The 107,637-nt window shown below is 67.3% G+C and carries 118 protein-coding genes, 4 tRNA genes and 1 pseudogene (1 of these 123 only partly in view); 31 read left to right on the top strand and 92 right to left on the bottom strand.

What is annotated here, in order from left to right; translation table 11 throughout:
• Positions 1–41: 41 nt before the first annotated feature.
• Positions 42–767 carry a lipoyl(octanoyl) transferase LipB gene (gene lipB, locus AC1Q87_RS01745; protein WP_492607292.1) on the top strand — a complete coding sequence of 242 codons (726 nt, stop codon included), beginning with the start codon at positions 42–44 and terminating at the stop codon, positions 765–767.
• Here lipB and AC1Q87_RS01740 read toward each other — a convergent pair.
• Positions 764–1,168: a DUF805 domain-containing protein gene (locus AC1Q87_RS01740; RefSeq protein WP_492607291.1), complete on the bottom strand. Its 405-nt coding sequence runs from the start codon at positions 1,166–1,168 to the stop codon at positions 764–766. The two genes, lipB and AC1Q87_RS01740, sit on opposite strands and share 4 nt — an antisense overlap.
• Before the next feature lie 17 nt (positions 1,169–1,185).
• The gene (locus AC1Q87_RS01735; RefSeq protein WP_492607290.1) at positions 1,186–1,506 is read right to left on the bottom strand and encodes a heavy metal-binding domain-containing protein; all 321 of its coding nucleotides are present in this window, start codon (positions 1,504–1,506) and stop codon (positions 1,186–1,188) included.
• A 56-nt stretch (positions 1,507–1,562) separates the two neighbouring features.
• Between AC1Q87_RS01735 and msrB the strand changes: the two genes are divergently transcribed.
• The 3 genes from msrB (at position 1,563) to AC1Q87_RS01720 (ending at position 3,685) form a co-directional block, all read left to right on the top strand.
• Positions 1,563–2,057, top strand: a complete 495-nt coding sequence (gene msrB / locus AC1Q87_RS01730) for a peptide-methionine (R)-S-oxide reductase MsrB (RefSeq protein ID WP_492607289.1) — start codon at positions 1,563–1,565, stop codon at positions 2,055–2,057.
• Positions 2,057–2,647: a hypothetical protein gene (locus tag AC1Q87_RS01725; protein ID WP_492607288.1), complete on the top strand. Its 591-nt coding sequence runs from the start codon at positions 2,057–2,059 to the stop codon at positions 2,645–2,647. Before msrB ends, AC1Q87_RS01725 begins: the two co-directional genes overlap by 1 nt.
• Before the next feature lie 66 nt (positions 2,648–2,713).
• Positions 2,714–3,685: an SDR family NAD(P)-dependent oxidoreductase gene (locus AC1Q87_RS01720; protein ID WP_492607287.1), complete on the top strand. Its 972-nt coding sequence runs from the start codon at positions 2,714–2,716 to the stop codon at positions 3,683–3,685.
• Here the strand turns inward: AC1Q87_RS01720 and AC1Q87_RS01715 are convergent.
• The 4 genes from AC1Q87_RS01715 to AC1Q87_RS01700 form a co-directional block, all read right to left on the bottom strand.
• A complete protein-coding gene (locus AC1Q87_RS01715; RefSeq protein WP_492607286.1) occupies positions 3,682–4,497 on the bottom strand; it encodes an aminoglycoside phosphotransferase family protein in 816 nt (271 codons plus the stop codon). The genes AC1Q87_RS01720 and AC1Q87_RS01715 overlap by 4 nt on opposite strands.
• Positions 4,498–4,539: 42 nt before the next feature.
• A complete protein-coding gene (locus tag AC1Q87_RS01710; RefSeq protein WP_492607285.1) occupies positions 4,540–5,376 on the bottom strand; it encodes a BON domain-containing protein in 837 nt (278 codons plus the stop codon).
• Positions 5,377–5,466: 90 nt separating this feature from the next.
• A complete protein-coding gene (locus tag AC1Q87_RS01705) occupies positions 5,467–6,999 on the bottom strand; it encodes an acyl-CoA carboxylase subunit beta (protein ID WP_492607284.1) in 1,533 nt (510 codons plus the stop codon).
• A 70-nt stretch (positions 7,000–7,069) separates the two neighbouring features.
• Positions 7,070–7,795 (bottom strand): ATP12 family chaperone protein, encoded by a 726-nt coding sequence (locus tag AC1Q87_RS01700; protein ID WP_492607283.1) that lies wholly within the window; start codon positions 7,793–7,795, stop codon positions 7,070–7,072.
• A gap of 80 nt (positions 7,796–7,875) precedes the next feature.
• On the opposite strand from AC1Q87_RS01700, the gene AC1Q87_RS01695 reads away from it, so the two are divergent.
• Positions 7,876–8,964, top strand: coding sequence for a winged helix DNA-binding domain-containing protein (locus tag AC1Q87_RS01695; RefSeq protein WP_492607282.1), 1,089 nt, complete (start codon positions 7,876–7,878; stop codon positions 8,962–8,964).
• Here AC1Q87_RS01695 and AC1Q87_RS01690 read toward each other — a convergent pair.
• Positions 8,961–9,947 (bottom strand): RluA family pseudouridine synthase, encoded by a 987-nt coding sequence (locus AC1Q87_RS01690; RefSeq protein WP_492607281.1) that lies wholly within the window; start codon positions 9,945–9,947, stop codon positions 8,961–8,963. The two genes, AC1Q87_RS01695 and AC1Q87_RS01690, sit on opposite strands and share 4 nt — an antisense overlap.
• Entirely contained in the window at positions 9,944–10,327 is a 384-nt protein-coding gene (crcB, locus tag AC1Q87_RS01685) for a fluoride efflux transporter CrcB (protein WP_492607280.1), read from the bottom strand. Before crcB ends, AC1Q87_RS01690 begins: the two co-directional genes overlap by 4 nt.
• 111 nt (positions 10,328–10,438) lie before the next feature.
• Here crcB and AC1Q87_RS01680 point away from each other — a divergent pair, with 111 nt between their 5' ends.
• Entirely contained in the window at positions 10,439–11,212 is a 774-nt protein-coding gene (locus AC1Q87_RS01680) for a hypothetical protein (RefSeq protein WP_492607279.1), read from the top strand.
• On the opposite strand, the gene AC1Q87_RS01675 is transcribed toward AC1Q87_RS01680, so the two are convergent.
• The 41 genes from AC1Q87_RS01675 to rpsL all read right to left on the bottom strand — a co-directional run bounded on the left by AC1Q87_RS01675 (position 11,209) and on the right by rpsL (position 38,551).
• Complete coding sequence (locus AC1Q87_RS01675; protein WP_492607278.1) at positions 11,209–11,703, bottom strand: CC0125/CC1285 family lipoprotein; 495 nt, start codon at positions 11,701–11,703, stop codon at positions 11,209–11,211. The two genes, AC1Q87_RS01680 and AC1Q87_RS01675, sit on opposite strands and share 4 nt — an antisense overlap.
• Positions 11,704–11,752: 49 nt before the next feature.
• The gene (locus AC1Q87_RS01670) at positions 11,753–12,529 is read right to left on the bottom strand and encodes an RluA family pseudouridine synthase (RefSeq protein WP_492607277.1); all 777 of its coding nucleotides are present in this window, start codon (positions 12,527–12,529) and stop codon (positions 11,753–11,755) included.
• Positions 12,526–13,827 carry a replication-associated recombination protein A gene (locus tag AC1Q87_RS01665; RefSeq protein WP_492607276.1) on the bottom strand — a complete coding sequence of 434 codons (1,302 nt, stop codon included), beginning with the start codon at positions 13,825–13,827 and terminating at the stop codon, positions 12,526–12,528. The genes AC1Q87_RS01670 and AC1Q87_RS01665 overlap by 4 nt, the downstream gene beginning before the upstream one ends.
• 67 nt (positions 13,828–13,894) lie before the next feature.
• Positions 13,895–15,310: a Do family serine endopeptidase gene (locus AC1Q87_RS01660; RefSeq protein WP_492607275.1), complete on the bottom strand. Its 1,416-nt coding sequence runs from the start codon at positions 15,308–15,310 to the stop codon at positions 13,895–13,897.
• A 98-nt stretch (positions 15,311–15,408) separates the two neighbouring features.
• Positions 15,409–16,674, bottom strand: a complete 1,266-nt coding sequence (locus tag AC1Q87_RS01655; RefSeq protein ID WP_492607274.1) for a TCR/Tet family MFS transporter — start codon at positions 16,672–16,674, stop codon at positions 15,409–15,411.
• Positions 16,675–16,734: 60 nt separating this feature from the next.
• On the bottom strand, positions 16,735–17,199 hold the full coding sequence (locus tag AC1Q87_RS01650; RefSeq protein WP_492607273.1) for an SRPBCC family protein: 465 nt from the start codon (positions 17,197–17,199) through the stop codon (positions 16,735–16,737).
• Positions 17,196–17,528, bottom strand: coding sequence for an ArsR/SmtB family transcription factor (locus AC1Q87_RS01645; protein WP_492607272.1), 333 nt, complete (start codon positions 17,526–17,528; stop codon positions 17,196–17,198). Before AC1Q87_RS01645 ends, AC1Q87_RS01650 begins: the two co-directional genes overlap by 4 nt.
• Positions 17,525–17,971 (bottom strand): VOC family protein, encoded by a 447-nt coding sequence (locus tag AC1Q87_RS01640; protein WP_492607271.1) that lies wholly within the window; start codon positions 17,969–17,971, stop codon positions 17,525–17,527. The genes AC1Q87_RS01645 and AC1Q87_RS01640 overlap by 4 nt, the downstream gene beginning before the upstream one ends.
• 20 nt (positions 17,972–17,991) lie before the next feature.
• Complete coding sequence (locus AC1Q87_RS01635; protein WP_492607270.1) at positions 17,992–18,447, bottom strand: VOC family protein; 456 nt, start codon at positions 18,445–18,447, stop codon at positions 17,992–17,994.
• 153 nt (positions 18,448–18,600) lie between these two features.
• A complete protein-coding gene (gene rplQ, locus AC1Q87_RS01630) occupies positions 18,601–19,017 on the bottom strand; it encodes a 50S ribosomal protein L17 (RefSeq protein WP_436061015.1) in 417 nt (138 codons plus the stop codon).
• A 215-nt stretch (positions 19,018–19,232) separates the two neighbouring features.
• Positions 19,233–20,249 carry a DNA-directed RNA polymerase subunit alpha gene (locus AC1Q87_RS01625; RefSeq protein WP_183777087.1) on the bottom strand — a complete coding sequence of 339 codons (1,017 nt, stop codon included), beginning with the start codon at positions 20,247–20,249 and terminating at the stop codon, positions 19,233–19,235.
• Positions 20,250–20,329: 80 nt separating this feature from the next.
• Complete coding sequence (gene rpsK / locus AC1Q87_RS01620) at positions 20,330–20,719, bottom strand: 30S ribosomal protein S11 (protein ID WP_183777088.1); 390 nt, start codon at positions 20,717–20,719, stop codon at positions 20,330–20,332.
• Between the two features lie 12 nt (positions 20,720–20,731).
• The gene (gene rpsM, locus AC1Q87_RS01615; RefSeq protein WP_312167028.1) at positions 20,732–21,100 is read right to left on the bottom strand and encodes a 30S ribosomal protein S13; all 369 of its coding nucleotides are present in this window, start codon (positions 21,098–21,100) and stop codon (positions 20,732–20,734) included.
• A gap of 201 nt (positions 21,101–21,301) precedes the next feature.
• Positions 21,302–21,865 (bottom strand): adenylate kinase, encoded by a 564-nt coding sequence (locus AC1Q87_RS01610; RefSeq protein ID WP_492607269.1) that lies wholly within the window; start codon positions 21,863–21,865, stop codon positions 21,302–21,304.
• 49 nt (positions 21,866–21,914) lie between these two features.
• Positions 21,915–23,267 carry a preprotein translocase subunit SecY gene (secY, locus tag AC1Q87_RS01605; RefSeq protein WP_492607268.1) on the bottom strand — a complete coding sequence of 451 codons (1,353 nt, stop codon included), beginning with the start codon at positions 23,265–23,267 and terminating at the stop codon, positions 21,915–21,917.
• A gap of 157 nt (positions 23,268–23,424) precedes the next feature.
• Complete coding sequence (gene rplO, locus AC1Q87_RS01600) at positions 23,425–23,910, bottom strand: 50S ribosomal protein L15 (RefSeq protein ID WP_492607267.1); 486 nt, start codon at positions 23,908–23,910, stop codon at positions 23,425–23,427.
• A 134-nt stretch (positions 23,911–24,044) separates the two neighbouring features.
• Entirely contained in the window at positions 24,045–24,224 is a 180-nt protein-coding gene (gene rpmD, locus AC1Q87_RS01595) for a 50S ribosomal protein L30 (RefSeq protein WP_183777092.1), read from the bottom strand.
• A 3-nt stretch (positions 24,225–24,227) separates the two neighbouring features.
• Positions 24,228–24,836 carry a 30S ribosomal protein S5 gene (gene rpsE / locus AC1Q87_RS01590; protein ID WP_436061011.1) on the bottom strand — a complete coding sequence of 203 codons (609 nt, stop codon included), beginning with the start codon at positions 24,834–24,836 and terminating at the stop codon, positions 24,228–24,230.
• Between the two features lie 10 nt (positions 24,837–24,846).
• Positions 24,847–25,200 (bottom strand): 50S ribosomal protein L18, encoded by a 354-nt coding sequence (gene rplR / locus AC1Q87_RS01585; RefSeq protein WP_056018102.1) that lies wholly within the window; start codon positions 25,198–25,200, stop codon positions 24,847–24,849.
• Between the two features lie 3 nt (positions 25,201–25,203).
• Positions 25,204–25,737, bottom strand: coding sequence for a 50S ribosomal protein L6 (gene rplF, locus AC1Q87_RS01580; RefSeq protein WP_492607266.1), 534 nt, complete (start codon positions 25,735–25,737; stop codon positions 25,204–25,206).
• Position 25,738: 1 nt separating this feature from the next.
• Positions 25,739–26,134, bottom strand: coding sequence for a 30S ribosomal protein S8 (rpsH, locus tag AC1Q87_RS01575; protein WP_492607265.1), 396 nt, complete (start codon positions 26,132–26,134; stop codon positions 25,739–25,741).
• Between the two features lie 10 nt (positions 26,135–26,144).
• Complete coding sequence (rpsN, locus tag AC1Q87_RS01570) at positions 26,145–26,450, bottom strand: 30S ribosomal protein S14 (protein ID WP_183777097.1); 306 nt, start codon at positions 26,448–26,450, stop codon at positions 26,145–26,147.
• Between the two features lie 21 nt (positions 26,451–26,471).
• The gene (rplE, locus tag AC1Q87_RS01565) at positions 26,472–27,032 is read right to left on the bottom strand and encodes a 50S ribosomal protein L5 (protein ID WP_492607264.1); all 561 of its coding nucleotides are present in this window, start codon (positions 27,030–27,032) and stop codon (positions 26,472–26,474) included.
• A complete protein-coding gene (rplX, locus tag AC1Q87_RS01560; protein ID WP_183777099.1) occupies positions 27,025–27,339 on the bottom strand; it encodes a 50S ribosomal protein L24 in 315 nt (104 codons plus the stop codon). The genes rplE and rplX overlap by 8 nt, the downstream gene beginning before the upstream one ends.
• Positions 27,339–27,707, bottom strand: a complete 369-nt coding sequence (rplN, locus tag AC1Q87_RS01555; protein WP_056018090.1) for a 50S ribosomal protein L14 — start codon at positions 27,705–27,707, stop codon at positions 27,339–27,341. Before rplN ends, rplX begins: the two co-directional genes overlap by 1 nt.
• 15 nt (positions 27,708–27,722) lie before the next feature.
• Positions 27,723–27,974 (bottom strand): 30S ribosomal protein S17, encoded by a 252-nt coding sequence (gene rpsQ, locus AC1Q87_RS01550; RefSeq protein ID WP_056018088.1) that lies wholly within the window; start codon positions 27,972–27,974, stop codon positions 27,723–27,725.
• A gap of 13 nt (positions 27,975–27,987) precedes the next feature.
• The gene (rpmC, locus tag AC1Q87_RS01545; RefSeq protein ID WP_492607263.1) at positions 27,988–28,182 is read right to left on the bottom strand and encodes a 50S ribosomal protein L29; all 195 of its coding nucleotides are present in this window, start codon (positions 28,180–28,182) and stop codon (positions 27,988–27,990) included.
• On the bottom strand, positions 28,182–28,610 hold the full coding sequence (rplP, locus tag AC1Q87_RS01540) for a 50S ribosomal protein L16 (protein WP_183777101.1): 429 nt from the start codon (positions 28,608–28,610) through the stop codon (positions 28,182–28,184). Before rplP ends, rpmC begins: the two co-directional genes overlap by 1 nt.
• 9 nt (positions 28,611–28,619) lie before the next feature.
• On the bottom strand, positions 28,620–29,378 hold the full coding sequence (rpsC, locus tag AC1Q87_RS01535; protein ID WP_267231791.1) for a 30S ribosomal protein S3: 759 nt from the start codon (positions 29,376–29,378) through the stop codon (positions 28,620–28,622).
• The gene (gene rplV / locus AC1Q87_RS01530; RefSeq protein ID WP_056018081.1) at positions 29,378–29,758 is read right to left on the bottom strand and encodes a 50S ribosomal protein L22; all 381 of its coding nucleotides are present in this window, start codon (positions 29,756–29,758) and stop codon (positions 29,378–29,380) included. Before rplV ends, rpsC begins: the two co-directional genes overlap by 1 nt.
• A gap of 2 nt (positions 29,759–29,760) precedes the next feature.
• Positions 29,761–30,039, bottom strand: a complete 279-nt coding sequence (gene rpsS, locus AC1Q87_RS01525) for a 30S ribosomal protein S19 (protein ID WP_183777103.1) — start codon at positions 30,037–30,039, stop codon at positions 29,761–29,763.
• A gap of 4 nt (positions 30,040–30,043) precedes the next feature.
• Entirely contained in the window at positions 30,044–30,880 is an 837-nt protein-coding gene (rplB, locus tag AC1Q87_RS01520) for a 50S ribosomal protein L2 (RefSeq protein WP_492607262.1), read from the bottom strand.
• A 4-nt stretch (positions 30,881–30,884) separates the two neighbouring features.
• Complete coding sequence (locus AC1Q87_RS01515; protein ID WP_056018075.1) at positions 30,885–31,184, bottom strand: 50S ribosomal protein L23; 300 nt, start codon at positions 31,182–31,184, stop codon at positions 30,885–30,887.
• Complete coding sequence (gene rplD, locus AC1Q87_RS01510; protein WP_183777105.1) at positions 31,184–31,822, bottom strand: 50S ribosomal protein L4; 639 nt, start codon at positions 31,820–31,822, stop codon at positions 31,184–31,186. Before rplD ends, AC1Q87_RS01515 begins: the two co-directional genes overlap by 1 nt.
• Entirely contained in the window at positions 31,822–32,577 is a 756-nt protein-coding gene (rplC, locus tag AC1Q87_RS01505) for a 50S ribosomal protein L3 (protein WP_492607261.1), read from the bottom strand. Before rplC ends, rplD begins: the two co-directional genes overlap by 1 nt.
• 14 nt (positions 32,578–32,591) lie before the next feature.
• Positions 32,592–32,900 (bottom strand): 30S ribosomal protein S10, encoded by a 309-nt coding sequence (rpsJ, locus tag AC1Q87_RS01500; RefSeq protein WP_056018070.1) that lies wholly within the window; start codon positions 32,898–32,900, stop codon positions 32,592–32,594.
• Between the two features lie 304 nt (positions 32,901–33,204).
• Positions 33,205–34,032 carry a GIN domain-containing protein gene (locus AC1Q87_RS01495; protein WP_492607260.1) on the bottom strand — a complete coding sequence of 276 codons (828 nt, stop codon included), beginning with the start codon at positions 34,030–34,032 and terminating at the stop codon, positions 33,205–33,207.
• A 179-nt stretch (positions 34,033–34,211) separates the two neighbouring features.
• The gene (tuf, locus tag AC1Q87_RS01490) at positions 34,212–35,402 is read right to left on the bottom strand and encodes an elongation factor Tu (RefSeq protein WP_492607243.1); all 1,191 of its coding nucleotides are present in this window, start codon (positions 35,400–35,402) and stop codon (positions 34,212–34,214) included.
• Between the two features lie 110 nt (positions 35,403–35,512).
• Entirely contained in the window at positions 35,513–37,591 is a 2,079-nt protein-coding gene (fusA, locus tag AC1Q87_RS01485) for an elongation factor G (protein WP_492607259.1), read from the bottom strand.
• A 102-nt stretch (positions 37,592–37,693) separates the two neighbouring features.
• Positions 37,694–38,167, bottom strand: coding sequence for a 30S ribosomal protein S7 (rpsG, locus tag AC1Q87_RS01480; RefSeq protein ID WP_056018024.1), 474 nt, complete (start codon positions 38,165–38,167; stop codon positions 37,694–37,696).
• A 12-nt stretch (positions 38,168–38,179) separates the two neighbouring features.
• Positions 38,180–38,551: a 30S ribosomal protein S12 gene (rpsL, locus tag AC1Q87_RS01475; RefSeq protein WP_056018026.1), complete on the bottom strand. Its 372-nt coding sequence runs from the start codon at positions 38,549–38,551 to the stop codon at positions 38,180–38,182.
• 333 nt (positions 38,552–38,884) lie between these two features.
• Between rpsL and AC1Q87_RS01470 the strand changes: the two genes are divergently transcribed.
• Complete coding sequence (locus AC1Q87_RS01470) at positions 38,885–39,520, top strand: hypothetical protein (protein WP_492607258.1); 636 nt, start codon at positions 38,885–38,887, stop codon at positions 39,518–39,520.
• A gap of 6 nt (positions 39,521–39,526) precedes the next feature.
• Here AC1Q87_RS01470 and AC1Q87_RS01465 read toward each other — a convergent pair whose 3' ends face one another.
• From AC1Q87_RS01465 to rpoB, 3 genes are all read right to left on the bottom strand, one after another.
• The gene (locus AC1Q87_RS01465; RefSeq protein ID WP_492607257.1) at positions 39,527–39,862 is read right to left on the bottom strand and encodes a TFIIB-type zinc ribbon-containing protein; all 336 of its coding nucleotides are present in this window, start codon (positions 39,860–39,862) and stop codon (positions 39,527–39,529) included.
• A 121-nt stretch (positions 39,863–39,983) separates the two neighbouring features.
• Complete coding sequence (gene rpoC, locus AC1Q87_RS01460; protein ID WP_492607256.1) at positions 39,984–44,177, bottom strand: DNA-directed RNA polymerase subunit beta'; 4,194 nt, start codon at positions 44,175–44,177, stop codon at positions 39,984–39,986.
• A 90-nt stretch (positions 44,178–44,267) separates the two neighbouring features.
• On the bottom strand, positions 44,268–48,338 hold the full coding sequence (rpoB, locus tag AC1Q87_RS01455) for a DNA-directed RNA polymerase subunit beta (protein WP_492607255.1): 4,071 nt from the start codon (positions 48,336–48,338) through the stop codon (positions 44,268–44,270).
• 569 nt (positions 48,339–48,907) lie between these two features.
• Here rpoB and AC1Q87_RS01450 point away from each other — a divergent pair.
• A complete protein-coding gene (locus AC1Q87_RS01450; protein WP_436060998.1) occupies positions 48,908–49,180 on the top strand; it encodes an usg protein in 273 nt (90 codons plus the stop codon).
• Between the two features lie 156 nt (positions 49,181–49,336).
• On the opposite strand, the gene rplL is transcribed toward AC1Q87_RS01450, so the two are convergent.
• The 10 genes from rplL to AC1Q87_RS01400 all read right to left on the bottom strand — a co-directional run bounded on the left by rplL (position 49,337) and on the right by AC1Q87_RS01400 (position 55,762).
• Complete coding sequence (gene rplL / locus AC1Q87_RS01445) at positions 49,337–49,717, bottom strand: 50S ribosomal protein L7/L12 (RefSeq protein ID WP_312167156.1); 381 nt, start codon at positions 49,715–49,717, stop codon at positions 49,337–49,339.
• 45 nt (positions 49,718–49,762) lie between these two features.
• On the bottom strand, positions 49,763–50,278 hold the full coding sequence (rplJ, locus tag AC1Q87_RS01440; RefSeq protein WP_056018041.1) for a 50S ribosomal protein L10: 516 nt from the start codon (positions 50,276–50,278) through the stop codon (positions 49,763–49,765).
• A gap of 348 nt (positions 50,279–50,626) precedes the next feature.
• Positions 50,627–51,064: a DUF5367 family protein gene (locus AC1Q87_RS01435; protein WP_492607254.1), complete on the bottom strand. Its 438-nt coding sequence runs from the start codon at positions 51,062–51,064 to the stop codon at positions 50,627–50,629.
• Positions 51,065–51,178: 114 nt separating this feature from the next.
• Positions 51,179–52,006 carry an enoyl-CoA hydratase-related protein gene (locus tag AC1Q87_RS01430; RefSeq protein ID WP_492607253.1) on the bottom strand — a complete coding sequence of 276 codons (828 nt, stop codon included), beginning with the start codon at positions 52,004–52,006 and terminating at the stop codon, positions 51,179–51,181.
• A 43-nt stretch (positions 52,007–52,049) separates the two neighbouring features.
• A complete protein-coding gene (locus AC1Q87_RS01425; RefSeq protein ID WP_492607252.1) occupies positions 52,050–53,246 on the bottom strand; it encodes an acetyl-CoA C-acetyltransferase in 1,197 nt (398 codons plus the stop codon).
• A 132-nt stretch (positions 53,247–53,378) separates the two neighbouring features.
• Complete coding sequence (gene rplA, locus AC1Q87_RS01420; protein WP_492607251.1) at positions 53,379–54,068, bottom strand: 50S ribosomal protein L1; 690 nt, start codon at positions 54,066–54,068, stop codon at positions 53,379–53,381.
• Between the two features lie 4 nt (positions 54,069–54,072).
• Complete coding sequence (rplK, locus tag AC1Q87_RS01415; RefSeq protein WP_492607250.1) at positions 54,073–54,504, bottom strand: 50S ribosomal protein L11; 432 nt, start codon at positions 54,502–54,504, stop codon at positions 54,073–54,075.
• A 232-nt stretch (positions 54,505–54,736) separates the two neighbouring features.
• On the bottom strand, positions 54,737–55,300 hold the full coding sequence (nusG, locus tag AC1Q87_RS01410) for a transcription termination/antitermination protein NusG (RefSeq protein WP_492607249.1): 564 nt from the start codon (positions 55,298–55,300) through the stop codon (positions 54,737–54,739).
• 8 nt (positions 55,301–55,308) lie between these two features.
• Complete coding sequence (gene secE / locus AC1Q87_RS01405) at positions 55,309–55,620, bottom strand: preprotein translocase subunit SecE (protein WP_492607248.1); 312 nt, start codon at positions 55,618–55,620, stop codon at positions 55,309–55,311.
• 66 nt (positions 55,621–55,686) lie between these two features.
• A tRNA-Trp gene (locus AC1Q87_RS01400) sits at positions 55,687–55,762 on the bottom strand.
• Between the two features lie 330 nt (positions 55,763–56,092).
• Here AC1Q87_RS01400 and AC1Q87_RS01395 point away from each other — a divergent pair.
• Positions 56,093–56,275: a hypothetical protein gene (locus AC1Q87_RS01395; protein ID WP_436060988.1), complete on the top strand. Its 183-nt coding sequence runs from the start codon at positions 56,093–56,095 to the stop codon at positions 56,273–56,275.
• On the opposite strand, the gene AC1Q87_RS01390 is transcribed toward AC1Q87_RS01395, so the two are convergent.
• The 3 genes from AC1Q87_RS01390 to AC1Q87_RS01380 form a co-directional block, all read right to left on the bottom strand.
• On the bottom strand, positions 56,272–56,625 hold the full coding sequence (locus AC1Q87_RS01390; protein ID WP_492607247.1) for a hypothetical protein: 354 nt from the start codon (positions 56,623–56,625) through the stop codon (positions 56,272–56,274). The two genes, AC1Q87_RS01395 and AC1Q87_RS01390, sit on opposite strands and share 4 nt — an antisense overlap.
• A gap of 131 nt (positions 56,626–56,756) precedes the next feature.
• Entirely contained in the window at positions 56,757–57,665 is a 909-nt protein-coding gene (locus AC1Q87_RS01385; protein ID WP_492607246.1) for a transcriptional regulator, read from the bottom strand.
• A gap of 12 nt (positions 57,666–57,677) precedes the next feature.
• Positions 57,678–58,871, bottom strand: coding sequence for a GNAT family N-acetyltransferase (locus AC1Q87_RS01380; protein WP_492607245.1), 1,194 nt, complete (start codon positions 58,869–58,871; stop codon positions 57,678–57,680).
• Positions 58,872–59,029: 158 nt separating this feature from the next.
• On the opposite strand from AC1Q87_RS01380, the gene AC1Q87_RS01375 reads away from it, so the two are divergent.
• Entirely contained in the window at positions 59,030–59,809 is a 780-nt protein-coding gene (locus tag AC1Q87_RS01375; RefSeq protein ID WP_492607244.1) for a CVNH domain-containing protein, read from the top strand.
• Between the two features lie 146 nt (positions 59,810–59,955).
• Here the strand turns inward: AC1Q87_RS01375 and tuf (AC1Q87_RS01370) are convergent, their stop codons facing one another.
• The 3 genes from tuf (AC1Q87_RS01370) to AC1Q87_RS01360 all read right to left on the bottom strand — a co-directional run bounded on the left by tuf (AC1Q87_RS01370) (position 59,956) and on the right by AC1Q87_RS01360 (position 61,393).
• The gene (tuf, locus tag AC1Q87_RS01370) at positions 59,956–61,146 is read right to left on the bottom strand and encodes an elongation factor Tu (RefSeq protein ID WP_492607243.1); all 1,191 of its coding nucleotides are present in this window, start codon (positions 61,144–61,146) and stop codon (positions 59,956–59,958) included.
• Between the two features lie 33 nt (positions 61,147–61,179).
• Positions 61,180–61,253: transfer RNA gene (locus AC1Q87_RS01365), tRNA-Gly, on the bottom strand.
• Between the two features lie 54 nt (positions 61,254–61,307).
• Positions 61,308–61,393 (bottom strand) — tRNA-Tyr (locus AC1Q87_RS01360).
• Positions 61,394–61,483: 90 nt separating this feature from the next.
• On the opposite strand from AC1Q87_RS01360, the gene rlmB reads away from it, so the two are divergent.
• Together rlmB and AC1Q87_RS01350 are read left to right on the top strand one after the other, a co-directional pair.
• Positions 61,484–62,281, top strand: a complete 798-nt coding sequence (gene rlmB / locus AC1Q87_RS01355; protein WP_492607242.1) for a 23S rRNA (guanosine(2251)-2'-O)-methyltransferase RlmB — start codon at positions 61,484–61,486, stop codon at positions 62,279–62,281.
• 82 nt (positions 62,282–62,363) lie between these two features.
• Positions 62,364–63,092 (top strand): TerC family protein, encoded by a 729-nt coding sequence (locus AC1Q87_RS01350; RefSeq protein WP_492607241.1) that lies wholly within the window; start codon positions 62,364–62,366, stop codon positions 63,090–63,092.
• A gap of 65 nt (positions 63,093–63,157) precedes the next feature.
• On the opposite strand, the gene AC1Q87_RS01345 is transcribed toward AC1Q87_RS01350, so the two are convergent.
• Positions 63,158–63,460, bottom strand: a complete 303-nt coding sequence (locus AC1Q87_RS01345; RefSeq protein ID WP_492607240.1) for an ArsR/SmtB family transcription factor — start codon at positions 63,458–63,460, stop codon at positions 63,158–63,160.
• 66 nt (positions 63,461–63,526) lie between these two features.
• Here AC1Q87_RS01345 and AC1Q87_RS01340 point away from each other — a divergent pair, with 66 nt between their 5' ends.
• Together AC1Q87_RS01340 and AC1Q87_RS01335 are read left to right on the top strand one after the other, a co-directional pair.
• The gene (locus AC1Q87_RS01340; RefSeq protein WP_492607239.1) at positions 63,527–64,393 is read left to right on the top strand and encodes a PhzF family phenazine biosynthesis protein; all 867 of its coding nucleotides are present in this window, start codon (positions 63,527–63,529) and stop codon (positions 64,391–64,393) included.
• Positions 64,393–65,310 carry a DMT family transporter gene (locus tag AC1Q87_RS01335; protein ID WP_492607238.1) on the top strand — a complete coding sequence of 306 codons (918 nt, stop codon included), beginning with the start codon at positions 64,393–64,395 and terminating at the stop codon, positions 65,308–65,310. The genes AC1Q87_RS01340 and AC1Q87_RS01335 overlap by 1 nt, the downstream gene beginning before the upstream one ends.
• Before the next feature lie 4 nt (positions 65,311–65,314).
• Here the strand turns inward: AC1Q87_RS01335 and metG are convergent, their stop codons facing one another.
• Both metG and AC1Q87_RS01325 read right to left on the bottom strand, forming a co-directional pair.
• Positions 65,315–67,129 carry a methionine--tRNA ligase gene (gene metG / locus AC1Q87_RS01330; RefSeq protein ID WP_492607237.1) on the bottom strand — a complete coding sequence of 605 codons (1,815 nt, stop codon included), beginning with the start codon at positions 67,127–67,129 and terminating at the stop codon, positions 65,315–65,317.
• 62 nt (positions 67,130–67,191) lie between these two features.
• The gene (locus AC1Q87_RS01325; RefSeq protein WP_492607236.1) at positions 67,192–67,545 is read right to left on the bottom strand and encodes a DMT family protein; all 354 of its coding nucleotides are present in this window, start codon (positions 67,543–67,545) and stop codon (positions 67,192–67,194) included.
• A gap of 83 nt (positions 67,546–67,628) precedes the next feature.
• Between AC1Q87_RS01325 and AC1Q87_RS01320 the strand changes: the two genes are divergently transcribed.
• Genes AC1Q87_RS01320 through AC1Q87_RS01305 form a run of 4 tightly spaced genes read left to right on the top strand, consistent with a single transcriptional unit; the run spans position 67,629 to position 71,590 of the window.
• On the top strand, positions 67,629–68,735 hold the full coding sequence (locus AC1Q87_RS01320; RefSeq protein WP_492607235.1) for a polyamine ABC transporter substrate-binding protein: 1,107 nt from the start codon (positions 67,629–67,631) through the stop codon (positions 68,733–68,735).
• Between the two features lie 10 nt (positions 68,736–68,745).
• Positions 68,746–69,909, top strand: coding sequence for an ABC transporter ATP-binding protein (locus AC1Q87_RS01315; protein WP_492607234.1), 1,164 nt, complete (start codon positions 68,746–68,748; stop codon positions 69,907–69,909).
• A complete protein-coding gene (locus AC1Q87_RS01310) occupies positions 69,906–70,805 on the top strand; it encodes an ABC transporter permease (RefSeq protein WP_492607233.1) in 900 nt (299 codons plus the stop codon). The genes AC1Q87_RS01315 and AC1Q87_RS01310 overlap by 4 nt, the downstream gene beginning before the upstream one ends.
• Positions 70,802–71,590 (top strand): ABC transporter permease, encoded by a 789-nt coding sequence (locus AC1Q87_RS01305; RefSeq protein WP_492607232.1) that lies wholly within the window; start codon positions 70,802–70,804, stop codon positions 71,588–71,590. Before AC1Q87_RS01310 ends, AC1Q87_RS01305 begins: the two co-directional genes overlap by 4 nt.
• On the opposite strand, the gene AC1Q87_RS01300 is transcribed toward AC1Q87_RS01305, so the two are convergent.
• The 6 genes from AC1Q87_RS01300 to AC1Q87_RS01275 all read right to left on the bottom strand — a co-directional run bounded on the left by AC1Q87_RS01300 (position 71,587) and on the right by AC1Q87_RS01275 (position 76,450).
• Positions 71,587–72,435, bottom strand: coding sequence for a cytochrome c (locus tag AC1Q87_RS01300; RefSeq protein WP_492607231.1), 849 nt, complete (start codon positions 72,433–72,435; stop codon positions 71,587–71,589). The genes AC1Q87_RS01305 and AC1Q87_RS01300 overlap by 4 nt on opposite strands.
• A gap of 10 nt (positions 72,436–72,445) precedes the next feature.
• Positions 72,446–73,858: an amidase gene (locus AC1Q87_RS01295; RefSeq protein WP_492607230.1), complete on the bottom strand. Its 1,413-nt coding sequence runs from the start codon at positions 73,856–73,858 to the stop codon at positions 72,446–72,448.
• Positions 73,859–73,933: 75 nt separating this feature from the next.
• The gene (locus AC1Q87_RS01290) at positions 73,934–74,458 is read right to left on the bottom strand and encodes a hemerythrin domain-containing protein (RefSeq protein WP_492607229.1); all 525 of its coding nucleotides are present in this window, start codon (positions 74,456–74,458) and stop codon (positions 73,934–73,936) included.
• A 56-nt stretch (positions 74,459–74,514) separates the two neighbouring features.
• On the bottom strand, positions 74,515–75,807 hold the full coding sequence (locus tag AC1Q87_RS01285) for an MFS transporter (protein WP_492607228.1): 1,293 nt from the start codon (positions 75,805–75,807) through the stop codon (positions 74,515–74,517).
• A 118-nt stretch (positions 75,808–75,925) separates the two neighbouring features.
• Positions 75,926–76,246 (bottom strand): quaternary ammonium compound efflux SMR transporter SugE, encoded by a 321-nt coding sequence (sugE, locus tag AC1Q87_RS01280; protein ID WP_492607227.1) that lies wholly within the window; start codon positions 76,244–76,246, stop codon positions 75,926–75,928.
• A 128-nt stretch (positions 76,247–76,374) separates the two neighbouring features.
• Positions 76,375–76,450 (bottom strand) — tRNA-Thr (locus AC1Q87_RS01275).
• Between the two features lie 122 nt (positions 76,451–76,572).
• Between AC1Q87_RS01275 and AC1Q87_RS01270 the strand changes: the two genes are divergently transcribed.
• The 3 genes from AC1Q87_RS01270 (at position 76,573) to AC1Q87_RS01260 (ending at position 78,321) form a co-directional block, all read left to right on the top strand.
• Positions 76,573–77,226: a choice-of-anchor C family protein gene (locus AC1Q87_RS01270; protein ID WP_492607226.1), complete on the top strand. Its 654-nt coding sequence runs from the start codon at positions 76,573–76,575 to the stop codon at positions 77,224–77,226.
• Positions 77,227–77,303: 77 nt separating this feature from the next.
• A complete protein-coding gene (locus AC1Q87_RS01265) occupies positions 77,304–77,789 on the top strand; it encodes a YaiI/YqxD family protein (protein ID WP_492607225.1) in 486 nt (161 codons plus the stop codon).
• Between the two features lie 37 nt (positions 77,790–77,826).
• The gene (locus AC1Q87_RS01260; protein ID WP_492607224.1) at positions 77,827–78,321 is read left to right on the top strand and encodes a c-type cytochrome; all 495 of its coding nucleotides are present in this window, start codon (positions 77,827–77,829) and stop codon (positions 78,319–78,321) included.
• Between the two features lie 206 nt (positions 78,322–78,527).
• On the opposite strand, the gene AC1Q87_RS01255 is transcribed toward AC1Q87_RS01260, so the two are convergent.
• The 3 genes from AC1Q87_RS01255 to AC1Q87_RS01245 all read right to left on the bottom strand — a co-directional run bounded on the left by AC1Q87_RS01255 (position 78,528) and on the right by AC1Q87_RS01245 (position 83,886).
• Positions 78,528–81,689, bottom strand: coding sequence for an efflux RND transporter permease subunit (locus AC1Q87_RS01255; RefSeq protein WP_492607223.1), 3,162 nt, complete (start codon positions 81,687–81,689; stop codon positions 78,528–78,530).
• Positions 81,689–82,864 (bottom strand): efflux RND transporter periplasmic adaptor subunit, encoded by a 1,176-nt coding sequence (locus AC1Q87_RS01250; protein WP_492607222.1) that lies wholly within the window; start codon positions 82,862–82,864, stop codon positions 81,689–81,691. The genes AC1Q87_RS01255 and AC1Q87_RS01250 overlap by 1 nt, the downstream gene beginning before the upstream one ends.
• 251 nt (positions 82,865–83,115) lie before the next feature.
• Entirely contained in the window at positions 83,116–83,886 is a 771-nt protein-coding gene (locus AC1Q87_RS01245; RefSeq protein WP_492607221.1) for a class II aldolase/adducin family protein, read from the bottom strand.
• 265 nt (positions 83,887–84,151) lie between these two features.
• Between AC1Q87_RS01245 and AC1Q87_RS01240 the strand changes: the two genes are divergently transcribed.
• Positions 84,152–84,757 (top strand): CHRD domain-containing protein, encoded by a 606-nt coding sequence (locus AC1Q87_RS01240; RefSeq protein ID WP_492607220.1) that lies wholly within the window; start codon positions 84,152–84,154, stop codon positions 84,755–84,757.
• Between the two features lie 4 nt (positions 84,758–84,761).
• Here the strand turns inward: AC1Q87_RS01240 and glpK are convergent, their stop codons facing one another.
• The gene (gene glpK / locus AC1Q87_RS01235; RefSeq protein WP_492607219.1) at positions 84,762–86,261 is read right to left on the bottom strand and encodes a glycerol kinase GlpK; all 1,500 of its coding nucleotides are present in this window, start codon (positions 86,259–86,261) and stop codon (positions 84,762–84,764) included.
• A gap of 115 nt (positions 86,262–86,376) precedes the next feature.
• Between glpK and AC1Q87_RS01230 the strand changes: the two genes are divergently transcribed.
• The 3 genes from AC1Q87_RS01230 (at position 86,377) to AC1Q87_RS01220 (ending at position 88,858) form a co-directional block, all read left to right on the top strand.
• Positions 86,377–87,495, top strand: coding sequence for a DUF2336 domain-containing protein (locus AC1Q87_RS01230; RefSeq protein ID WP_492607218.1), 1,119 nt, complete (start codon positions 86,377–86,379; stop codon positions 87,493–87,495).
• 33 nt (positions 87,496–87,528) lie between these two features.
• Complete coding sequence (locus AC1Q87_RS01225) at positions 87,529–88,311, top strand: NAD kinase (protein ID WP_492607217.1); 783 nt, start codon at positions 87,529–87,531, stop codon at positions 88,309–88,311.
• Positions 88,312–88,387: 76 nt separating this feature from the next.
• Entirely contained in the window at positions 88,388–88,858 is a 471-nt protein-coding gene (locus AC1Q87_RS01220) for an Hpt domain-containing protein (RefSeq protein WP_492607216.1), read from the top strand.
• A 5-nt stretch (positions 88,859–88,863) separates the two neighbouring features.
• Here AC1Q87_RS01220 and AC1Q87_RS01215 read toward each other — a convergent pair whose 3' ends face one another.
• Positions 88,864–89,637 (bottom strand): NUDIX hydrolase, encoded by a 774-nt coding sequence (locus AC1Q87_RS01215; protein WP_492607215.1) that lies wholly within the window; start codon positions 89,635–89,637, stop codon positions 88,864–88,866.
• A 55-nt stretch (positions 89,638–89,692) separates the two neighbouring features.
• On the bottom strand, positions 89,693–90,856 hold the full coding sequence (gene spbR, locus AC1Q87_RS01210; RefSeq protein ID WP_492607214.1) for a SpbR family protein: 1,164 nt from the start codon (positions 90,854–90,856) through the stop codon (positions 89,693–89,695).
• Between the two features lie 160 nt (positions 90,857–91,016).
• Between spbR and AC1Q87_RS01205 the strand changes: the two genes are divergently transcribed.
• Both AC1Q87_RS01205 and AC1Q87_RS01200 read left to right on the top strand, forming a co-directional pair.
• Positions 91,017–92,822 (top strand): hybrid sensor histidine kinase/response regulator, encoded by a 1,806-nt coding sequence (locus AC1Q87_RS01205; protein WP_492607213.1) that lies wholly within the window; start codon positions 91,017–91,019, stop codon positions 92,820–92,822.
• Positions 92,823–92,913: 91 nt separating this feature from the next.
• The gene (locus AC1Q87_RS01200; RefSeq protein ID WP_492607212.1) at positions 92,914–94,110 is read left to right on the top strand and encodes a CaiB/BaiF CoA transferase family protein; all 1,197 of its coding nucleotides are present in this window, start codon (positions 92,914–92,916) and stop codon (positions 94,108–94,110) included.
• Between the two features lie 8 nt (positions 94,111–94,118).
• Here the strand turns inward: AC1Q87_RS01200 and AC1Q87_RS01195 are convergent, their stop codons facing one another.
• Complete coding sequence (locus AC1Q87_RS01195; protein ID WP_492607211.1) at positions 94,119–94,943, bottom strand: transglycosylase SLT domain-containing protein; 825 nt, start codon at positions 94,941–94,943, stop codon at positions 94,119–94,121.
• Positions 94,944–95,248: 305 nt separating this feature from the next.
• Between AC1Q87_RS01195 and AC1Q87_RS01190 the strand changes: the two genes are divergently transcribed.
• The 3 genes from AC1Q87_RS01190 to AC1Q87_RS01180 all read left to right on the top strand — a co-directional run bounded on the left by AC1Q87_RS01190 (position 95,249) and on the right by AC1Q87_RS01180 (position 97,241).
• Positions 95,249–95,521: a hypothetical protein gene (locus AC1Q87_RS01190; protein WP_492607210.1), complete on the top strand. Its 273-nt coding sequence runs from the start codon at positions 95,249–95,251 to the stop codon at positions 95,519–95,521.
• A gap of 82 nt (positions 95,522–95,603) precedes the next feature.
• Positions 95,604–96,425, top strand: a complete 822-nt coding sequence (locus AC1Q87_RS01185) for an aldo/keto reductase (RefSeq protein WP_492607209.1) — start codon at positions 95,604–95,606, stop codon at positions 96,423–96,425.
• 129 nt (positions 96,426–96,554) lie between these two features.
• A complete protein-coding gene (locus AC1Q87_RS01180; RefSeq protein WP_492607208.1) occupies positions 96,555–97,241 on the top strand; it encodes an energy transducer TonB family protein in 687 nt (228 codons plus the stop codon).
• A gap of 14 nt (positions 97,242–97,255) precedes the next feature.
• On the opposite strand, the gene AC1Q87_RS01175 is transcribed toward AC1Q87_RS01180, so the two are convergent.
• The 6 genes and pseudogenes from AC1Q87_RS01175 to AC1Q87_RS01150 form a co-directional block, all read right to left on the bottom strand.
• Positions 97,256–98,425 carry an acyl-CoA dehydrogenase family protein gene (locus AC1Q87_RS01175; protein WP_492607207.1) on the bottom strand — a complete coding sequence of 390 codons (1,170 nt, stop codon included), beginning with the start codon at positions 98,423–98,425 and terminating at the stop codon, positions 97,256–97,258.
• A gap of 10 nt (positions 98,426–98,435) precedes the next feature.
• The gene (locus AC1Q87_RS01170; RefSeq protein WP_492607206.1) at positions 98,436–99,473 is read right to left on the bottom strand and encodes an NAD(P)/FAD-dependent oxidoreductase; all 1,038 of its coding nucleotides are present in this window, start codon (positions 99,471–99,473) and stop codon (positions 98,436–98,438) included.
• Between the two features lie 30 nt (positions 99,474–99,503).
• On the bottom strand, positions 99,504–100,280 hold the full coding sequence (locus AC1Q87_RS01165; RefSeq protein WP_492607205.1) for an ABC-2 family transporter protein: 777 nt from the start codon (positions 100,278–100,280) through the stop codon (positions 99,504–99,506).
• Entirely contained in the window at positions 100,280–101,104 is an 825-nt protein-coding gene (locus AC1Q87_RS01160) for an ABC-2 family transporter protein (RefSeq protein WP_492607204.1), read from the bottom strand. The genes AC1Q87_RS01165 and AC1Q87_RS01160 overlap by 1 nt, the downstream gene beginning before the upstream one ends.
• A pseudogene (locus AC1Q87_RS01155) lies at positions 101,079–101,930 on the bottom strand (ABC transporter ATP-binding protein); the annotation flags it as partial. The gene AC1Q87_RS01160 and the pseudogene AC1Q87_RS01155, both read right to left, overlap by 26 nt.
• A 314-nt stretch (positions 101,931–102,244) precedes the next feature.
• Positions 102,245–102,835: a TetR/AcrR family transcriptional regulator gene (locus tag AC1Q87_RS01150; protein WP_492607203.1), complete on the bottom strand. Its 591-nt coding sequence runs from the start codon at positions 102,833–102,835 to the stop codon at positions 102,245–102,247.
• A gap of 202 nt (positions 102,836–103,037) precedes the next feature.
• On the opposite strand from AC1Q87_RS01150, the gene AC1Q87_RS01145 reads away from it, so the two are divergent.
• The gene (locus AC1Q87_RS01145; protein ID WP_492607202.1) at positions 103,038–104,495 is read left to right on the top strand and encodes a flavin-containing monooxygenase; all 1,458 of its coding nucleotides are present in this window, start codon (positions 103,038–103,040) and stop codon (positions 104,493–104,495) included.
• A 1-nt stretch (position 104,496) separates the two neighbouring features.
• Here AC1Q87_RS01145 and AC1Q87_RS01140 read toward each other — a convergent pair whose 3' ends face one another.
• Positions 104,497–107,292, bottom strand: a complete 2,796-nt coding sequence (locus AC1Q87_RS01140; RefSeq protein WP_492607201.1) for an Ig-like domain-containing protein — start codon at positions 107,290–107,292, stop codon at positions 104,497–104,499.
• 97 nt (positions 107,293–107,389) lie between these two features.
• Positions 107,390–107,637, bottom strand: partial view of an ATP-binding protein gene (locus tag AC1Q87_RS01135; protein WP_492607200.1) — the 3' portion only. 2,170 nt of this gene lie beyond the right edge of the window; only the last 248 of its 2,418 coding nucleotides appear in the window; its start codon lies beyond the right edge, outside the window; the stop codon is at positions 107,390–107,392.

Raw genomic sequence — 107,637 nt, 5'->3', positions numbered from 1 at the left:
GGCTTTGACGCGCCCGGCCCCGTCACCACATTGGGTCCAACATGCTTGACCGCTCGTTAAACCTCTCGCCCGACGCGCCGATCTTCGGCCGTGACGACGGCCTGCCCGCGCAATGGGCGGTGTCGCACGCGCCGGTCCTCTACCCTGAGGCCGTCGCGGCCATGGAGGCGCGCGCCGCGGCCATCGCCGACGGAACGGCTGGCGAACTCATCTGGCTGCTGGAGCATCCGCCGCTCTACACCGCCGGAGTTTCGGCCAGGGGCGACGACCTCCTGGAGCCGAATCGATTCCCCGTCTTCGCCAGCGGGCGCGGCGGGCAGTTCACCTATCATGGTCCCGGCCAGCGGGTGGCCTATGTGATGCTCGACCTGACCAAGCGCCGGCGCGACGTGCGCGCCTTCGTCGCCAGCCTCGAGGCCTGGGTGATCGGCGCCCTGGCCCGGTTCAACGTCGAGGGCGAGATTCGCGACGGCCGCGTCGGTGTCTGGGTGGAGCGCAAGGCGCCGGGCGCCCCGACCCGCGAGGACAAGATCGCCGCCATCGGCGTCAAGCTGCGCCGATGGGTGTCGTTCCATGGCGTGTCGCTGAACGTCGAACCCGACCTCGGGCACTTTTCGGGCATCGTCCCGTGCGGCCAGACCGAGCATGGTGTCACCAGCCTGGTGGATCTGGGTCTGCCGGTGACCATGGACGAGGCGGACGAGGCGCTGCGCGCCAGCTTCCGGCTGGTGTTCGGCGAGGTCGAAGAAGCGGCCGCCCCGCTCTAGACGCCGAGCGGGCGCAGCGGATTGAGCCCGAAGCGGTTGGCGCCCATCTCGCTGCCCATGACGCCCAGTTCGACCGCCGCCCAGACCAGGGCCACGCCGAACAGGAAGTCGAAGAAGCCGACCGGCTGCGGCCACACCGCGACCAGCGCGAACAGAATCAGCGCCGCCCACCAGCCCGACTTGCCGCGGTCGTGCAGGCGCTTCGACAGCACGCAGGCCCCGGCATAGATCAGCGCCGGATAGACGAACCAGCCGGTCAGCCAGTGAAGGGTGACGCCCACCACCGCCTCGTAGACCGCCGCAAGGCCGAGCAAGGTCGCCGCCGCGATCAGGAACGGCGCACGCGCGATCCGCCCCTGCGCCGAGAGCAGCAGCGCGCCCCAGTCCGTCTGGCCGTTCATGCCCCCTCCGATCCGCTCTAGCGGAGTTTGACGGCCGTGCCGGCGGCGGTGACCATCAGCATGCCGTTGTCGGCGCCCAGCGCCTCATAGTCCAGGTCGACGCCGACCACCGCATCGGCGCCCAGCTTGGCCGCCTCGTCGCACATCTCGCGGATGGCGATGTCGCGGGCCTCGCGCAGGGCCTTCTCATAGCCCCCGGCGCGACCGCCGATGATGTTGGTGATGCCCGCGAACAGGTCGCGGAAGATGTGCGCCCCGATGATCGCCTCGCCGCTGACCACTCCGACGGTGCGGGCGATTTCGCGCTCGGCGACATAGGGCGTGGTGCTGGTGATCATGGCGGCTCCTGGCGACGCACTTTCGCGAATGGCTCGCCGACCTTAGATTGACCTCCATGAGCACGCCAGCCGCCTCCCCTTCCGGTTTCGACCTCACCCCGCCGACCGCCGACGAGCGCGCCAAGCTCGAGGCCGGGCTTTCGCGCGAAGAGGCCGACGTCCTGCTGCATCACGGCACCGAGGCCCCGTTCTGCGGCGGCCTGCTCGATAACAAGGAGGACGGCGTCTACTGCTGCCGCCTCTGCGCGCTGCCGCTGTTCCAGGCCAAAACCAAGTTCGAGAGCGGCACCGGCTGGCCCAGCTTCTTCGCCCCGTACGACGAGGCCCACGTGATCGCCGTGCGCGACGTCAGCTACGGCATGATCCGCATCGAGACCCGCTGCGCCCGCTGCGACAGCCACCAGGGCCACGTCTTCCCGGACGGGCCGCCGCCGACCCGGCTGCGCTACTGCATCAACTCGGTCTCGCTCGAGTTCACCGCCACCGGCGAGCCGCTGCGTGACCCGCTGCATCGCGGCGACAACGCCGCCCTCGCCGGCGCGAAGGCCTGATGTCCGGCGCCGCTCACGCCGGCGCCGACTTCTATCTGCATGTCAGGGTGATCATCGGCCTCGTCGTGGGCATGTCGATCACCCGCTCCCTGGCCGGCTTCTCGGCCATGGTCCAGCATCCGGGACGGCGCAAGCTGTACCCGATCCACTTGGCGTGGGCGGTCTCGATCCTGCTGTCGGCCGCGCATTTCTGGTGGTGGGAGTTCCGGCTCTCGGACGTCTCCTGGACCTTCGCGCTCTACGCCTTCGTGCTGGCCTATGCGAGCCTCTACTACTTCCTGGCCTGCCTGCTGTTTCCCGACGACCTCGCCGAGTACGCCGGCTTCGAGGACTTCTTCATCTCGCGGCGCAAGTGGTTCTTCGGCCTGCTGGCCCTGACCTACGTCGCCGACATCGTCGACACCGCGATCAAGGGCCACGACTATCTGGCGCACCTGGGCTGGGAATATCCGATCCGCTGCCTGGCCTATGTCGTCCTCTGCGGAGTGGCGATGATCACCACCAACCGCCGCTTCCACGCCGGCTTTGTGATCGCCAACCTGATCTACCAGGTCTCCTACATCCTGCGGCTCTACTACGTCGAAGTCTGACGGCTTGGCGGACCGGGCGGAAAGCGCGCTAGGCTCTCTCCAAAACAACGCCAGGGAGGCGACGCCGTGAAGGATTTCGCAGGTAAGACCGCCGTGATCACCGGCGGCGGAACGGGCATGGGCCGCGAACTCGCCCGCCAGCTCGCCGCCGAGGGCTGCAACGTCGCCATGTGCGACGTCTCGGCCAAGGCCATGGCCGAGACCGTCCGGCTCATCGAGGCGGACGGCAAACCGCAGGGCACCAAGGTCACCACCCACATCGCCGACGTCTCGCTGGAAGCGGCGCTGATCGCGTTCCGGGACGAACTGGCCGAGCAGCAGCAGACCGACCGCATCCACCTGCTGTTCAACAACGCCGGCATCGCCGGCGGCGGAAGCATGATCGCCGACAGCCGCGCATCCTGGGAGAAGACCTTCGACGTCTGCTGGGGCGGGGTCTATCTGGGGGTCCGCACCTTCCTGCCGATGCTGATGGCCGCCGACGAAGGCCACATCGTCAACACCTCCAGCGTCAACGGCTTCTGGGCGACCATCGGGCCGAACACCTCGCACACCGCCTACGCCGCCGCGAAGTTCGCGGTGAAGGGCTTCACCGAGGCGCTGGTCACCGACCTGCGGATCAACGCCCCGCACATCAAGTGCTCCGTGGTGATGCCGGGCCACATCGGCACCTCGATCGTCGCCAATTCGCGCAAGGTCCAGGCCGGCGTGGATACCGACGAACTGACCCCCGAAGACCTGACCCTGGCGCGGGCGCGCATGGCCGCCTCGGGCATCGACGCCAGCACGGTCCCCGACGACGCGATCCGGGCCATGTCGGCCGAGATGGCGCGCAGCTTCCTGGAAGACGCGCCGATGACAGCCGCCGCCGCCGCAAAGGTCATCCTCGACGGCGTGCGCGACGAGCGCTGGCGGATCCTGGTCGGCGACGACGCGCACGCCCTGGACCAATGGGTGCGCAAGGACCCGGAACGCGCCTACGAACCGGAATTCTTCACCGACTTCGCCCGCGAAGTCGGCTGGCGGATCGGCGGCTAGCCATACAGCCGAGCGGCCGCCAGCTCGGCGATCGAACTGTCGAACCGCGCGGAATCCCCGTCGTCGAGGATCCAGGCCGCCGACAGCCCGCTATAGGCCAGGATCCACATCAGCAGCCGGCGTGGGTCCTGCCCGGTCTTTTCGCAGACAATGGCCAGGTAGCGATCAAGCCGGCCAGGGATCAGCGCCGTCGCCGTGTCCGGATTGCAGAACGGGTTGGCGTAGTCGTAGCCGCGCTCGCCCAGCACGCCCTTCGGGTCGATCGCCAGCCAGCCCTTCTGCTCGAAATCCAGGATGTTGCCGTGGTGCACGTCGCCGTGCAGCGCCACGACGTCGCGCGGCTGCGCCAGCAGCGACTGGGCGGTCTCGTGCGCCCTGACCAGCACGCCGCCATGGCGGGCCGCGCCAGGGCCCAGGGCCGCGAACCAGACGTCGAGCGGAACCAGGGTGTCGGGCGGCGGGGTCCCCCGCGGCGCGTGCAGCACCTGGACGGCGTCGCAGATGATCTCGGTGGCGGCGTCGTCCTCGTCCCCGCGCGACATGCGGATCAACGACTGGCGCCCTTCGGCGCGCTCCAGCAGCAACGCCTCGCCTTCGCGGGCCAGGACTTCGGCTGCGCCCCGACCGTCCCACCACTGCATCAGCGCGCCGCCGGCGATCTCCTCGGGCACATAGGCGAGCTTGAGGATCGCGGCGCGATCGCCCTGTCGCACCGGCAGCAGCCAGCTTCCGGTGTACGCGGTGGTGAAGGCCTCGCCGTCGGGAACGAGGTCCCAACGGTCGAGCCAGGTTTGAAATGATGGCCCCGTCACGCCGTCAATGTAGGGCGCGGCTGCGACGGGACCAGGGCGCCGCTAGTTCTTTCGGCCCGCGGCGCGGATCTGCTCGGCGTTGGCGGCGTCGCCGAAGCCGGTTCCGGGACCGGTGATCGGGTCGTTGCGCCGGACCCGCAGGTTGTTCTGCACGTGGGTCACGCCGGCCATGTCCTCGACTAGGCGCTCGGCACGGTGCTTGGCCTCGCGTTCGAGCACCTGCCCCGACAAGGTCACCTCGCCGCCTTCGACCGTCACGGTGATCGCGCTGGCGTCGAGCCACGGATCGTCGGTCAGCCGCTCATGAGCCTCTTCGCTGATCCGCGTGTCGGTGCGCTTGTAGCCGCTGGGACCTTGCCCGCGATGTTCGCCCTCGCCGAGCCACGAGGCCACGCGGTCGCCGGCGCGCTCCCAGAAGCTGCGCCGTTCGGGCTCATCCTCGTAGTGTCCAATGTGGTCGGGGTGGCGGTCGCCATAGGCGACGCGGTAGGCGCGTTCCTCCCGCCAGCGCTCGTCGCCGTAGCGGTCGTCGCGGTGGCGCGGCGGTCCGTAGGCGTAGGCGCCGCCGCGCGTGATCGCCCGTTCGTCATCGCGATAGTCGGGGCGGCGATCATAGTCGGCATAGGCCCGCCGCGCCCGCCGCGCCATCCGGGCCTCGTAGGCGTAGTCGCCGGAGCCGCGCGGGCTGGTGTAGTCCACGCCGCTCTCGCGCTCGCCGAAGACATGATCGCGGCCGCGCGGCTGAAAACTGCGGTCTCCGTAGAGCCCACGGTCGTAGCGCTGGTCGCCATCCCGCTCATGGCGGCGATAGCGCCCATAGCCGCGCTCGCGGTCCATCCGTTCCAGTTCTTCGCGCTCGTCCATCCATCGATCGGACATGGTCGTTCTCCCTGGTTGTCGTTGCGTCATGGGAGCGACAACGAGGGATCGCGGGGCCGGTTCCGGCCCGATTTCACGCCAAGCTTGGCCCTACAGCGGGATGTTGTCGTGTTTCTTCCAGGGATTGGCGAGTTGCTTTCCCTGGAGGTTCTTCAAGGCGTTGGCGATGCGCCGCCGGGTGGAGTGAGGCATGATGACATCGTCGATGTAGCCGCGGGAAGCGGCGACGAACGGATTGGCGAAGCGCTGCTTGTACTCGGCCTCGCGGGCGGCGATGGCCTCGGGGTCGCCGATCTCGGAGCGGAAGATGATCTCGACCGCGCCCTTGGAGCCCATCACCGCGATCTCGGCCGAGGGCCAGGCGTAGTTGACGTCGCCGCGGATGTGCTTGGAGCTCATCACGTCATAGGCCCCGCCATAGGCCTTGCGGGTGATCAGGGTGACCTTGGGCACCGTGGCCTCGGCGTAGGCGAACAGCAGCTTGGCCCCATGGCGGATCAGCCCGCCCTGCTCTTGTTTGGTGCCGGGCATGAAGCCGGGCACGTCGACCAGGGTGACCAGCGGGATCTCGAAGGCGTCGCAGAAGCGCACGAAGCGCGCGGCCTTCCTGGAGCTATCGATGTCCAGCACCCCGGCCAGCACCTGCGGCTGGTTGGCGACGACGCCGACGCTGGCCCCGTCGATGCGGCCGAAACCGCAGATGATGTTCTTGGCGAAGTCGGGGCTGATCTCGAAGAAGTCGGCCTCGTCGACGACTTTGAGGATCAGCTCCTTCATGTCGTAGGGCTTGTTGGGGTTGGCCGGCACCAGGCTGTCGAGCGAGGGCTCGAGCCGGTCCGTGCGGTCGAAGCTCTCGCGCACCGGCGGCTTCTCGCGGTTGGAGAGCGGCAGGAAGTCGACCAGCCGGCGCACCTGGGTCAGCGCCTCCAGGTCGTTCTCGAACGCGCCGTCGGCGACCCCGGACTTCAGCGCGTGCACCCGGTAGCCGCCGAGCTCCTCGTGGGTGACCTCCTCGTGGGTGACGGTCTTCACCACGTCCGGGCCGGTCACGTACATGTACGAGGTGTCCTTCACCATGAAGATGAAGTCGGTGATCGCCGGCGAATAGACGTCGCCGCCGGCGCAGGGGCCCATGATCACGCTGATCTGCGGGATCACCCCTGAGGCCAGGGTGTTCTGCAGGAAGATGTCGGCGTAGCCGGCCAGGCCGTCGACGCCCTCCTGGATGCGCGCGCCGCCGGCGTCGAACAGCCCGATGATCGGAGCCCCGACCTTCAGCGCCTGCTCCTGCACCTTGACGATCTTCTGGGCGTGGGCGTTCGACAGCGAGCCGCCGAACACCGTGAAGTCCTTGGAGAACACGAACACCAGCCGGCCGTTGATGCGGCCCCAGCCGGTCACCACCCCGTCGCCCGGCACCCGGTTGTCGGCCATCCCGAAGTCGGTCGCCCGGTGCTCGACGAACATGTCGAACTCCTCGAACGAGCCTTCGTCCAGCAGCAGGTCCAGCCGCTCGCGCGCCGTCAGCTTGCCCTTGCCGTGCTGGCTGGCGATCCGGCGCTCGCCCCCGCCCAGACGCGCCTCCCCGCGGCGCTTCTCAAGCTCTTCAAGGATGTGCTTCACGCATCGGCCTCCCACGCCAGGCTTCAAGGCGTAGTCGGACGATCCGGCGCTGGCAACCGCGCAGGGGGCTCTATGCCAGAGCCTTGAACCAGCTCTCGAGCATGCGCGCTTCCTCCAGCAGGCGCGCCGTCCGCTCTGCCGCCTCCTCGTCCACGCCCCATTTTTCTTCCTGGTAGGCCTCGTCGATGCGCGACAGCGTCCAGGCCTCCTCGCCGGTCAGCCAACCGCGCTGCAGCGACAGGGCCAGCACCGCCGAGCCGAACAGCGGCGTGCCGAACGCCACGCCGGTCAGGGCGAAATCGTCGAGTTCGAGAGCCAACGCCTTGACCTTGGCCAGGGTCTCTTCGGGCTGTTCGGTGTGAACGATCCCGGTGGCGCGCTTGAAGACCAGGGTCAGGTCCTGCTCGGCCCGGCGCAGCACCGGTTCCCAACCGGCCACCTGGCGGTCATAGAGGCTGTTGCCGGTCTCGGAGAAATAGCAGATCAGGTCCGACGCGGCGTACTGGGCGATCTGGCTGGCGGTGGCGTCGCGGGCCTGCGGAACAGCTTCGGTCGCGGTGAAAGCCAGTCGCGTGATGTGCATCGAGGCGATCTCGATGTGCTTGCCCTGCGCGTCCCATTCGGCCGCGACCATCTCAGCCAGGGCCTGCGTCGGCACAGACAGCTTGCCGCCCTTCGGGGAGCGGACATTGCGGCCGTCGAGCTTGACCGAAAAGGCGCCGTCCTCGGCGACCACCGTGACGTCCTTGTAGAACCGCTTGGGCTTTTCGCCCGGCTCTATGAAGCCCTTCTGCACGCGCATCTCCTTAGCTCACGGGTGCAATGACGCCCTCGCGGCGATTGCGCAAGCTGGGGCGGGTCGGCGATCCTCGCGCCATGAGCGACACCGTCCTGAGCCCGCGCGACCTCAACCGCATCCTGCTGGACCGACAGCTGCTGCTGGAACGCCAGGCGCTCGACCCGGTCACGGCGCTGGAGCGGCTGTTCGCCATGCAGGCGCAGCTGCCGCGCGCGCCGTTCGTCGGCCTCTGGGCGCGGCTCAAGGACTTTCGGCGGCAGGACCTGCTGGACGCTATCCACGCCCGGCGGGTGGTCCGCTCGACGCTGATGCGCGGTACGCTGCACTTGGCCAGCGCCGACGACGTGCTGGCCTTCCGAACCACGATCATGCCGCCGCGCGACGTCACCCTGCCCTGGGGCGTGAAGCCGACGCCTGAGGTGCTGGACGCCGTGCTGGCGATCGGCCGCGAGCACTTTGCGCCAGGGCCCAAGGATTTTGAGAGCGTGCGCCAGGTGCTGCAAGCCCAGGGCTTCGATCCCGTGCGGCCTTTGGCCTACGCCACCCGGATGTTCCTGCCGCTGGTGCAGGCCGCGTCGGACGCCCAGTTCGGCCACGAGCCCGGCGGGGAATTCACCCTGGTCAGGACCTGGCTCGGTCGCGACGAGCACGAGGCGGCCCAGCCGCAGGCCCTGGCGCGCCGGTATCTGGCCGCCCACGGCCCGTCCCTGCCGGCGGACTTCTCGGCCTGGTCGGGCCTGAAGGCGGCGGCCGCAACGTTCGAGGCGCTGGGCGACGAGCTCGTGACCTTCAAGGACGAGCGCGGCCGCAGGCTCTACGACCTGCGGGACGCCGCGCGCCCGTCCGGCGACACCCCTGCCCCGGTCCGGCTGTTGGCCGACTTCGACGGCGCGGTGCTCTGCCGCGCCGACCGCACCGGGATCATCCGCCCTGAGCACGCCCCGCTGATGGCCAGCAAGAACGGGCTGATCCCGGCCATGGTCCTGGTCGACGGGATCGTCGCCGGAACTTGGCGGATCGAGGCCAAGAAGAAGTCGGTCGCTGTCGCCGTCCGGCTGTTCGGCAAGGTCGCCGCTAGGGACCGCAAAGCCATCGAGACCGAGGCCTTGTCGGCCGCCGCCTTCCTGGCGCCCGACGCCAAGCCGGACGTCGTCTTCGAGACCTAGTGCCGGCGCTTGCGAACCTTGAAGGGCTCGGGGTTGGCCTCGTGCTCGTCGAAGCCGAAGCGCTTGAAGCCTTCCTTCAGCTCCTTGCTGATCGGCGCCTCCAGGATGAGCGTACCGCGCGACGGGTGCGGCAGGGTCAGGCGCCGCGCGTGCAGCTGCAGCTTCAGACTCCCGGAGAGCTCGGCCGACGCGTCGGTCTTGTACTTGGGATCCCCCAGGATCGGATGGCCCATGGCGAGCATGTGCGCCCGCAGTTGGTGCGTCCGCCCGGTGTGCGGTCGCAGCGCCATCCAGGCCACGCGGTGCGCGGCGCGGCTGACGGTGACGAACTCCGTCTCCGCCGGGTCGGCGTTGGGATCCTTCGGATCTGCCGGCACGACCATCTCGCGGTCGCCGACGCCCTTCTTGACCAGGTGCAGCTCCATCACCCCCTCCGAGGGCTTGGGATTGCCGAGCACCAGGGCCCAATAGGTCTTCTCGGCGCGGCGGCGCGCAAAGGCGCCCGACAGCTTGGCCGCGGCGCCCGGCGTCTTGCCGAGCACCAGCACGCCCGAGGTGTCGCGGTCCAGCCGGTGGACCAGGCGCGGGCGATCAAGCCCCTCGCCCCAGGCGCTCAGCAGCCGATCGACGTGTTTGGTGGTCTTGGTGCCGCCCTGCACCGCCAACCCGGCGGGCTTGTTGAGCACCAGGACCTCCTCGTCCTCATAGAGCACCAGCGACTTGGCATAGGCGATGTCGCGCGGATCGAGGCCAGGCTTGTCTCCAGGCTTCGGCGCGTCGGGCAGCGGCGGCACGCGGATCATCTCGCCGGCGGCCAGGCGCTGGTCGGGCTTGGCGCGCGCGCCGTCGACGCGGATCTGCCCTGAACGGGCAAGTTTCTGGATCTGGATCTGCGAAACATGCGGCCAGCGGCGGCGGAACCAGCGGTCCAGGCGCACGCCGTCCTCGCCGGGATCGACGGCGATGTTGCGGACTTCCCTCATGCGAACACCCTCCGCGCCAGCAACAGTCCCAGGAACAGCGCCGACACCGACAGCAGCACCGAGGCGCTCGTATAGGCGAAAGCCTGGCCATAGGCGCGCCGCTGGACCATCAGCGCCGTCTCCAGCGAGAACGCCGAAAAGGTCGTAAACCCGCCGAGCACGCCGACGCCCAGCAGCACCCGCAGCCGCTCTTGGTCGGCGCCGCCGCGATGGGCGAGATACCCCGCCAGCACGCCCATCAACAGCCCGCCCGAAACGTTGGCGATGAACGTCCCAAGCGGCCAAGCCGTGCCCCACAGGCGCAGCGCCTGGACGCCGAGGGCGTAGCGCGCCGCAGCGCCCACCGCGCCTCCGGCGGCCACAAGTAATACCTTTTCCATGCGCCCTTATGCGACGCGCCGCACCCGCCGCGCAAACGGTCGGTTAATCTCGCCCCGTCACGGCCGGTTAAGTCCGCCCCGGCATGGTCCCAGCGCGATTGGCTTTTCTGGATGACGGGCGTGGCGGGCGAGAGCGGAGTGGCGGTGACGGTCGGACCTTCCGAGGGCCTGCCGCCCTGGACCTTCGCCACCAGCGAGCGCCGGATCCTGGCGCTCGACTATTCGATCGAGGAACTCGTCAGTCTGCGCCACGCCGCAACCGCAGCGTTGCGTATCCGGCCGGTCGTGCGCCATGTGAAGACCGGGGTGATCATCCCGACCTGGGCCTATAGCCGCCTGAGCGACAGCGATGTCGAGGCCATCGACCGCGCGACGCTAGACTTCGCCAGCCAGCTGCGCCCGTCGGAGACCGAGGCCAAGCTGCCGCTGATCATCCCACAATCGTTCCGAACGCTGGCGGGCCGCCGCGGGCGGGCGGGCCTGGTCCAGGCCACCCATGGGTCGACCGAGACGCTCAAGGCCCGGATCATCGTCGAGATCACCGAAATCGGACGCGGTACGCCGCCCGGACGGCTGAACGAAGTCGCCAGCCTGCTCGGCGCGATGTGCAAAGGCGTTTTCGGCCGCCTGCAGGCCGGCCGCGATGCGGCCGCGCCATTCAAGGACGTACGGCTCCAGGCCTTGGTGCTCGACGCCGGCGACATCGTCGGCTCCGACAGCGACGTGGCCGCCGCCCTGCTGGAGGTCGGCGATCAGGTCCAAGGTCTCGCGCCGCTGCTGATCGCCCAGGGCTTGCCGGCGGACGGGTTTTCCGATGTGGCCGAAGTCGCGGGCTTCACCCACGTGGCGACGCGCGCCCAGGACGCGACCGCCGCCCGCGCCTAGATTCGGCCGCGGATGGTGCTTTGGACGTCGGCCGCATCATAGACCTGCCCCGTCGCGGACGGCGGTTGCTGGCCGCGTCCCATGATGATCTCGATCGTCTGCGTCAGGGCCGGTCCGCCGCCGAGATTGAAGCTCGTGCCCACCCCGACGCCGACGCTGCTCCGATAGCCGCCGCTGCCGCCGCCTGCGCCCACCGACACGCGCGGCCCGCTATCGAAACCGCTTTGGGCCACGTAGCGGTCGACGACCCGGAACCACTCGTAGCCGTCGGCCAGGGTCAGTTCTGCGGCCCGCAACAGGGCGTAATCGGACACCTGGTTGATCGGCGCGCCCGCCCCGCCGCGGAACGTCACGCGATAGCGGCCAGGTTCGATCTTCATGTCGGAGAAGCCGACGGCCCCGGCGTTTCTCGCCGGCCCGTAGACCGTAGGCGCGGTGGCGCAGGCGCCCAGCGCGGCGCAGAGCGCGAGAATGGTCGTCAGGCGTCGCATGGCGGTGACCTCACCCAAGTCGCCGTTAGCACGGCTTCCTGCCTAACGGTCAAGCCTCGGCGGCGTTCCCGGCCAGGCCCAGGGCCTCGATCAGCGACTGCATGTCGGCCGGCGTCTCGGCGGTGATCGTCTTCGTGCCGCCGGCGGGATGCGGAAAGCTCAGCGCCGCTGCATGCAGCATCAGCCGCGGCACCGGACGCCCGCCGGCCATCAGCGCCCCGCCATAACGCGCGTCGCCGGCGATCGGCCGCCCGATCGAAGCCAGATGGACGCGGATCTGGTGCATGCGTCCGGTCTGCGGGTTCGCCTCGACCAGCGCCGCTCCCTGCGCCTTGGCCAGGGTCCGATAGCGGGTCAGCGCCGTCTCCGCCTCGGGATGGTCCGGCGGGCAAACGCGCATATAGGCCTCGCGTCCAGCCTCCTCGCGGCGCAGGGCGGCCTCGATCACGCCGCCGGCCGGCTCAGGCGCGCTGGGGGTGACGATCGCCCAGTAGGTCTTGGCGAAGCGCCGTCCCATCATGTGCTTGCCGAGGAAGCTCGCCGCCGGCTTGGTTTTGGCGGTGAGGATCACGCCCGAGGTGTCGCGGTCGAGCCGGTGGATCAGGCGCGGCCGCGCCTTGCCCGGCTTGGCGAAGGCCCAGAGCAGTTCGTCCAGGGTGTTGACCTGCCCGCGCCCGCCCTGGCTGGACAGGCCCGAGGGCTTGTTCAGCGCCATGATGTCGGCGTCCTCGTAGATCACCAGGCTGCGGACCAGGGCGATCTCTTCGGGGGTCAGGGCGACGGGCTTGGGCTGGGCTTTAACCTTTGGCGGCGTGCGCGGCTTCACGACCGGCGGTTCCGCTGCTCGGCCCAACGCTCCAGGCGCTCCTTGATGCGCGCCTCCACGCCGACGTCCTTGGGCTGGTAGAAGTTCTGCCGATCCATGCCGTCCGGGAAGTAGTTCTGCCCCGAGAAGCCGCCCTCGACGTCATGGTCGTAGGCATAGCCTTTGCCGTAGCCGAGATCCTTCATCAGCTTGGTCGGGGCGTTGCGGATGTGCGCCGGCGGCATCAGCGAGCCGGTTTCGCGCGCCGCGCGCTGGGCGGCCTTGAAGGCCACGTAGACGGCGTTGGACTTGGGCGCCGCGGCCAGGTGCACGACCACCTGCGCCAGGGCCAGCTCGCCTTCCGGACTGCCGAGGAAGTCGTAAGTGTCCTTGGCGGCGTTGGCCAGGACCAGCGCCATGGGATCGGCCTCGCCGATATCCTCGACCGCCATGCGGATCAGCCGCCGGGCGATGAACAGCGGATCCTCGCCGCCGCCCAGCATCCGCGCCAGCCAGTAGAGCGCCGCATCCGGATCGGAGCCGCGCACCGACTTATGCAGCGCCGAGATCAGGTTGTAGTGCTCTTCCCGGTCCTTGTCGTAGGCGGGGCTGCGCTTCTGAAGGATCTGGCTCAGGTCCTTGATCGACAAGGGTTTCGCCGATCCGATGTTGAACAGCGTCTCCGCCAGGGTCAGCAGGTAACGGCCATCGCCGTCGGCCATGGCGACCAGGGCCTGACGCGCCTCGGGCTCGAGCGGCAAAGCCTTTTGCTCGTGGGCCTCGGCCTTGGTCAGCAGCGACTCCAGCGCCTCGTCGTCGAGCCGCTTTAGGACGTAAACCTGCGAGCGTGAGAGGAGCGCCCCGTTGAGCTCGAACGACGGGTTTTCGGTGGTGGCTCCCACCAAGGTGACGATGCCCTCCTCGACGAAGGGCAGAAAGCCGTCCTGCTGGGCGCGGTTGAAGCGATGGATCTCATCGACGAACAGCAGGGTCGACTGGCCGGCGGCGCGCCGCATCCGCGCCTGCTCGAACGCCTTCTTCAGATCCGCGACGCCGGAGAAGACGGCCGAGATCTGCTGGAACTCGTAGCCGGCCTCCTTGGCCAGCAGCCGGGCGATGGTCGTCTTGCCGGTGCCGGGCGGACCCCAGAGGATCATCGACGACAGGCGCTTGGCCTCGGCCATCCGGCCGATCGGCCCCTCAGGACCCAACAGATGGTCCTGCCCCACCACCTCGCCCAGCCGCTGCGGACGCAGGCGGTCGGCGAGCGGCGACGGCGCGTGCGGCGTCAGCCCGGCTGCTTCGAAGAGATCGGCCATAGGCGCCTTCTACCGCCCTTCGCGGATCGGAGCGAGAGCGGCGCGTCCAGCGCCGCCCTCGAAGCCGTCAGGTCCGGAAGTTGGCGGTGATCTCCTGGCCGTTACGCTCGATGGTCACCTGCCATTGGCCGCCGCCGCCGCCGAGCACGCCGGTCAGTTCGCGGACGCTGCCGATGTCGCGGCCGTTGACCTTGCGCACCAGATCGCCCGGGCGCAGACCCGCATTCATCGCAAAGCCGCGGCTGATGTTGGTCACCAGCACGCCTCGTCCGGCGAAAGGATCGATGCCCAGCTCGTCGGCCACTGCCGGCGAGAGGTTCACGACCGTCGCCCCGTCGAACGGATTGCGCCCGGAAATCACCTGCTCGTCCTTGGCCGGGGTCGCCGGCGGCGCCTCGGCGCGCAGGGTCAGGGTCTGTTCGCCGCTGCCGCGACGCACGCCCAGCTTGATGCTGTCGCCCGGACGCCGCGAGGAGATGGCGTAGGACACCGCGGCCGCATCAACCGCCGGGCGGCCGTCGACCGAGACGATGACGTCGCCCTGGCGCAGGCCGGCGCGCGCGGCCGGACCGTTCGGCCAGATGTCCGCCACCAGCGCGCCCTGCGGCACGCTCATGCCCATGCTGCGGGCCAGTTCGGCGGTCACCGTCTGGGTGCGGGCGCCGAGCCAGGGACGCACGACCGCCTGGCCGCCGCCCGCGGCGGTTTCGACCACCCGCCGGACGATCGCCGCCGGCACCGCGAAGCCGACGCCCGACGACGTCCCCGAGCGCGAAAGGATGAAACTGTTCACCCCGATCAGGTCGCCGTCCATGTCGACCAGGGCGCCGCCGGAGTTGCCCGGATTGATCGCCGCGTCGGTCTGGATGTAGGCGTTGGACGCATCGCCGTTCGGATCGGCGGTGCGGTTCAGGGCCGAGATGATCCCGTTGGTCACCGTCTGGCCGACGCCGAAGGGGTCGCCGATAGCCAGCACCAGGTCGCCGACCTGAGCCTCGCCGGAATCGTCGATCGCCAGGGTCGGCAAGCGCTCGCTTCCAACGTCGATCTTCAGGACCGCCAGGTCGGTGCGCGGGTCGGCCAGCAGCACGCGGGCGGTGTACTCTCGGCGGTCGGCCAGGGCGACGGTGATCTCCTGCCCGCCCTCGACCACGTGGTTGTTGGTCACCACGATGCCGTCGGCGCGGACGATGACGCCCGAGCCCAGCGAGCCCTGGATCCGCTCACGCGGAGCGCCCATGCCGAACATCTCCCAGAACGGGTCGGCCCGCTGTCGCACCAGGCGCTTGGACGAGATGTTGACCACGGCCGGCGCCGCCCGCTTCACGACGGGCGCGAAGGACGACTTCATGGTCAGGGCGTCGCCCGGCGCGGCCCGCGTCGGCTGAGTCAGCGGCGGGATCTGGGCGTTGGATTTGGCTGCAGGGTCGGAACAGGCGGCCAGCAGGGCCAGGGCGGGAATCAGGACGCGAAAGGCGCGCATAGAGTCTCCAGGCATCGTCTCAGGCCCGCACTCTCCGGAGTTTTCGGGCGCAATGATGGCGAACATCTAGGCTGCGCCGTCGCGATCGGAAACAGGTCTCAGGCGCCTGCGGCCGCCGCCTTGGGAACTCGCCCCACCCGCAGCGACAGGAACAGCGCCGCAATCAGCAGCGCGGAGGCCAGATAGATCGCCAATCCCGGCTGGTGCATCACCCCGTCATGGCGGATCGACCAGGCGAAGGTCATGCCAAAGACGATCGGGCCGATGACCGACGCGATGCCCTGCAGCGCCTGGTTCGCGCCCTGCAGCTGGCCCTGGGCGGACGGCTCGACGCGACGGGTCATCAGCCCCTGCAGGCCCGGCATCAGGAAGTTCATCAGCGCAAAGACCGGCACGCCGAGCATGTACGCCCAGCCGGTCTGGGCCATGCCGTAGATGGCGAACCCCGCCGCCCCAGCGGCCGCGCCCAGCAGCAGGGCCCCGCGCTCACCGATCTTCGCAACGACCGGTCCGACCAGCAGGGTCTGGACGATCACTCCGGCCAGGCCGGTCGCCATCATGGTCAGGCCCATGAACCCCGGCGTCCAGCCATAGCGATAGCCGGTGTAGAGCACGAAGATCGCCGGCAGCACGGTGTGGGCCAGCTGGAACAGGAAGCCGATGGAGGCCAGCCCCAGCAGTTCGTTGTGCGAGCGCAGGAAGCTAAGCGAGCCCACGGGGTTGGCGCGTTTCCAGTCGAACTTGGCGACCCTTTTCTCAGGCGGGAGGGATTCGGGCAGGATGAAGAAGCCATAGAGCCAGTTCACGCTGGTCAGGGCCGCCGCCACGAAGAACGGCAGACGCAGGTCGATGTCCCCAAGGAATCCGCCGAGCGCCGGTCCGACCAGGAAGCCGAACGAGAAGGCCGAGCCCATCCAGCCATAGGCCTTGGCGCGCTTGTCGGGCGGGGTGACGTCGGCGACGTAGGCGTTGGCGGTCGAGAAGCTCGCCGCGGTCAGGCCGTTGATCACGCGGCCCACGAACAGCCACATCAGGCTGGGGGCCAGGGCCATGAACAGGAAGTCGATGGCCAAGCCGCCGAGCGACACCAGCAAGATGGGGCGGCGGCCGTAACGGTCGGACATCATCCCGAGGATCGGACCGCAGAACAGCTGCATGACGCCCCAGACTGCGCCGAACAGCACGTTCCACTCGGAGGCCGCAGCGGTGTCGCCGCCGGTGAACTCCTTGATCAGGTTCGGCAGCACCGGGATCATGATCCCGAACGAAACCGCGTTGATGACCGCCGCGGCGAAGATGAAGCGGAAGGCCCCCGCCCAGCGCTTGTCGTCGCCGCTGGGGGCGCTCGGAGCACGCTCGGTCATCATTTCCTCCGCTCGGCCGCTTCGGGCCGCTTCCGTCTTTGAACTACCACGTTCGCCGTCTTAGGCCGACGTCTCGCGATAGGATGTCAGCAGTGTTCGCCACCAATCGGCCAGGCGCATCAGCAGCACCTCGTCGGGGAAGCCGTGGCGAGCCGCGCCCTCGGGCACCTGGTCGAAGCCGCGGTGCTCGACGCTTACCCGCGTCTCCTCGCCGACCGCCTCGAAGCGCACCTCGACCTCCGTCGAAAGCTCCGGCGGGAAGTTCGCCTGCCGCCAGGAAAAAACCAGGCGGTGCGGCGGCTCCCAGACCAGGATGCGCCCGATCTCGAACACCTTGCCGCTCGCGAGCGTCTCCGTCAGGCGCCCGCCCTCTTCCGGCTCGAAGGCCAGGACGCCCGGCGCACGGGGCGTGGTCTGGAAGAGACCGTTCGGCCGCCACCACGCGCCGATCTCGCCGACGAAGGCGGCGAAGGCGCGCTCCGGCCCGGCCTTCACCCGCAGGGCGACGTAGACCTTCGAGGTCACGGCGTCTTCTCGACATGGGCCTTGAAGGCGGTCAGCTGCTCGCTCCACAGCCGCTCGCTCTCCTCCAGCCAGCGCAACAGGTGCACCATCGGTTCGGGCCTCAAGGCATAGATACGGACGCGCGCGTCGAACTCCGGATGGCTTTCCTCCACCAGACCGCTCTCACGCAGCGTGCGCAGGTGACGGCTCATGGTCGGGGGCGACAGGCCGAGCTCACGCGCCAGTTCGCCGGACGGCCGCGGCCCGCGCGCCAGCACGTCCACGACCCGGCGGCGGGCAGGATCGGCCAGCGCCGCCAGTGTGGTGTCGAGGGCCCGAGCCGCGCTCATCGCCAGCCGGTGATCTTCAGGCCGCTGGCCGCCTCGGCATCCTCGCGGCTGACGCTCGCAACGGTCTGAGAAACGGTCCAGATGTGGCCTTCGGGATCGCGGCAGCGATAGGTGCGGTCGCCGTAGAACTGGGTCTCCGGCTCGGCCATGATCTCCGCCCCGGCGGCCTTGGCCCGCGCGAAGTGCGCATCGATGTCGCTATCGAGCTGTACGTGGACCGCCTGGGTGTTCTTGCCGCCGACGGACTTGGGGCTCTTGTGATCGCCGCTCCATTCCTGGCCGATCATCACGTAGCTGTCGCCGAACTCCATCTGCGAGTGGGCGACATTGCCGTCGGCGTCCTCAAGCAGCATGACGAGCTCGAAGCCGAAGGCCTTCTCGAGCCAGCCCAGGGCCGCCTTGGGGTCCTGGTAGAACAACGCGGAACGGAATCCTGCGGACATGGCGTCCTCCTCTGGGTGCGTCAGGCTTTGATCTTGTGGCCGGTGGCCTGTTCCATCTGCGCGACCGACAGCTCCTGAACGGTCTGGCCGAACGACCAGGGATGGTCCTCCAGGTCCCGGCAGGTGAAGACGCGGTCGCCATAGGGCTGGTCGGCCGGCTCGCGCTCGATGACGGCGCCCGCCCCGCGGGCGCGCTCGCAGAGTTCGTCCAGGCCGTCTTCGAGCTGCACGTGAACCGACTGGGTCGATCGCCCGCCGAACGCGGCGGGACTGACGGCGCGTCCGCTCGGCGGCCCCACGACCATGATGTAGCCATCGTGGAGCGCGAGCTCGGAGTGGATCACCCCGCCCTGCCCGTCGTCGACCACCATGCGGGTCTCGAAGCCGAAGGCCTGCTCAAGCCAGGCGATGGCCGCCATCGGGTCGCGATACCAAAGCAGCGGGCCGATGGTCGGCAGCTTCCTGCGGTCGCTCATCGCTTACCTCCCTGGTTCGCGCGGCGCATTCAATTTCAATAAGGTATAATATTTTCCGCTTTTCGCAAGCATATTCACATGCCGAACCGGCAAAGCAAAAGCCCCGGGCGTTTCCGCCCGGGGCTCTCGAAATCTGCTGACTGCAGGGTGGTCTTATTCGTCGGCGAAGCCGACGTCTTGGACCGGACCCGAGTCCTTGCCCTTTTCGGCCGGATCGCGATCGACGAACTCGATCACGGCCAGCGGGGCGTTGTCGCCGTAGCGGAAGCCGGCCTTCAGGACGCGGATGTAGCCGCCCTGACGTTCCTTGTAGCGCGGGCCGAGGACGGCGAAGAGCTTGCCGACTTGTTCGACGTCACGGACCTGGCTGATCGCCTGACGACGAGCGTGCAGGTCGCCGCGCTTGGCCAGCGTGACCAGCTTTTCGACGACCGGACGCAGTTCCTTGGCCTTCGGCAGGGTCGTGACGATCTGCTCGTGCTTGATCAGGCTCGCCGCCATGTTGGCGAACATCGCGGTGCGGTGGGCGGTCGTACGACCGAGTTTGCGGTGGGCTTTGCCGTGACGCATTTCATATCTCCTGGGTCGCTCGACCCGCTGGACGCCCCCTGATGCGGAGAACGTCCTTGCCTAACCAAGTCCCAGCCTGCTCCCAGCGGGGTCAAAACGAAGCACCGGGGCCCTCCACCGCTATTGCAGCTTCCCAGGGCCCTAGCCGCGCGAACGGCTTGGAGTCAGCGCACAGTCCTAAGAACCGAGGCCCGCTAGGCGGGCCTCGGAGGGTCTTACATCTGATCGTCGAACTTCTTGGCGAGTTCTTCGATGTTTTCCGGCGGCCAGTTCGGCACGTCCATGCCGAGATGCAGGTTCATGCCCGCGAGCACTTCCTTGATCTCGTTCAGCGACTTGCGGCCGAAGTTCGGAGTGCGGAGCATTTCCGCCTCGGTCTTCTGGATCAGGTCGCCGATGTAGACGATGTTGTCGTTCTTCAGGCAGTTTGCCGAACGGACCGAGAGCTCCAGCTCGTCGACCTTCTTCAGCAGCGCCGGGTTGAACGGCAGTTCCGGCTTGCTCTCGCCTTCGACCTTCTTCTTCGGCTCTTCGAAGGTGATGAAGATCTGCAGCTGGTCCTGGAGGATACGGGCGGCGAAGGCCACCGCGTCCACCGGCGAAATCGCGCCGTTGGTTTCCACTTCCATGATCAGCTTGTCATAGTCGAGGCTCTGGCCCTGGCGGGTCGGCTCGACGCGATAGGCGACGCGCTTGACCGGCGAGAACAGGCTGTCGACCGCGATCAGGCCGATCGGGGCGTCTTCCGGACGGTTGCGTTCGGCGGCGACGTAGCCCTTGCCGTTGTTGACCGTGAACTCCATGCGCACGGTGGCGCCGTCGTCCAGCGTGCACAGCACGTGGTCAGGGTTCAGCACTTCGATGTCCGACGGGACTTCGATCTGGCCGGCGGTCACAACGCCCGGGCCGGTGGCCTTCAGCGTCATGCGCTTGGGGCCCTCGGCGTGCATGCGCAGCGCCAATTGCTTGATGTTCAGGACGATGTCGACAACGTCTTCCCGAACGCCTTCCAGCGACGAGAACTCATGCACGACGCCGTCGATCTGGACGGCGGTCACGGCCGCGCCCTGCAGCGACGACAGAAGCACCCGGCGGAGGCTGTTGCCGAGCGTCACCCCGAAACCGCGCTCGAGCGGCTCGGCCACCAGACGCGCCTTGCGGTTCGCGTCGGTTCCGGCCTCGATCAGCGGCTTCTCGGGACGGATGAGCTCGTTCCAGTTTCTTTCGATCACGTAGAGATGTCCCTCGAAACGCAGGATCGCCGGACACGAAGAACTCGGTCCGGCGCGTGGGGATTGCGGTACTGCGGTACTTAGACCCGCCGGCGCTTGGGCGGCCGGCAGCCGTTGTGCGGAATGGGGGTCACGTCGCGGATGGTGGTGATCGTCATGCCGACCGACTGAAGCGCCCGCAGAGCCGACTCACGCCCGGAACCCGGACCCGAGACGTTCACTTCGAGGGTCTTCACGCCATGCTCGGCAGCCTTCCGGCCGGCGTCCTCGGCCGCCATCTGGGCGGCGTACGGAGTCGACTTGCGGGAGCCCTTGAAGCCCATCATGCCGGCCGACGACCAGGAGATGGTGTTCCCCTGCGCGTCCGTGATGGTGATCATGGTGTTGTTGAACGAGGCGTTCACGTGCGCCACGCCCGAGGTGATGTTCTTGCGTTCGCGACGTTTGACGCGCGCCGGTTCCTTGGCCATCGCTAAGCTCTCTTACTTCTTCTTGCCGGCGATCGGCTTGGCCGGACCCTTGCGGGTGCGGGCGTTGGTGTGGGTGCGCTGACCGCGGACCGGCAGGCCCTTGCGGTGACGCAGGCCGCGATAGCAGGCAAGGTCCATCAGACGCTTGATGTTGACCGCCGTCTCGCGACGCAGGTCACCCTCAACGAGGTAATCGCGGTCGATCGCTTCGCGGATCTGCAGCACCTCGGCGTCGGTCAGCTGATTGACGCGGCGAGCGTCCTCAATGCCAACCTTCTGGACGATCTCCTTGGCTTTCGCCTGGCCGATCCCATGGATGTACTGCAGCGCAATGACGACGCGCTTGTTAGTCGGAATGTTGACGCCAGCGATACGGGCCACGCGTTGAATCTCCTAGTCACGCAGAGAAGCGCGAACGGCGCCCCGGCCCAGAATCCCATACAGGAAGGCCGGCACGTCCTTCGCGCCCTTTCGCGGAAGCGCACCGTTATAGGGAACGTTGCGTTTCCGTCAATGGAGCAATCGCAGGAATCTGAAGCTTTTCAGACTTCCGCAATCGCTGGGCGGGTTGGTCGCCGAAAATCAGGCCTTGAGGGCCTGGTCGATTCCGGCGGCGACGTCCTCGATCGAACCCATGCCGTCCAACTCGACCAGTTTTTTCTGGTCTTGATAGTACGGCAGCAAGGGCGCGGTCTGGTCGTTGTAGGCCGAGAGCCGCACCTTGAAGCTCTCGGGATTGTCGTCAGGGCGGCCCGACTCGGCGAAGCGGCCAGCAACCCGGTTGAGGAGCTGCTCGTCGTCCACCTTCAGGCGCAGCACTAGATCGATTCGCGAGCCGCGCTTGGCCAGCATCTCGTCCAGCGCCTTGGCCTGAGCCAGGGTCCGCGGAAACCCGTCGAAGATCGCCCCGCCGGCCGCCTCGGCCTCCGGCAGACGCTCCTCGATCAACGCGATGACGATCTCGTCGGTGACCAGCTCGCCCCGCTGCATGACGCCCTCGACGCGCTTGCCGAGCTCAGAGCCCGAAGCGATCGCGGCGCGCAGCATGTCCCCCGTGGAGAGCTGGACCATCTTGCGGGACTCGACCAGGCGCTTGGCCTGCGTTCCCTTGCCCGCCGCCGGCGGGCCGAACAGGATCAAATTCATCTTCTTAAATGTCCCCCTCCCCGGCCGCCCCTTTCGGCCGGACCGATCCTTAGCGTCCGCCGCGTCCGCCGCGGAGCTTGGATTTCTTGATCAAACCTTCGTACTGGTGCGCCAGCAGATGCGACTGGATCTGCGTCACCGTATCCATGGTCACGCTCACCACGATCAGGATCGACGTGCCGCCCAGATAGAACGGCGCCTTGAAATATCCGATCAGCGCTTCCGGCATCAGGCAGACCAGCGTGATGTACGCCGCGCCGATCACGGTCAGGCGGGTCAGCACGTAGTCGAGATACTCCGCCGTCCGCTTGCCCGGGCGGATGCCCGGCAAGAAGCCGCCGTACTTGCGCAGGTTCTCAGCGGTGTCGTCCGGATTGAAGACGACCGACGTGTAGAAGAAGCAGAAGAAGATGATCAGCAGCGCATAGAGCACCATGAACGCCGGGCGCCCGTGCTGCAGCTGACCGACCATGCCGGGCAGCCATTGCGCCCAGGCGGGTAGATCCGCGGTCGCCAGGAAGCCCATCGCCGTGGTCGGCAGCAACAGCAGCGACGAGGCGAAGATCGGCGGAATGACGCCGGCGGTGTTGATTTTCAGCGGCAGGAACGAGGTGTCGCCGCCGAACATCCGGTTGCCCTGCTGACGCTTGGGATACTGGACCAGCAGGCGGCGCTGCGAGCGCTCCATGAACACGATCGCGAACACCACGGCGATAGCCAGGGCGATGATCGCGAACATGGCGAACGGCGACAACGAGCCGGTCCGCGTCATGGTGAACATCTGCCAGACGCCCTGCGGCAGCACCGCGACGATGCCGGCGAAGATGATCAGCGACACGCCGTTGCCAACGCCGCGGCTGGTGATCTGCTCGCCCAGCCACATCAGGAACAGGGTCCCGCCGGTTAGGGTCACGACCGTCGAGGCCAGGAAGAACAGGCCGGGGTTCAGCACCAGGCCGGGGCTGTTCTGCAGCCCGGTGGCGATGGCGAAGGATTGGAACAGCGCCAGCACGACCGTCAGATAGCGGGTGTACTGGTTGAGCGTCTTGCGGCCCGCCTCCCCGCCTTCCTTTCGCAGCTTCTCCCACGGCGGATAAACCGTGCCGAGCAGCTGAACGATGATGGAGGCCGAGATGTACGGCATCACGTTCAGCGAGAAGATCGCCATCCGTTGGACGGCGCCCCCCGAGAACATGTTGAACATGCCGAGGATGCCTTGCGCCTGGCCCTGGAAGGCCTGGGCGAACGCCGCCGGGTCGATGCCCGGAATCGGGATGTAGGTCCCGAGGCGATAGACGATCAGCGCACCCAGCGTGAAGAGGATGCGCTTGTGCAGCTCCGTCGCCTTCTGGAAGGCGCCGAAGTTCATGTTCGCTGCGAGCTGTTCGGCGGCCGAAGCCATTTAGAACCCCAGACTAAAGGACCGGACGTACATAGGGCGTCCATCCTGCGCTGTCATCCGGCCGCCTTGCCTCACCCTCCCCCAAACATGTGGAAGCGGGCCAGACAGGCGCCGGATGGTCAGCGTGGGTCCCCGCGCTTGACGCGCGGAGAGCGGCTTACTCGGCGGCTTCGGCAGCGGCCGGACCGGTCGTGGTGACCTTGCCGCCAGCCTTCTCGACGGCGGCCTTGGCCGCGGCCGAAGCCGAATAGACGGTGATCTCGATCTTGGACTTCAGTTCGCCCTTGCCCAGGAGACGGACGCCGTCCTTCTCACGGCGCAGCACGCCGGCGGCGATCAGAACCTCGGCGTCGATGGCCTTCTTGGCGTCGAGCTTGCCGGCGGCGATCGCCTGCTCAAGGCGCCACAGGTTCACTTCCGCGAATTCCTTGGCGAAGGGGTTGTTGAAGCCGCGCTTCGGCATCCGCATGTGCAGCGGCATCTGGCCGCCTTCGAAGCCGTTGATGGCGACGCCGCTGCGCGCCTTCTGGCCCTTCACACCACGGCCGCCGGTCTTGCCCTTGCCCGAACCCGGGCCGCGGCCGACGCGCATGCGGTTCTTGGTGGAGCCTTCGCGCGGCGAAAGTTCGTTGAGCTTGGTCATGTGACGCCTCTCCTTGGAGATCTGTCGCCCGGGATCGGTCCCGGACTCGGCTGAAAAAGATTGTTGGCCGCCGAAACGGCCGAAGAGGCGACGCTTTTGGCGCCGCCTCTCCTAAACGTCCAGTCGAAAGGCGCTTAGCCTTCGATCACTTCCACCATGTGATGGACCTTGGCGATCATCCCGCGCACCGACGGGGTGTCTTCCAGGACCGACACGCGGCCGATGCGGTTCAGGCCGAGACCGATGAGGGTCGCGCGCTGATCGCTCTTGCGGCGGATGGGGCTCGCCGTCTGACGAACGGTCACCTTAGCCATGGATTACTCTCCGTCAGCGGCGGCGACCGCAGCGCTGTCAGCCTTGCGGCCCAGCACGTCGGCGACCTTCTTGCCGCGCTTGGCGGCGACCTGGCGGGGCGAAGACTGAGCCTTCAGCGCCTCGAAGGTCGCGCGCACCATGTTGTAGGGGTTCGACGAGCCGACCGACTTGCCGACGACGTCCTGGACGCCGAGGGTTTCAAGCACCGCACGCATCGGACCGCCGGCGATGACGCCGGTGCCCGGAGGCGCCGAGCGGACCATCACCTTGCCGGCGCCCCAACGGCCAGCGCCGTCGTGGTGCAGGGTGCGGCTCTCGCGGAGCGGCACGCGGATCATGGTCTTCTTGGCTTCCTCGGTCGCCTTACGGATGGCTTCCGGCACTTCGCGCGCCTTGCCATGGCCGTAGCCGACGCGGCCCTTCTGATCGCCGACCACCATCAGGGCGGCGAACGAGAAGCGACGGCCGCCCTTCACGGTGGCGGCGACGCGGTTGATGTGCACCAGCTTCTCGACGATGTCGGATTCGGCGCGCTCTTCCGCTTGATTGCCGCGGTTGCGGTCACGACGGCCTTGGCCGTCACCACCACGTTGTTCGTTTCCACGAGCCATCAGCGTACCCCTAGAAGTTCAGGCCGGCTTCGCGCGCGGCGTCGGCCAGGGCTTTCACCCGGCCGTGGTAGATATAACCGCCACGATCGAAGACGACGTCCTTGACACCCTTTTCGATGGCGCGTTGCGCCACGAGCGCGCCCACACGGGCGGCGGCGTCCTTGTCGGAACCCTTCTGCTTGTCGCCCTCGAGGGTCGAGGCGGCAGCCAGGGTCACGCCGCGTTCATCATCGATGATCTGGGCGTAGATGTTCTTGGACGAGCGGAAGACCGACAGACGCGGCCGACCATTCGCCACCGACCGCAGGCGGATGCGCGTGCGCTCGGCACGACGCTTGGCGGTGTCACGGGGTTTAAGAGCCATGGCCTACTTCTTCTTGCCTTCCTTGCGGCGAACCTTCTCGCCGGCATAACGGACGCCCTTGCCCTTGTAGGGCTCCGGCGGACGCAGGCGACGGATCTTCGAGGCGATCTCGCCGACGGCTTGCTTGTCGATGCCCGAGATCTTGATCTCGGTCTGCTTCGGCGTCGCAAACGTGATCCCGGCGGGCGGGGGCACGTCGACGTCGTGGCTGAAGCCGAGCTGCATGGAGAGCGCCTGGCCCTTCATGGCGGCGCGGTAACCGACGCCGACCAGCTCGAGCGTCTGCTCGAAGCCCTCGGTCACGCCGGTGACCATGTTGCTCACCAGGGTGCGCGACAGGCCCCACATGGCTTGCGCCCGGGTCGAGTCGACGCGCTTCGAGAGCTGGAGCTCAGCTCCCTCCTGCTTGACTTCGATTTCTTCGGCGACGGTCCACGACAGCTGACCCTTCGGGCCCTTAATCGTGACGGTCTGGCCGCTGATGGTCACCGTCACGCCCGAAGGGACGGCGACCGCCTTCTTTCCAATCCGCGACATCTTAGTAGACCCGCAACAGGACTTCGCCGCCCACGTTCGCGTCACGCGCGGCCGTGTCCGACATGACGCCCTTCGGCGTCGACAGGATCGAGATACCCAGGCCGTTCTTGATCGGCTTCAGGTCCTTGATCGACGAGTAGACGCGGCGGCCAGGCTTCGACACGCGGCGGATCTCAGCGATCACCGGCTGACCGTCGAAGTACTTCAGCTCGATTTCGAACTCCGGGAACGCGCCCGGCTTCTGAACGAGTTGGTAGCCGCGGATGTAGCCTTCCTCCGCCAGAACGTCGAGAACGCGCGCACGCATCCTCGAAGCCGGCGTGGAAACCTTCGAACGGCCGCGGGTGGCGGCGTTCTTGATGCGGGCGATCATATCGCCAACGGGGTCGTTCACCATGAGACCCTCCTCACCAGCTCGACTTGACGAGGCCAGGAATCTGGCCGTTCGAACCCAGTTCGCGCAGCGCGATCCGGCTCATCTTAAGCTTGCGGTAGTAGGCGCGCGGGCGGCCCGTGACTTCGCAACGGTTACGGATGCGGGTCTTGGACGAGTTACGCGGCAGTTCGGCGAGCTTCAGGCGCGCTTCGAAGCGTTCTTCGAGCGGCAGGCTCTCGTCGTTGGCGATCGCCTTGAGTTCTTCACGCTTCGCGGCGAATTGCTTCACCAGCTTGCGGACCATCTCGTTGCGATTGACAGCGCTTTTCTTGGCCATTTGTTCTTTCCTTCCCGCCGCTTACGCTTGAACGAACGGGAACTGGAATTCCTTGAGAAGCGCGCGCGCTTCGTCGTCGGTCTTCGCAGTCGTGGCGACGATGATGTCCATGCCCCACATTTGATCGATCTGGTCGTAGTTGATCTCCGGGAACACGATGTGCTCCTTCAGACCCATGGCGTAGTTGCCACGACCGTCGAACGAGGTGGGCTTCAGGCCCCGGAAGTCCTTCACGCGCGGCAGCGCGATCGTGATCAGGCGGTCCAGAAACTCATACATGCGATCCGCGCGAAGGGTCACCTTCGCACCGACCACCATGCCCTCGCGCAGCTTGAAGCCGGCGATGGAATTGCGAGCCTTGGTCGGCATCGGCTTCTGACCGGCGATCTTCGCCAGGTCGGCGATCGCCGAGTTGACCTTCTTGGAGTCCGAGACGGCTTCACCAATGCCCATGTTCAGGACGATCTTGTCCAGCTTGGGGATCTGCATCTCGTTCGTGTAGCCGAACTGCTCCTTCATCGCCGCGCGGATGCGCGCACGATATTCGGACTTCAGCCGGGGTTCATAAGCTTGCTCAGCCATTGATCACCTCACCGGTCGTCTTGGCGACACGGACCTTCTTGTCGCCTTCGACCCGGAAGCCGACGCGGGTCGGCTTGCCCTTGGAGTCGACGATCGCCACGTTCGAGATGTGGAGCGCCGCTTCCTTGTTCTTGATGCCGCCTTGCGGATCGGACTGGGTCGGACGGGTGTGGCGCTGAACCATGTTCAGCCCCTCGACCACGACGCGGTCTTCCTTCGGCAGCACGCGCAGCACAGCGCCTTGACGGCCCTTGTCCTTGCCCGTGAGGACGACAACGCGGTCGCCCTTCTTGATCTTCGCGGCCATTACAGCACCTCGGGAGCGAGCGAGATGATCTTCATGTGGTTCTTGGCGCGCAGTTCGCGAGGAACCGGGCCAAAGATCCGCGTGCCGATCGGCTCGGATTGCTTGTTGACGATCACGGCGGCGTTCTTGTCGAAACGGATCACCGAACCGTCCTTGCGCTTGATCGCGGAGGACGTGCGCACGACGATCGCCTGCAGCACGTCACCCTTCTTCACACGACCGCGCGGGATCGCTTCCTTCACGGAGACGACAATCTTGTCGCCCACGCCGGCGTAGCGACGACCAGCGCCACCAAGCACTTTGATGCACATCACACGACGGGCGCCGGAATTGTCGGCGACCTCGAGGTTAGTCTGCATCTGAATCATGGGATGAGACTTTCTTTAGGAGGCTTGTTGGTCAGCGCCCTTCGGCAGCGCTTCCCAAGTCTTGGTTTTCGACTTCGGAGCGCATTCGATGATGCGCGCGATGTCGCCGGCCTTGTAGACGTTGGCCTCGTCATGGGCGTGGTACTTCTTCGACCGACGAACGGTCTTCTTCAGCACCGGATGCAGGAAGGTACGCTCGACCTTCACCACGATCGTCTTGTCGCCCTTGTCCGAGACGACGACGCCTTCGAGAATTCGCTTCGGCATGTTCGTTGTCTCCTTAGGCCGGGGTCTGCTTGGAGCGCAGGACGGTCTTGATCCGCGCGATGTCCTTACGGACTTCGTTCACGCGGTGGGTCTTCTCGACCTGGCCGGTCGCCGCCTGGAAGCGCAGGTTGAACTGCTCTTTCTTCAGGTTCAGCAGGGCCTCGCCGAGTTGGTCGGGCGTCATGCCCCGGATATCGTCGATCTTCATCACGCGTGCTCCACGGCGGCGTCGATGCGGGTGACGATGCGGGTCTTCACGGGAAGCTTGGCCGCGCCGAGGCGCAGAGCTTCACGAGCGACATCGTCCGGCACGCCGTCGATTTCAAACATGATGCGGCCAGGGTGAACGCGCGCGGCCCAGTACTCGACCGCGCCCTTGCCCTTACCCATCCGCACTTCGGCCGGCTTGTCGGTGACCGGAACGTCCGGGAAGATCCGGATCCACACGCGACCTTGGCGCTTCATCTGGCGAGTGATCGCCCGACGAGCCGCTTCGATCTGACGAGCGGTGATGCGTTCCGGTTCGACGGACTTCAGACCGTAGGAGCCGAAGTTCAGCGAAAAGCCGCCCTTCGCAACGCCGTGGATCTTGCCCTTGAACTGCTTGCGGTACTTGGTCTTCTTCGGAGACAGCATGGCTCTACCTTAGGCTCCAGCTTGCTCACGACGGTCGCGGCGCGGGCCGCGGTCACCGCGGTCGCCACGTTCACGTCCGCCGCCCTCGCCGGCCGGGCCGGATTCCGAGGCCAGGCGCTTGTCGAGAGCCATCGGGTCGTGGTCCAGGACCTCGCCCTTGAAGACCCACACCTTCACGCCGATGATGCCGTAGGTGGTCGAGGCCTCGGTCACGCCGTAGTCGATGTCGGCGCGGAGGGTGTGACGCGGAACGCGGCCCTCGTGGTACGACTCGGTACGGGCGATTTCGGCGCCGCCCAGACGGCCGGCCACTTCGATGCGCATGCCCTTGGCGCCCAGACGCATCGCGCTTTGCAGCGAACGCTTCATGGCGCGGCGGAACGCGACGCGGCGCTCGAGCTGCTGGGCGATGTTCTCGGCCACCAGCTGGGCGTCGGTTTCCGGCTTACGGATTTCGACGATGTTCAGGTGAACTTCGCCTTCCGTGATCGCCGCAACGTCCTTGCGCAGCTTGTCGATGTCCGCGCCCTTCTTGCCGATGATCACGCCGGGGCGCGCGGCATAGATGGTGATGCGGCACTTCTTGTGCGGACGCTCGATGATGATCCGCGAAACGCCAGCTTGATACAGGCGCTTCTTCAGCTGCTTGCGGATCTTGATGTCCTCATGCAGGAGCTTGCCGTAGTCCGCCTTCTTGGCGAACCAGCGCGAGTCCCACGTGCGGTTGATGCCGAGGCGAAGCCCGACCGGATTGACTTTCTGACCCATCAGGCGGCCTCACCCAATTCGCGGACCACGATGGTGATCTCGCTGAACGGCTTTTCGATGCGCGAAGCACGACCGCGAGCGCGGGCGGCGAAGCGCTTCATCACCAGGTTCTTGCCCACGAAGGCCTCGGCGACGACCAGATTGTCGATGTCGAGGTTGTGGTTGTTCTCGGCGTTCGAGATGGCCGAGTAGAGCGCCTTGCGCACATCGCGGGCGATGCGCTTGTGGCTGAACTCCAGCTCGTTGAGGGCGCGCTGCACCTTCAGGCCGCGGATCGACTGAGCCACGAGGTTCAGTTTACGCGGGCTGGTGCGCAGGGTCGTCACCTTGGCCATCGCCTCAACGCCGGTCAGCCGGCGCGCTTTAGCTTGCTTTGCCATGGTTACTTCCTCTTGGCCTTCTTGTCGGCCGCGTGACCAGGGAAGTACCGGGTCGGAGCGAACTCACCGAGCTTCATGCCGACCATGTCTTCGCTGATCAGCACGGGGACGTGCTTCTGACCGTTGTGCACGCCGAACGTCAGGCCGACGAATTGCGGCATGATGGTCGAACGGCGCGACCAGGTCTTGATGACGTCCTTCCGGCCGGACGACAGAGCGTTGTCGGCCTTCTTGAGGAGGTATCCGTCGACGAACGGACCTTTCCAAACAGAACGGGTCATGGGCTTAGCGAGCCTTCCGAGCGTGACGCGAACGGATGATGTACTTATCCGTCGCCTTGTTGGTGCGGGTCTTCGAGCCCTTGGTCGGCTTGCCCCACGGGGTGACCGGGTGGCGGCCGCCCGAGGTGCGGCCTTCACCGCCGCCGTGCGGGTGGTCGACCGGGTTCATGACGACGCCGCGGACGTGCGGGCGGAAGCCCATGTGGCGGGTGCGGCCGGCCTTGCCCAGAACCTGGTTCATGTGGTCCTGGTTGGACACCGCGCCGACCGTGGCCATGCAGGTGTCTTGAACCATCCGCAGTTCGCCCGAGCCCAGACGGATCTGGGCGTAGCCGGCGTCACGGCCGACCAGCTGAGCGTAGGCGCCAGCCGAGCGAGCGAGCTGGCCGCCCTTGAGGGGCTTCAGCTCGATGTTGTGGATGATCGTGCCGATCGGCATGCCACGGAGCGGCATGGCGTTGCCCGGCTTTACGTCGGCCTTTTCGGAGGCGACGACAACGTCGCCAGCCTTCAGGCGTTGCGGGGCCAGGATATAGGCCAGTTCTCCGTCCTCATACTTGATGAGGGCGATGAACGCGGTGCGGTTCGGGTCGTACTCGAGACGCTGAACCGTGGCCGGCACGTCGAACTTGCGACGCTTGAAGTCGACCTTGCGGTACAGGCGCTTGGCGCCGCCGCCGCGGAAGCGGACAGCGATACGGCCGTTGCCGCCACGACCGCCCGACTTGGTCAGGCCTTCGACGAGCGACTTTTCCGGACGGCCCTTGTGGAGCTCGGACCGGTCGATCAGCACAAGGCCGCGACGGCCCGGCGAGGTCGGATTAAAATGCTTCAGAGCCATCGAACTAGAGCCCCGTGGTGATGTCGATCGACTGGCCTTCGGCCAGGGTCACGACAGCTTTCTTGACGTCCGAGCGACGGCCCGGACGGCCGCGGAAACGCTTGGTCTTGCCCTTCACCACCAAGGTGTTGACCTTGGTGACGTTGACCTTGAACAGCGCTTCGACAGCGGCGGCGATTTCATCCTTCGTCGCGTCATTGGCGACGCGGAAAACGACCTTGTTCTGCTCCGAGAGCAGGGTGGCCTTTTCCGTGATCACCGGCGACAGGATGGCGTCGTAGTGGCGGGCGACGGGGTCGGCCATTACGCAGCTTCCTTCTCAGCAAAGCGCGCGTTGATCGCTTCGACCGCGTCCTTGGTCAGGACCAGGGTCTTGCGACGCAGCACGTCGTAGACGTTCAGGCCGGCGTTCGGCAGGACATCCACGTTCGGGATGTTGCGAGCGGCCATCGCGAAGTTCGCGTCGACCTCGGCGCCGGCGATGACCAGCGCGTTCTTCAGGCCGATCTTGTCGAAGTTGGCGCGCAGGGCCGAGGTCTTGACCTCGGTCAGGGCCACGCTGTCGACGACAACCAGAGCGCCCGACTTGACCTTCGAGGACAGCGCATGGCGCAGGGCCAGGGCGCGGAACTTCTTGGTCAGGTCGAAGGCGTGGCTGCGCACGACCGGCCCGTGGGCCTTGGCGCCGCCGACGAACTGGGCCGCACGGCGCGAACCGTGACGGGCGCCGCCGGTGCCCTTCTGCTTGTACATCTTCTTGCCCGTACGAGAGACCTCGTTGCGGACCTGGATCTTGTGGGTGCCGGCGCGGCGCTTGGCAAGTTGCCAGGTGACCATGCGCTGGAGGATGTCCCCGCGGATCTCTTCGATGCCGAAGACGGCGTCGGACAGTTCAACCGAACCGCCCTTCCCGCCGTCGAGTTTGATGACGTCGAGTTTCATTACTGTTCTTCGCCCCCAGCTTCGGCCGGAGCCTCTTCCACCGCAGGAGCCTCAGCAGCCGGAGCCGCAGCCGCTTGGCCAGCCTTACGGAAGCCGCCCGGGATCGGGGCTTCAGCCGGACGAGCCGACTTCACCGCGTCGCGGATCTTCACGAAGGTGCCCTCGGTGCCGGGCACGGAGCCCTTCACGAGGATCAGGCCACGCTCGGCGTCGACCTTCCAGACGGTGACGTTGAGGGTGGTGACGGTCTCTTGGCCGAGATGGCCGGCCATCTTCTTGTTCTTGAAGGTCTTGCCCGGATCCTGGCGGTTACCGGTCGAACCGTGGGCCCGGTGCGAGACCGAGACGCCGTGGGTCGCGCGCATGCCGCCGAAGTTCCAGCGCTTCATGGCGCCGGCGAAACCCTTACCGACCGTGAGGGCGGTGACGTCGACCTTTTGGCCGGCGACGAAGTGGTCGGCGGTGAACTCCGCGCCAACTTCGATCAGGTTCTCTTCGGTGACGCGGAATTCCGCGACTTCGCGCTTCGGCTCGACCTGAGCCTTGGCGAAGTGGCCGCGCATGGCCTTCGAAGTGTTCTTGGCTTTCTTGGCGCCAGCACCGAGCTGGAGAGCCACATAGCCGTCTTTGTCCTGGGTGCGCTGACCCGTGACCTGGCAGCCTTCGAGGCTGAGCACGGTCACAGGAACATGGACGCCGCCTTCATCGAAGAAGCGAGCCATACCCAGTTTCTTGGCGATCACGCCGGTACGCATCGACCGATCCCCTCTTAAAGCTTGATCTCGACGTCCACGCCGGCGGACAGGTCGAGCTTCATGAGCGCGTCCACGGTCTGCGGGGTGGGGTCGACGATATCGAGCACGCGCTTGTGCGTGCGGATTTCGAACTGCTCGCGCGACTTCTTGTCGACGTGCGGCGAGCGGTTGACGGTGAATTTTTCGATTTGCGTCGGCAGGGGGATGGGCCCCCGGACGGTCGCGCCGGTGCGCTTAGCCGTATTGACGATCTCGCGTGTGGAATGGTCCAGCACGCGGTGATCGAAGGCTTTGAGCCGGATGCGGATGTTCTGACGATCCATATCGCTCTTTAGTTTCCCCTACAGACGACGAACGTCCGCGTGACATTGACCATTTCAAAGACCAACCCGAACGCCTCATAGGAGACGCTCGTACGCGTAAGTCCGCAAAAACGACGTGAGCCCACGCGAACGCTTCGCGAGGCCCTGTCCCGAAACCTCGATTTTCATCGATTTCCAGGCCGTTCTGCGAACCGCGTCTGTGCTTCAAATCACTTCGAAGCACACAGCCGGTCCAACAGGAGGCGCGTCTATACGTGGGTGACTCGCCGGCGTCAAGACTTGCCGGTGGGCCGGCCGCCCTGCCCTAGCCGATCACTACGTCGCCCGAGCCCAGGACCGCCTTCGAGACGGCGCCCTTCACGGCCTTGACCTTGACGTCGCCCGAGCCGGCGATGCGGGCCTTCAGCGACTCCGCGGCGCCGTCGACGACCACGCCGCCGGATCCAGCCACCGAGACGGTCATCGCGCCGACCTGGCCGCCGGCCACCTTCACGTCTCCCGAGCCGGCGATCTTGACGTCCAGCGGGCCGTCGAGCGAGGCCGTCCAGACATCGCCTGAGCCGGCCAGGTTGACGTCCATCGGGCCTTTGACCGCCCGGGTTTTGATGTCGCCCGAGCCGGCGACGCGGAGGCTGGCGCGGCCGACGCTGCCGACATAGGTGTCGCCCGAGCCGGCCTGATTGAGCTTGAGCTGGCCGGTCACATTGGCCACTGTCCAGTCGCCGCAGCCGGCGTTGGAAAGCTCGAGACTGTCGGATTTGCCGATCGTGCCGAACACCGCCCCGCCGCTGTCGAGGTTCACGTCCCGCGGGGTCCGGATCACCACCTGCGGCATATTCGCATAGGCGATCGACCCGATGCCGGCGACGTTGACCGAGGCGCGGGCGCCGTCGCCTTCGCAGCTGCGGATCTTGCGGTTAAGCCCGCCGTCCACCACCACCTTGCCGCCGACCTGGCGGACCTGGACCGGCAGTTTGGGGTGCGTCGACAGGAACTCGACCTTGATGTCGCTGCGCGCCTCGGGGATGACCGTGACGCGGACGACAGCGTCCTTGATCTCGACCGACTGCGCGTGCGCCGCGCCCGCCGCCATTGCGGCCCCGAGCCCGATCATGATCACCGGAAGACGCATGTCTTTCTCCGCCTAGCTGAACAACCTGATGGGGACGGTAGGCCTGGGCGCCGCACCGGTCAGCTTAATTCCGGGTCATGACTTCGGCGTCATGGTGCAGTTGCTCCGGAAAACGAAAAGGCCGCCGAGGTTTCCCTCGGCGGCCTGATCATCAGTCTGTCGACTGTGGCTTAGATCGCTTACTCGACGATCTTGGCCACGACGCCGGCGCCGACGGTCCGGCCGCCTTCGCGAATGGCGAAGCGCAGGCCTTGGTCCATGGCGATCGGGGTGATCAGCTCGACGTCCAGCTCGGCGTTGTCGCCCGGCATGATCATCTCAACGCCTTCCTTCAGGCGGATGATGCCGGTCACGTCGGTCGTGCGGAAGTAGAACTGCGGGCGGTAGTTGGTGAAGAACGGAGTGTGACGGCCGCCTTCTTCCTTGGTCAGGATGTACGCCTCGGCCACGAACTTCGTGTGCGGCGTGATCGAACCCGGCTTGCAGAGAACCTGGCCGCGCTCGACGTCTTCACGCTTGGTGCCGCGCAGCAGCACGCCCACGTTGTCGCCGGCTTGACCTTGGTCCAGCAGCTTGCGGAACATTTCGACGCCCGTGCAGGTCGTCTTCTGAACCGGACGGATGCCGACGATCTCGACTTCCTCGCCGACCTTGACGATGCCCTTTTCGATCCGGCCGGTCACCACGGTGCCGCGGCCCGAGATCGAGAACACGTCTTCCACCGGCATCAGGAACGGCAGGTCCACCGGACGCTCCGGCTGCGGAATGTAGGCGTCAACCTGGGTCATCAGCTCGAGGATGCGGTCCGCGCCGATTTCCGGGTTGCGGTCTTCGACCGCCGCCAGGGCCGAACCCTTGACGATCGGAATGTCGTCGCCCGGGAACTGGTACGACGAAAGCAGCTCGCGCACTTCCATCTCGACCAGGTCCAGCAGCTCAGCGTCGTCGACCATGTCGACCTTGTTCATGAACACCACCAGCGCCGGCACGCCGACCTGACGGGCCAGCAGGATGTGCTCGCGGGTCTGCGGCATCGGGCCGTCAGCGGCCGACACCACCAGGATCGCGCCGTCCATCTGCGCCGCGCCCGTGATCATGTTCTTCACGTAGTCGGCGTGGCCGGGGCAGTCGACGTGCGCGTAGTGACGGTCAGCCGTCTCGTATTCCACGTGCGCCGTGTTGATCGTGATGCCGCGCGCCTTCTCTTCCGGCGCAGCGTCGATGTCGGCGTAGTTCATCGCCTTCGCGCCGCCGGTCTTCGCCAGCGTCAGGGTGATCGCAGCCGTCAGCGTCGTCTTGCCATGGTCAACGTGACCAATCGTGCCGATGTTGCAGTGCGGCTTATTGCGTTCGAACTTTTCTTTAGCCATTTCAAGCTCCAGCCCTGTTTGGGCTTGTCCTCTAAACTAGGGTTGGGGGCCCGGACGATCTCCGAGGAGATCGTCCAAACTCTACTCGAACGTTCTTCCGAGGAAGAACGTTACGCGTACTTCTTGATCACTTCGTCGGCGACGTGTTGCGGCACCGGGTCGTAGTGGTCGTACTGCATGGTGAACTGGGCGCGGCCCTGCGACATCCCACGAAGGGTGTTCACGTAGCCGAACATGTTCGCCAGCGGGACGAACGCGTTCACGACGATCGCGTTGCCGCGAGTGTCCTGGCCCTGGATCATGCCACGGCGGCCGTTCAGGTCGCCGATGACCGAACCGAGGTACTCTTCCGGGGTCACGACCTCGACGGCCATGATCGGTTCGAGCAGCTTCGGAGCGCCCTTCTCACGCAGTTCCTTGAACGCCGCGCGGGAGGCGATTTCGAAGGCCAGCACGCTGGAGTCGACGTCGTGGTACTTGCCGTCGGTCAGGGTCGCCTTGAAGTCGATCAGCGGGAAGCCGGCCAGCAGGCCGTTGTCCTTGACCGATTCCAGGCCCTTTTCGACGCCGGGGATGTATTCCTTCGGCACCGCGCCGCCGACAATCGCGCTCTCGAACACGAAGCCCGAACCCGGCTCGCCCGGCTCGAACGTGATCATGACGCGGGCGAACTGGCCCGTACCGCCGGTCTGCTTCTTGTGGGTGTAGTCGATGTCGACCTTACGCCCCAGGCTTTCACGATAGGCCACCTGCGGCGCGCCGATGTTGGCTTCGACCTTGTAGGTCCGCTTCAGGATGTCGATCTTGATGTCCAGGTGCAGCTCGCCCATGCCCTTCAGGATCGTCTGGCCCGACTCGTGGTCGGTCGAGACGGTGAAGGACGGATCTTCCGACGCCAGCTTGGCCAGGGCGACGCCCAGCTTTTCCTGGTCGGCCTTCGACTTGGGCTCGACGGCGATCTCGATAACCGGAGCCGGGAACTCCATGCGCTCCAGGATCACCGGCGACTTGGTCGGGTCGCACAGGGTGTCGCCGGTGCGGGTTTCCTTCAGGCCGGCCAGCGCGACGATGTCGCCGGCGTAGGCTTCCTTGATGTCCTCGCGATTGTTGGAGTGCATCAGCAGCATGCGGCCGACGCGTTCCTTCTTGTCGCGGGTCGAGTTCATCAGGCTCATGCCGGTCTCGAGCTTACCCGAGTAGATGCGGCAGAAGGTCAGCGAACCGACGAAGGGGTCGTCCATGATCTTGAACGCCAGAACCGACAGCGGCTCGTCGTCCGAGGCGCGGCGCACGACCGGCTCTTCGGTGCGGAAGTCGATGCCCGGGGTCGGCGGGATGTCGAGCGGCGACGGCAGGTAGTCGACGACCGCGTCGAGCAGCGGCTGGACGCCCTTGTTCTTGAACGCCGAGCCGCAGAGGATCGGGTAGAACGCGCCGGTCAGAACCGCCTTACGGATGCACTTCTTGATGGTCTCTTCCGAGGGCTCTTCGCCGCCCAGATAAGCTTCCATCGCATCGTCGTCGAGTTCGACGGCGTTCTCGATCAGGTACTGGCGAGCCTCTACGGCCTTGTCCAGCAGGTCAGCCGGGATCTCTTCGTCACGGAAGGACGCGCCCAGGCCGTCGTTGTCCCAGACAACCGCCTTCATGCGGACAAGGTCGACCAGGCCCTTCAGCGCCGATTCAGCGCCGATCGGGAATTGGATCGGAACAGCCTTCGCACCGAGGCGGTCACGGATCGACTCGACCGACTTGTCGAAGTCGGCGCCGAGCTTGTCCATCTTGTTGACGAACACGATCCGCGGAACGTTGTACTTGTCGGCCTGACGCCAGACGGTCTCGGTCTGCGGCTCAACGCCGGCGTTGCCGTCCAGCACCGTCACGGCGCCGTCGAGCACGCGCAGCGAGCGTTCGACTTCGATGGTGAAGTCCACGTGGCCGGGGGTGTCGATGATGTTCAGGCGCTTGTCGTTCCAGAACGCCGTGGTCGCAGCGGAGGTGATCGTGATGCCACGCTCCTGCTCCTGCTCCATCCAGTCCATGGTCGCGGCGCCGTCGTGGACTTCGCCGATCTTATGGGACTTGCCGGTGTAGTAGAGGATCCGCTCCGTCGTCGTCGTCTTACCGGCGTCGATGTGCGCCATGATGCCGAAGTTGCGGTAGTCTTCGATTTTGTGCGTGCGGGGCATAGCGGAAGCTCTGCTGAAGTGGGGCGTTCGGGAGTAGCTGAACGAACGGCGCGGGCGGTTTAACTCAAACCGCCCGCGCCGGAAAGCGATGGATGCCGGGTCTTACCAGCGGTAGTGCGAGAAGGCGCGGTTGGCTTCGGCCATCTTGTGCGTGTCTTCACGCTTCTTGACGGCGGTGCCGCGGTTCGAGGAGGCGTCCAGCAGTTCGCCGGCCAGCTTCTCGGTCATGGTGTTCTCGCCGCGCTTGCGGGCGGCGGTCACCAGCCAGCGGATGGCCAGCGCCTTACGACGGTCCGGACGGACTTCGACCGGCACCTGGTAGGTGGCGCCGCCGACCCGGCGGGAACGGACTTCGATGCCGGGGGCGACATTTTCCAGGGCCGCGTGGAACGTCTCCAGCGGGGTCTGGTCCTTGCGCTTGGCTTCCAGGATATCGAAAGCGCCGTAGAGGATGTTCTCAGCGACAGCTTTTTTGCCTTCGTACATCACGTAGTTCATGAACTTCGTGACGGTGAGGTCTCCGAACTTGGGATCCGGAAGGACTTCACGTTTATCGGCGCGACGACGACGGGACATTCTTCTTATTCCTTACTTCGGACGCTTGGCGCCGTAGAGCGAACGACGCTGCTTGCGGTCCTTGACCCCTTGGGTGTCGAGCACGCCGCGCAGGATGTGGTAGCGGACGCCCGGAAGGTCCTTCACCCGGCCGCCGCGGATGAGCACGACGGAGTGCTCCTGCAGGTTATGGCCTTCGCCGGGGATGTAGCACACCGCTTCAATGCCGGTGGTCAGACGCACCTTGGCGACCTTACGAAGCGCGGAGTTCGGCTTCTTCGGGGTCGTCGTATAGACGCGGGTGCAAACGCCGCGACGCTGGGGGCAGCCCTTCAGGGCCGGCACCTTGTTGCGCGACGGCTTGTCCTGCCGAGGCTTGCGGATGAGCTGGTTGACTGTAGGCATCTAATCTCTGCTCTGGAGGCGTGTGCCGTTTGGCCGTAGCGCCTCGATAGGGGTTGTAGTCGTTTCTGGTTTCGAAACCGCCCGGTGAACGCAAAAACTCGCCGGCGCGCGATCTCCTGCGTTCCGGCGGGCCTGGCCGACCGTTTCCGGCCAACCGTTCATCGGGGCTGAGGGAATCCCCGGCCTCGAAAGGAGCGCGGTTCATACTCGTGAAGCCCGCAGTCGTCAACGCTTGTGAACGAAAGGGCTTTTCGCGCTCTTCCACAGGCGATCCGTCACGAATTCGCCGCGGCGAACGCGGCGAATGGTGACGGTTGCAACCGAGGAGAGCCGATGGCCGCCGCGCGCCGATCGAGGCTGTACGCGTTGCTGGGCGCCTCGCTGCTGGCGCACGCCGCGGTCCTGGCCGTACTCGGTCTGCGCGAGCCGAAGCTAAGCCTCGCCCCTGCGCCGCCGGTCATGGAGGTGCAGGTCGTGCCCTACTATGTGCTCCCCGTCCCCCGTGCGCCGCAGGCCGATCGCCTGCCGCCGCTTGTCGAGCGACCGATCCGTCCGCGCCGGACGCTTCGACCAGGCGAGACATCTCCTGTCGCGCCCCTGGTGACGCCGCGCGCGCCGCCGGCGAGCGGGCCCTGGACGCTGGAGCCCGCCGAGCCGGGCGCCCCTGCCCCGCCCGCCGACCTGCGCCAGGCGCTTCGGCGCGGGGCGGCCGGCTGCGCCAACCCGTCCCTGCTGACCCGTGAGGAACGCGAGGCTTGTCAGGAGAAGCTGGGAGCGGGCGCGAAGGACGCGCCCTTCTTCCAGCCGCCGATGGACCCGCGCAAGCGCCAGGCCTTCGATGAGGCGGCGGCGAAGAAGGAGGCCTACCAGCGCTACAAGCGCGGCAACGTGCCGCCAGGGATCACCCACGATCCGCGGCCGTCGGAGGCGCCCAACCCCTTCCCTGAAGTCTGGACGCCCCGTCAGTAGCGATCGTCAGTCGAAGATGTCGAAGATGTCGAAGCCCTTCTTTTTCTTCTTGTGACGATAATAGTCGTCCTCGTCATAGCGATAGCGCTTGCGGTCGCTGTCGTAGGGATGGGCCCGCTTCCAGGCGTCCGGATCGCGGTGGAAGTTGTCGATTTCGCGGTCGAAGCGCTCGCGCGCCTGCACCTCGCCCTGCTGGGTCTCGCGACCGGCGCCAAGGATCTTTTCCAGTTCGCCCCGGTCGAGCCAGACGCCCCGACAGCTTGGGCACATGTCGAGTTCGACGCCCGAGCGGGCGACGTTCTGCATCGAGACATTGCAGTTGGGGCATAGCAGCAGCGGCATCGGTGTCCTCCTTGAGGATCACACTTAGGAAGCCGCCCCCCTCACCGCGACCTTGCGGCCACGAAAAACGGCCCGGGATCGCTCCCGGGCCGTTCTACGGCTCACAGACTGGAAGAGCCGCTTAGTTGTCGACCTTCTCGGCCTCCGCGTCGACCGCGATGACTTCCGGCAGCGGCTCCATCGCTTCTTCGCGGCTGGCCGCCAGGGCCTCGTCGCGCTTGGTGGCGATGCGCTGCAGGTTGCGCAGGTACGAACCGGTGCCGGCCGGGATCAGACGGCCCACGATCACGTTCTCTTTCAGGCCTTCCAGGGTGTCGCTCTTGCCCTGGACGGACGCCTCGGTGAGGACGCGGGTGGTTTCCTGGAACGACGCCGCCGAGATGAAGCTGCGGGTTTGCAGCGACGCCTTGGTGATGCCGAGCAGGACCGGCTGGGTGATCGCAAGGCGACCGCCGCGGGCTTCCGCCTTGGCGTTCTCCTCGTTGATCTCCGTCATATCCAGGTGGTCGCCCTTGAGCAGGCCGGTGTCGCCCGGCTCGAGGATCTCACCCTTCTGCAGCATCTGACGAACGATCGTCTCGATGTGCTTGTCGTTGATCGGCACGCCTTGCAGTCGATAGACGTCCTGGATCTCGTCCACGAGGAACTCGGCCAGGGCCTCGATGCCCAGGATACGCAGGATGTCGTGCGGATCCGGGTTGCCGTCGATCAGGTACTCGCCCTTGCGGATGACGTCGCCGTCGTGAACCGCAATGTGCTTGCCCTTCGGGATCAGGAACTCGACCGGTTCGCCACCATCCTCGGGGGTGATCTTGATCCGGCGCTTGTTCTTGTAGTCCCGACCGAATTCGACGCGGCCGTCCATCTCGGCGATGACCGCGCAGTCCTTCGGACGGCGAGCTTCGAAGAGTTCGGCGACGCGCGGCAGACCGCCGGTGATGTCGCGGGTCTTGGCGCTTTCCGTCGAGACGCGGGCCAGCACTTCGCCCGGCTTGATCTCGTCACCGTCGCCGACCGAGAGAATGGCGCCGACCGGCAGCAGGTACCGAGCTTCACCGCCGTTCGAGATCCGCCGATAGGCGCCCTCGGCGTCCAGCACCGCCATGGCCGGACGCAGATCGCCGCCCTTGGTCGAAGCGCGCCAGTCGATGACCACGCGGTTCGAGATGCCGGTGGCTTCGTCGGCTTCCTCACGGACCGAGACGTTCTCGACCAGGTCCTCGAAGCGGACGCGGCCGCCCACTTCCGAGATGATCGGGTTCGAGTAGGGGTCCCATTCGGCCAGGCGCTGGCCGCGCTTGACCTTGTCGCCGTCCTTGACCTTCAGGCGCGTGCCGTACGGCGGCTTGTAGGACTCGCGGTCCTTGCCATCGACCTGCACGATGATCTGCAGGTTGCGGCTCAGCACCACGAAGTCGCCGTCCGGAGCCTGGACGGTCATGCCGCCCACGATCCGCGCCACGCCTTCGTTGCCCGTCTCGAAGAACGACTGCTCGGCCACCTGGGCCGTACCGCCGATGTGGAAGGTCCGCATGGTCAGCTGGGTGCCCGGCTCGCCGATGGATTGGGCGGCGATGACGCCGACCGCTTCACCGATGTTGACCGGAGTCCCGCGTGCCAGGTCGCGGCCGTAGCAGGCGCCGCAGACGCCGACCTTGGCTTCGCAGGTCAGGACCGAACGCACCTTGATCGACTGGACGCCGGCGGCCTCGACGATGTCGCACATGTTCTCGTCGAGATAGCTGTCGGCGGGCACGATGACTTCGCCGGTGCCCGGGTCCTTGACGTCCTCGGCCGCGAAGCGGCCCAGCACGCGAGTGCCCAGCGAGACCAGGACGTCGCCGCCCTCGACCACGGCGCGCAGGGTGATGCCCCGGGTCGTGCCGCAGTCTTCCTCGTTGATGATGCAGTCCTGCGCCACGTCGACCAGACGACGCGTCAGATAGCCGGAGTTGGCGGTCTTCAGCGCGGTGTCGGCCAGGCCCTTACGAGCGCCGTGGGTGGAGTTGAAGTACTCCTGGACGGACAGGCCTTCCTTGAAGTTCGAGATGATCGGCGTCTCGATGATCTCGCCGGACGGCTTGGCCATCAGGCCGCGCATCCCGCCGAGTTGCTTCATCTGGGCCTGCGAACCGCGGGCGCCGGAGTTGGCCATCATGAAGATCGAGTTGATCTCCTTTTCACGGCCGGTCTCGTCCTTCTCCGAGGTCGAGATCTCCAACATCATCTCGTCCGCGACGCGGTCGGTGGCCTTGGCCCACGCGTCGACGACTTTGTTGTACTTCTCGCCCTTGGTGATCAGGCCGTCGGCGTACTGTTGCTCGTACTCCTCGACCAGCTTGCGGGTCTGTTCGACGATCGGCTTCTTCCGCTCGGGGATGATGATGTCATCCTTGCCGAAGGAGATGCCCGCCTTGGCCGCTTCCTTGAACCCCAGCGCCATGATCTGGTCGGCGAAGATGACCGTCGCCTTCTGACCGCAGTGGCGGTAGACGGCGTCGATCAGGTTGCCGATTTCCTTCTTGGTCAGGTTCTTTTCCAGCAGACGATGGCCGATGGCCGGGTTCTGCGGGAACAGCGCCGCGATCTTCATTCGGCCCGGCGTCGTATCGATCACCTTGCGGACCAGCTCGCCTTCCGCGTTCATCTCGGTGTGGCGGGCTTTGACCTTGCTGTGCAGGGTCACGACCCGGGCGTCGAGCGCGGCGTCGATTTCGCCCAGGTCAGCAAACAGCTTGCCCTCGCCCGGCTCCTTGTCCTTGGCCAGCGACAGGTAGTAGAGGCCAAGCACGATGTCCTGCGACGGCACGATGATCGGGCGGCCGTTGGCGGGCGACAGGATGTTGTTGGTCGACATCATCAGGACGCGCGCTTCCAGCTGAGCCTCGAGGCTCAGCGGGACGTGCACGGCCATCTGGTCGCCGTCGAAGTCGGCGTTGAACGCGGCGCAGACCAGCGGGTGCAGCTGGATGGCCTTGCCCTCGATCAGCTTCGGCTCGAACGCCTGGATGCCCAGACGGTGAAGCGTCGGCGCGCGGTTCAGCAGAACCGGGTGCTCGCGGATCACCTCGTCCAGGATGTCCCAGACCGCCGGCTGCTCACGCTCGACCATGCGCTTGGATTGCTTGACGGTGCCCGACAGGCCCTTGGCGTCCAGGCGCGCATAGATGAACGGCTTGAACAGCTCGAGCGCCATCTTCTTCGGCAGGCCGCACTCGTGCAGCTTCAGCTCCGGACCGACGACGATGACCGAACGGCCCGAATAGTCGACGCGCTTGCCGAGCAGGTTCTGACGGAAGCGGCCTTGCTTGCCCTTCAGCATGTCGGCGAGCGACTTCAGCGGGCGCTTGTTGGCGCCGGTGATGACGCGGCCGCGACGGCCGTTGTCGAACAGGGCGTCCACGGCTTCCTGCAGCATCCGCTTTTCGTTGCGGATGATGATGTCCGGGGCGCGCAGCTCGATAAGGCGCTTGAGGCGGTTGTTCCGGTTGATGACCCGGCGATACAGGTCGTTCAGGTCGGACGTCGCGAAGCGGCCGCCGTCCAGCGGCACCAGCGGGCGCAGTTCCGGCGGGATCACCGGCACGACCGACAGGATCATCCACTCGGCCTTGTTGCCGCTCTCGATGAAGCTCTCGATGAGCTTCAGACGCTTGGACGTCTTCTTGAGCTTCATTTCCGAGGTGATGGTGAGGAGTTCCTCACGCAGACGGTCGGCTTCCTTCGGAAGGTCGATCGCCTTGAGCAGGCCCTGGACCGCTTCGGCGCCGATCTCGGCGGTGAAGCTGTCGTCGCCGTACTCTTCCTGGGCGCGCATGTAGTCGTCTTCCGACAGCAGCTGGTGCTGCTTCAGAGGCGTCAGGCCCGGCTCGGTGACGATGTAGTACTCGAAGTACAGGACGCGCTCGATGTCCTTCAGCGCCATGTCGAGCATCATCGAGATGCGGCTCGGCAGCGACTTCAGGAACCAGATGTGGGCGACCGGCGAGGCCAGTTCGATATGGCCCATCCGCTCGCGGCGGACGCGCGCGAGGGTGACCTCGACGCCGCACTTTTCACAGATGATGCCCTTGTACTTCATGCGCTTGTACTTGCCGCACAGGCATTCGTAGTCCTTGGTCGGGCCAAAGATACGGGCGCAGAACAGGCCATCGCGTTCCGGCTTGAAGGTCCGGTAGTTGATGGTCTCGGGCTTCTTGATCTCGCCAAACGACCACGAGCGGATCTTTTCCGGCGAGGCCAGGGCGATACGGATGCGGTCGAAGGTCGGAGCGGCCTGGACCGGATTGAAGATATTCAGGACTTCCTGGTTCATCGATTTTCCAGTTCGTCAGTATTTCCAGAGGCGATGGGGAGAAGCTGACGGCCCCTCCCCTCGCACAAGCGGCGAAGTCGAAGCCCGGCGTTAGCCGTTCTCCAGCTCCACATTCAGACCCAGCGAGCGCATTTCCTTGACGAGCACGTTGAAGCTCTCGGGGATGCCGGCTTCGAAGGTATCGTCGCCGCGGACGATGGACTCGTAGACCTTGGTCCGGCCGGCCACGTCGTCGGACTTCACCGTCAGCATTTCCTGCAGGGTGTAGGCCGCGCCGTAGGCTTCCAGAGCCCACACTTCCATTTCCCCGAAGCGCTGACCGCCGAACTGCGCCTTACCGCCCAGCGGCTGCTGGGTAACGAGCGAGTACGGGCCGATCGAACGGGCGTGGATCTTGTCGTCGACCAGGTGGTGCAGCTTCAGCATGTAGATGTAGCCGACCGTGACCGGACGCTTGAACTGCTCGCCGGTCTGGCCGTCGTACAGGATCGATTGGCCCGAACGCGCCAGGCCCGCCGACTCGAGCAGGTTCTCGATGTCGTCGATGTGCGCGCCGTCGAAGACCGGGGTCGCATAGGGCACGCCCTTGCTGAGGTTCTTCGCCAGTTCGATCAGCTCTTCCGTCGACTCGGGAAGCTCCTGGTCCGGACCGTAGATCTGACGCAGGTGATCGATCAGGGCCTGCTTCTGGCCGCCGTTCTGCCAGGCTTCCAACAGGTCGGCGATCTGCTTGCCGAGGCCCGCAGCCGCCCAGCCCAGGTGGGTTTCGAAGATCTGACCGACGTTCATCCGCGACGGCACGCCCAGCGGGTTCAGCACGATGTCCACGTGCTGGCCGCTTTCCAGGTAGGGCATGTCCTCGATCGGCAGGATCTTGGAGATGACCCCCTTGTTGCCGTGACGGCCGGCCATCTTGTCGCCCGGCTGAAGCTTGCGCTTCACGGCCACGAAGACCTTGACCATCTTCATCACGCCCGGGGGCAGTTCGTCGCCGCGCTGCAGCTTGTCGACCTTGTCCTCGAAGCGACGGTCGAGGCGCTTGCGGGCCTCGTCGAACTGACGGCGCATGGCCTCCAGCTCGCCCATCGCCTTCTCGTCGTCCATGGCGATCTGCCACCACAGACCCGGCGCGATTTCTTCCAGCTTCTCGGCGGTGACCTCGCCGCGGCCCAGGCCCTTCGGGCCCGAGACGGCGGTCTTGCCGATCAGCAGCTCGCGCAGACGAACGGTCATGTTGCGGTTCAGGATCGCGAACTCGTCGTCGCGGTCCTTGCCCAGACGGTCGATCTCGGCGCGCTCGATGGCCATCGCGCGCTCGTCCTTGTCCACACCGTGACGGTTGAAGACGCGGACTTCCACGATCGTGCCGGCCACGCCCGGCGGCAGGCGCAGCGACGTGTCGCGCACGTCCGAGGCCTTTTCACCGAAGATGGCGCGCAGCAGCTTTTCTTCCGGCGTCATCGGGCTTTCGCCCTTCGGCGTGACCTTGCCGACCAGGATGTCGCCCGGCTGGACTTCGGCGCCGATCGCCACGATGCCCGCTTCGTCGAGGTTGCGCAGGGCTTCCTCGCCGACGTTCGGGATGTCGCGGGTGATTTCTTCCGGACCCAGCTTGGTGTCGCGGGCCATCACCTCGAACTCCTCGAGGTGGATCGAGGTGAAGATATCGTCGCGCACGATGCGCTCGGAGATCAGGATCGAGTCCTCGAAGTTGTAGCCGTTCCACGGCATGAACGCGACGAGGGTGTTGCGGCCCAGCGCCAGTTCGCCCAGCTCGGTCGACGGACCGTCGGCGATGACGTCGCCGCTGGCCACCTTGTCGCCCACGCGCACCAGCGGACGCTGGTTGATGCAGGTCGAGGTGTTCGAGCGCTGGAACTTCTGCAGGCGGTAGATATCGACGCCGGCCTTGGTCGGGTCGGTCTCTTCCGTGGCGCGGATGACGATCCGGGTGCCGTCGATCTGCTCGACCACGCCGGTGCGGCGGGCGACCACGACAGCGCCGGAGTCGACGGCCACGACCGCTTCCATGCCGGTGCCGACCAGCGGCGCATCCGATTGGATGAGCGGCACGGCCTGCTTCTGCATGTTCGAGCCCATGAGGGCGCGGTTGGCGTCGTCGTTTTCAAGGAACGGGATCAGCGAGGCGGCGACCGAAACGACCTGCTTGGGCGACACGTCCATCAGGTCGACGGTGTCCTTCGGCAGCAGCGAAGGTTCGCCATTGATCCGGCCGGGGACCAGGTCCTCGGCGATCTCGCCGCCGTTCAGCTTGATGTTGGCCTGGGCGATGACGTGCTTGGCCTCTTCCATCGCCGACATGTAGACGACCTCGTCGGTCGTCTTGCCGTCCTTCACCCGGCGGTACGGGCTTTCGATGAAGCCGTACTTGTTGACCACCGCGTGGGTGGCCAGCGAGTTGATCAGGCCGATGTTCGGACCTTCCGGCGTCTCGATCGGGCAGATCCGGCCGTAGTGGGTCGGGTGCACGTCGCGGACTTCGAAGCCGGCGCGCTCGCGGGTCAGACCGCCCGGGCCAAGCGCCGAGAGGCGGCGCTTGTGGGTGATTTCCGACAGCGGGTTGGTCTGGTCCATGAACTGCGAGAGCTGCGAGGATCCGAAGAACTCGCGGACGGCCGCGGCTGCCGGCTTCGCATTGATCAGGTCGTGCGGCATGACGGTGTCGATATCGACGCTCGACATGCGCTCCTTGATCGCCCGCTCCATGCGCAGCAGACCGACGCGGTACTGGTTTTCCAGCAGTTCGCCGACCGAACGCACCCGGCGGTTGCCCAGGTTGTCGATGTCGTCGATTTCGCCCTTGCCGTCGCGCAGGCCGACCAGGGTCTGCAGCACCGCCAGGACGTCTTCCTTGCGCAGGATGCGGACGTCGTCGGGGCAGTCGAGCTCCAGGCGCATGTTCATCTTCACGCGGCCGACCGACGAGAGGTCGTAGCGCTCGCTGTCGAAGAACAGCGACTTGAACATGGCTTCGGCCGCTTCGACCGTCGGCGGCTCGCCCGGACGCATGACGCGGTAGATGTCGAACAGCGCGTCTTCACGGCTGTTGTTCTTGTCCACGCGCAGGGTGTTGCGGATGTAGGCGCCGACCGTGGCTTCGTCGACATCCAGGATGTCGAGCTTGTCGAAGCCTTGCTCTTCCAGCGCCGCGAGCAGCGCCGCATCCAGCTCGTCGCCGGCTTCGGCATAGATTTCGCCGGTCTCGAAGTTCACCAGGTCGCCGGCCAGGTAGCGGCCGAAGAGCGCCTCGGGGGCGAGCAGCAGGGTCTTCAGGCCGCCGTCGGCGAACTTCTTGGCGTTACGCGCCGAGATCTTCTGGCCGGCCGGGGCCACTTCTTCGCCGGTGTCGGCGTCGATCAGGGCGTAGTCCGGCTTGGCGCCGCGCCAACGTTCGGCCTTGTACGGGGCGGCCCAACCAGCGCCGCGCTTCTCGTAGGTGACGGTGTCGTAGAACGTCGACAGGATTTCCTCGCCGTCCATGCCCAGACCCATGAGGAAGGTCGTGGCCGGCAGCTTACGGCGACGGTCGATACGAACGTAGACGATGTCCTTGGCGTCGAACTCGAAGTCGAGCCACGAGCCGCGGTACGGGATCACGCGGGCGGCGAACAGCAGCTTGCCCGACGCGTGGGTCTTGCCCTTGTCGTGGTCGAAGAACACGCCCGGCGAACGGTGCATCTGCGAGACGATGACCCGCTGCGTGCCGTTGACGATGAAGGTGCCCTTCTCGGTCATGAGCGGGATGTCGCCCATGTAGACATCCTGCTCCTTGATGTCCTTCACGGAGCGAGCGCCGGTCTCTTCGTCGGTCTCGAACACGATCAGACGCAGCTTGACCTTCAGCGGCGCGGCGAAGGTCATGTCGCGCTGGACGCATTCCTCGACGTCGTACTTCGGCTCTTCGAACTCATAGGACACGTACTCGAGCACCGCGCGCTCGTTGAAGTCCTTGATCGGGAACACCGACTTGAACACCGCCTCGACGCCCTCGTCGCGGCGGTCGGCCGGGCGCACTTCGCGCTGCAGGAACTGTTCGTAGGAGGAGCGCTGAACCTCGATCAGGTTCGGCATTTGCACGGCTTCGGGGATGCGGCCGAAAGACTTACGGATCCGCTTCTTTCCAGTGAAGGATTGCGCCATTTTGTTCCCTTGAGCGACGCCCGGAACGGTTTCCGTGCGCCAGGTCGTGTTGTCCTGCGTCCACCCTCGAACGCCCTTGCGGGCGCCGGACGCTGGAAGCCCCTGTTTCGCCAGGGGCGCTCCCTCGCATGGCCGGAGGGCGGCGGGCCATGCCTCGGAGCGTGCGCGCGTGAAAAGTCGCCTAAGCGGCGAATCCTAAATTTCGCGAAGAGAGCCAGATAGGCGTTTTATGCGGCGAAGGGAACCCCCTTTCCACATGAAAATGGAACGGCGTGGGCAATCGACTCCACGCCGCTCCATCTTGGTCGGACCCGGGCGTCTCCCGGGGACATCCTTGGATCTCTCGTTAGCTGCGCGACGTCAACCAGCGAGCCGACCGGCAGGTTCCCGATCCACAGAAAACGTCGCCCGCCGGGCGCCTTGCGCCGGCCGCCGCCTCACAAACTGGCAGCAGCAGCCCCGGTCGAGCGACAACATATTGATTTTCTTGTCTATTGGCCGAATCCGCCGGAAGCTTGACGGCAGCTTTGCGCAACATGGCGCGTTTAAAGGTGTAAGGAGGGCGACAGATGGCCGTCAGCGCCGACTTTGAACGCCAACTCGCCGGATACGGCCTCACCACGGCCGAGATCCTCTACCGGATGCCTGACCACCCCGCCCTGCTCCAGACCTATCTCTGGCAGGAGTATGATCTCTACCCGCAGTTCCCAAACCTGCACCGGTTCCTGGACTTCTGGAGCCACCAGCTGGACGGCGTGCTGCACACCATCACCGTCGCCCACCGCGAGTTGATTCGCCCGGCCCAGTTCCGCATCGCCCAAGACGCCTGCAAGCTGCACTGAGGGCCGCAACGAAAACGACCCCGGAGATCGCTCTCCGGGGCCGTTCGAAAGACGCAGAAACTGCGCGCCGCCCTTCTCGAGAGAAGAGCGCCAGGAAGACGCTAGCGCGCGACGAGCGCCAGGACCGGTATCCGGGCCCGGCCGTCGCGCTCCAGCTTACTTCACTTGGACGGTGGCGCCGGCTTCTTCGAGCTTCTTCTTCACTTCTTCAGCGACTTGCTTCGAGACGTTCTCGACGACGTTCTGCGGAGCGCCTTCGACCAGGTCCTTGGCTTCCTTCAGGCCGAGGTCCGGACGGACGCCGCGGACTTCCTTGATCACGTTGATCTTCTTGTCGCCACCGGCGGTCAGAACAACGGTGAACTCGGTTTGCTCTTCGGCGGCTTCGGCCGGAGCGGCAGCGCCGCCGACGGCGGCGACGGCGACCGGAGCAGCGGCCGAAACGCCCCACTTTTCTTCCAGCAGCTTCGAGAGTTCAGCGGCTTCCAGAACGGTCAGGGTCGACAGTTCTTCGACGATCTTTTCAAGCTTCGACATAGTTTAGGTCCTTACGGAAATAGAGGTTGTGTTCGGGAATGACGATCAGGCGGCGTCTTTGGCGGCATAAGCGCCCATGACGCGAGCCAGCTGACCGGCCGGAGCCTGCAGGACGCCGGCGACCTTGGTGGCCGGGGCTTGCAGAAGGCCGATGATCTTGCCGCGGAGCTGGTCCAGCGAAGGCAAGGTCGCCAGGGCGGCGACAGCCTTTTGGTCCAGGACCTCGGTCCCCATGAAGCCGCCGACGATGGAGAACTTGTCGTTCCCCTTGGCGAACTCAGCAGTGACCTTGGCGGCGGTGACGGGATCCGGCGCATAGGCGATGGCGACCGGGCCGGTGAACAGGGCGTCGCCCGCTTCACCGATCGAGCCGTCCAGGGCCTTTTGAGCCAGGGTGTTCTTCACCACCTTCAGCGCGGCGCCTTCCTTGCGGAGGCGGAGGCGAAGATCAGTCATTTCCGCAACGGTCAGACCCAGGTTGTGGGTCACGACCACGGCGCCGGCGTCGGCGAAGACGCCCTTAAGCGTCTCGATCGACTCCTGCTTTTGAGCGCGGTCCATTGCGGTCTCCATACTCAGATAGGTCGGCGGACGATTCCGACGACCTCAGCAGACGACCCATGCGAAGGCGAACCCGCACGCGGATCGTTTAGGCCTGTCCTTTTCGGAGAAGTCGCAGGTCACGCGCCCATCGAAGCCGATGGCCGGCGAAACCTCATCTTCCCGTCTCCCTATGGCCGAGGAAGGGCTCTTCCTCGTGTCACGGTCCCAGGCGGCCCCTGGATCCCCACAGTTCTTGGACAGGATGGAAGGGAGAACCCTTCCGTCCCCGTCGCCCCTTGCGAGACAACGAAACTCTAGAAGGCGCGGCTCATACACCGATCGCCGCCGAATGACAACTGCGCGCCTCTAGCGCGGGCGGGTCGCGATCACGGCCGTCGTCAGCATCACCGCATAGGCCCAGAGGACAAAGGCTCCGAACAGCGGCGCGTGGTCTGGGGGGAAGTTCGGCAGCACATGGGTGAAGAACACCGTCACCCCCGCATCCAGAACCATCTGCGGGGCGACAAACGAGGCCAGAGCCGCCATCCGGTGACGCTGCTCGATCTTCCGCAGGAACAGCAGGGTGGCGATCACCAACCCTGAGCCTGAGATCAATCCGGTGATCAGCAGCGTCCAGGCCGGCCGATCCACCCAGGCGCTGGGCAGCAGCCGCAGGACCAGCGTCGACACCGCCCAGACGAACGTCCCGCGCGCCGCGAACCAGGCGTAGAGATGCAGCGCGCCCTTGCTCTGGGCCTCCGCCACGTCTTCGGTCGCCAGTCCAGCCAACTCGACCTTCTCCATCGGCGCGCCCTCAGTCGCTGACCGAGAGCGTTTCGAAGACCCAAGCGGTGACCATGCCGTCCTCCGTCCTTGCGTTCCGGCGGAGCTTAGCCGGGTCACGCGGGAAGAAAAGGCTTAGCCCGTCCACTGCGCCGGGCGCTTCTCCATCCAGGCCTTCACCCCTTCCTTGTAGTCGGGGGCCTTGATCATCGTCTCCAGCAACCGCTCGGCCTCGGTAACTGCGGCGGCCGCATCCCGATGCAGGTCGCGATAGACCTGCCGCTTGGTCTCGCGCGCCGAGCCTGGCGCCACATTCGCCGCGATGGCGCGGGCGTATTCGAGCACCGCCGGCATCAACGCCTCGGCCTCGGTCAGGCGGTTGAGAAAGCCCATCGTCGCCGCCTCGTCCGAGGTGAACGTGCGGCTCGACAGCAGGATGTCGTTGGCATGGGTCAGGCCGACGATCCGCGGCAGCACCCAGGAAAGGCCGAACTCGGCCGGGAAGTTGAAGCGTCCGTGCGCCGCGGTGAACTTCGCACCCTTCACGGCGAACCGCAGGTCTGCGAAGGCCGCCAGCACCAGCCCTACGCCCGCCGCCGCGCCGTTGATCGCGGCGATGATCGGCTTGCCGACCCCGAAGTGATAGGCGAACGCCGCGTCGAAGTTCGGATCGACGCCAAAACCGGGCCGGGCGATGTCCTCGCTGGTGCCGGGGTCGTAGCGGCCCTTTTCCGAATGGCCTTCCAGCGCCCCGAGGTCGGCCCCAGCGCAGAACGCCTGCCCTTCCGGATCGCCGGTGACCACGATCACACGGACGGCCTTGTCGGCGTCGGCCTGCTCCAGCAGCCAGCGGTATTCGGTGTGCATCCGCCCGGTCCAGGCGTTCCGCCGTTTCGGCCGGCTCAAGGTGACGACGGCTACGCCGCCCTCGACGATCTCGTAGCGCGTTGTCTTCAGTTCCATGGAGGTCCTCCCAAACCTCGTCCCGGCCCGCGGTCTCCGCCGCCTAGGCCGCTTCGAACACCGCCGCGATCCCCTGCCCGCCGCCGATGCACATGGTCTCCAGGCCATAGCGGCCGCCGCGACGCTTCAGCTCGTGCAGCAGGTTGGCGAGTATCCGCCCGCCGGTAGCGCCGATCGGGTGCCCCAGCGAGATGCCCGAGCCGTTGACGTTCAGGCGGTCGCGATCATCCCAGCCCCAGCCCTTCAGCACCGCCAGCACCTGAGGGGCGAACGCCTCGTTCAGTTCGACCAGATCGATGTCGTCCCAGCCCATGCCGGTGCGGGCGAACAGCCGCTCGACCGCCGGCACCGGGCCGATGCCCATGCGCGAGGGTTCGCAGCCCGCGGCCGCCCAACCAACGAACCAGCCCATCGGCTCCAGGCCCAGCTCGGCCAACTTGTCCTCGGCGACCACCAGGCAGGCGGCGGCCGCATCGTTCTGCTGGCTGGCGTTGCCGGCGGTGACCACGCCGCCCTTTTCGAGCGGCTTCAGCGCGCTCAGGCTCTCGGCCGTCGCATCGCCGCGCACGCCTTCATCCTTGGCGAACAGCACCGGATCGCCCTTCTTCTGCTTGACCGGCACCGGCACGAGCTCGTCGTCGAACTTGCCGGCGGCCCAGGCCGCGGCCGCGCGCTGGTGGCTCATCGCGGCGTACTCGTCGCATTCCTCGCGGCTGATCTGGTAGTCGCGAGCCAGGTTCTCGGCGGTCTCGATCATGCCGCTGATCACGCCGAAGCGCTCGATCGGCTGGCTCATGACCCGGCCGCGCGCCAGGCGATCGTGCATGGTCACCGAACCGGCCCGCGCCCCGCCCCGCATGTCGGTGCTGTAGTACTCGACATTGCTCATGCTCTCGACGCCGCCGGCGACGACCACGTCGGCTGCGCCGGTTTGGACCATCATCGCCGCATCGACCACGGCCTGCAGGCCCGAGCCGCAGCGTCGGTCGAGCTGATAGCCCGGCACGGTGATCGGCAGGCCGGCGGCCAGCGCCGACCAGCGGGCGATGCAGGGCGCTTCGCCGTTGGCGTAGCCCTGGGCGAAGATCACGTCGTCGATCTTTTCCGGGTTGATCCCGCTGCGCTCCACCAGCGCCTTGAGGATGACCGCGCCGAGGTCTCCGGCGGTGACGCTGGACAGGCTGCCCAGGAACTTGCCGACCGGCGTGCGGACGGGGGAGACGATGGCGGCGCGTTTCATGGGCGTTTCCTCGATCGACGTATGCATCGTCAGTGGCGAGGGACGCCGCTGCGGTCAAGCGCGACCGGGCCACGAAAAAGGGAGCGGCCTTGCGACCGCTCCCCTTCGAAGTTCTGCCGATGTGGCGGGCGCTTAGGCGCCGACCGAACCGGTGTCCACCTTGAAGCCCGGGCCCATCGTCGACGACAGGCTGATCTTCTTGATGTAGGTGCCCTTGGCGCCCGACGGCTTGGCCTTGTTGAGCGCGTCCACCAGAGCGCGGACGTTCACCAGCAGGGCTTCGTCCGAGAACGAGGCCTTGCCGATGCCGGCGTGGATGATGCCGGTCTTCTCGGTGCGGAACTCGATGGCGCCGCCCTTGGCGTCCTTCACGGCTTGGCCGACGTTCGGGGTCACGGTGCCGACGCGCGGGTTCGGCATCAGGCCGCGCGGGCCGAGCACCTTACCCAGACGGCCGACGAGGGCCATCATGTCCGGCGTCGCGATGACGCGGTCGAAGTCCATGAAGCCGCCTTGGATGCGCTCCACCAGCTCTTCCGCGCCGACGATGTCGGCCCCGGCGGCGGTGGCTTCAGCAGCCTTGGCGTCCTTGGCGATGACGGCGACGCGAACGTCGCGGCCAGTGCCCGAGGGCAGGCTCACCACGCCGCGGACCTGTTGGTCGGCGTGACGCGGGTCGACGCCCAGGTTGACGGCGATTTCGATCGACTCGTCGAACTTGGCCTTGGCGTTGGCCTTGACCAGCGAGACGGCGGCTTCGACAGCGTGGGTGGCGTTACGGTCGCCAGTCCAGGCCTGAATGCGCTTGGGTTGCTTAGCCATGTGATCAGGCCTCCACGATTTCGAGGCCCATCGAGCGCGCGGAGCCCTCGATGATCTTGGCGGCGGCTTCAACGTCGTTCGCGTTGAGGTCCTTCATCTTCTTCTCGGCGATTTCACGCAGCTGGGTGCGCGAGATCGAGCCGGCGTTTTCGCGGCCCGGAGCCTTCGAACCCGACTTGATGTTCAGCGCCTGCTTGATGAAGTGGGTCGCCGGCGGGGTCTTCGTGATGAAGGTGAAGGACTTGTCCTGATAGACCGTGATCACGGTCGGCAGGGGGGTGCCTTTCGGCTCCTTCTCGGTGCGGGCGTTGAACTCCTTGCAGAAGCCCATGATGTTGACGCCGCGCTGACCCAACGCCGGGCCGATCGGCGGCGACGGGGTGGCGGAGCCCGCGGGCACCTGCAGCTTGATATAGCCCAGAATCTTCTTGGCCATTGTTTCTCCTCGTGACCGGAAGCCGGTCGGTTGAGCCGTGGTGCGGGGTTAGGTGGCCCTCCCCTCCCACGGATTTGACGCGCTCGCGCGCAGTCCAGACGGTGAGTCACCGACCGGAAGGGCGCGCTCATAGCAGGAGCCGCCGCCCGCCGCAACGGTTTGGCGCGGAATGAAAAAGGGCGGCGCCCGCAAGCGCCGCCCCAAATTCTTGACCGCGATCGGCCGGCTGGGATCAGCCGAGCTTTTCGACCTGGCCGTATTCGAGTTCGACCGGCGTGGCGCGGCCGAAGATCGACACGGTGACGCGCAGCCGCGCGCGCTCTTCGTCGACATGCTCGACCGAGCCGTTGAAGCTCGCGAACGGACCGTCGGTGACGCGGACCTGCTCGCCGATCTCGAAGGAGATGGTCGGCTTCGGCCGTTCCACGCCCTCTTCGATGGCGCCGATGATGCGCGCGACTTCCTTTTCAGACACCGGCATGGGCTTGGAGCCCGAGCCGAGGAAGCCGGTCACCTTCGGGGTGTTCTTGATCAGGTGATAGGCCTCGTCCGTCAGCTCCATCTTCACCAGCACGTAGCCGGGGAAGAACTTGCGTTCGGCGTTGACCTTGCGGCCGCGACGGATCTCGACGACGTCCTCGGTCGGAACCAGGATGTCGGAGAAGTTGTCTTCCAGGCCCTGGCTCTTGGCCTGTTCGCGGATCGATTCGGCCACCTTCTTCTCGAAGTTCGAGTAGGCGTGGACGATGTACCACTTGTGGCGCGGGTTCGGGGCGATCGGAGCTTCGGCGTTCATATCTGTCTTCAAGCCCCGTTCGCGAGTTTGAGCACGAGGTTCATGCTCGCGCCCAGTCCAAGGTCGACCACCGCCAGGAACGCACAGGCCAGCACCACCATGATCCCGACCATCACCGAGGTGATCCAGGTCTCCTTGCGGGTGGTCCAGGTGATCTTGCGGCCTTCGGCGCGCACTTCGCGGGCGAACTGCGCCGGGCTGGTGCGCTTCTTCTTGGCCGGGGCGTCCTTCGCCAGGGCCGAGGCAGGGGCGATGGCCGCAGCCGTCTTGCTGGCGCGGTTCTTCATCGCTTGCGGGGACGAACCCGGTTTCCTGGCCATCAGGCTCTTACGACTCTCTTCAGTTGGGCGGCGGACGTTCCGCGCCCGGCATACTCATATAGTGGATGGCAGGAGTGGAGGGACTCGAACCCACGACTTTCGGTTTTGGAGACCGACGCTCTACCAGCTGAGCTACACTCCTACACGGCCTGACCTGACCGCTGCAGCCTGCCCTTACTCCGCTTTCGTCTGACCGCAAACCGTTCAAACGCTGGGTTGGTGAACCGTGATCTGAGCACCGTTCGTGCCGCCCCGGGCGGTGTAAAATGACAAACTCCAACGATGTCGGGTAGGACGGAGGCGTATGACGCAAACCGGTTCCCATTTCAAGCCTCTTCGACGCCTCGCCGTCGCGGCCTGGATCTTTCATCTGACGTAGATCGCGAGAGCCTGGCCGGTCCCGCCGCAGGTCAGCCGGGCCGGCGGATCGGCCGGCCTCCTCCCGCGTTCTCCCATGGACGAAGGAGCCCCCATGTCCCCGCAAGGCCAGAACCGCGACGACGCCGCGCGAAACCGCGACGAGAACCTCAAGCCCGGCAGCCCGCCGCGGCCCGCGACTGAACCCAAGGGCGCCGAAGGTTCGGCGCGCAACGCCAAGACGCTGACCGATCCTGCGACCGGCGAACCTCAGCCCCGCGCGCCGAAACCCAACTAGGAAGCCGGCGGCGCCCCGGCGCACTCCAGGCCGAGGTACTCGACCTCGACGTCCGACAGCTTGATGCCGCACGACCCGACCTCTCCGGCCGCGTGGCCGGTCACGGATATGCCGACCTTCCGCGACAGGTCGACCGCCGGCTTGGCGGCGGCCAGATCGTAGGACTTCCCACCCGATTTGATCGTCACGCATCCGGGGGTCGGCCCGGCGACTGGACACCCGACCGCGGTGACCCGCTCGCCCTGGGGCGCGGCCGAGGCTTCGGCCTGACCGCTCCCCTGCCCGCTGCAGGCCCCGCAAAGGACCAGCGCCAGACCGATCACTGAAACACTCGCAAAGGGTACGCGCATGCTGTTTCCATCCCTCCCGCACACGACACGTCCTTTTCGGACAAACTTGACTGTGCGCCTGGGATATTCATGCGGCAATTCAAGAATTTGACGGATGCGTCAAATTCGGAATCAGCAGCTAACTCTTTGATTCAGCGGGCGCCGCCGTCCAGTTCGAAGTTGCGCTCGAGGCCGCCGATACGGTCTTCGATCAGGTTCATCCGCTTCAGCGCCAGGTGCGCCGCCCACAGCCCCGCCCGGCCGACCCGCGGCGTGCGCCGCATGTTCGCCACCGGCAGCTTCCAGCGCCGCATCAACCCGCTGGCGTAGTGAGCCCCGTTCGTGAACCGCGTATCCCAAGTCTGGTAATCGACCGAAAGCGAGACGTTGAACACGCCCAGGTTCTCGATCCGGTGCGGCGCGTGCAACGGCCAGGTCGCCGCCATGCCGGGATCCAGGTCGAACACCTTGGCGCCCGCGTCCCATTCGGGGCGATACGGCAGGTCCTCGGTGGCCTGCTTGAGCATGATGTTTTCCATGCCCTGCTGGGGCATGTGTGCCTCGTCGCTCGGATAGATCCAGATGCGCTTGCGCCCACGGATGTGGAACAGGCAGACGCCCGGCGCGTCCGCATGGAACGGCACCTTGGCGTTGGGCGCCGACATGATCAGTTGGCCGGTCAGCTGCACCGGCCGAAAGCCCGGCGCCTGATCGGAGATGTCGGCGAACACCGCGCGGATGGCCTCGCCCAGCTCTTCGTAGTGGGTCTCGACGCCGCGCAGTTGCAGCCACACGCGCCCCTGCTTCACGCCCTCCAGCACCTCGGCGCCGGGCAGCCGTCCACGCGCGCCGGTCTGCATCCGCATTTGCCCGTCGGCGTCGATCTCGAACAGATTGATGTCGAACAGCTCGGCCGGATATCGGTCGAGGACCGTCGCCAACCGGTCGTCGTCGAACAGACCGGTCTCGCCCAGTCGGTGCGCGAAGGTCATCGGGGTCCGCGCGAAATCGGCCTTTTGCCGATCGCTCCACGCGCCGACCAGCGGCTTGTCGATGCTCATTGCGGTGTCCCTCTACTCGGTCAGCAGGCTGAGCAGGCTGGCCCCGACGCCGAGGCCGACGCCCACCCCGATCGAGGCGCCCGGCCGGCGCGCAGCGATGGAGGTCAGGCTGCGCGAAGCGGCCCCGACGCGCCCATTCAAATCCGGTTCACAGGCGGTGATGCGGTCCCAGCGTCGGTCGACGCGTTGGCCCGCCTCGCTCAGCGCTTTGCGCAGCAGCGGCGCGCCCGCCAGGGCCATGTCCGCCGTCCGCCGCGCCGCCTCGACGACGCCGCCCTGGGTCACGTCGCCTTCGAACACATGGGCCGCCGGATCGGCGAAGTCGCGTTTGTAGGTTTCTCCGGCCGGACCGAAGTCGACCACGGTCACGCCGGCGTCGGCCAGGGCGCGAACAGTTTCCAGCGTGGCCAGCGATCCGGGCGAATATCTAGCGAATTCCGGATCGTAGACCGGAAACCACAGGTGATAGGCGTCGCCCGACAGCAGTCCGGCCTCGGCCGCCACCAGCCGCCCGCCTGCGCGCAGCGTCGCAAAGCGCATGCCGAAGTCGGCGTCGCGCCGATCCATCAGCCCGTGCAGGAAGCGCTGGACCCAGGGGCTGGCGAAGATGTCGTGCTGCCCGGTGCGGCGCATCTGCTCGCGCTTCAGGCGCAGGATGAACTCCATCGCCTCCCCTGGCTCGCGCGAGAACTGGAACTCCAGCGGTCCGTGGTCCTCGCTAAGCCTGCGCGCTCGCCGGCGCTTGTCCTTCAGGAAGTCCTTGGCGCGCCGCGCCAGATAGCCGTCGAACCCGCGCGACAGGTCCGCAACCATGGCGATGCGGGTGTCGGCCTTTCGCAATCCCTCGCCGCCGGCCAGGCCGCTGAATCGGAAGCGGCGCGCGCCGAGCGCGGCGACCACGCCGCCCAGATCGATCTGGGCTCCGGCGCGGCTCAGCACCCCATGATAGTCGGTAAGCGGCGCGGCGATCGGCTGGATCAGGCGCCCGCGACGCTGGAAAGGCAGGAACCCCTCCACGCGGCCTCCACGGGAAATCACGGCGATCTCGGCGCCGGGCGCGGAGTCTCCCGCCACCAGGGCGTAGCGGAGATCGAAGTACGGGCTGCGGAAGACCCGATCGGTCGCGCGGAACTGGTTCCACAGCAGGCGGCACGCCGCGTCCAGCTGCGCCGGCTTCAGCGTGTCGATGGCTATTCGCGCGCTCATGCGGCCGCTCCGCCCCACGCCTGGTGGCGCGCTCCCTTAGGTTGAAGAGCCTATACTCGGAGCGGTAAACAACGCGTTCTATGCTGGCGCTTCGCCGTGGTGTCTAATGTCTGCGAACGCCGTTCGTGGTCGAACTTGAGAGTTTGGGGAGACCTTACATGAAGTCATGGATTGCAGCCGCGGCCCTCGCCGTGCTCTGCGCCGCGCCCGCCCACGCCCAACAGCAGGATCAGCGTTGGGGCGGCGGATGGAGCCAGGCGCCGTCCGGCACCTATCAGCAGACCTGCCGCGACATCCGCGTCAACGGCGACACCCTGACCGCCAGTTGCCAGGACAACCGCGGGCGCTGGAACTACAGCACCCTGAACTTCCGCGACTGTCGCGGCGACATCGGCAACACCAACGGACGCCTGTTGTGCTCGTGGGGCGGCGGCGGTGGCGGCGGCGGTTGGGGTCAACTCCCGTCCGGCAGCTACCAGCAGACCTGCCGTGATGCGCGCGTCAGCGGCAGCACCCTGACCGCAAGCTGCCGTGACGACCGCGGCCGCTGGAACTACAGCACGCTGAACTTCCGCGACTGTCGCAGCGACATCGGCAACACCAACGGCCGGCTGGTGTGCGGCTGGAACGGCGGCGGCGGCCCCAATCCTCCTTGGGGCGGCGGCAATAACAACAGCACCCTGATGCTCTATTCCGCCCCGGACTTCGGCGGTCAGGCCTATCAGGCGAACCGCGAGGTCACCAACCTGCCGCGGCAGTTCAACGACAAGGCCATGAGCCTGCGCATCCAGGGCCGCGGCTCCTGGCAGATCTGCAGCGACAGCGACTTCCGCGGCCGCTGCCAGATCTTCGACCGCGACGTCAGCGATCTGCGCCAGTACGGCCTTGGCGAAGCCGTCACCTCGATGCGGCCGGTCAGCGGTGGTCGTCCTTACTGACGCGACGCGATCGGCGAACGATCAGGGCCGCCGGGAGACATCCCGGCGGCCCTTTTCTTGGTCGCATATCGCCCGGAAAACGAAAAGGCCGCCGAGGTTTCCCTCGGCGGCCTGATCATCAGTCTGTCGACTGCGGCTTAGATCGCCTACTCGACGATCTTGGCCACGACGCCGGCGCCGACGGTCCGGCCGCCTTCGCGAATGGCGAAGCGCAGGCCTTGGTCCATGGCGATCGGGGTGATCAGCTCGACGTCCAGCTCGGCGTTGTCGCCCGGCATGATCATCTCAACGCCTTCCTTCAGGCGGATGATGCCGGTCACGTCCGTCGTGCGGAAGTAGAACTGTGGGCGGTAGTTGGTGAAGAACGGAGTGTGACGGCCGCCTTCTTCCTTGGTCAGGATGTACGCCTCGGCCACGAACTTCGTGTGCGGCGTGATCGAACCCGGCTTGCAGAGAACCTGGCCGCGCTCGACGTCTTCACGCTTGGTGCCGCGCAGCAGCACGCCCACGTTGTCGCCGGCTTGACCTTGGTCCAGCAGCTTGCGGAACATTTCGACGCCCGTGCAGGTCGTCTTCTGAACCGGACGGATGCCGACGATCTCGACTTCCTCGCCGACCTTGACGATGCCCTTTTCGATCCGGCCGGTCACCACGGTGCCGCGGCCCGAGATCGAGAACACGTCTTCCACCGGCATCAGGAACGGCAGGTCCACCGGACGCTCCGGCTGCGGAATGTAGGCGTCAACCTGGGTCATCAGCTCAAGGATGCGGTCCGCGCCGATTTCCGGGTTGCGGTCTTCGACCGCCGCCAGGGCCGAACCCTTGACGATCGGAATGTCGTCGCCCGGGAACTGGTACGACGAAAGCAGCTCGCGCACTTCCATCTCGACCAGGTCCAGCAGCTCGGCGTCGTCGACCATGTCGACCTTGTTCATGAACACCACCAGCGCCGGCACGCCGACCTGACGGGCCAGCAGGATGTGCTCGCGGGTCTGCGGCATCGGGCCGTCAGCGGCCGACACCACCAGGATCGCGCCGTCCATCTGCGCCGCGCCCGTGATCATGTTCTTCACGTAGTCGGCGTGGCCGGGGCAGTCGACGTGCGCGTAGTGACGGTCAGCCGTCTCGTATTCCACGTGCGCCGTGTTGATCGTGATGCCGCGGGCCTTTTCTTCCGGCGCAGCGTCGATGTCGGCGTAGTTCATCGCCTTCGCGCCGCCGGTCTTCGCCAGCGTCAGGGTGATCGCAGCCGTCAGCGTCGTCTTGCCATGGTCAACGTGACCAATCGTGCCGATGTTGCAGTGCGGCTTATTGCGTTCGAACTTTTCCTTGGCCATCGGGATCCTGCCGGCGGTTGAAATTCAGAAGGTTGGAGCGGGTAGCGGGAATCGAACCCGCATCCTCAGCTTGGAAGGCTGCTGCACTACCATTGTGCTATACCCGCCGCTGAAGGATGCGCGGGGTCGCGCCAGTCTCCTTAAAGTCACGCTCCGGCGCGTGGTGGGGGAAGCAGGACTCGAACCTGCGAAGGCGTACGCCAGCGGATTTACAGTCCGCCCCCTTTGCCGCTCGGGACATTCCCCCAGCGCGCTCGGAGCCAGATCGGATGCCTGGACACTGCTCCCCGCCTGAGCGAAGAACCCGTCCGGCCCCCGATTTGGAGCGCGTCTTATAGTGTCCTCCCCTCACGAACGCAACGCGCACTCGAAGGGTGCGAAAAAGTTTGGTCAAAGACCCTTCAACCGCAAGCCAGACAACGGTTCTGACGAGTGGCTGTGGGGCTGGCACGCGGTTTCGGCCGCACTTTCCAATCCGAAAAGGAGCGCGCCCCAGCGACTTTTGGCGTCTCCGGACCGGGCCAAGGAGCTCGAATCTCGATTCGGCCGGCCCAAGGCGCTCGAGGTCGTCGAATCGGCGGCCATCGGCCAGATTCTGCCCCAGGGCGCCGTGCACCAGGGGATCGCTCTGCGCATCCCGCCGCTCGAGTCGGTCGCGCTTGAAGATTTCGAGCCGGGGCGCGGCGCCGTGCTCTTGATGCTGGACCAGATCACCGACCCGCAGAACGTCGGCGCGATCCTCCGCTCAGCCGCCGCATTCGGCGCCGCCGGGGTGATCCTCCAGGACCGCCACGCCCCCAAGCTGACCGGCGCGCTGGCCAAGGCGGCGGTCGGCGCCGTCGACAAGATCCCCACCGCCCACGTCGTCAATCTCTCCCGCGCGCTGGAGACCCTCGCCGACCTCGGCTGGCGCGCCGTGGGCCTCGACGGCCATACCGACACCTATCTGGATCAGGCTCTGGACGGCGGGCCGACAGTGCTGGTGCTAGGTTCCGAAGGCGAAGGCCTGCGCCGACTGGTCGCCGAACACTGCGACGAACTGGCGAAAATCCCCATGCCCGGCGGCTTCGAGAGCCTGAACGTCTCCGCCGCCGCAGCGGTCGCACTGTACGAGGCCAGCCGAACCCGATCCTAGAAAACGACCAATGGTCGCGAAAGTCGCCGCCGACGCAGCTAACCGGTTGCGGACGCGCGGCGGCTGACGCATTCAAGGCGCAATGTTCGAAACGCTTCTCGCTCCAGGCGCCCTCGGCGCGCTCTTTTCCGTCCTGATGATCGACCTGGTGCTGGCCGGGGATAACGCCGTGGCCGTCGGCCTGGCCGCCGCCGGGCTGCCGCCAGAGCAACGGCGCAAGGCGATCCTGTGGGGCCTGGCCGCCGCGGTCACCATGCGGATCGGCTTTGCGCTGATCACCGCCCAACTGCTTGGCATCGTCGGCCTGCTGTTCGCCGGCGGGCTGCTGCTGCTCTGGGTCTGCTGGAAGATGTGGCGCGAACTGCGCGAGCAGGCCGCCCACGACGAGGCCGTCGCCGGCGCGGTGATGGACGGCGACCCCAGCACCGAACCTTCGGCGGAGGCGGTCGCCAAGCAGCCGAAGACCTTCCGCTCGGCCTTCACCCAGATCCTGATCGCCGACCTGTCGATGTCGCTGGACAACGTGCTGGCCGTGGCCGGCGCCGCGCGCGAGCATCCGGCCATCCTGGTGTTCGGCCTGCTGATGTCGATCGCGCTGATGGGCGTGGCCGCCAGCTACATCGCCCGCCTGCTGCACAAGTACCGCTGGATCGGCTACATCGGCCTGGCCATCGTGCTCTACGTCGCCCTGCACATGATGTGGGAAGGTCATCAGGACATCGTCCGCGACCTTGGCTACACGCCCGCCTACAACGCCACGATGCCCGACTTCCTCGACATCAAGCCGGAGGCTCCGGCCCCCGCGCACTAGGCGCATCGGGAGTTCCGAACGACACGCCGCCGAGCCTCGGGTTCGGCGGTGTTCTCGTCTTCGCCCTAGACCGTCTCGGCGATGCGCTTCGTCGCCTGCGCGATCACCGCTTCGTTGCGGCGATAGAACGTCCACTGCTTGATGCGCTTGGGAACCACCAGCTTGGCCTGAACCAGCAGACGCATGTGTTCGCTCAGCGTCGGGGCGCTGACGCCAAGCTTGTCGGCGATGAACACCCCGCAGACGCCGTCTTCGACCAGGTCGCCATGGACCTGGGGCGGAAAGTGCGCCGTGGGATCCTTCAGCCAATCGAGGATTTGCAGCCGGCGCTCATTGGCCAGGGCGCGTAGCAGGTCTGCGAGCTCCATTTCGGCACTTTGCCAATCGACTAACTTATGTCAAGTCAGGGTCCCCATCCCGCCTGGACGCGCAACATGGCCAGCTATCCGTTCGTCACCCTCGACGTGTTCACCGACACCCGCTTCGGCGGCAATCCGCTGGCCGTGTTCACCGACGCCCGCGGCCTGACCGACACTGAAATGCAGTCGCTGGCCGCCGAGATGAACCTCTCGGAGACGACCTTCGTCCTGCCGCCGCAGGACCCGGCCAACACCGCCCGCGTGCGGATCTTCAACCGGACCGCCGAAATGCCGTTCGCCGGCCACCCGTCGGTCGGCACCGGCTGGGTGCTGTCGCAGATGGGCAAGGGCCAGGCCCTGCGCCTCGAGGTCCCCGCCGGCATCGTCGAGGTCAGCATCGAGGACGGCGGCGGCGTCATCGCCGCGCCGCAGCCGCTGTCGCTCGGCGTTGAGCTGCCGGTCGAGCGGATCGCCGCCTGCGCCGGCCTGACGCCCGCCGACATCGTCGTCGCCGCCCATCGGCCGGTCGAGGCCAGCGTCGGCGTCACCTTCGTCATCGCCCAGGTGACGCCCGACGCGCTGGGCCGCGCGGCCCCCGATCTCTCGGCCTTCCGCCAGGCGGCGCTGGACTTCCCGGAATTCGGCGACCGCCTGTCGCTGCACCTCTATGCCGACGAGGGCGCTGGAAAGCTGCGCGCACGGATGTTCGCGCCGAACTCGGGCACGGTCGAAGACCCCGCCACCGGCAGCGCCAACGCCACCCTGGCCGCCCTGCTGCTCTCGCTTTCCGACGCCGCGGAAGGCGCGTGGGACATCGTCCAAGGCGTCGAGATGGGCCGTCCCTCGCGCCTGCGGGCGACCGCCCGGCGGGCCGCCGACGGCGTGCGCGCCACCATCGGCGGCGGCTGCGTGCCGGTGCTGAGCGGCCAAGCCAGCGTCTGATGAGCCCGCGCAAGCCCCTCGACCTGTTCGCCTTCAGCGTCATGGTCGCGCTCTGCCTGTGCTGGGGCTTTCAGCAGATCGCCGTGAAGCTGATCGCCGCCGACATCACGCCGGTGATGCAGATGGCGCTGCGCTCGGGCATGGCCGCCGTCGTGCTCGGCGCCGTCACCTTTCGCAACGAGGGTCGGGGCGCCTTCGCCGACGGCACCCTGCCCGCCGGCCTGCTTGTGGGGCTGCTGTTCGGACTGGAGTTTCTGTTCATCGCCCAGGGGCTGGTGCTGACCAGCGCCTCGCACATGGTCGTGTTCCTCTACAGCGCCCCGATCTTCTCGGCCCTCGGCCTGCATCTGCGGTTTCGCGAGGAGCGCCTGAAGCCGCTGCAGTGGATCGGCGTCGCCGTCGCCTTCGGCGGCATCGCCGTCTCGTTCCTCGGCGCAGGCGAACAGGTCAGCGGCGACATGCTGATAGGCGATGCGATGGGCCTGCTGGCGGGCCTTGCCTGGGGCCTGACCACGGTCGCCATCCGCGGCTCGCGCCTGTCCGACGCTCCGGCCGTGAAGACGCTGTTCTACCAGGTCGCCTTCGCCGGCGTCATGCTGCTGGGGATCGCCGCCCTGCGCGGCGAGACCGGCGTCAACCTGACCCCAGCCGTCGCCCTCAACCTCGGCTTCCAGACCATCGTCATCACCCTGATCAGCTACGTGATCTGGTTCTGGCTGCTGCGGAAGTACCTGGCCTCGCGGCTGTCGATCCTGTCGTTCCTGACGCCGCTGTTCGGCGTCGTCTTCAGCGTCGTGGTGCTGCACGAACCGCTGGAGCCGGCCTTCGTCGCCGGCGCGCTGCTGGTCCTGGCCGGGATCAGCCTGGTCAGCGGGGCCGAACTGCTGCGCGACCGCTTCGGCCGCGCAGCCGTCTAGCTCGTCAGGCGGCCGCGCCCGGACCGCCGAAGCGCTCCAGCCATTCGGCGACCTGCTCATTCTCGACCTTCTTGAACAGCACCTCCGGCGCGGCGACCTTGCGGCCGGCCGGCAGGATGTCGAGGACCGCCGCGCCCTGGGCGCTCGGCCACCGGGCCGGATAGTCCTCGCCGACCGCGATCGCGATCTTCTCGCAGGCGAACGGGATGAACGGCTCGGAGACCTTGGCGAACAGCGCGACCAGGTTCAGCCCCGTGCGCACCACCACTGCGGCGCGCTCGACGTCGGTCTTGATCGCCGTCCAGGGGGCCGCTTCGGTAAGATACTGGTTGCCCAGCACCCAAAGCTGCCGAAGGGCGGTGGTCGACTTGCGGAACTCGCGCGCTTCCATGAACTCCGCCAGCTCGGCGAGCTTGGCGTTCACGTCGGCGTAGAGCTTGGTCTCCAGCTCGCCCGGCTCGCCGCCGGCGGGGACCACGCCCTCGAAGCGCGCCTCGGTGAACTTCAGGATTCGATTGACGAAATTGCCCAGCACGTCCGCCAGGTCGGCGTTCACTTGCGCCTGGAACTGCTCCCAGGTGAAGGTCGAGTCCGAGGTCTCCGGCGTGTTCGCCGTCACCCACCAGCGCCAGTAGTCGGCCGGCAGCAGCTCCAGCGCGTGGTCCATGAACACCCCGCGCTTCTGCGAGGTCGAGAACTTGCCGCCGTAATAGTCCAGCCAATTGAAGCCCTTGAGCTGGTCGACCAGCTTCCAGGGGGCGTTATTGACCATCTTCCAGGACCCGTTCGCCTCCAGTGTCTCGTTGATCCCGATCAGCGTGCAGGGGAAACCGACCGTGTGGAACGGCACGTTGTCCTTGCCCATGAACTCCACATAGGTCACGTCCGCCGCCTCGGACCCGCGCCACCAGCGTTCCCACTCGGCGTCGGCGGCCGGACCGCGGCCGGCCTCGGCCGCGCGGGCGTCCGCCCACTCCCAGGTCGCGGCGATGTACTCGATCGGCGCGTCGAACCAGACGTAGAACACCTTGCCGGCCAGCCCCTCGACGTCCGGAGTCTGGCCCTGCGGATTGGCGCCCCACTCGAAGGCGTTGACTGGCACGCCCCACTCCAGGTCGCGGGTGATGCCGCGGTCCTGCAGCCCCTCGTCCAGCCACTTCAGCGCGATGGAGGTGACCAGCAGCGGCCACTCGCCCTTCTTGCTGTCGATCCAGGCCCGCAGCTTGTCCGAGAACAGGCTCTGGCGCAGGAACAGGTGCTTGGAATCGCGGATCTCGATGTCTTCCGAACCCGACACCGCCGAACGCGGCTTGATCAGGTCGGCCGGATCCAGCACCCGGGTGCAGTTCTCGCACTGGTCGCCGCGCGCGGCCGTGTAGCCGCAGTGCGGACAGGTGCCGATCACGTAGCGGTCCGGCAGGAAGCGCTTGTCGGCGTTCGAATAGACCTGCTGGGTGACGCGCTCCTCGATGAAGCCGGCCTCCCACAGCTGCTGGGCGAAGCGCTGGGTCAGCTTGTGGTTCTGCGGCGAGGACGAACGGCCGAAGTGGTCCCACGACAGGCCGAACTTGCGGCCCAGGTCGTATTGGACGTCGTGCTGCTGGGCGCAGAATGTCGCCGGATCGAGGCCGGCCTCGGCCGCGGCCAGCTCGGTCGGCGTGCCGTGCTCGTCGGTGGCGCAGATGTAGAGCGTCTCGCGGCCGCGCGCGCGCTGGAACCGCGCATAGACGTCGGCCGGCAGCATGGAGCCCGCAAGCGTCCCCAGGTGCTTGATCCCGTTGATGTAGGGCAAGGCCGAGGTGATGAGGATGCGGGACATGGCTTCTCTCGAAATGAGGAGGGAGCGCGGCTTATAGGGCGCGGGGTCGGTTCGCGAAAGCGCTAGAGCGGCCCCTTGAAGATGAAGACGGCGCCCGCGGCGATCAGCGCGAAACCGACCATATGGTTCAGCGTGAACCGTTCGCCCAGATAGGTGATCGAGAACACCGCGAACACGGCCAGGGTGATCACCTCCTGCATGGTCTTGAGCTCGGCCGGCGAATAGAACTCCCGCCCGATCCGATTGGCCGGCACGGCCAGGCAGTATTCGAAGAAGGCGATCCCCCAGCTGACCAGCACCAGCAGCCAGATCGGCCGGTGCTCGACCTTCAAGTGCCCGTACCAGGCGAAGGTCATGAAGATGTTGGAGGCGACAAGCAGCAGGACCGGGGCGATCATCGCCATCGAGGTAGGCATCGGAAGCGCTCCTTGCGCATTAGCACTTAAAATCTGTCGGCTTGGCCCTATAAGCTGCCCTTCGGGCAAGTTGGAGAGTGGGCATGTGGACTAAGGCGCTGGGCACGGCTGCTGTCCTGGCTATGAGCATGACCCTGGCCGCCTGCGGCCAAGGCGGCGGGGCCAAGGAACAGACTCTGAAGATCTACAACTGGTCGGACTATATCGACCCCCAGATCCTGGCCGATTTCACCAAGGAAACCGGGATCAAGGTCCAGTACGACACCTTCGATTCCAACGAAATCCTCGAGACCAAGGTCCTGCAGGGCAACACCGGCTACGACATCGTCGCGCCGTCGAACCACAACGTGCCGCGCTACATCACCGCCGGCGCGATCGCCCAGCTCGACAAGTCCAAGCTGCCGAACAACAAGAACCTGTGGCCCGACATCATGAGCCACATGGAGCCCTTCGATCCGGGCCAGAAGTACACCGTCCCCTACATGTGGGGCACCATCGGCATCGGCTACAACGTCAAGGAAGTGGCCAAGCGCCTGCCGGGCGTGAACATCGACAGCTGGTCGGTGGTGTTCGATCCGGCCAACCTCGCCAAGCTCAAGGATTGCGGCGTCTACTATCTCGACGCCTCCGAGGACATGTACGCCGTCGCCCTGAACTATCTGGGCAAGGATCCCAATTCCAAGAACGTCGCCGACTACCAGGCCGCGACCGACATGATGGTCAAGGCCCGGCCGTTCATCCGCAAGTTCCACTCGTCGGAGTACGTCGAGGCCCTGGCCAACGGCGATATCTGCGTGGCGGTCGGCTACTCGGGCGACATCCTGCAGGCCAAGACTCGTGCGGCGGAAGCCAAGAACGGCGTCGAACTCGCCTACGTCATCCCCAAGGAAGGCAGCCAGGTCTGGTTCGACGTGTTCGCGATCCCCGCCGATGCGCCCAATCCGGACGCCGCCTACAAGTTCTTGGACTACATGCTGCGGCCCGACGTCATCGCCAAGGCGTCGAACTACACCCAGTACGCCAACGCCAACCTGCCGGCGACGCCGATGGTCGACGCCTCGGTGCGGGGTGATCCGAACGTCTATCCGACGCCAGATCTCTTCAAGCGCCTCTTCGTGACCACCACCAAGGATCAGGCTCTGCTGCGCGACGTGACACGCATGTGGACCCGCGTTCAGACCGGCCAATAGGAAGCGGCAGATGACCGAACGCAGCCGCCCGCGCCTGAACATCGGCGCGGTCCGTTCGACCTTTGCGCCGTGGACCGATCCTACGGCCAAGCCGCTGGTGCGTTTCGAGAAGGTGGTGAAGCGGTTCGACGGCGAGACGGCCGTCAACGGCGTCTCGCTCGATATCTATCCCGGCGAGTTCTTCGCCCTGCTTGGGCCGTCCGGCTGCGGCAAGACCACGCTCATGCGCCTGCTCGCCGGCTTCGAGACGCCGGACGAGGGCCGCGTGCTGTTGGCCGGCGAGGATCTCGCCGGCAAGCGGCCGCACGAGCGGCCGGTCAACATGATGTTCCAGTCCTACGCGCTGTTTCCCCACCTGAGCGTGGAGAAGAACATCGCCTTCGGCCTGAAGCAGCAGGGCATGGCCAAGGACGAGGTCGCCGCCCGGGTGACCGAGATGCTCTCGCTCGTGCGCCTGGACGGTCTGGCCAAGCGCAAGCCGCACCAGCTCTCCGGCGGCCAGCGCCAGCGCGTCGCCCTTGCCCGCGCCATCGCTCCGCGCCCGAAGATGCTGCTGCTCGACGAGCCGCTCGCCGCCCTCGACAAGAAGCTGCGCGAGGAGACCCAGTGGGAGCTGATGGCCCTTCAGCAGCAGCTGGGCATGACATTCCTGATCGTCACCCACGACCAGGAAGAGGCCATGGTCACCGCCGACCGCATCGCCGTCATGCGCGCCGGACAGATCGTGCAGATGGGCCGTCCCGCCGACGTCTATGAAGCGCCTAACTCGCGCTATGTCGCCGACTTCATCGGCGACGTGAACATCTTCGAGGGCGTCGCCGAGCACGCGGACGGCCTCACCGTCCGCATGGCCAGCGCCGACTCCCCTCAGGGCTTCGACATCGTCGAGGACGACCGCATCCCCGTCGGCTCGACCGCCTGGCTCGCGGTGCGGCCGGAGAAGATCCAGGTCCACCTGGACGAGCCGCCGCCCGGCCCCAACCGGATGGCCGGAAAGGTCGCCGATATCGGCTATCTCGGCGACTGGACCACCTATCTGGTCGAACTGGACAGCGGCCGCACGATCCGCGCCGCCCGCGCCAACGCCACCCGCTTCGTCGACCGGCCGGTCGACTGGGACGATCAGGTGTGGCTGACCTTCGCCCGCGACGCGGGCGTGGTGCTGACCCAGTGAAAGCCCGGGGCGACCGCACGAGCCTGGCGGCGCTCGCGCCGTTCCTGTGGCTCGGCCTGTTCTTCCTGTTCCCGTTCCTGCTGGTGGCCAAGCTGTCGCTGTCGGAAACGGCTCTGGCGATGCCGCCCTACGCCCCGCGCCTGGATTGGTCGCAGGGTTTGGCGGGCCTGAAGACCTTTCTCGCGGGCCTCGACTTCGAAACCTACGCCCGGCTGCCGACCGACCGGCTCTATATCGTCGCCTATCTTTCCAGTCTGAAGTTCGCGGGCGTCGCCACCTTCATCCTGCTGCTGCTCGGCTATCCGCTGGCCTATGCGATGGCCCGCTGTACGCCGTCGGTGCGCAAGGCCCTGCTGATGGCGGTGATCCTGCCATTCTGGACCAGCTTCCTGATCCGGGTCTACGCGCTGATCGGCATCCTCAAGCCCGAGGGTCTGCTCAACGTCGCGCTGCGCGCCGTCGGCCTTGGCCCGGTCTCGCTGCTCAACACCGACACCGCCATCTATATCGGGCTGGTCTACGCCTACCTGCCGTTCATGGTCCTGCCGCTCTACGCGGTGCTGGAGCGCCAGCAGCACGACCTGCTGGAGGCCGCCGCCGACCTCGGCTGCACGCCGCTCGAAGCGTTCTGGCGGGTGACGTTCCCGCTTTCCCTGCCCGGCGTGGCCGCAGGCTCCCTGCTCTGCTTCATTCCGATGGTCGGCGAGTTCGTGATCCCCGACCTGCTCGGCGGCTCGTCGACGCTGATGCTCGGCAAGACCATCTGGACGGAGTTCTTCGCCAACCGCGACTGGCCGGCCGCCTCGGCGGTGGCGATCGTGCTGCTATTCACCCTGGTGATCCCGATCGTGCTCTACCAGCGCCAGCAGGCCAAGCTGACGGAGCTTGGGCGATGAAGCGCGGCCTCACCGGCTTCAACATCGCCGCCCTGGTCGTCGGCTTCGGGTTCCTCTACCTGCCGATCGTCCTGCTCGTCGTGTACTCGTTCAACGCCAGCCGGCTGGTCACGGTCTGGGGCGGGTTCTCGACCCGCTGGTACGCTTCGCTGTTCCGCAACGAACAGCTGCTCGACGCGATCTGGGTGACCTTCAGGGTCGGACTGATCTCGGCGACCATCGCCACCATCCTCGGCACGCTGGCCGCCATCGCCCTGGTCCGCGCCAAGCGGTTCCGTGGCCGCACGCTCTTCTCGGGCATGGTGTTCGCGCCGCTGGTCATGCCCGAGGTGATCCTCGGCCTGTCGCTGCTGCTGCTGTTCGTCTCGCTCGGCCTGCCGCGCGGCTTCTGGACCGTGACGGTCAGCCACGCGACCATCACCATGTGCTACGCCTGCGTGGTCATCCAGGCGCGGCTCGCCGCGTTCGACCAGCAGCTCGAAGAGGCGGCCCAGGACCTCGGCTGCCCGCCGATCAAGTCGTTCTTCCTGGTCACCCTGCCCAATATCGCGCCCGCGGTGGCGGCCGCCTGGATGCTCGCCTTCACGCTGTCGCTCGACGACCTGGTGATCGCCAGCTTCACCTCCGGACCGGGCGCGACCACCCTGCCGATGCGGATCTACAGCCAGGTGCGGCTTGGGGTGAGCCCGGAGATCAACGCGGTCTCGACCCTGCTGATCGGCCTGGTCGCCACCGGCGTCCTCGCCGCCTACCTCCTGCAGCTGCGCCGCAAGACCGACGACTAGTCGGCCTCGTTGAGCCGCTCCGCCCGCGCCGAGAGATACGCGTAGAGCGCCGCGACCTCGGCTTGCGTGAACACCTTGAAGTCCGAGCGCGCCACCAGGGTCATGATCCCCAGATGCCGGCCGCCCGGCGGGACGCCGGTGCGCATCAGCGTGTCGAAGGCCTGCGCGTCGTAGGCGCCGACCACCCGCAGGTCGGGCCCGCCCTCGACATCGTCGCCGCCCAGGTCGGAGCCGTGGCACTCGGAGCAGACCGTGCGGGCGATATGCCGCCCCATCGCCAGCTCCGGCCCCAGGTCCATGGCCGGCCGCGCGTGCGCCCGCGCCACCCGCTGCGGCTCGTCCAGCGCGCCCGTCAGCACCGCCCAGCGGGCGCGCCAGCCCGCGCTCTCCGGCGGCGTCGGCGGACCGGCCGGCGGGTGGGAACGTACGAAGGCCAGCACTGTCGCCAGCTCCTCCGACGTCAGGTGCATGAGGGTCTGGGCCGGCATGCCCCACAGCGCGCGCCCGTCGCTCGGCCGCACGCCCTGGCGGATCGCCTGGGCCAGTTGCTCGTCGCTATAGCGCGCCGCCGCGAGGGTCAGGTTCGGAGCGTAGTTGCGCACCAGGCGGGGATTGGGATTGTAGACCTTCCCCTGCAGATCCGCCCCGTGACAGCTGGTGCAGCCATAGAGCTTGCTGAGCCGTCGCCCCTCGGCGACCAGATGCGCCGGTCCGGTCTGCGCGACCTCGGGCGCGAGCCGATAGGTGCGCGTGATCAGCACCTCGCTCCAGATCCACAGCGCGACGACGACCAGCGTCGCCGCCGCGATCGCGCCAAGCAGGATCGAGACCGGCGCCCGCCCCACGCGCGGGCCTCTAGAGCGGCGCCACGCGGTCGAACCAGGGCCGGGTCTGCTCCAGTTGCCCCGCCAGCTGGAACAGCAGCGCCTCCTCGCCCATTCGGCCGACGAACTGGATGCCGATCGGCAGGCCGCCCTGGCTCCAGGCCAGCGGCACGGTCATCGCCGGCTGGCCGGTGTTGTTGAACGCCTGGGTGTTGGGCATGAACTTGAACAGCCGCTGAGTGTATTCGCGCGGGTTCTCGGTCAGGTGGCCGACGGGGATCGCCGGGCTGCCCAGCGTCGACAACAGCAGCACGTCGTATTGCTGGAACAGGCCCGCCATCGCCCGCCCATAAGCATGGATCGCCGCTAGGCCGCGGACGTAGTTTGCGCCCGTGATCTGCTTGCCGCGCTGGTACATCAGCCAGGTCAGCATCTCGACGTCGCTGTCGGTCACCGGCCGACCGCGACGCTCGCCCTCGGCGTCGAGGGTGGCAGCGATGCTGGCGGCGATCACGTCGCCGGCCCCCTGTTGCATGGCGGCCAGGTCGCCGGGCACGCGCACCTCCTCGACCATGTGGCCCAGGCCCTCGCAAAGCTTGGCGGCGTCCAGCACCGCGGCCGCGCACTCCGGGTCCAGGCCGTCGGAGGCCAGGGCCGCGGTGGTGAAGCCGATGGCCAATTTGCCGGGGTCGCGAAGCGCCTCGTCGGCGAACGGCCGCTCCGGCGGCGCCAGGAAGTACGGATCGCCAGGTTGAGGCTGGCAAACCGCGTCGAGCAGCGCGGCGCTGTCGCGCACCGACCGCGTCACCGCGTGCTGGATTGAGGCGCCGCCCCATCCTTCGCCCATCGGTGCGAACGACACCCGCCCGCGCGAGGGCTTCATGCCGAACAGGCCGCAGGCCGAGGCCGGGGTGCGGATCGATCCGCCGCCGTCGCTGGCGTGCGCCGCCGGCACGATCCCCGCGGCGACCGCGGCGGCGGCGCCGCCCGACGACCCTCCGGGTGTGCGGCCGGTGTCCCAGGGATTACGGCAGACGCCCAGCAGCGCCGGCTCGGTCACCGGCATCAGGCCGAACTCCGGCGTGTTGGTCTTGCCGAACAACACCAGTCCGGCGTCCTTGTAGGCGGTGGTGATGGCGCTGTCGGCGACGGCCGTGGCGTCCTTGAACACGGCCGAGCCCGCGGAGGTCGGCGAGCCCGCCAGCTGCGCGCCGAGGTCCTTCAGCAGGAACGGCACGCCGGCCATCGGCCCGCCCCAGATCTCGCGCTTGACGTCCTGACGGCCCCATTCGGCGAGGTCCATGGTCACGGCGTTGATCTTCGGATTGACCGCCGCCATCCGCGCCACCGCCGTCTCCAGCAGCTCCGAGGGGCTGACCTCGCCCTTCGACACCAGCCCGGCCAGGCCCACGGCGTCGTGCTTGCGGTACTCTTCGAAGTTCATGGCGCGCTCCCTGCTTTGGCCGCAGGTGACCATAGGCGCGCGCCCATTCCAACCTCAGGTGAAGGACTGATCGCCTTAGTGGCGCATGCCGACGTGCTCGATGACGGCCCCGCGCATCGAATGGGTCTGCTGGATCGGCAGGCCTGTGGTCTCGAACTGGGTCTTCAGCTGCGTCTTGCGCGCAAGCATCCGCTCGCCGAGCTCGTCCATGTCGAGACCCGCTTGCCGGGCCTGGGCGAACATGCCCTCCGAGCGCATCTCCTCCTCGTGGACATGATGCCGGATCTCCTCCGACAGCACCTTGACCTTGGCGTCGTAGAACGCCTCGTTCGGCGCGGCGTCGGACAGTTCGGCGATCATCAGCTTGGCGCCGTCGTGCTCGACATAGGCTTCGTCCAGGGTGCTGTCCTCGATCTTGCCGCGGCAGGCCGGATAGAAGATTTCCTCCTCGATCATCGTGTGGACCGTCAAGTCGACGCAGATCTGGTGGACCACCGCGGCCTTGCGCGCGGCGCCCCGCGCCTTCTTGAAGTCCTCGAACAAGGCTTCGACTGCGCGGTGATCGGCCTTGAGCAGAGCGATGGCGTCGGGGGCGGCCATGGGGTCTCTCCTGGAGTTGCTTCCAGCTTCAACCCGCGCTCGCCCCCGCTGTTCCGTCAGTCCTCGGCGATCTCGCTGTGCTTCTGGGTGTCGCGCATCCGCAGGTATGTGATGAGCGAGACGCCGATCATGCCGGTGACGTACCAGTAGAAGCCGCTCTCCATGCCCTGGGCCTTGAACCACAGGGCCACGTACTCGGCCGTGCCCCCGAAGATGGTATTGGCCAGCGCATAGGGCAGCGCCACGCCCAGCGCCCGGATGTGGGCCGGGAACAGCTCGGCCTTCACCACCGCGTTGATCGAGGTGTAGCCGGTGACGATGATCAACGCGCCCAGCACGATGGCGAAAGCCACCACCGGGTCGCTGGTCTTCGAGAGCGTCGTGAAGATCAGATAGGTGAACGCCACGCCCAGCACACCGAACGCGATCATCAGCGGCTTGCGCCCGATCTTGTCCGACAGCGCCCCGGCCGCCGGCTGGATCAGCATGTAGACGAACAGGGCCGCCGCGCTGATCGCGGTCGCCGTCTCGCGGCTGAAGCCCGAGGTGTTGACCAGGAATTTCTGCATGTAGGTCGAGTAGGCGTAGAAGGCGAGCGTGCCGCCCGCCGTCAGCGCGATGACCGTGAGGGCCTGGCGCGGATAGTACTTGAACAGCGCAAAGCCGCTCGACTTGGGCGCAGCGCTCGCCTGGGCGTTCTTGAAAGACTCGGTCTCGGCCAGGCCGCGGCGCAGATAGAAAACGACCACCGCCAAGGCGCCGCCGATCACGAACGGGATCCGCCAGCCCCACGCCTCGAGGTCCGGTTCCGGCAGAATCGCCTGCAACAGCAGCAGCACCAGCAGGGCCAGCAGTTGGCCCGAGATCAGCGTCACGTACTGGAAGGACGAGAAGAAGCCGCGCCGCTTCTTGCCGGCCATCTCGCTGAGATAGGTGGCGCTGGCGCCGTACTCGCCGCCGACGCTCAAACCCTGCATCAGGCGCGCGAGCACCAGCAGCGCCGGCGCGATCCAGCCGATCTGATTGTAGCCGGGCGTCACCGCGATCAGCAGCGAGCCGGCGCACATCAGCGATACCGACAGCGTCAGCCCGGCCTTGCGGCCCTTGCGATCGGAATAGATACCCATGATCCAGGCCCCGATCGGCCGCATCAGGAAGCCGACCGCGAACACCGCCGCGGCGTTCAGCAGTTGCGCGGTGCGGTCGCCGGCCGGGAAGAAGATCGGCGCGAAATAGAGGGTGAAGGCGGAATAGACGTACCAGTCGTACCACTCGACCAGGTTGCCCGTGGATCCGCCGATGATCGACTTCAGTCGATGCCGGCGGTCGGCGGCTGCGCTGTCGGCCATATCGCCCCTCCCCCTGGGGAAATCAGAAACAAGCGGCCGGCGCTCTTGCGGCGCCGGCCGGTCACGTCCGGAGACTACTTCCGGTCGCGTGTTTCTTCCTAGGGCTGGATTGCGCGCTCTAGTGCGAGCTGGACAGTTTCATCATCACCAGGCCGCCGACGATCATCACCGCCGCCAGGATGCGCATGATGCTGATCTGCTCGCCTAGCACCGCTATGCCGACCACGAACGCCCCGACCGCGCCGATGCCGGTCCAGATCGTATAGGCCGTGCCCAGCGGAAGCGTCCGCATCGCCACCGACAGCAAGCCGAAGCTGGCGATCATGGTCCCGATGGTGATGACGCTCGGCACGAGACGGGTGAAGCCGTGCGACTGCTTCATGGAGAACGCCCAGACCACTTCGAGCAGTCCGGCGATAAACAGTAGAATCCAGGCCATGCGGCCCTCCTTTCGAAGAGCCGGGCCGTCCCGGACTTTGATGCCCACGATATTGGGGGAGGTCGTTCCTCGCGGCCCCTTAGCTAGGTTCGCGGCCGTCACGGGTCAAGCGCGCCGTCTCGACGCGATGGTGCCGGCTACAGGATTCGAACCCGTGACCTTCGGTTTACAAAACCGCTGCTCTACCAACTGAGCTAAGCCGGCACGGCTTTGCGCCGCCGACCGATGCCACGGCCCGTCCCCGCTGCCAAGCCCCCGACGCTGGCACGCCGATTGCGAAAACCGATTGGCCCACTCGGGCCGCATCCCAATTGGAGACTCCACACGTGAGCACGAAAAAGAACTGGCTGGTGGGCACGGCTGCGGCGCTCGCCGTTGCGCTGGTCGCTGGCGGCGCGAACGCCGCGACCCTGGTCAACGGCAGCTTTGAAGAAGGCGCCGATCCGGGCAGCTTCATCACCCTCGGCAACGGCAGCACCGCCATCACCGGCTGGACCGTCAAGGGCTACGGCGTCGACTACATCGGCTCCTACTGGCAGGCGGCCGACGGCGAGCGCAGCGTGGACCTCTCGGCGCTCAACGGCGGCAGCATCCAGCAGACCATCGATACGGTCGTCGGCAAGACCTACAAGGTCAGCTTCTGGCTGGCCGGGAACCCCGACGGCGGCCTGGGCGACAAGTTCGTCGCCACCTCGGTCAGCGGCGACTGGGTGAACAACTTCACCTTCAACGTCGGCGCCGGCAACACCAAGCAGAACATGGGCTGGACGCAGTACAGCTACACCTTCACGGCGTTCGACCCGACCTCGACCTTGGTCTTCAATTCGCAGACTCGCACCCCGTATGGTCCGGCGCTCGACAACGTGTCGATCTCGGCGGTTCCTGAGCCGGCGACCTGGGCGATGATGATCATGGGCTTCGGCGGCGTCGGCGCTGCGGTGCGCTCCTCGCGTCGCAAGCAGGCCCTCGCCTTCGCCTGACCCACAACAGGCGCTATGAAGGACGCCGTCGGCTCTCCGGGGCCGGCGGCGTTCCTTTGTCTGCAGGGCTGGTTTGCGTGGACTCTAAACCGATCGAGATCTTCATCGACGCCGACGCCTGCCCGGTGAAGGACGAGACCTACAAGGTCGCCCAGCGCTATGGGCTGAAGACCTGGGTCGTCTCCAACGCCTTCATGCAGATCCCGCAGTCGCCGCTGGTCGAGCGGATGATCGTCGACGCCGGTCCTGACGTCGCCGACGACTGGATCGCGGAACACATCTCGTCAGGCGACGTGGCGATCACCAACGACATCCCGCTGGCCGAGCGGGTGCTGAAGGCGGGCGGCTACGCCCTGGGCGCCAACGGCCGCCCCTTCACCGAAAACTCGATCGGCGCAGCCATCGCCCAGCGCGCGCTGATGGAGCAGTTGCGCTCGACCGGCGAGATGCTCGGCGGGCCCCGCCCCTTCGACCGCAACGACCGCTCGCGCTTCCTGCAGTCCCTGGATGAGACAATCCAGAAGGAGCGTCGCCGACGCGCCTTGCAACGCGGCGGAGCTTGATTAGCTTGCGCTCACGATTGGCTGAGGGGTTCTGAACATGCGCCATGCGCTGATGCTGTCCGTTCTGGGGTCCTGCGCCCTGCTCGCTGGCTGCGGCCAGGGCGGCGGCGAGAAGTCCGCAAGCTCCAGCCCGGCTCCGGCGGCCGAGCACGAGCCCACCGCCGCCGAAAAGGCCGCCGTCCTGGCCAGCCTGCCCGCACCCTACAACACCGCCGACATCGACAACGGCAAGGCCAAGTTCGCCATGTGCCGCTCGTGCCACACGATCATCGAAGGCGGCGCCAACCTCACCGGCCCGAACCTGCACGGCGTGTTCGGGCGCAAGGCCGGCGCGCTCGAAAGCTACAAGTACTCCGAGGCGGTGAAGAACGCCGGCTTCGTCTGGGACGCCGAGCATCTCGACAAGTGGCTGGCCGAGCCGCGGACCTTCCTGCCCGGCACCAAGATGACCTTCGCCGGCCTCAAGGCCGAGAAGGACCGCATCGACCTGATCGCCTTCCTCAAGGTCGAGACCGGCTACAAAGCGCCGTGAGACGCTAGCGCTTCAAAATAGCAACCTTGACGAGAATGCCGTTCAGCCGCAGCATGATGCTGTCGAGGCTGCGCTTGCATCTGTCAGCCGAGATCCTGCGCCGGCGTCTGTGACACCCCCTTGTCGCAGCCGGCGCCACCCCGACAACTCGCCTCCCCCTCTGGGGGAGGCTTTTTCGTTATGGGATGCGCTCGCCCGCGGCCGGGCTATTCGGCAGCGTTGGCCGCCCGCGCCTGCTCAGCCTCTTCGAAGGCCTCGATGCGCCGCGCCGTGGTCTGCGGCGACTTCGTGAAGCGCGCCAGCAGATTGTAGAACACCGGCACGATGAACAGGGTCAGCAGGGTCGCGAAGATCGCCCCGAAGAAGATGACCACGCCGATGGTCTTGCGGCTCTCGCCGCCCGCGCCGCCCCACATGATCAGCGGGATCGCACCCGCCGCCGCGGCGATGGAGGTCATGATGATCGGGCGCAGGCGCAGCGAGGCGCTCTCGATCACCGCCTCGCGGATCGACAGCCCCTCGTCGCGCAGCTGGTTTGCGAACTCGACGATCAGGATGCCGTTCTTGGCCGCGATGCCGATCAGGATGATCAGACCGATCTGACTGTAGGTGTTGATGGTCGAGCCGGCGATCAGCAGGCCGAACAGCCCCCCCAACGCCGCCACCGGCACGGTCAGCATGATCACGGCCGGGTGGATCCAGCTCTCGAACTGCGCGGCCAGCACCAGGAACACCAGCAGCAGCGCCATGCCGAAGGCCAGGCCCACCGCGCTGCCGGCTTCGAGGTAGTCGCGGGCCATGCCGCCCCACTTGATCTGCGGCCCCGCCGGCATCTTGGCGATTTCGGCTTCGAAGAACTTCACCGCGTCGCCGACCGGATAGCCGGGGTTGAGCTGGGCCGACAGGGTGACCGAGCGCAGACGGTCGACCCGGGAGCGGTCGGGCGTGTCGCCGCGCACCTCGGTGGTGACCACCGTCGAGAGCGGGATCAGCTGCCCCGAGCTCGAGCGCACATAGAGGTTGCCGATGTCCCGCTCGGTCTGGCGCTGCTCGCGGTCGGTCTGCAGCAGGACGTCGTACTCCTGGCCGTTCTTGATGTAGGTCGTCACTCGCCGGGTGCCGAAGTTGCTCTCCAGCGCGCGGCCGACCGCCTGGGCCGACACGCCCAGCGCCGCCGCCTTCTCGCGGTCGATGTTGACCAGCACCCGCGGGCTGGTGGGCTCGTAGTCGAGACGCGCCCGGGCTAGGCCCGGATTGGCCTCGGCGGCCGCCAGCAGCGGTTTGATCCAGGCGGCGATCTGGTTGTAGTCGTCGCCAGCGACGATCACGTCGACGCCGCTTCCGCCGCCGCCCCCGCCGCCGCCACGCTGGAACGCCGGCCGCACCGAGGCGATCGCTCGCACCGAAGTAATCGACGACAGCTCGCGATTGAGGCGCGCGGCCAGCTCGTTCGACGTCACGCCGCTGCCTTCAGTGACGTTGGCGTTGCCGAAGCCGCTGTTGAACTGGGTGCCGTTGAAGCGCGGGACGCCCAGGATGTAGCGGGTGATCTCGCCGTCCTTGAGCAGTTCCAGCAGTTTCGCCTCGACCTGGTTCGCGGCCTTCATGGTGTAGTCGTAACCCGCGCCTTCCGGCGCGACGATGTTCAGGTCGACGCGTCCGCGGTCTTCCTCCGGCACCAGCTCACGCGGCAGCACCGAGAACAGTCCACCGGCGCCGGCCGCCAGGACGATGACCAGGCCGATGGTGGCGAAGGTCGCGCGACGGTCGCCCAGCAGCGACTCCAGCGAGGCGTGATAGGACGACTTCAGCTTGGCCATGGCCGCATCGACGCGGCGGGCAAGGAAGCCCTCGCCATGCGCCGGGCGCAGCAGTTTGGAGGCCAGCATCGGCGACAGGCTGAGCGCCAGCAGCGCCGAGAACGCCACGGCCGCGGCGATGGCCACCGCCAGCTCGACGAACAGGCGTCCGATGTAGCCCGGCAGGAACATCAGCGGCGCAAACACCGAGATCAGCACGATGGTCGTCGCGACGACCGCAAAGAACACCTGCCGCGCGCCGCGCTGGGCGGCCACGATGGCCGGTTCGCCGTCGTCAATTCGACGCTGGATGTTCTCGACCACGACGATGGCGTCGTCGACGACCAGGCCGATCGCCAGCACCAGGGCCAGCAGCGTCAGCAGGTTCAGCGAGAAGCCCAGCGGGGCCAGGACGATGAAGGTCGAAAGGATGCAGATCGGCGCCACGACCGACGGGATCAGCGCCGCGCGCCAGGTTCCCAGGAAGATGAAGTTCACCAGGGCGACCAGCGCCATGGAGATCGCCATGGTGATCCAGACTTCCTCGAGCGCGTGCTTGGTGAAGACCGTGTAGTCGACCGCCACCTCGAGCACCGTGCCCTTGGGCAGCGACTTGTTCAGTTCCGGCAGCAGGTCGCGGACCCCCTGCGAAATTTCCAGGTCGTTGGCCTGGGACTGGCGGGTGATGCCGATGCCGACCTGATCGCGTCCGTTCGAGCGGAAGCTGCGGCGGCGCTCGTCCGGCCCCTCCTCGACGCGGGCGATGTCGCCCAGGCGGGTGACGTAGTCCTGCGTGGTGTTGCCGGTCGCGGCCGCGGTGCGCGCGCCGGAGGCCACCACCGGCAGCTGGGCGAATTGCTCAGGCGTGGAGTAGCCGCGGCCGACCCGGATCGTGAAGTCCTTGTCCGGCGCTTCCAGCGAGCCGGCCGGCAGTTCGAGGTTCTGACTGTTCAACGCGTTCTCGACGTCGTCGACCGTCACGCCGCGGGCGGCCATGGCGTTGGGATCGAGCCAGATCCGCATCGAATAGAGCTGGCTGCCGCCGACGAACACCTGGGCCACGCCCGGCACCGTCGAGAACCGCTCGACCAGATAGCGCTGAGCGTAGTCCGAGAGCTGCAGCCGGTTCAGCGTCGTCGAGGCGAACGAGATGAACATGATCGGCGAGCCGTCGGCGGTCGCCTTGGCGATCTGCGGCGGGTCGGCCTGCAGCGGCAGGTTGGACGCCACGCGGCTGACCGCGTCGCGGACGTCGTTGGCCGCGTCGTCGAGGTTCCGGTCGAGCCGGAACGAGATGTTGATGTTCGAACGGCCGTCGCGCGAGGACGAGTTGACCCGGTCGATCCCCTGGATGCCGGAGATCTGTCGCTCGATAACCTCGGTGATCCGCTCCTCGACCACTTCGGCCGAAGCGCCGCGATAGGTCGTGGAGATCGACACCACCGGCGGATCGACGCTGGGCAGTTCGCGCACGGTCAGCGAGGCGAAGGCCGCCACGCCGACGACGCAGAGAATGATCGCCGCGACCGCTGCGAAGACGGGCCGGCGGACCGAGATGTCCGACAGCATCATGCGTCAGGCCGCGCGGCGCGCGCCCCGGGCTCGGCGCCCTTCTGGGACGCCAGGATGCGGACCGGCTGGCCCGGTTGGATCTTGTTGAGGCCGTCGGCGACGATCTGTTCGCCGGGGCGAAGACCGTCGCGGATCTCCACGAAGCCGTCCTGGCGGATGCCGGTCAGCACCGGGCGCTGCTCGGTCCGCGTCTGGTCGCCTTGCCGGCTCACCACGAAGACGAAGGCCGAGTCGCCCTGCACCGACACCGCAGACTCGGGCGCGGCGACGACCTGCCGCTGGCCCTGGGCGATCGCCACGCGCAGCATCATGCCGGGCTTCAGCTTGCGGTCGGGGTTGGGGAACTCGGCGCGGGCGGTGATCGCCCGGGTGCGCTCGTCGATGCGGGTGTCGAGCTTCTGGATCCGCCCCTGGATCACCTGGCCGGGATAGGCGTCGATGCGGGCCGTGATCGGTTGACCTTCGCGGATCGACGCGAGGTAGCGGTCGGGCACTTCGAAATCGACCCGCACGCTGGAGATGTCGTCCAGGGTCACGATCGCCGCGCCCGGATTGACCAACGCGCCCGGGGCGATGTCCGACAGCCCGACGACGCCGGCGAACGGCGCGCGGATCATGCGGTCGCCCTCGCGGGCCCGCGCCGCGTCGACGTCGGCCTTGGCCGCGAGATAGGTGGCTTCGCGCTGATCCAGCGCGGTCTTGGAGGCGTAGCCCTGGGCCGCCAGCTGCTTCCAGCGATCGAAGTCGCGTTGCGCCTGGACCATGCGGGCCTGTGCCTGGGCGATGCCGGCGCTCTGCTCGGTGGCCTTCAGTTCGACCAGAACCGCGCCCTTGGGCACCGACTGGCCGTCGCTGAAGCGCACCTGCTCGACCAGCTGGGTCGCCGCCGCTGTGAGGGTCACCGACTGGCGCCCCTTGGCGACGCCGATCACGTCGATGGCGTCGACGAAGGTCTTGTTCTGCGCCCCGACCACATTGACCGGCGCCGGGCCGCCCATGCCGCCGCCACGGCCCCCGCCGCCAGGACCGCCGCCCTTCTGGGCCGCCATCGCGCCCCCGCCGGGGCCGCCGGGCCCCTCCTTTTTGCCGAGGGTGAGCTTCCAGCCGCCTGCGACCACCATGAGGCCGAGGATCACAATCGCGCCGACGAGGAAAAAGTGGCGTCGCAACAAGTTACGGAATCTCCGGGGCGGCTCGGAAAATGAGATTGGATGACGCTGAATCGAAATGCGTCTTATGGCGACGATATGGGCGCCGTCCAGTGACAGAACGATGGCTTTGCGTGTCGGCTCTGAAATACAAGATGGCTATGCCCGGCCACAACACTCGTTGAAGCTTACATTTCCGTATTGAGGTCATCGCTGCAAAGAAAACGGGCGCCCGAGATCGGACGCCCGCCTTGAACAATCCTTGAGGAAGACCTCTAGACGTCGTAGCCCGGCAGCGACCGATCCAGCAGACGCAAAGCGCCCGGCCAGGCCAGCCCGCCGCCCAGACCGCGCGACATCTGCGCCTTCACTTCGTCCTGCGCCGCCTGCGGCGCGAGCAGCACGTTTTCCCGGCCGGCCGACAGCGCCATGACCTGCTGTTTACAGGCCCTCTCCAGGTAGAACATGTTGATCCAGCACTCGGCGGCGGTCTCCCCGACCGTCAGAGTCCCGTGGTTGCGCAGCAGCATCATCTTTTTCTCGCCGATGTCGGCGACCAGACGCTCGCGCTCGTCCAGATTGAGGGCGATCCCCTCATAGTCGTGATAGGCCAGCATGGTGCGCACGATCAGCGCGTGCTGCGACAGCGGCAGCAGGCCGTCCTTCTGCGCCGCGACCGCCACGCCCTGGTCGGTGTGGAGGTGCATGACGAAGTGGGCGTCCTCGCGAGCCGCGTGGATGGCCGAGTGGATCGTGAAGCCCGCCGGATTGATGAAGTACGGCGTCTCCTGGAGGATGTTGCCGTCGAGGTCGATCTTGACGAGCGCCGAGGCGGTCATCTCGCCGAAATACATCCCATAGGGATTGATCAGAAATTGGTGATCGGGGCCGGGCAACCGCGCCGAGATGTGGGTGTAGATCGCATCGTCCCAGCCGTAGAGCGCAACCAGCCGGTAAAGCGCCGCCAGGTCCACGCGCGCCTGCCATTCCTCGGCGCTGACCTTGCCCTTCAACGAGCTCACGCTCGCGATCGAACCATCGGCCATGACGGCCTCCCTATGCATGTCTTTGTCTGATCGTTGATCACCAGAGTCGCGCCGTCGGCGCCAAGCGTCAAGCACGGCCTGCGGCGTTGAATCTGCTCGACAAACGGCCGTTGACACCCGGACCTGATGGGCGGAAGACTTCGTTAACGACAAGATCTGCCCGCGCATCACGATCCACGGCTTGTCGGCCCGCATGTTCCTGAGGCTGGGGATTGCGGACCCTTAGTGAAATTCGACGTCCCAAAGCTCGGATGCGGAGGTCGCTGTGTCTTACCCGACGTTCAAGTTCGCCGCGGTCGCCGCAAGCCTGGCTTTGGTTGGGCTGTCGCTGGGCGGCTCGGCCCAGGCCGCCACCGTCTACAAGGCGACCCTGCTGGGGGCGAATGAGAACCCGCCGGTCGCCTCGCCCGGCGGCGGCGTCGCCTTTCTCACCATCGACGGCGATCTGCTCACGGTCTCGACGACGTTCAGCAACCTGATCGGCAATGTCGCCGCCGCTCATGTCCACTGCTGCGCCGCCGCGCCGACCAACGCTGGGGTCGCCACCCAGACGCCCAGCTTCCCGGGTTTTCCGACGGGCGTCACCAGCGGCGCCTACAACCAGGGCTTCGATCTCAATGCGCCTGGCTCCTACAACGCCGCCTTCGTCGCCGCGAACGGCGGCACGGCGCAGGGTGCCCGCACCGCCCTCCTCACCGCGCTGAACGGCGGCCAGGCCTATTTCAATGTCCACACGACGTTCGCACCGGGCGGCGAGATCCGTGGGCAGTTCGCCCTGATCCCGGAACCGGCCAGTTGGGCGCTGATGATCGCCGGCTTCGGCATCGCCGGCACGGCGATCCGCTGGCGCCGATCAGTCTTCAAGACTTGAGCCGTCAGGCCGTGGTCTTCACCCGCGCCACGGCGTCCAGCCAGCGGGCGTAGGCGGCCTCCCGCCCATGGCTCGACAGGGCCGGATCCATCCGTTCGGTCGAGGGCCGCGCGGCCGCCGCCTCCTCGACGCTGGCGTAGACGCCGGCCCCCAGTCCGGCGAACAGCGCCGCACCGAGCGCGGTGGTTTCCATGTAGGTCGCCCGCCCGACCGCGACGCCGGTCAGGTCGGCCAGCCGCTGGCTGAACCAGGCGCTGCGCGACATGCCCCCGTCGATGCGCAGCTCGACGTCGCGGCCGAAGGCGCCCGGCGCATCGGCCCGCATCGCCTCGATCAGGTCCCGGGTCTGCAGGGCGCAGGCGTCGAACGCGGCGTGCGCGATTTCGGCCAGGCCGGTGTCGCGGGTCATCCCGAACAGGCCGCCGCGGGCGTTGGCGTCCCACCACGGCGCGCCGAGGCCGGTGAACGCCGGCACCAGGACCACGCCGTGATCGTCGCGTGCCGTCTGCGCCAGCTTCTCCACGCCAGCGCCGCCGCCCGGCACGCCCAGGCCTTCGTTGACCCATTGGAGCGCCGCGCCGGCGATGAAGATCGATCCCTCCAGCGCATAGGTCGCCCGTCCGCCCAGCCGCGCCGCGACGGTCGTCAGCAGCCGCGAGCGCGACGGGGCCAGATGCTCACCGGTGTTGACCAGCATGAAGCAGCCGGTGCCGTAGGTGGCCTTCATCTCGCCGGCGCGGATGCAGCCCTGCCCCATCAACGCCGCCTGCTGGTCGCCGGCCACGCCGCGGATCGGGATCGCCCGCCCCAGCAGCTCAGGCGCCGTCGCGCCATAGTCGCCGGCGCAGTCCAGCACCGTCGGCATCAGCGCCCGCGGCACGTCCAGCATCTCCAGCATCTCGTCCGACCAGGCCTGGGCCTTCAGGTCGAACAGCATGGTGCGCGAGGCGTTGGTCGCGTCGGTGGCGTGCACCTTGCCGCCGGTCAGGTTCCAGATGACCCAGCTGTCCATGGTCCCGGCCAGCAGCTCGCCGGCCTCGGCCCGAGCCCGCGCGCCGTCGACCTGTCCCAGCATCCAGGCGATCTTCGTCCCCGAGAAGTACGGATCCAGCAGCAGGCCGGTGATCTCCGTCACCTGCGCCTCGCGTCCGGCCGCCCGCAGCCGCTCGCAGGTCGGGGCCGTGCGGCGGTCCTGCCAGACGATCGCGCGGTGGATCGGCTTGCCGGTCGCCTTGTCCCAGATCACCACCGTTTCACGCTGATTGGTGATGCCTATGGCGGCGACGTCCTCGATCGGGCGACCGGACTTCGCCAGCGCCTCGCGCAGCACCGCGACCGAGGCGGCGAAGATCTCCTCGGCGTCGTGCTCGACCCAACCATCGTCCGGATAGAACTGCTCCAGCGGCCGGCCGGCCTCGGCGAGCGGCGCGCCGGTGGCGTCGAAGACGATCGCCCGGGTCGAGGTGGTGCCTTGGTCCAGCGCCAGGATCAGAGGTTCGGCCATCTTCCACCCCGCTTTGCTCGTCTGGCGGGCGACTCGCCGCCCGCATGGTCAACAGGTTGTAACCATGTTTTCATCCGCTCCGAGCAGATTCGAAGTGATCGCCGGGGACGCCAGAGTGAGTGTGGCCGCCAAGACCGATGAGCTGCTGAATCTGGCCCGCAGCCGTGCGCCGGCCGATCGTGAGCGCCTGTTGCTGGCCATCGTCGAGCTCTGCGACGCCGGCGAGAGCGCCGCAGGGCTGATGACCTCCAAGCCGATCCAGGCCCTGCTCAACTCGATCTTCATGTCCCTGGTCGTCGAGGCCGAACGCGACATCCGCCGCCGTCTGTCGGAAAAGCTGGCCCAGGCCGAGTGGGCGCCCTCGGCGCTTGTTAACGTCCTGGCTTTGGACGACATCGAGATCGCCCGCCCGGTCATCGCCGGCAGTCCGGTGCTCAAGGATCACGACCTCGTCCGCCTGCTCGTCGAGGCGACCATCGAGCACCAGATCGAGGTCGCCCGCCGCCCCAACATCGGCCCGCCGGTGGTCGCAGCCATCCTCCAGCAGAGCGAGCCGGCGGTCCTGACGGCGCTGGCCGGCAATCCAAGCGCCGCCCTCAGCGAGCACGACCTCAACGTCCTGGTCACGGCCGCGCAGCGGATCGCCGCCATGCGCTCACCGCTCGCCCGCCACCCTGGCCTCACCGACGGCTTGGCGCGGCAGCTCTACGTCTGGGTCGGCCAGGCCCTGCGCCATTCCCTCGTCGACCGCTTCCGGCTCGACGCCGCCGCGCTCGACGCCGCCCTCGCCGCTTCGGTGCGCGAGGCGCACGGCGGCTCGGCCCCGGCTGACGCGGCCCGCACGGAACGGGATGGCGAGCGCGAGGAGATGGAGCGGCGGCTGGTCGCCAAGCTCGACGCCGCAGGCCAGCTGCGGGCGGGCTACCTGATCCGCGCGCTCAAGGAGGGACGCCTCACCCTGTTCCTCGCCAGCCTGGCGACGCTCGGCCGGTTCGACCAGAACCACGTACGCCGGGCGGTGAACTCCGAGCGCCCGGAACTGCTGGCCCTGGCCTGCGCGGCCGTCGGCATCGACCGCAGCGTCTTTCCGACCATCCTCGAGATGGTCCGCGACCTCAACGGCGGACGGCCCGGCGGCGGCCAGGAGGGCGCACGCCGGGCCGGCGGCGCGTTCGGCCCGTTCGACGCCCACATCGCCGGCGCCGCCTTCCGCCGCGCGGTGAACCCTGGTTGACGGATCGCCCGTTTCACGGACTTTTGCCGGGCCATGTTCAAGCCTGAGCCCTTCGTGACCCGTCTCGCCTTCGCGGCCAGCGACCGCCCTGAGGCCCAGGACGCGCGCAATGTCCTGGTGTCACGCTACGGCGAGGCGAGCGACGAGGACGCGCAGGTGATCGTCGCCCTCGGCGGCGACGGCTTCATGCTCGAAACCCTGCACGACAACCTCAAGAACGGCCGGCCGATCTACGGCATGAACCGCGGCTCGGTCGGCTTCCTGATGAACGAGTACAGCGAGGACGCGCTGCTGGAGCGGATCAACGCCGCCGAGCGCGCCGTCATCCACCCGCTGTCCATGGTCGCCATCGACGCCGCCGGACGCCGCCACGAGGCGCTGGCCATCAACGAAGTCTCGCTGCTGCGCCAGACCCGCCAGACCGCCAAGCTGCGCATCTCCATCGACGGCAAGGTGCGGCTGGGCGAGCTCTCCTGCGACGGCGCGCTGGTGGCGACTCCCGCCGGCTCGACCGCCTACAACCTCTCGGCCCATGGCCCGATCATTCCGCTCGACGCCAAGATCCTGGCCCTGACCCCGATCAGCGCCTTCCGCCCGCGCCGCTGGCGTGGCGCGCTGCTGCCGCACACGGCCCAGGTCACCTTCGAGATCCTCGAGGCCGACAAGCGCCCGGTCAGCGCCGTGGCCGACAATTTCGAGGTCCGCGACGTGGTGGCCGTGCAGATCGCCGAGAAACGCGACGTCGCCCTGCACATGCTGTTCGACGCCGGCCGCAGCCTCGAGGAACGCGTCCTCGCCGAACAGTTTTCCGTGTGATTACCGCCGGTTCCCGGCTCATCCGTTGTTAACGCCTGTCCCCTAGGGTGCCCCACGTTGTCCTAGGAGGCGCGTAGTGAGCCAGCAGAACCCGGTCATCCAGCCCCCCAGCCTTCGTCTCAAGGTCGGCGGTCGGTTCGGCGCGATCGATCCGAGCGCCATCGCCAAGGCCGAAGCGGCCCTGAAAAGCCTGTCCGGCAACTTCGCCCAATGGCTTTCGGAAGAGGTCATCAAGCTCGACGCCGCGCGCCAGCTCGTCCGCGACGACGGCGTCACAGCCGAGACCATGGAGACGCTTTACCTGCGCGCCCATGACCTCAAGGGCCTGGGCACGACCTACGAATTCCCACTGATCACCCGCATCGGCGCCTCGCTCTGCAAGCTCATCGACGACAAGGACAAGCGCCTGGTCGTCTCGCTGCCGCTCGTCGACGCGCACATCGACGCCATCAAGGCGGCCGTTCGCGACAGCATCAAGACCGACGACCATCCCGTCGGCCGCATCCTGATCGAAGAACTGGAACGCAAGGTCGCCGCGGCGGCCTGAGCCGCCTACATCACGTTCGCCAGCGGCTCCTCGACCACGCCGTAGCCGGCGTCCGGCGGCAACACCAGAACCTTGCCGCCCGGCCGATCCTGGATCTGCGGCTCGACCGTCACCAGGGTCCGCCCCTTGGCCCGCGCCACGCAGTCCTCGGCGCTCGAGGCCTCGGCCAGCAACTGCACGTTCATGCGGGTCGGGAATATCACCTTGCGCTCGCCGGCCTGCGCCAACCGCAGCACCTCGCTCGGCGCGATCCACTCGGCGTCCACCGTCTCGCGCCCGTCGCAGGCCGCCACCTGGTCGTCCGGCGCATCCACCACATAGAACCAGGTGTCGAACCGCTTCGGGGTCAGCGGCGGCGTAATCCATCGGGCGAAAATCGTCAGCGCATTCAAGTCGATGACCACGTCCAGCTCACGCACGACATCAAGGAACGCCAGCTCGCCTCGGTCGACCTTCAGCCGTACGTCCAGCGGGGCCGCCTCGCCGCCGATCGGACCACCGTCGGCGCGCCGCCCCAGCAGGATCCCGGCCTCCTCGAACACTTCGCGGATCGCTGCAATCCGCAGGCCGCGCTGCTCGGCGTCGAAGTCCGCCCAGCCCAGCGCCCGTTCGGTCCAGGCGTCCTCATGGTCGCCGGCGTGGCTCTTGCCGCCTGGGAACACCAGCGCCCCGGAGGCGAAATCGATCTGGTGATGGCGCTTGACCATCAGCACTTCGAAGGTCGGCGCGTCGCGCAGCAGCAGAATCGTCGCGGCCGGCTTGATGTCTTGCGATGTCATGGAGGCCAGCTTGGGAGCCTCGCCCCCGGCGCGCAAGTGTGACCCTAGGGCAGCGTCAGGCGCTGGCCTGCCGCCCGTGCGCCTCGGCCCGATACGCCGCCCGGGCGTCCGCCGACAGCCGGTCCATCTTGTCGAGCAGGTAGTCGGAATCCTCGCGGCTGGCGATGTCGACCTGGGTCAGGAACCGCTGCAGCATCCGCTCCTGGAAGCGTTCGCGGTCGCGCGCGCCGCCGTCGAACTCCATCGAGTGATAGGTGTCGACCCCGGCCCGGAACGCGCCATAGAGCCGCGCCGGCATCCCGGCCCGGTCGTAGATCGCCTTCAGACCCAGCGGCCCGGCGTCGTGGATCATCAGCCAGGTTCGGTGGTGCGGCACGCTGGCCAGTTCGGCCAGCCCCCACTCCAGGAAGGTCATGTGACCCTGCGCGAGGGCCCGCAGCAGCAGCGAGGCGGTCAGCCGGTCGTGCTGGCGCAGGTGGCCGACAAAGGCCTTCACGTCGCTGGTGCGGCCGGCCTGGTCGACCAGGTCGACAGTCGCGCGCTCCTGCGCTCCCATGGCGATCTCCAGCGCCAGTTCGGCCGAGATCTCGTGGCGGTTCAGCAGGTGGTCGCGCACCTGCTCGCCCACCAGACCGACCAGCTTTTCCGTGACCGACAGCGGCAGGGCGTTGCGATAGGCCATCGCCGCCAGGACCTGCTCCGAGCGCTCGAAACGGGTGACCGCGGCGTCCAGCGTCTCGTCGGCGAAATCGGCGTTGTCGTTGGCGCAGGCCGCCTCAACCGCGGCCTCCTCGCCATGCTCGACGATCGCCCGCGTCACGGCTTTCGATACCTGCGGTCGCTTGGCCACCGTCACCTGACGCAACGGGCCGCCGATCCGCACGATCTCCACCAGGTCGGCGTCCGTGAACACCGGCGAAGCGCCCAGGATCGGCACGCAGATCCGCTCCACGTCCTGGGCCAGCCGCACCGCCACGTCATGCGGCACCAGCGGCGAACTCTTCAAGGTGACCGACAACGCCTCGCGCACCATCTCGGCGGCGTCGTGCGCCATCACCCGCAGAATGTCCTGGGCGCGCGCGCGGTCCTCGTCGCTGAGCACCGCCGCGTCGAGCCGGCGGCAGATTTTGCGGGCTGCGAAAGCGCGCTCGTCCGGCGTCGCGCCCTTGACCAGCGTGCGGATGTCTTCGTCAGTCAGCGCCGCCCGCGTCGTCGCCATAACCCTGCCCCCGATGGGGGCCTCAGCCCCCGCCAAAAGGATAATCTAAGGTTAAGCTTAACGAACTGTTGCCCGCTTGGCTGTGGATTTACCCTGCCGCGTAACCGATCGCGAACCCTGCGGCGATATGGTTTCCACCTGTCGCCGAGGAACCCGATTCATGCTGGTCGAGACCGATAAAACCAAGGCCCGGGGCGGGTCGTCGGTCACCCTGCAGGCCCTCGAAACCCAGACATCTCTCCTGCCCTACGCCCTGGCCGTGTTCGCGGTCAGTCTGCCGCTGCTGGTCTGGGCCGGCTCCTACGCCAGCAACGCCGTCTGGATGACCGGCACCTTCGCCATCTTCGCCATCGCCTGGGGCGTGTTCTACGCCGCGGTGAACTGGCTGAAGGAGCCGCAGGCCCTTAACGACCTGCGCAAGCGGGGCCAGATTCACATCTTCTGCGGCCTCATCTGGGCCGCAGCCGTGGCCCAGATGGCCGCGTTCGGCGACGGGGCCGGCCCGGTCCGCGGCGAACTGATGCTGATATCGGTGGCGGCCGCCGTGATCGTCATCTTCTTCACCGCGCCGTGGCTGCCCAGCCTGCTGATCGTCGGTTCGGCCACCGCGGCAGGACCGCTCTACTTCCTGCTGCGCGATCCATCCGACCGCACGATGGCGAACCTCGCCTGGGGCGGCATCGCCCTGGCCCTCGCCCTGGCCCTGATCCTCAACCGCATCCTGCGCCGCCAGTTCGCGCTGGCCGCCGAGCGCGAGGTGCTGATCGCCGACCGCGACCTGCGCATGGACCAGGCTCGCCAACTCGCACAGTCGAAGTCCGATCTGGTCGCCACCCTCAGCCACGAGATCCGCAACGGCCTGACCGGCGTGGCCCACGTGCTCGCCTCGGCGGTCGGACACAACGGCCGCAGCGCGCCGTCGCGCGAACAGCTGTCGGCCGCGCTCGACGCCGCCAACGACCTGATCTCGGTGCTCAACACCACGCTCGACTCCGAGACCGCCGAGGCCGGCCGCCTGGAAGTCGACACCCACGCGTTCGACGCCGTGGCCCTGATCCGCGACCTGGTGATCCTCAACCGGCCCAACGCCGCCTCCCGCGGGCTCGAGCTCTCGCTGCACGTCGCCTCCGAGCTCGCGGTCATGGGCAGCGGCGCGACCGTCGCCGACGCCCACCGCGCTCGCCAGATCCTCGCCAACCTGCTTGGCAACGCCCTGAAATTCACGCTCCGCGGCCGCGTCGAGGCCCGCGTCGAGCTCGCCTCCCCCAGCCGCCTCTCGATCGAGATCGCCGATACAGGGCCGGGCCTGGCCAAGGAAGAACTCGAGCAGGCGTTCGAGCCGTTCAACCGCATCGCCCGCACCAGCGCCGGCACGTCCGGCGCCGGACTCGGCCTCTCGCTCTCGCGCCAGCTGGCCCGGCTGATGGGCGGCGAACTGTCGGCCCACAGCGCCGTCGGCGTCGGTTCCTGCTTCCGGCTCGAGCTGCCCTTCGACGCGAGCGCCCAGCCCGAACGGGAACTGGAGGCGCCGGCCGAACTGGCCGCCGTCCTGCCTGAGGCCCGCCAGCGCATGCGCGTCCTCATCGCCGAGGACGACGCTCTCAACGCCGCCATGCTTCGCGCGGTGGTCGAACAGCTTGGCCACCAGGTCGTCCACGCGGTCGATGGTCAGCGCGCCCTCGATCTGACGCGGGTCTGCGAGTTCGACCTGCTGATGATCGACGGCCGCATGCCCAATCTCGACGGGCCCGCCGCGATCGCCGCGATCCGCGAGCTCGACGGCGACAACGCCGGGGTGCCGATCGTCGCGGTCATCGGCGGCGACGCCGACGAAGCCCAGGAGTGTTCGCAGGCCGGCGCCGACGTCGTGCTGCGCAAGCCGGTCAGCGTCACGGCGGTGGCCCGCGCCGTGGCCGACGCCGTCTCCATCGACCGGGTCTCCCAACCCGCGCGGTCCGTCGCCTAGGACGCCGCGCGGCCCGGGCTGACGCCCCGGCGCCCTTGAGACTGAGCCCCGCCCCCGCCAAGATGCCCCCAACAACAAGGGAGGCGCGCGCGTGCTGCTGCAGGGTCTGAAGGTCGTCGAGTTCGCCTCCTATATCGCCGCCCCCGGCGCGGCCGGCATTCTCGCCGACTGGGGCGCGGAGGTGATCAAGGTCGAACGGCCGGAAGGCGACCCGATGCGCCACGTCTTCGGCGACGCCAAGAGCGACATCTCCGGCAATCCGACCTTCGGCCTCGACAACCGCGGCAAGCGCGCCGTGGTGCTCGACATCTCCAAGCCCGAGGGGCGCGATGCGCTGGCCCGGCTGGCCGCCGAAGCCGACATCTTCCTGACCAATGTCCGGCCCGCCGCCCTCAAGCGCGCCGGCCTCGACGAGGCGACGCTGCGGGCGAGCAATCCGCGGCTGATCTACGCCATGGTCACCGGCTATGGCCTGGAGGGCCCCGACGCCGCCAAGCCGGGCTTCGACGTCACCGCCTTCTGGTCGCGGGCCGGCGTCGCTCACATGCACGCGCCCAAGGGAACCGACCCGTTCATCCTGCGCACCGGCGTCGGCGACCACATGACCTCGCTGGCCACCGTCTCGGCGATCCTGGCGGCGGTCGTCGAGCGCCAACGCACCGGCGTCGGGCGCGTCGTGCAGACCTCGCTGCTGGCGACGGGCATTTACGCCGTCAGCTCCGACCTCGCCGTCCAGCTGGCCTTCGGCAAGCTCGCCTCCAACCGCCCGCGCAGCGCCCCGTTCGATCCGCTGGCCAACTTCTACCGCAGCCGTGACGGCCACTGGTTCGTGCTCAACCCCCGCGGGGCCAGCAACGACTGGCAGCTGCTCTGCAAGACCTTCGATCGCCCCGACCTGCCGACCGACGAGCGTTTCGCCTCCGGCCGCGTGCGCCGCCAGAATAGCGCCGCCCTGGTCGAACAGTTCGACGCCGCCTTCAGCCAGCTCGACTTCGAGGAGATCGCCCGCCGCCTGGACGAGGCCGACCTGGTCTGGGCGCCGGTGCAGACGCCGGCTCAGGTCGCAGCCGATCCGCAGGCCGCCGCCGCCGGGGCCTTCGTCGATCTTGAGGATGGTCAGGGCGGGACCTACCGCTCGCCCGCCGCGCCGGCCCGCTTCCCGGGGGCCGATCTAGACCGCCGCCCCCCGGCTCCGGGCCTGGGGCAGCACACCCGCGAGGTCCTGACCGAGCTCGGCTACTCCGGCGCGCAGATCGACGCGATGCTCAGCGCCGGGGCGGCCGCCTAGCTCGTGCTCTAGCTGGCCTTGTCGCGCGCCTCGGACAGCACCCGCAGCATTTCGCTGGTGAACAGCGATCCGGTCATCCGCTGGCCGGCGCTGGCGTCGTCGTCGGCCTTGGTCCCGCGCAGGATCAGGTCGACCATCGCGTCCTGGCTCGCCTGCAGCTGCTGCTGACGCGCCGAGGCGTACTGCACGAAATTGGTGTCGGCCGGAGCCTGTCGCGGAGCGGTCGGGGCCGGACCGTGCGCGCCCTTGGTCAGGTTCGCATAGACCTCGGACACCGTCGCCGGCCGGCCGTCGCGATAGAAGATCGAGCGGTTGGCGCCGGCCGCCTCGGGGAACATCGCCGCCGCGCTCGCGCCCGGCTGGCTGCGCACCGCCTCGATCAGCCGCGCCGAGCCCTGCGGGCCCAGAAAGTGAGCGGCGTAGAGCTCTCCCGCCGTCGGCGCGCGACCGACCCGGCCCTTCAGGTAGGAGGCGTGGTCCGAGGTCAGTTCCCCGGCCATCAGCGACGCCGCATGAGGATCCATCCGCAGGTCCATGACCGCCTTGCGCGCTTCCGCGCCGGCCACCCGATAGCGGCCGTCCGCGCCCTTGGTGATCAGTTCGGAATAGCGCGCATAGCCGTACTTCGCGCCATGCTGCTTGAGGGTCGCCAGCCAGGTCTGCTCGACGAACTGGAATAGTCCCGCGGCCGACGAGGTCGGGGCCTTGGCGCGCGGATTGTAGCCGCTCTCGCGCGCGGCGGTCTTCATGAGGAAGGTGAAATCGACGCCAGTGGCGTTCGAGGCCCGCTGGATCGCGGCCTCCACTACACCTCTGATTCCCTCGATCGCCATGGGCCAGATGTGCCCCGACATGGTTAACGCGTCGCTAACCATGTTCGGCGAGCCGGCCGGACGCTCGGGAACGTCGGCCCGTCGCGCGACGTTTTGCGCTTGCTGGTTCTCCGCGGACCGGCGCTCGTGCGCGTCGCCCTCTGGCCGTCGTCCAGCCTGGGCCGAGTTGAGATCGCGTTTGCAGCGGAGGCATCCGCCCCCAATGCGACCGAGTGGCCGTGGCCGAAGTCAGCTTCCTTCTCACGATTCAGGGATGAAGCGCTCAACGGTCCGCCACGCGGTCGGCAGCCAACGAGGAGCATAAGTTGAGACACCTGATCGTAAGCGCGGCGGCGACGCTCGCCCTGCTCGTCGCATCGTCATCGACCGCCCAGGAGCCGGCCCGCGATATCAGCGCGCAACGTCACGGCAATCTGGCGGCGGCCCAGGACCTGGTTCGCCAGGCGTTCGACAAGCTCACCGCCGCCCAGCAGGCCAACAACTCGGATCTAGGCGGTCATGCGGCCAAGGCGAAGGATTTGCTCCGGCAGGCGAACGACGAGATCAAGCTGGCCGCGGACGCCGCGAACAAGCGATAGAAACGCCGGAGCTCACCCGCGCCTTGTGCGTCGCCGGCCGAGTTCCAATCTTGGCCGTCTGGCTTCAACGCAAGGTGCATTCATGACCCAGCCGCTGCTCACCTTCAACGACGGGGCGGCGCTGCCCCAACTCGGTCTTGGCGTCTGGCAGGTGCCGGACGACGAAGCCGCCGTCATCGTCGAGGCCGCGGTCGACGCCGGCTACCGCCACGTCGACACCGCCGCCATCTACCAGAACGAAAAGGGCGTCGGCGAAGGCCTCAAGCGCGCCGCGGCCGGCGGCGAGGTGGCCCTGACCACTAAGCTCTGGAACGAGAGCCAGGGCTACGACCGCGCCCTCAAGGCCTTCGACAAGTCGCTCCAGCGCCTAGGCCGCGACAGCGTCGACCTCTACCTGATCCACTGGCCCTGCCCGACCCAGGACCTCTATGTCGAGAGCTGGAAGGCGCTGGTCCGCCTGAAGGAAGAGGGCCGCACCAAGTCCATCGGCGTCTCGAACTTCACCGCCGACAACCTGCGCCGCATCGTCGGCGAGACCGGCGTCGCGCCCGCGGTGAACCAGGTCGAACTGCATCCCCGCTTCCAGCAGACCGCCCTGCGCGCCGCCCACCAGGAACTGGGCGTCGTCACCGAGTGCTGGAGCCCGCTCGGCCAGGGCAAGGTCCTGGAGGATCCGGTGATCGGCAAGATCGCCGCCAAGCACGGCAAGACCCCGGCCCAGGCCATCATCCGCTGGCACCTCGATAGCGGCTTCCTGGTGATCCCGAAGTCGGCCAATCCCGGCCGCCTGCGCCAGAACTTCGATGTCTTCGACTTCGCCCTCGACGCCGAGGACATTGCCGCCTTCGCGACCCTCGACAGCCCCGACGGCCGCATCGGTCCGGACCCGCTGAAGTTCGGCTAACGCGCGCGCGGGGCGGCGGCGCCACTTGGTCACCGCCCCGCCACCGTTGCGCTGCCCCACGGCCAAGCTTCGGACACGATCGCGGCGCGACCCTTTGTTTCAGCGACGAAAAACAAAGGGAGGTCGCCAATGGTCATCCGTCAGTTCATGCCGGTCGTGCTCGGCCCGTCGAAGCCTCGTTCCGGCCGCTCTCCGGCCGTTACCGCGGCCATCGCCCTGTCCGTGATCGTCCACGGCGGCCTGGCCGCCTATCTCGCCGTCAAGACCTGGACGCCGCCCGAGCCGGAGGCGCTGCCGGAAGGCCCGATCATCAACGTCCAGACCTGGACGCCGCCCCCGCCGCCGCCCAAAGCGATAACGCAGCCGACCGAACGCGCCGCCTCGCCGCGTCCGCCCGTCACCCTCAATCTGCCTTTCGACATACCGGCGCCCGTCCCGATGCCGCCGGTCCCGTCGCCCCCGCCGACCGAGCCGGTCACGACCCTCGGCCCGCCGGCCCCGCCGACGCCTGCGCCGCCGGCGGTGATCGTGGCCCCCAACTGGCTGAAGCGCCCCGGCGCCAGCGAGTTCGCCCGCTTCTATCCGGACTCCGCCCAGCGGCGCGGCATCGGCGGCACGGCGACGATCTCCTGTCAGGTCAGCGCCGCCGGCTCGCTCAGCGGCTGTTCGGTCGCCCGTGAAACGCCGGCCGACGAAGGCTTCGGCCGCGCGGCCCTCAAGCTCGCCCCCTACTTCCGCATGAGCCCGATGACCCGCGACGGCCAGCCGGTGGAAGGCGGCACGGTTCAGATCCCGATCCGCTTCAACCTCGGCTAACGGCCTCGGCCTGCTCAATAGCTCTTGGGCAGGCCGAGCACCCGCTCGGCGATGTAGTTCATTACCATCTCACGGCTGATCGGCGCGATGCGGGCGATCATCGCCTCGCGGAAATAGCGCTCGACGTCGAACTCCTTGGCGTAGCCCATGCCGCCATGCGCCAGCACCGCCGCCTCGCAGGCGTGGAAGCCGGCCTCGCCGCCCAGGTACTTGGCGGCGTTGGCCTCGGCGCCGCACTCGCGCCCGGCGTCGAACAGCGCCGCGGCCTTGAACGCCATCAGATTGGCCGCCTCGAGCTCGGCCCAGGACTTGGCCAGCGGATGGGCGACGCCCTGGTTCTGGCCGATCGGCCGGCCGAACACGACCCGCTCCTTGGCGTAGGTCGCCGCCCGCGCCAGCGCCGCGCGCCCCAGCCCCACCGCTTCGGCCGCGAACAGCACCCGCTCGGGGTTCAGTCCGTCGAGCAGGTAGTAGAAGCCGCGCCCCTCCTCGCCGATCAGGTCGCCGGCCGGGACCTCCAGGTTGTCGATGAACACGCTGTTCGACTCGACCGCCTTGCGGCCCATCTTCGGGATCACCGTGGCGCTGATCTTCGAGCGATCGAAGTCGGTGTAGAACAGGCTGAGGCCCTCGGTTGCCTTCCTGACCTGATCCTTCGGCGTGGTCCGCGCGATGATCAGCATCTTGTTCGCGCGCTGGGCCATGGTGGTCCACACCTTGCGGCCCGAGATGACATAGCCGTCGTTCGAGCGCACCGCACGCGTGGTCAGGCTGGTGGTGTCGAGGCCGGAATCCGGCTCGGTGATGCCGATGCAGATCTTGTCCTCGCCGGACATCAGCCGCGGTATCGCCCGGTTCCTGAGTTCCTCGCTGCCATACCTGACGATAGGCATGGGTCCGAAGATGTTCAGGTGCATGGCGCTGGCGCCGGAAAAGCCCGCGCCGGACTGCGTCACCGCCTGCATGACCAGCGCCGCCTCGGTCAGCCCGAGGCCCGCCCCGCCCAGCTCGGCCGGCATCGCCGTGCCCAGCCAGCCGCCCGCCGCCATGGAGGCCACGAATTCCTCAGGGAAGTCGCCGGTCTCGTCGGTCCTGCGCCAGTAGTCGGCGTCGAACTGGGCGCAGAGCCGGCTCACGCTCTCGACGATGGCTTCCTGTTCCGCGTTCAACCAGAAGCCGCTCATCGCTCTCTCCCTACTTCGCCGGCGCGTCGAACCTCGCCGGACTCATGGCCTCGGCAAAGGGACCAGCTTCCCCTTCCGTCACGCAAGCCACGATCAGCCGCGCGACCAGCGGCGCCAGCAGCCAGCCGTTGCGCCGCGCCCCGACCGCCAACAGCACGTCCTGATGCCGCCCGCGCCCGACCATTGGCAGGCCGTCGGGGGTCGCTCCACGCACCCCGGTTTCGGCCTCGAAACTCGCGCCGGCCAGATGCGGGAAGAGCCGCACGCCGGCCGCCTTCAGCGGCTCGACCTTGGCCGGCTCCACCGCGCGGTCGCCCAGCCCCGCCTCCATCGTCGCCCCGATGGTCAGCCCGCCCGGGGCGCCCGTGACATAGGCGCCCTGCCCGCGCACCACCACGCCGCGATAGGCCCGCTCGCGGGTGCGCAGGATATGCCCCTTGATCGGCGACACGTTCGAAAGCTCCGGCGCCACCACCGCCAGGTCGCGGCCGGCGCCGGTGGCGATCACCAGTCGCTCGCCGCCCTCGAAGCCGCTGGCCGCCTGTTGGCGGAACTCGACCCCGGCCTCGACCGCCGCGCCGCGCAGCGCCGCCAGCGCCGCGCCGGCCTCGATCCGCCAGTCCTCGCGCACCAGCAGCCCTCGCCGCCAGCCGTCCGCCAGGTCAGGGGCCAGGCCCGCCAGCGCGCCGCGCTCCAACTCGGTCGGATGCATGCCAAGGCCTCGTAGCGCGCCGTCGATGCCGGCCAGAAAGTCGTCGTCGCCGACCGCCACCGCCCCGGCGCGGTCGGCGGTCAATCCGATCCGCGCCTCCAGCGCCGGCCACAGGTTGCGGGCGGCCATCAGCAGCGCGAAGTGCGGCGTGGCGCTGGCGTCCAGCACCGCCTCGAAGGCCGGCGCCAGCATCCCGGCCGCCACGCCCGAGGCGTTGTCGCCCGGCTGCGCCGCGTCAAAGACGGTCACGCGCGCGCCCGCGTCCGCCAGGGCCAGGGCGGTGGTCAGGCCCAGCGCGCCGGCCCCGGCCACTGTGATCTTGGGGCCTTTGCTCATGGGCCTAACGAGCGGGCTTCGCGCTCAAAATCAAGTCCCGGGCGAGGCGCCGCGCCGATAGCGCCGCAGACCCAGGTGGAAGAGCCCCGCAGCCAGGGCGCCATAGCCCAGCGCCGAGCCGACCACGATCGCAACGGCTCCCACGCTCGGCTCGCGCAGCATCTTCACCGGCGCCAGCACCACGAACGCCGCCGGCAGCACCGTATAGGCCGCGACCTTGACCAGTCCCTGGTGGATCGAGCCCGGATAGCTGGAAAACAGCAGCGTGAAATCGGTCAGGTCGCGGGCGAAGCTGCGCGCGCCCGCCGCCCAGAACGCGAGGCTGGCGAACGAGATCGCGGCCGAGACATAGACCGTGCCTCCCGCCGCGATGGCCACGACCAACAGCGACAGCTGCTCCCAGCGCACCTGCGCGAACAGCAGCAAGACCGCGACGCCGCAAGCCAGGTCACCCCAGGCCGTCGCGATGCTCTCGCGCGCCAGCAGCCGCGCGATCAGGCCCGCCGGCTGGGTGAGCAGGCCGTCCAGTTCGCCGCGCACGATCGACCCGGCCATGTCGCGATAGCCGCCGGCCAGCGCCCCGGCCAGGCCGACGATGCACATCATCAGCCCAAGCAGGAGCGCGACGTCGGCCATGCCCCAGCCGCCGATGCTGCGAAAGCCGGCGAAGAACAGCGCCCACAGGATCAAGAACACCAAGTCATTGACGATCATGCCGCCGACCTGCAACGCGAAGTTGGCCTTGTCGGCGAACGACATCCGCACGGATGCGGCGGCCTCGGCGGCGTAGAGGCGAAGAAAGCGCATCATACCCCTCCCCGCCGCAGCACCTTGGCCAGACCCGCACGCCAGAGCCCGATGCACGCCGCGCTCAGCACCACGATCCACAGCAGCTGCCAGCCCAGCCCGACAAGGAAGAGGTCGGGCGTCATGGTCATCGCCGCGGGCCAGTAGAGGTGCGCGGCGAACGGCGAGGCCTTCGCGATGGCCTCCATGAGAGGCGGATAGAGCGTCACAGGCGCGTAGAGCCCGCCCAGCAGGAACATCAACTTCTGGATCACCAGCTGGAACGGCAGCACCCGCCGCGCCCAGAACGCCATCAGCCCGGCCAGGGCGTAGAGCAGCACCCCGACCACGACGCCCAGAACGCCCAGCACCAGCAGACGCGGAAACGCCTCGGGCGGGGGCCACGCCCGCCCCGACGCCGCCAGCAGCGCCAGCGCCGTGATCCCGAGGGCGGCCAGCCGCACGAGGGCCGCGCCCAGGTTCTGGCTCAGCACCTGGAGCAGGTACGACTTGGGCCGCAACAGATGCGGCTCCAGCCCGCCCGAGCGGATGTCGTCCTCCAGCCGAAGGTGGGTGGCGGGCAGCGACAGCGTCACCCACTCGGTCGCGCCGATGTAGAGCGCCAGCCCGCCCGCCGGCAGCGCATAGGCCAGCGTACCGGGCAGCTGCTCGGCCGCCACCTTGTCCCACAGCGCCGACAGCACCAGCAACAGGATCACGAAGAACACGCAGCGCCCGGCCAGCACCGGCCAGGCCGCCAGGGTCTCGCCGGCCCCGACCCGCAGCGCCGCCCAGGCCGCGCCCGCCCCGCGCCGGGCCTCAACGACCGCCAGAGTAGATGTCATGGATGACCTCCTCCATCGGAGGGTCCTCGATGGTCACGTCCTCGATGCCGCCCTGGGCCAGCGCCGCGGCGATCACCTGCTCGACGCGGGTGACGCCGGTGTCGACCTCCAGCACCGTGGTGTGCGCCGCCGTCGCGCGGCGGCTGACCCCGGGCAGGTCGAGGCAGACGCCCGCGCTGGCCGACTGCAGCGTCACGATCTTGCGGCCCAGGAACCGGCGGCGCAGTTGGTCGGTCGGCTGGTCGACGACGATCCGCCCGTCGCCGATCACGATGACCCGCTCGCAGACCAGTTCGATGTCGCGGGTGTCGTGCGAGGTCAGCGCGACCGTAAGGCCATGGTCCCGGGCGTGCTCGCGCACGAAGTCGCGGATCGCCGCCTTGGCGGTCACGTCCAGGCCGATGGTCGGCTCGTCGAGGAACAGCAGCTCAGGCCCATGCAGCAGGCTGGCGGTGATCTCGCAGCGCATCCGCTGGCCCAGCGACATGCGGTTGACCGGCTGGTCCATCAGCTCGGCCAAGGCGAAACGTTCGGAGAGGTCGCCGAGCCGCCGGCGCGCCACGGCCTCGTCCTGGTCGTAGATCTTGGCCAGCAGCGCAAAGGAGTCCCGCGCCGGCAGCTCGCCCCACAACTGCGAGCGCTGCCCGAACACCACCCCGATCCGGTAGGCCAGCGCCTTGCGTTCGCGCCAGGGCACCAGCCCCAGCACCTGCGCCTCGCCCGCTGTCGGCTCCAGGATGCCCGACAGCATCTTCAGCGTCGTCGACTTGCCCGCGCCGTTCGGTCCGATGATCGCCACGCGCTCGCCCGGCGCGATGTCGAACGACACCCCGGCCACGGCCTCGATGGTCACCTGCTGAGACGAAAACGCGCCGGCCAGCCCGCGGCCGCGCTTGGCGTAGCTATAGCGCTTACAGAGGTTCCGGACGGTGATGGCGGGCGTGGTCGACATGGGCGGGGCTCGGATGGCGGGTCTGGGAGGCAAGGTTTGGGCATGCGAAATACGTCGGGCGCGGGTAAGCGAGCCCTTGGTAATTCGGCATGTTCGAAGCCTTGCCGGCCATCGCGTTCAAATCCGATCCGCCGCGAACACGTTCGCGGAACGCGGGTAGGTTTAAGTCGAGCTTTCGCGCAATGCAACTAGCGCGGTCGAAACAGCGCCTCGAGGCCCTGGATCACGTCCTCCATCAACGTCGAGTCGCCGCTCTCGTCGGCCTGGGTCAGGGCGGCCGCGCCATGGCCGCAGGCCCAGACCGCCAGGGCGACCTTGTGGATGATGGCTGGGTCGACGCCCTGCTGGCTGGGCGCGCCGGCGATCACCTCTTCCAGTACGGCGAAGGCGCTGTCGCGGGCCTCGGCCACATCGCCCTCGGCGATAAGGGTGGCGTCGAACATCAGCTCATAGAGCGCCGGCTGAGCCCGGGCGAAGTCGAAATAGGCCAGCGCCGTCGTGCGGATCGGCGTGGTCTCGGCGTGCGCCCCGGCCTCCCTCAGACTCGCCTCCAACTCACGGAAACCCATCGCCGCCAGCCCAGCCAGCAGCGCCGCCTTCGAGGCGTAGTGGTGATAAACCGAGCCGGCCGCGATCCCGGCCCTGCCGGCCAACGCCCGCAGGTTCAGCTCGGAGCGCCCGCCCGCCTCCAGCAGCGCGCGCGCTTCGTCTAGCAGCAGGGTGCGCAGATTGCCGACGTGGTACGGACGGCGCCGGACGCCTTGATCGGTCCAGGCCATCAGGCCGCTCCCGCCGGGGCGTCCGAAGTCGATTGCGCGGTGGCGCGGCGTGGCATGTCGTCCTCCCTATCCGAACGATGTTCTCAAGCCCGTCCCGGCTTGTCGAGGCCGCCGTTCGTCTGCGAGCGACAAAGTGAGCGTTGATCACCCAGCCGCCCCCCGCTAGCGTCACGCATACAAGAATTTTCGTGGGGAGTAGACGATGGCCGCGGATGTGAAAGTCGCCGTTCTGGGCGCGGGCTTCGCCGGACTCTGCATGGGACTGCGGCTCAAGGCCCAGGGTGAGTCGTCATTCCTGATCCTCGAAAAGGCCGATCGCGTCGGCGGCACCTGGCGTGAAAACGTCTATCCGGGCGCAGGCTGCGACATCCCCAGCCACCTCTACTCATACTCCTTCGCCCCGAACCCGGATTGGCCCGAAGTTTACTCCGCCCAGCCCGACATTCTCGCCTACATCGAAGGCGTCGTGGACGAGCACGGCCTCGCCGGCCACATCCGTTTGAACGCCGAGGTGACGGGCGCGAGGTGGGACGAGGCCGCCGACCGCTGGTCGATCTCTCTCGCCGACGGCTCCAGTCTGACGGCCGAGGCCTTCGTCACCGCCTGGGGCCAGCTCAACCGCCCCAAGCTGCCGCCGATCGAAGGGCGTGAGAGCTTCGCCGGCGCGGCCTTCCACTCCGCCCATTGGGACTCCGCGATCGATCTGGCCGGCAAGCGGGTGGCGGTGATCGGCAACGGCGCCAGCGCCATCCAGTTCGTGCCGGAGGTCGCCAAGGTCGCCGGAAAGCTGACGCTCTTCCAGCGCTCGCCGAACTGGATCGTGCCGCGCATGAACCGTCCCTACACCGACGAGGAGAAGGCCCAGTTCCGCGCCCGCCCGGAGCTGATGGAAAAGGTCCGCAGCGAGATCTTCCACATGGCCGAGGACCGCCTGATCGCCAAGCGCAACGGCACCGCGCCGGTCGAGGAGGTCCCGATCCCGCTGGCCCACCTGAACGCCCAGGTCGCCGATCCCGAGCTGCGCGCCAAGCTGACCCCCGACTACGAGGTCGGCTGCAAGCGGGTGCTTATCTCCAACGACTTCTATCCCGCCCTCACCCGACCCAACGTCGAACTGGTCACCGAGGCCATTACCCGCATGACCGCGCAGGGCGTCGTCGATGCGACCGGCCGTCTGCACGAGGCCGACGTGGTGATCTACGCGACCGGGTTCGAGACCAAATCGTTCGCCGGCGAGACCGCGATCGCCGGGCTCGGTGGCGTCACCCTGGCCCAGGCCTGGACGTCCGGGCCGGAGGCCTACCTCGGGATCACCGTCGCCGATTTCCCCAATCTTTTCATGCTCTACGGGCCGAATACGAATCTCGGCCACAACTCGATCATCTTCATGATCGAGGCCCAGGTCGGCTATGTGCTGCAAGCCCTGGCCCAAGACCGTCCGCTGTCGGTCGGCGCAGCCGTCCAGGCCGCCTACAACGACAAGATCCAGGCCGAGCTCGCCCATACGCCGTGGGCCGGGACCTGCACCAGCTGGTACAAGACCCCGGAGGGCAAGATCCTCAACAACTGGCCGGGCTCGGCCCAGGCTTACGCCGACGCGGTCGCCCGCTTCGACGCCTCGGCATACGTGGACGCCCGCGCCGCCGAGCCGGCCGAGTAGGTCAGCCGAACACGAAGTCGGCGGCGCTCAGCGCCGACTTCGCGACGCCCGCCAGCACGATGGTCTGGCCGTCGAGCTGAATGATCGTATTGGCGCCGTCGGCGACGAGCTTGCTCGTCAGCGCGGCGAAATCCGCGGCGTCCGTCGTCGAGAGGCGGATGCGGTCGCCCTCGGCCCGGGAGAAGTCCATCACCACGTCGCGGCCGCCGCCGGCGGTGAAGTTGAAGATATCCGCGCCCGCGCCGCCCACCAGTACGTCATCGCCCAGGTCGCCCGACAGATAGTCGTCGCCCGCGCCGCCGAAGACGGTGTCCGCCCCCTGCCCGCCCAGCACCGTGTCGCGGCCCAGATCGCCCAGCACATAGTCGTTTCCGGCCCCGCCCTGGACGAAGTCGTCGCCCTGTCCCCCGAACACGCTGTCGTTCCCGAGGTCGCCGAACAGCGTGTCGGCGCCGGCGTTGCCGTGGACGAAGTCGTTGTCCTGCCCGCCGCGCACGATGTCGTCGCCGCCGCCGCCGGCGAGGGTGTCGGCCCCGGTGTTGCCTTGAATGAAGTCGGCGCCCGCGCCGCCGCTGACGCTGTCGTCGCCAGGCCCCGCCGCGACCTCTCCGCCTGCCGCCGGCAAGACGACCACGTCGTCATCGCTGACCTGCGTCGGCGGGACGTGGCCAACCTTGTAATTGTTGGAGATCGCGATGCTGGCTCCGGTGTTGCCGGCCGCATCCGTCACCCCGCTCGTTTCCAGCACGATCAGGTTGGTCGCGTCGGTAATGCCGGCCGTCGGCGTCAGGGTCGCGGTCCAGGTCTTGCCGCCGTCCACGCTGACCAGACTGGACAGCACGCCATTGGCGACCGACAGGTCCGAGAGATCGAAGCCGACCACGCTCTCCGAAAACGTGATCGTGACCAGGCTGGTTTGTCCGGCCTGCATTTGCGCGTTGGCGACCAGGATCGTCGCCGTCGGGAGGGCGGTGTCGATCTCGTAGTTGTTGGAACCGACCGTGCCCACGCCAGAGTTGCCGCGAGCATTCACAACGCCCGTCTGGTCCAGCTCAATGACGTTGCTCGCGTCGGTCATATTGGCGGTCGGCGCCAGCATCGCCGTCCAAGTGACGCCGCCATCGCCGCTGATCAAATTGGATATCACGCCGTTCGCGACCATGAGGTCGGCGATTGTGAAGCCGGTCACCGCCTCCGAGAAGGTGAACGTGACATGGCTGGTCTCGCCGGCCTTCAGCGCCGCGTCTGCGACCACGATGGTCGCGGTCGGGACGATCGTGTCGATGACGTAGTTGGCCGAATTGGTCACGCCGGTGCCGGCGTTCCCGGCCAGATCCGTGTAGCCGACGTTGTTCACCACTATGAGATTGGTCGTGTTGTCGACGCCTAGGTTCGGCGTGAACGTCGCGGTCCAGGTGATCCCGCCATCGGCGCTGCTCAAGGTCGACAGCGTCCCGTTCGCCACCGTCACGTCGTCGTTGGTGAAGCCGGCCACAGCTTCGGAGAAGGTCACCGTCACCGTCGAGGTTTGGCCCGCCTTCAGCTCCGTGTCGGACATGACGATGGTGGCCGTCGGCCGTTGGGAATCCAGGATGTAGTTCGGGGAATCGACCGTGCCCGATCCAACATTGCCGCCAAGGTCGGCGACGCCGGTCAGATCGACGGTGATCACATTGATCGTGTCGGTGATTCCGGCCGTCGGCGTCAGTGTCGCACTCCAGGTGACGCCCCCGTCGCTGCTGCTCACGGCCGATAGCGTGCCGTTGTCAAACGTCAGGTCGGCGTTGGTGAACCCGGTCACCGCTTCCGAGAACGTGAAGGTCACCAGGCTGGTCTGGCCTATCCCGAGGTTCGGGTCGGCGACGGCGATGCTCGCGGTCGGGCGGAGCGTGTCGATGGACATTGGCGCGAGAGAGGCCCCGCCGCCCTGATTGCCGAAGCTGTCGGTGTAGGATCCCGACGCCACGGAAACGTTTCCGACCCCTGCGGCCACCCCGAGACTCGGGGTGAAGGTCGCCTCGTAGACGCCCCCGCCCATATCGCTGAGTCCAGAGACGGCTCCGCCGGAAAAGCTGATATCGGCGACCGAGAAGCCGGTCGGCGGCGAGGAAAAAGTGAAGGTCAGGAGGGCGCTCTCACCCGCCTTCAGCGCCGCCTCCGAGCTGGTTATCAGCACCGAGGGCCCCAAGGTGTTGATCACGATCGCCGAACTCGAGCCGCCGCCGCCGTCGTTTCCAATGACATCGGTGTAGGAGTTCGCAGAGAGCGACACGGATCCCAGGAGGCCGCTCAAACCACCGTTGGGCGCAAAGGTCGCCGTATAGATCAGGGGGTCGCCAGTGGCGGAAAGTCCCGACAGCGTGCCGCCCACGGCCGACATGTCGCTGAGACTGAAGCCAGCCACCGCCTCGGAAAAGGTGAGAGTGATCGTCGCCGTCTCCCCGGACCTCAGCTGGGAGGCGGACGACGAGATCGAGACGCTCGGCGCCTGAGTATCCAGCGAGATCGCCGGGCTTATGCCGGCCAGGCCCAGATTGCCCAACGTGTCCGCATAGGCGCCGGCTGCGACGGACAGTTCCGCACTCGCGCCGTTCAATCCTCCCGAAGGCGAGAAGATCGCCTCGTAGACGAGGGGATCGGGCGTGGCGGCCAACCCCGACAGCGTTCCGTTCGTGACGGTCACGTCGCCGAGGGTGAACCCCACGGGAGCCGCCGAGAATGTGAAGGTCGCGGTCGCCGTCTCGCCAAGCTTCAGCGCGGCCTTGTCGAGCGTGATGTTGATAGTCGGCGCGGCCATGGGGACTCACTCAAATGGGACACTGCCCCCGAATGCCCCGAGCACGGGAAGAATTCTATCTAAAGTCGTGGTAAATGCGCCCCTGCACCCAGAAGCCTTAGGCGGCCTTAGCGTCTCCGGCCGCCTCCAGCACCTGCTGCAATGCCTCGAACAGGCGCCCCACCTCGATCGGCTTGGGCACGAAGCCGTCCATGCCGGCGGCCATGTATTCGGCCACCTGATGGGCCATGGCGTTGGCGGTCAGGGCGATGATCGGGGTGCGTTCGCGCCCTTCCAGGGCCTCGCGGCCGCGGATCAGGGCGCAAGCGCTGGGCCCATCCATGACCGGCATCTGCACGTCCATCA

The organism is Phenylobacterium sp. GW823-FHT02A09, assembly GCF_058797775.1.
The sequence above is the reverse complement of the archived record's forward strand: the minus strand, read 5'-3'. Positions and strand labels throughout refer to the sequence as shown.

Bases quoted from the DNA above. Each gene is read 5' to 3' on its own strand.
- lipB (WP_492607292.1), top strand. From the start codon at position 42: ATGCTTGACCGCTCGTTAAACCTCTCGCCCGACGCGCCGATCTTCGGC.
- AC1Q87_RS01740 (WP_492607291.1), bottom strand. From the start codon at position 1,168: ATGAACGGCCAGACGGACTGGGGCGCGCTGCTGCTCTCGGCGCAGGGG.
- AC1Q87_RS01735 (WP_492607290.1), bottom strand. From the start codon at position 1,506: ATGATCACCAGCACCACGCCCTATGTCGCCGAGCGCGAAATCGCCCGC.
- msrB (WP_492607289.1), top strand. From the start codon at position 1,563: ATGAGCACGCCAGCCGCCTCCCCTTCCGGTTTCGACCTCACCCCGCCG.
- AC1Q87_RS01725 (WP_492607288.1), top strand. From the start codon at position 2,057: ATGTCCGGCGCCGCTCACGCCGGCGCCGACTTCTATCTGCATGTCAGG.
- AC1Q87_RS01710 (WP_492607285.1), bottom strand. From the start codon at position 5,376: ATGTCCGATCGATGGATGGACGAGCGCGAAGAACTGGAACGGATGGAC.
- AC1Q87_RS01695 (WP_492607282.1), top strand. From the start codon at position 7,876: ATGAGCGACACCGTCCTGAGCCCGCGCGACCTCAACCGCATCCTGCTG.
- AC1Q87_RS01690 (WP_492607281.1), bottom strand. From the start codon at position 9,947: ATGAGGGAAGTCCGCAACATCGCCGTCGATCCCGGCGAGGACGGCGTG.
- crcB (WP_492607280.1), bottom strand. From the start codon at position 10,327: ATGGAAAAGGTATTACTTGTGGCCGCCGGAGGCGCGGTGGGCGCTGCG.
- AC1Q87_RS01680 (WP_492607279.1), top strand. From the start codon at position 10,439: ATGACGGGCGTGGCGGGCGAGAGCGGAGTGGCGGTGACGGTCGGACCT.
- AC1Q87_RS01675 (WP_492607278.1), bottom strand. From the start codon at position 11,703: ATGCGACGCCTGACGACCATTCTCGCGCTCTGCGCCGCGCTGGGCGCC.
- AC1Q87_RS01665 (WP_492607276.1), bottom strand. From the start codon at position 13,827: ATGGCCGATCTCTTCGAAGCAGCCGGGCTGACGCCGCACGCGCCGTCG.
- AC1Q87_RS01660 (WP_492607275.1), bottom strand. From the start codon at position 15,310: ATGCGCGCCTTTCGCGTCCTGATTCCCGCCCTGGCCCTGCTGGCCGCC.
- AC1Q87_RS01655 (WP_492607274.1), bottom strand. From the start codon at position 16,674: ATGACCGAGCGTGCTCCGAGCGCCCCCAGCGGCGACGACAAGCGCTGG.
- AC1Q87_RS01645 (WP_492607272.1), bottom strand. From the start codon at position 17,528: ATGAGCGCGGCTCGGGCCCTCGACACCACACTGGCGGCGCTGGCCGAT.
- AC1Q87_RS01640 (WP_492607271.1), bottom strand. From the start codon at position 17,971: ATGTCCGCAGGATTCCGTTCCGCGTTGTTCTACCAGGACCCCAAGGCG.
- AC1Q87_RS01635 (WP_492607270.1), bottom strand. From the start codon at position 18,447: ATGAGCGACCGCAGGAAGCTGCCGACCATCGGCCCGCTGCTTTGGTAT.
- rplQ (WP_436061015.1), bottom strand. From the start codon at position 19,017: ATGCGTCACGGCAAAGCCCACCGCAAACTCGGTCGTACGACCGCCCAC.
- rpsK (WP_183777088.1), bottom strand. From the start codon at position 20,719: ATGGCCAAGGAACCGGCGCGCGTCAAACGTCGCGAACGCAAGAACATC.
- AC1Q87_RS01610 (WP_492607269.1), bottom strand. From the start codon at position 21,865: ATGAATTTGATCCTGTTCGGCCCGCCGGCGGCGGGCAAGGGAACGCAG.
- secY (WP_492607268.1), bottom strand. From the start codon at position 23,267: ATGGCTTCGGCCGCCGAACAGCTCGCAGCGAACATGAACTTCGGCGCC.
- rplO (WP_492607267.1), bottom strand. From the start codon at position 23,910: ATGACCAAGCTCAACGAACTTTCGCCGCGCGAAGGCTCCACCAAGAAC.
- rpmD (WP_183777092.1), bottom strand. From the start codon at position 24,224: ATGGCTAAGGTGACCGTTCGTCAGACGGCGAGCCCCATCCGCCGCAAG.
- rpsE (WP_436061011.1), bottom strand. From the start codon at position 24,836: ATGGCTCGTGGAAACGAACAACGTGGTGGTGACGGCCAAGGCCGTCGT.
- rplR (WP_056018102.1), bottom strand. From the start codon at position 25,200: ATGGCTCTTAAACCCCGTGACACCGCCAAGCGTCGTGCCGAGCGCACG.
- rplF (WP_492607266.1), bottom strand. From the start codon at position 25,737: ATGTCGCGGATTGGAAAGAAGGCGGTCGCCGTCCCTTCGGGCGTGACG.
- rpsH (WP_492607265.1), bottom strand. From the start codon at position 26,134: ATGGTGAACGACCCCGTTGGCGATATGATCGCCCGCATCAAGAACGCC.
- rpsN (WP_183777097.1), bottom strand. From the start codon at position 26,450: ATGGCCAAGAAAAGCGCTGTCAATCGCAACGAGATGGTCCGCAAGCTG.
- rplE (WP_492607264.1), bottom strand. From the start codon at position 27,032: ATGGCTGAGCAAGCTTATGAACCCCGGCTGAAGTCCGAATATCGTGCG.
- rplX (WP_183777099.1), bottom strand. From the start codon at position 27,339: ATGGCCGCGAAGATCAAGAAGGGCGACCGCGTTGTCGTCCTCACGGGC.
- rplN (WP_056018090.1), bottom strand. From the start codon at position 27,707: ATGATTCAGATGCAGACTAACCTCGAGGTCGCCGACAATTCCGGCGCC.
- rpsQ (WP_056018088.1), bottom strand. From the start codon at position 27,974: ATGCCGAAGCGAATTCTCGAAGGCGTCGTCGTCTCGGACAAGGGCGAC.
- rpmC (WP_492607263.1), bottom strand. From the start codon at position 28,182: ATGAAGATCGACGATATCCGGGGCATGACGCCCGACCAACTCGGCGAG.
- rplP (WP_183777101.1), bottom strand. From the start codon at position 28,610: ATGCTGTCTCCGAAGAAGACCAAGTACCGCAAGCAGTTCAAGGGCAAG.
- rpsC (WP_267231791.1), bottom strand. From the start codon at position 29,378: ATGGGTCAGAAAGTCAATCCGGTCGGGCTTCGCCTCGGCATCAACCGC.
- rplV (WP_056018081.1), bottom strand. From the start codon at position 29,758: ATGGCAAAGCAAGCTAAAGCGCGCCGGCTGACCGGCGTTGAGGCGATG.
- rpsS (WP_183777103.1), bottom strand. From the start codon at position 30,039: ATGACCCGTTCTGTTTGGAAAGGTCCGTTCGTCGACGGATACCTCCTC.
- rplB (WP_492607262.1), bottom strand. From the start codon at position 30,880: ATGGCTCTGAAGCATTTTAATCCGACCTCGCCGGGCCGTCGCGGCCTT.
- AC1Q87_RS01515 (WP_056018075.1), bottom strand. From the start codon at position 31,184: ATGGCCGACCCCGTCGCCCGCCACTACGACGCCATCCTGTCGCCGGTG.
- rplD (WP_183777105.1), bottom strand. From the start codon at position 31,822: ATGAAACTCGACGTCATCAAACTCGACGGCGGGAAGGGCGGTTCGGTT.
- rplC (WP_492607261.1), bottom strand. From the start codon at position 32,577: ATGCGTACCGGCGTGATCGCCAAGAAACTGGGTATGGCTCGCTTCTTC.
- rpsJ (WP_056018070.1), bottom strand. From the start codon at position 32,900: ATGGATCGTCAGAACATCCGCATCCGGCTCAAAGCCTTCGATCACCGC.
- AC1Q87_RS01495 (WP_492607260.1), bottom strand. From the start codon at position 34,032: ATGCGTCTTCCGGTGATCATGATCGGGCTCGGGGCCGCAATGGCGGCG.
- tuf (WP_492607243.1), bottom strand. From the start codon at position 35,402: ATGGCTAAAGAAAAGTTCGAACGCAATAAGCCGCACTGCAACATCGGC.
- fusA (WP_492607259.1), bottom strand. From the start codon at position 37,591: ATGCCCCGCACGCACAAAATCGAAGACTACCGCAACTTCGGCATCATG.
- rpsG (WP_056018024.1), bottom strand. From the start codon at position 38,167: ATGTCCCGTCGTCGTCGCGCCGATAAACGTGAAGTCCTTCCGGATCCC.
- rpsL (WP_056018026.1), bottom strand. From the start codon at position 38,551: ATGCCTACAGTCAACCAGCTCATCCGCAAGCCTCGGCAGGACAAGCCG.
- AC1Q87_RS01470 (WP_492607258.1), top strand. From the start codon at position 38,885: ATGGCCGCCGCGCGCCGATCGAGGCTGTACGCGTTGCTGGGCGCCTCG.
- AC1Q87_RS01465 (WP_492607257.1), bottom strand. From the start codon at position 39,862: ATGCCGCTGCTGCTATGCCCCAACTGCAATGTCTCGATGCAGAACGTC.
- rpoC (WP_492607256.1), bottom strand. From the start codon at position 44,177: ATGAACCAGGAAGTCCTGAATATCTTCAATCCGGTCCAGGCCGCTCCG.
- rpoB (WP_492607255.1), bottom strand. From the start codon at position 48,338: ATGGCGCAATCCTTCACTGGAAAGAAGCGGATCCGTAAGTCTTTCGGC.
- AC1Q87_RS01450 (WP_436060998.1), top strand. From the start codon at position 48,908: ATGGCCGTCAGCGCCGACTTTGAACGCCAACTCGCCGGATACGGCCTC.
- rplL (WP_312167156.1), bottom strand. From the start codon at position 49,717: ATGTCGAAGCTTGAAAAGATCGTCGAAGAACTGTCGACCCTGACCGTT.
- rplJ (WP_056018041.1), bottom strand. From the start codon at position 50,278: ATGGACCGCGCTCAAAAGCAGGAGTCGATCGAGACGCTTAAGGGCGTC.
- AC1Q87_RS01435 (WP_492607254.1), bottom strand. From the start codon at position 51,064: ATGGAGAAGGTCGAGTTGGCTGGACTGGCGACCGAAGACGTGGCGGAG.
- AC1Q87_RS01430 (WP_492607253.1), bottom strand. From the start codon at position 52,006: ATGGAACTGAAGACAACGCGCTACGAGATCGTCGAGGGCGGCGTAGCC.
- AC1Q87_RS01425 (WP_492607252.1), bottom strand. From the start codon at position 53,246: ATGAAACGCGCCGCCATCGTCTCCCCCGTCCGCACGCCGGTCGGCAAG.
- rplA (WP_492607251.1), bottom strand. From the start codon at position 54,068: ATGGCTAAGCAACCCAAGCGCATTCAGGCCTGGACTGGCGACCGTAAC.
- rplK (WP_492607250.1), bottom strand. From the start codon at position 54,504: ATGGCCAAGAAGATTCTGGGCTATATCAAGCTGCAGGTGCCCGCGGGC.
- nusG (WP_492607249.1), bottom strand. From the start codon at position 55,300: ATGAACGCCGAAGCTCCGATCGCCCCGAACCCGCGCCACAAGTGGTAC.
- secE (WP_492607248.1), bottom strand. From the start codon at position 55,620: ATGGCCAGGAAACCGGGTTCGTCCCCGCAAGCGATGAAGAACCGCGCC.
- AC1Q87_RS01395 (WP_436060988.1), top strand. From the start codon at position 56,093: ATGTCCCCGCAAGGCCAGAACCGCGACGACGCCGCGCGAAACCGCGAC.
- AC1Q87_RS01390 (WP_492607247.1), bottom strand. From the start codon at position 56,625: ATGCGCGTACCCTTTGCGAGTGTTTCAGTGATCGGTCTGGCGCTGGTC.
- AC1Q87_RS01385 (WP_492607246.1), bottom strand. From the start codon at position 57,665: ATGAGCATCGACAAGCCGCTGGTCGGCGCGTGGAGCGATCGGCAAAAG.
- AC1Q87_RS01380 (WP_492607245.1), bottom strand. From the start codon at position 58,871: ATGAGCGCGCGAATAGCCATCGACACGCTGAAGCCGGCGCAGCTGGAC.
- AC1Q87_RS01375 (WP_492607244.1), top strand. From the start codon at position 59,030: ATGAAGTCATGGATTGCAGCCGCGGCCCTCGCCGTGCTCTGCGCCGCG.
- tuf (WP_492607243.1), bottom strand. From the start codon at position 61,146: ATGGCCAAGGAAAAGTTCGAACGCAATAAGCCGCACTGCAACATCGGC.
- AC1Q87_RS01350 (WP_492607241.1), top strand. From the start codon at position 62,364: ATGTTCGAAACGCTTCTCGCTCCAGGCGCCCTCGGCGCGCTCTTTTCC.
- AC1Q87_RS01345 (WP_492607240.1), bottom strand. From the start codon at position 63,460: ATGGAGCTCGCAGACCTGCTACGCGCCCTGGCCAATGAGCGCCGGCTG.
- AC1Q87_RS01340 (WP_492607239.1), top strand. From the start codon at position 63,527: ATGGCCAGCTATCCGTTCGTCACCCTCGACGTGTTCACCGACACCCGC.
- AC1Q87_RS01335 (WP_492607238.1), top strand. From the start codon at position 64,393: ATGAGCCCGCGCAAGCCCCTCGACCTGTTCGCCTTCAGCGTCATGGTC.
- metG (WP_492607237.1), bottom strand. From the start codon at position 67,129: ATGTCCCGCATCCTCATCACCTCGGCCTTGCCCTACATCAACGGGATC.
- AC1Q87_RS01325 (WP_492607236.1), bottom strand. From the start codon at position 67,545: ATGCCTACCTCGATGGCGATGATCGCCCCGGTCCTGCTGCTTGTCGCC.
- AC1Q87_RS01320 (WP_492607235.1), top strand. From the start codon at position 67,629: ATGTGGACTAAGGCGCTGGGCACGGCTGCTGTCCTGGCTATGAGCATG.
- AC1Q87_RS01315 (WP_492607234.1), top strand. From the start codon at position 68,746: ATGACCGAACGCAGCCGCCCGCGCCTGAACATCGGCGCGGTCCGTTCG.
- AC1Q87_RS01305 (WP_492607232.1), top strand. From the start codon at position 70,802: ATGAAGCGCGGCCTCACCGGCTTCAACATCGCCGCCCTGGTCGTCGGC.
- AC1Q87_RS01295 (WP_492607230.1), bottom strand. From the start codon at position 73,858: ATGAACTTCGAAGAGTACCGCAAGCACGACGCCGTGGGCCTGGCCGGG.
- AC1Q87_RS01290 (WP_492607229.1), bottom strand. From the start codon at position 74,458: ATGGCCGCCCCCGACGCCATCGCTCTGCTCAAGGCCGATCACCGCGCA.
- AC1Q87_RS01285 (WP_492607228.1), bottom strand. From the start codon at position 75,807: ATGGCCGACAGCGCAGCCGCCGACCGCCGGCATCGACTGAAGTCGATC.
- sugE (WP_492607227.1), bottom strand. From the start codon at position 76,246: ATGGCCTGGATTCTACTGTTTATCGCCGGACTGCTCGAAGTGGTCTGG.
- AC1Q87_RS01260 (WP_492607224.1), top strand. From the start codon at position 77,827: ATGCGCCATGCGCTGATGCTGTCCGTTCTGGGGTCCTGCGCCCTGCTC.
- AC1Q87_RS01255 (WP_492607223.1), bottom strand. From the start codon at position 81,689: ATGCTGTCGGACATCTCGGTCCGCCGGCCCGTCTTCGCAGCGGTCGCG.
- AC1Q87_RS01245 (WP_492607221.1), bottom strand. From the start codon at position 83,886: ATGGCCGATGGTTCGATCGCGAGCGTGAGCTCGTTGAAGGGCAAGGTC.
- glpK (WP_492607219.1), bottom strand. From the start codon at position 86,261: ATGGCCGAACCTCTGATCCTGGCGCTGGACCAAGGCACCACCTCGACC.
- AC1Q87_RS01225 (WP_492607217.1), top strand. From the start codon at position 87,529: ATGTTCAAGCCTGAGCCCTTCGTGACCCGTCTCGCCTTCGCGGCCAGC.
- AC1Q87_RS01215 (WP_492607215.1), bottom strand. From the start codon at position 89,637: ATGACATCGCAAGACATCAAGCCGGCCGCGACGATTCTGCTGCTGCGC.
- spbR (WP_492607214.1), bottom strand. From the start codon at position 90,856: ATGGCGACGACGCGGGCGGCGCTGACTGACGAAGACATCCGCACGCTG.
- AC1Q87_RS01205 (WP_492607213.1), top strand. From the start codon at position 91,017: ATGCTGGTCGAGACCGATAAAACCAAGGCCCGGGGCGGGTCGTCGGTC.
- AC1Q87_RS01195 (WP_492607211.1), bottom strand. From the start codon at position 94,943: ATGGCGATCGAGGGAATCAGAGGTGTAGTGGAGGCCGCGATCCAGCGG.
- AC1Q87_RS01185 (WP_492607209.1), top strand. From the start codon at position 95,604: ATGACCCAGCCGCTGCTCACCTTCAACGACGGGGCGGCGCTGCCCCAA.
- AC1Q87_RS01180 (WP_492607208.1), top strand. From the start codon at position 96,555: ATGGTCATCCGTCAGTTCATGCCGGTCGTGCTCGGCCCGTCGAAGCCT.
- AC1Q87_RS01175 (WP_492607207.1), bottom strand. From the start codon at position 98,425: ATGAGCGGCTTCTGGTTGAACGCGGAACAGGAAGCCATCGTCGAGAGC.
- AC1Q87_RS01170 (WP_492607206.1), bottom strand. From the start codon at position 99,473: ATGAGCAAAGGCCCCAAGATCACAGTGGCCGGGGCCGGCGCGCTGGGC.
- AC1Q87_RS01165 (WP_492607205.1), bottom strand. From the start codon at position 100,280: ATGCGCTTTCTTCGCCTCTACGCCGCCGAGGCCGCCGCATCCGTGCGG.
- AC1Q87_RS01160 (WP_492607204.1), bottom strand. From the start codon at position 101,104: ATGACATCTACTCTGGCGGTCGTTGAGGCCCGGCGCGGGGCGGGCGCG.
- AC1Q87_RS01150 (WP_492607203.1), bottom strand. From the start codon at position 102,835: ATGGCCTGGACCGATCAAGGCGTCCGGCGCCGTCCGTACCACGTCGGC.
- AC1Q87_RS01145 (WP_492607202.1), top strand. From the start codon at position 103,038: ATGGCCGCGGATGTGAAAGTCGCCGTTCTGGGCGCGGGCTTCGCCGGA.
- AC1Q87_RS01140 (WP_492607201.1), bottom strand. From the start codon at position 107,292: ATGGCCGCGCCGACTATCAACATCACGCTCGACAAGGCCGCGCTGAAG.